The sequence below is a fragment of the Sphingopyxis sp. PAMC25046 genome (assembly GCF_004795895.1).
Classification (GTDB): Bacteria; Pseudomonadota; Alphaproteobacteria; order Sphingomonadales; family Sphingomonadaceae; genus Sphingopyxis.
This window is the reverse complement of the sequence record NZ_CP039250.1, coordinates 4173901-4282990: the sequence shown is the minus strand read 5'-3', so window position 1 is coordinate 4282990 and position 109090 is coordinate 4173901. Positions and strand designations below refer to the sequence as shown.

119 protein-coding genes, 1 tRNA gene, 1 pseudogene and 1 riboswitch (2 of these 122 running past the window's edge) are annotated in these 109090 nt (G+C 65.4%); of the genes and pseudogenes, 65 read left to right on the top strand and 56 right to left on the bottom strand.

Features of this window, described 5'->3' with window-relative positions; genetic code table 11:
* Both gyrB and E5675_RS20255 read left to right on the top strand, forming a co-directional pair.
* A protein-coding gene (gene gyrB, locus E5675_RS20260) for a DNA topoisomerase (ATP-hydrolyzing) subunit B (RefSeq protein WP_136176091.1) crosses the window boundary here: on the top strand, positions 1-1239 show its 3' end. The gene continues 1308 nt to the left of window position 1, outside the view; only the last 1239 of its 2547 coding nucleotides appear in the window; its start codon lies off the left edge, out of view; the stop codon is at positions 1237-1239.
* 131 nt (positions 1240-1370) lie between these two features.
* Positions 1371-1802 (top strand): septal ring lytic transglycosylase RlpA family protein, encoded by a 432-nt coding sequence (locus tag E5675_RS20255; protein WP_136176090.1) that lies wholly within the window; start codon positions 1371-1373, stop codon positions 1800-1802.
* Here E5675_RS20255 and E5675_RS20250 read toward each other — a convergent pair.
* Positions 1799-2341: a putative immunity protein gene (locus E5675_RS20250; RefSeq protein WP_136176089.1), complete on the bottom strand. Its 543-nt coding sequence runs from the start codon at positions 2339-2341 to the stop codon at positions 1799-1801. The genes E5675_RS20255 and E5675_RS20250 overlap by 4 nt on opposite strands.
* A 3-nt stretch (positions 2342-2344) precedes the next feature.
* A complete protein-coding gene (locus E5675_RS20245; RefSeq protein WP_247594905.1) occupies positions 2345-3238 on the bottom strand; it encodes a glutaminase in 894 nt (297 codons plus the stop codon).
* 135 nt (positions 3239-3373) lie between these two features.
* Here E5675_RS20245 and E5675_RS20240 point away from each other — a divergent pair, with 135 nt between their 5' ends.
* The 5 genes from E5675_RS20240 to E5675_RS20220 all read left to right on the top strand — a co-directional run bounded on the left by E5675_RS20240 (position 3374) and on the right by E5675_RS20220 (position 8505).
* Positions 3374-3847 carry a VOC family protein gene (locus E5675_RS20240; RefSeq protein WP_136176087.1) on the top strand — a complete coding sequence of 158 codons (474 nt, stop codon included), beginning with the start codon at positions 3374-3376 and terminating at the stop codon, positions 3845-3847.
* On the top strand, positions 3844-4170 hold the full coding sequence (locus E5675_RS20235) for a metalloregulator ArsR/SmtB family transcription factor (protein WP_136176086.1): 327 nt from the start codon (positions 3844-3846) through the stop codon (positions 4168-4170). Before E5675_RS20240 ends, E5675_RS20235 begins: the two co-directional genes overlap by 4 nt.
* Positions 4167-4637: an SRPBCC domain-containing protein gene (locus tag E5675_RS20230; RefSeq protein WP_168707945.1), complete on the top strand. Its 471-nt coding sequence runs from the start codon at positions 4167-4169 to the stop codon at positions 4635-4637. The genes E5675_RS20235 and E5675_RS20230 overlap by 4 nt, the downstream gene beginning before the upstream one ends.
* Positions 4638-4726: 89 nt before the next feature.
* On the top strand, positions 4727-6895 hold the full coding sequence (locus tag E5675_RS20225; protein ID WP_136176084.1) for a primosomal protein N': 2169 nt from the start codon (positions 4727-4729) through the stop codon (positions 6893-6895).
* Between the two features lie 74 nt (positions 6896-6969).
* The gene (locus E5675_RS20220) at positions 6970-8505 is read left to right on the top strand and encodes a hypothetical protein (RefSeq protein WP_136176083.1); all 1536 of its coding nucleotides are present in this window, start codon (positions 6970-6972) and stop codon (positions 8503-8505) included.
* A 6-nt stretch (positions 8506-8511) separates the two neighbouring features.
* On the opposite strand, the gene E5675_RS20215 is transcribed toward E5675_RS20220, so the two are convergent.
* Positions 8512-9273, bottom strand: coding sequence for an isocitrate lyase/phosphoenolpyruvate mutase family protein (locus tag E5675_RS20215; protein WP_136176082.1), 762 nt, complete (start codon positions 9271-9273; stop codon positions 8512-8514).
* Positions 9274-9382: 109 nt separating this feature from the next.
* On the opposite strand from E5675_RS20215, the gene E5675_RS20210 reads away from it, so the two are divergent.
* Positions 9383-10966, top strand: a complete 1584-nt coding sequence (locus E5675_RS20210) for a hypothetical protein (RefSeq protein WP_136176081.1) — start codon at positions 9383-9385, stop codon at positions 10964-10966.
* Positions 10967-11026: 60 nt separating this feature from the next.
* On the opposite strand, the gene ada is transcribed toward E5675_RS20210, so the two are convergent.
* Positions 11027-12061, bottom strand: a complete 1035-nt coding sequence (ada, locus tag E5675_RS20205; protein ID WP_136176080.1) for a bifunctional DNA-binding transcriptional regulator/O6-methylguanine-DNA methyltransferase Ada — start codon at positions 12059-12061, stop codon at positions 11027-11029.
* A 2-nt stretch (positions 12062-12063) separates the two neighbouring features.
* On the bottom strand, positions 12064-12528 hold the full coding sequence (locus tag E5675_RS20200) for a DUF1203 domain-containing protein (RefSeq protein ID WP_136176079.1): 465 nt from the start codon (positions 12526-12528) through the stop codon (positions 12064-12066).
* A gap of 101 nt (positions 12529-12629) precedes the next feature.
* Here E5675_RS20200 and E5675_RS20195 point away from each other — a divergent pair, with 101 nt between their 5' ends.
* Entirely contained in the window at positions 12630-14168 is a 1539-nt protein-coding gene (locus E5675_RS20195) for a serine protease (protein WP_136176078.1), read from the top strand.
* A 5-nt stretch (positions 14169-14173) separates the two neighbouring features.
* Here the strand turns inward: E5675_RS20195 and E5675_RS20190 are convergent, their stop codons facing one another.
* Entirely contained in the window at positions 14174-14962 is a 789-nt protein-coding gene (locus E5675_RS20190) for an alpha/beta hydrolase (protein ID WP_136176077.1), read from the bottom strand.
* The gene (locus E5675_RS20185) at positions 14959-15636 is read right to left on the bottom strand and encodes a dienelactone hydrolase family protein (protein ID WP_136176076.1); all 678 of its coding nucleotides are present in this window, start codon (positions 15634-15636) and stop codon (positions 14959-14961) included. Before E5675_RS20185 ends, E5675_RS20190 begins: the two co-directional genes overlap by 4 nt.
* Positions 15637-15893: 257 nt before the next feature.
* Between E5675_RS20185 and E5675_RS20180 the strand changes: the two genes are divergently transcribed.
* The 6 genes from E5675_RS20180 (at position 15894) to E5675_RS20155 (ending at position 22587) form a co-directional block, all read left to right on the top strand.
* Positions 15894-16460, top strand: coding sequence for a F0F1 ATP synthase subunit delta (locus tag E5675_RS20180; RefSeq protein ID WP_136176075.1), 567 nt, complete (start codon positions 15894-15896; stop codon positions 16458-16460).
* Positions 16461-16499: 39 nt separating this feature from the next.
* Entirely contained in the window at positions 16500-18029 is a 1530-nt protein-coding gene (gene atpA / locus E5675_RS20175; RefSeq protein WP_136176074.1) for a F0F1 ATP synthase subunit alpha, read from the top strand.
* Between the two features lie 57 nt (positions 18030-18086).
* Positions 18087-18962: a F0F1 ATP synthase subunit gamma gene (locus E5675_RS20170; protein WP_136176073.1), complete on the top strand. Its 876-nt coding sequence runs from the start codon at positions 18087-18089 to the stop codon at positions 18960-18962.
* 24 nt (positions 18963-18986) lie between these two features.
* Positions 18987-20522: a F0F1 ATP synthase subunit beta gene (gene atpD / locus E5675_RS20165; RefSeq protein ID WP_136176072.1), complete on the top strand. Its 1536-nt coding sequence runs from the start codon at positions 18987-18989 to the stop codon at positions 20520-20522.
* 122 nt (positions 20523-20644) lie between these two features.
* A complete protein-coding gene (locus E5675_RS20160) occupies positions 20645-20902 on the top strand; it encodes an ATP synthase F1 subunit epsilon (protein WP_120217359.1) in 258 nt (85 codons plus the stop codon).
* Between the two features lie 188 nt (positions 20903-21090).
* The gene (locus E5675_RS20155) at positions 21091-22587 is read left to right on the top strand and encodes a CpaF family protein (RefSeq protein WP_136176071.1); all 1497 of its coding nucleotides are present in this window, start codon (positions 21091-21093) and stop codon (positions 22585-22587) included.
* Positions 22588-22671: 84 nt separating this feature from the next.
* Here the strand turns inward: E5675_RS20155 and E5675_RS20150 are convergent, their stop codons facing one another.
* Positions 22672-22857, bottom strand: coding sequence for a hypothetical protein (locus E5675_RS20150; protein ID WP_136176070.1), 186 nt, complete (start codon positions 22855-22857; stop codon positions 22672-22674).
* A gap of 79 nt (positions 22858-22936) precedes the next feature.
* Between E5675_RS20150 and E5675_RS20145 the strand changes: the two genes are divergently transcribed.
* A complete protein-coding gene (locus E5675_RS20145) occupies positions 22937-23767 on the top strand; it encodes a methyltransferase domain-containing protein (RefSeq protein ID WP_136176069.1) in 831 nt (276 codons plus the stop codon).
* A 62-nt stretch (positions 23768-23829) separates the two neighbouring features.
* Complete coding sequence (aat, locus tag E5675_RS20140) at positions 23830-24561, top strand: leucyl/phenylalanyl-tRNA--protein transferase (RefSeq protein ID WP_247594700.1); 732 nt, start codon at positions 23830-23832, stop codon at positions 24559-24561.
* A gap of 35 nt (positions 24562-24596) precedes the next feature.
* On the opposite strand, the pseudogene E5675_RS22000 reads toward aat, so the two are convergent.
* From E5675_RS22000 to E5675_RS20120, 4 genes and pseudogenes are all read right to left on the bottom strand, one after another.
* Positions 24597-24767: pseudogene (locus E5675_RS22000) on the bottom strand (DUF2155 domain-containing protein); the annotation flags it as partial.
* A 240-nt stretch (positions 24768-25007) separates the two neighbouring features.
* A complete protein-coding gene (locus E5675_RS20130; RefSeq protein WP_037556321.1) occupies positions 25008-25394 on the bottom strand; it encodes an NADH:ubiquinone oxidoreductase subunit NDUFA12 in 387 nt (128 codons plus the stop codon).
* 158 nt (positions 25395-25552) lie between these two features.
* Positions 25553-26008 (bottom strand): DUF192 domain-containing protein, encoded by a 456-nt coding sequence (locus tag E5675_RS20125; RefSeq protein ID WP_136176067.1) that lies wholly within the window; start codon positions 26006-26008, stop codon positions 25553-25555.
* A gap of 30 nt (positions 26009-26038) precedes the next feature.
* Entirely contained in the window at positions 26039-26569 is a 531-nt protein-coding gene (locus E5675_RS20120; RefSeq protein ID WP_247594699.1) for a RecX family transcriptional regulator, read from the bottom strand.
* Between the two features lie 222 nt (positions 26570-26791).
* Between E5675_RS20120 and E5675_RS20115 the strand changes: the two genes are divergently transcribed.
* From E5675_RS20115 to E5675_RS20105, 3 genes are all read left to right on the top strand, one after another.
* Positions 26792-28543, top strand: a complete 1752-nt coding sequence (locus E5675_RS20115; RefSeq protein WP_136176065.1) for a fatty acyl-AMP ligase — start codon at positions 26792-26794, stop codon at positions 28541-28543.
* Between the two features lie 183 nt (positions 28544-28726).
* A complete protein-coding gene (locus E5675_RS20110) occupies positions 28727-31081 on the top strand; it encodes an EAL domain-containing protein (protein WP_136176064.1) in 2355 nt (784 codons plus the stop codon).
* 207 nt (positions 31082-31288) lie between these two features.
* Entirely contained in the window at positions 31289-31822 is a 534-nt protein-coding gene (locus E5675_RS20105; protein ID WP_168707944.1) for a CHAP domain-containing protein, read from the top strand.
* Between the two features lie 272 nt (positions 31823-32094).
* On the opposite strand, the gene E5675_RS20100 is transcribed toward E5675_RS20105, so the two are convergent.
* Positions 32095-32364, bottom strand: coding sequence for a DUF3297 family protein (locus E5675_RS20100; protein WP_136176062.1), 270 nt, complete (start codon positions 32362-32364; stop codon positions 32095-32097).
* A gap of 401 nt (positions 32365-32765) precedes the next feature.
* Between E5675_RS20100 and E5675_RS20095 the strand changes: the two genes are divergently transcribed.
* A complete protein-coding gene (locus E5675_RS20095; RefSeq protein ID WP_136176061.1) occupies positions 32766-33716 on the top strand; it encodes a hypothetical protein in 951 nt (316 codons plus the stop codon).
* A gap of 11 nt (positions 33717-33727) precedes the next feature.
* Positions 33728-35362 (top strand): ShlB/FhaC/HecB family hemolysin secretion/activation protein, encoded by a 1635-nt coding sequence (locus E5675_RS20090; RefSeq protein WP_136176060.1) that lies wholly within the window; start codon positions 33728-33730, stop codon positions 35360-35362.
* Here E5675_RS20090 and E5675_RS20085 read toward each other — a convergent pair.
* Entirely contained in the window at positions 35334-35810 is a 477-nt protein-coding gene (locus tag E5675_RS20085; protein ID WP_168707943.1) for a hemerythrin domain-containing protein, read from the bottom strand. The two genes, E5675_RS20090 and E5675_RS20085, sit on opposite strands and share 29 nt — an antisense overlap.
* A 267-nt stretch (positions 35811-36077) precedes the next feature.
* On the opposite strand from E5675_RS20085, the gene E5675_RS20080 reads away from it, so the two are divergent.
* The 10 genes from E5675_RS20080 to E5675_RS20040 all read left to right on the top strand — a co-directional run bounded on the left by E5675_RS20080 (position 36078) and on the right by E5675_RS20040 (position 48270).
* On the top strand, positions 36078-37244 hold the full coding sequence (locus tag E5675_RS20080) for a PepSY domain-containing protein (protein WP_136176058.1): 1167 nt from the start codon (positions 36078-36080) through the stop codon (positions 37242-37244).
* Positions 37241-37420: a hypothetical protein gene (locus tag E5675_RS20075; protein ID WP_136176057.1), complete on the top strand. Its 180-nt coding sequence runs from the start codon at positions 37241-37243 to the stop codon at positions 37418-37420. Before E5675_RS20080 ends, E5675_RS20075 begins: the two co-directional genes overlap by 4 nt.
* A gap of 42 nt (positions 37421-37462) precedes the next feature.
* A complete protein-coding gene (locus tag E5675_RS20070) occupies positions 37463-39628 on the top strand; it encodes a TonB-dependent siderophore receptor (protein ID WP_247594698.1) in 2166 nt (721 codons plus the stop codon).
* A 13-nt stretch (positions 39629-39641) separates the two neighbouring features.
* Positions 39642-39815 (top strand): hypothetical protein, encoded by a 174-nt coding sequence (locus tag E5675_RS21595; protein WP_168707942.1) that lies wholly within the window; start codon positions 39642-39644, stop codon positions 39813-39815.
* Between the two features lie 121 nt (positions 39816-39936).
* A complete protein-coding gene (locus E5675_RS20065; protein ID WP_136176056.1) occupies positions 39937-40827 on the top strand; it encodes a Ku protein in 891 nt (296 codons plus the stop codon).
* Positions 40827-41357: an MgtC/SapB family protein gene (locus E5675_RS20060; RefSeq protein WP_136176055.1), complete on the top strand. Its 531-nt coding sequence runs from the start codon at positions 40827-40829 to the stop codon at positions 41355-41357. Before E5675_RS20065 ends, E5675_RS20060 begins: the two co-directional genes overlap by 1 nt.
* Positions 41344-43848, top strand: coding sequence for a DNA ligase D (gene ligD / locus E5675_RS20055; protein WP_136176054.1), 2505 nt, complete (start codon positions 41344-41346; stop codon positions 43846-43848). The genes E5675_RS20060 and ligD overlap by 14 nt, the downstream gene beginning before the upstream one ends.
* A gap of 216 nt (positions 43849-44064) precedes the next feature.
* Complete coding sequence (locus E5675_RS20050) at positions 44065-46731, top strand: TonB-dependent receptor (RefSeq protein ID WP_136176053.1); 2667 nt, start codon at positions 44065-44067, stop codon at positions 46729-46731.
* A gap of 163 nt (positions 46732-46894) precedes the next feature.
* Positions 46895-47494: a helix-turn-helix domain-containing protein gene (locus tag E5675_RS20045; RefSeq protein WP_136176052.1), complete on the top strand. Its 600-nt coding sequence runs from the start codon at positions 46895-46897 to the stop codon at positions 47492-47494.
* Positions 47495-47505: 11 nt separating this feature from the next.
* Positions 47506-48270 carry an SRPBCC domain-containing protein gene (locus E5675_RS20040; protein ID WP_136176051.1) on the top strand — a complete coding sequence of 255 codons (765 nt, stop codon included), beginning with the start codon at positions 47506-47508 and terminating at the stop codon, positions 48268-48270.
* Here the strand turns inward: E5675_RS20040 and E5675_RS21635 are convergent.
* From E5675_RS21635 to E5675_RS19995, 10 genes are all read right to left on the bottom strand, one after another.
* The gene (locus E5675_RS21635; protein ID WP_210727571.1) at positions 48267-48644 is read right to left on the bottom strand and encodes a hypothetical protein; all 378 of its coding nucleotides are present in this window, start codon (positions 48642-48644) and stop codon (positions 48267-48269) included. The genes E5675_RS20040 and E5675_RS21635 overlap by 4 nt on opposite strands.
* 63 nt (positions 48645-48707) lie before the next feature.
* Complete coding sequence (locus E5675_RS21630) at positions 48708-49073, bottom strand: hypothetical protein (protein WP_210727570.1); 366 nt, start codon at positions 49071-49073, stop codon at positions 48708-48710.
* A 162-nt stretch (positions 49074-49235) separates the two neighbouring features.
* Complete coding sequence (locus E5675_RS20030; RefSeq protein WP_136176050.1) at positions 49236-49859, bottom strand: DUF4175 domain-containing protein; 624 nt, start codon at positions 49857-49859, stop codon at positions 49236-49238.
* A complete protein-coding gene (locus tag E5675_RS20025; protein ID WP_136176049.1) occupies positions 49856-50740 on the bottom strand; it encodes a nucleotidyltransferase in 885 nt (294 codons plus the stop codon). The genes E5675_RS20030 and E5675_RS20025 overlap by 4 nt, the downstream gene beginning before the upstream one ends.
* A 64-nt stretch (positions 50741-50804) precedes the next feature.
* Positions 50805-51314: a hypothetical protein gene (locus E5675_RS20020; RefSeq protein WP_168707941.1), complete on the bottom strand. Its 510-nt coding sequence runs from the start codon at positions 51312-51314 to the stop codon at positions 50805-50807.
* A 115-nt stretch (positions 51315-51429) separates the two neighbouring features.
* Positions 51430-51984 (bottom strand): pseudouridine synthase, encoded by a 555-nt coding sequence (locus E5675_RS20015; protein WP_136176047.1) that lies wholly within the window; start codon positions 51982-51984, stop codon positions 51430-51432.
* 189 nt (positions 51985-52173) lie between these two features.
* Positions 52174-54006, bottom strand: a complete 1833-nt coding sequence (gene typA, locus E5675_RS20010; RefSeq protein ID WP_136176046.1) for a translational GTPase TypA — start codon at positions 54004-54006, stop codon at positions 52174-52176.
* A 104-nt stretch (positions 54007-54110) separates the two neighbouring features.
* The gene (locus E5675_RS20005; RefSeq protein WP_136176045.1) at positions 54111-54938 is read right to left on the bottom strand and encodes a hypothetical protein; all 828 of its coding nucleotides are present in this window, start codon (positions 54936-54938) and stop codon (positions 54111-54113) included.
* A gap of 68 nt (positions 54939-55006) precedes the next feature.
* The gene (locus tag E5675_RS20000) at positions 55007-55927 is read right to left on the bottom strand and encodes a tetratricopeptide repeat protein (protein WP_136176044.1); all 921 of its coding nucleotides are present in this window, start codon (positions 55925-55927) and stop codon (positions 55007-55009) included.
* A gap of 63 nt (positions 55928-55990) precedes the next feature.
* Complete coding sequence (locus E5675_RS19995) at positions 55991-56641, bottom strand: purine phosphorylase (RefSeq protein ID WP_136176043.1); 651 nt, start codon at positions 56639-56641, stop codon at positions 55991-55993.
* A gap of 64 nt (positions 56642-56705) precedes the next feature.
* On the opposite strand from E5675_RS19995, the gene E5675_RS19990 reads away from it, so the two are divergent.
* From E5675_RS19990 to E5675_RS19980, 3 genes are all read left to right on the top strand, one after another.
* On the top strand, positions 56706-57668 hold the full coding sequence (locus E5675_RS19990; RefSeq protein WP_136176042.1) for a bile acid:sodium symporter family protein: 963 nt from the start codon (positions 56706-56708) through the stop codon (positions 57666-57668).
* 70 nt (positions 57669-57738) lie between these two features.
* Positions 57739-58950: a toxic anion resistance protein gene (locus E5675_RS19985; RefSeq protein WP_136176041.1), complete on the top strand. Its 1212-nt coding sequence runs from the start codon at positions 57739-57741 to the stop codon at positions 58948-58950.
* A gap of 9 nt (positions 58951-58959) precedes the next feature.
* Entirely contained in the window at positions 58960-59682 is a 723-nt protein-coding gene (locus E5675_RS19980) for a hypothetical protein (RefSeq protein ID WP_247594697.1), read from the top strand.
* A 12-nt stretch (positions 59683-59694) separates the two neighbouring features.
* Here E5675_RS19980 and E5675_RS19975 read toward each other — a convergent pair whose 3' ends face one another.
* From E5675_RS19975 to E5675_RS19940, 8 genes are all read right to left on the bottom strand, one after another.
* On the bottom strand, positions 59695-60018 hold the full coding sequence (locus E5675_RS19975; protein WP_136176039.1) for a hypothetical protein: 324 nt from the start codon (positions 60016-60018) through the stop codon (positions 59695-59697).
* Positions 60015-60470, bottom strand: a complete 456-nt coding sequence (locus E5675_RS19970) for an RNA polymerase sigma factor (protein WP_168707940.1) — start codon at positions 60468-60470, stop codon at positions 60015-60017. Before E5675_RS19970 ends, E5675_RS19975 begins: the two co-directional genes overlap by 4 nt.
* Before the next feature lie 76 nt (positions 60471-60546).
* Positions 60547-61155 carry a hypothetical protein gene (locus E5675_RS19965; RefSeq protein ID WP_136176037.1) on the bottom strand — a complete coding sequence of 203 codons (609 nt, stop codon included), beginning with the start codon at positions 61153-61155 and terminating at the stop codon, positions 60547-60549.
* 206 nt (positions 61156-61361) lie between these two features.
* Entirely contained in the window at positions 61362-62156 is a 795-nt protein-coding gene (locus E5675_RS19960; RefSeq protein WP_136176036.1) for a LytTR family DNA-binding domain-containing protein, read from the bottom strand.
* Positions 62153-63277, bottom strand: coding sequence for a histidine kinase (locus E5675_RS19955; RefSeq protein WP_136176035.1), 1125 nt, complete (start codon positions 63275-63277; stop codon positions 62153-62155). Before E5675_RS19955 ends, E5675_RS19960 begins: the two co-directional genes overlap by 4 nt.
* Positions 63278-63463: 186 nt before the next feature.
* The gene (locus E5675_RS19950; RefSeq protein ID WP_136176034.1) at positions 63464-66325 is read right to left on the bottom strand and encodes a TonB-dependent receptor; all 2862 of its coding nucleotides are present in this window, start codon (positions 66323-66325) and stop codon (positions 63464-63466) included.
* A gap of 27 nt (positions 66326-66352) precedes the next feature.
* On the bottom strand, positions 66353-66847 hold the full coding sequence (locus tag E5675_RS19945) for a hypothetical protein (protein ID WP_136176033.1): 495 nt from the start codon (positions 66845-66847) through the stop codon (positions 66353-66355).
* Between the two features lie 239 nt (positions 66848-67086).
* Positions 67087-67160: transfer RNA gene (locus E5675_RS19940), tRNA-Gln, on the bottom strand.
* Positions 67161-67314: 154 nt separating this feature from the next.
* Here E5675_RS19940 and E5675_RS19935 point away from each other — a divergent pair.
* Together E5675_RS19935 and E5675_RS19930 are read left to right on the top strand one after the other, a co-directional pair.
* Positions 67315-68607, top strand: coding sequence for an FAD-dependent oxidoreductase (locus E5675_RS19935; RefSeq protein WP_136176032.1), 1293 nt, complete (start codon positions 67315-67317; stop codon positions 68605-68607).
* Positions 68604-69005 (top strand): DoxX family protein, encoded by a 402-nt coding sequence (locus E5675_RS19930; protein WP_136176031.1) that lies wholly within the window; start codon positions 68604-68606, stop codon positions 69003-69005. The genes E5675_RS19935 and E5675_RS19930 overlap by 4 nt, the downstream gene beginning before the upstream one ends.
* A gap of 2 nt (positions 69006-69007) precedes the next feature.
* Here E5675_RS19930 and E5675_RS19925 read toward each other — a convergent pair whose 3' ends face one another.
* Positions 69008-70264, bottom strand: coding sequence for a dipeptidase (locus E5675_RS19925; protein ID WP_136176030.1), 1257 nt, complete (start codon positions 70262-70264; stop codon positions 69008-69010).
* A 78-nt stretch (positions 70265-70342) separates the two neighbouring features.
* Here E5675_RS19925 and E5675_RS19920 point away from each other — a divergent pair, with 78 nt between their 5' ends.
* From E5675_RS19920 to E5675_RS19905, 4 genes are read left to right on the top strand one after another with little or no spacing between them, the layout of a single operon-like run.
* The gene (locus E5675_RS19920; RefSeq protein WP_136176029.1) at positions 70343-71518 is read left to right on the top strand and encodes an acyl-CoA dehydrogenase family protein; all 1176 of its coding nucleotides are present in this window, start codon (positions 70343-70345) and stop codon (positions 71516-71518) included.
* Positions 71515-72744, top strand: a complete 1230-nt coding sequence (locus tag E5675_RS19915; protein WP_136176028.1) for a hypothetical protein — start codon at positions 71515-71517, stop codon at positions 72742-72744. The genes E5675_RS19920 and E5675_RS19915 overlap by 4 nt, the downstream gene beginning before the upstream one ends.
* 51 nt (positions 72745-72795) lie before the next feature.
* On the top strand, positions 72796-74001 hold the full coding sequence (locus E5675_RS19910) for a M20 family metallopeptidase (RefSeq protein WP_136176027.1): 1206 nt from the start codon (positions 72796-72798) through the stop codon (positions 73999-74001).
* Positions 73998-74243 carry a GlsB/YeaQ/YmgE family stress response membrane protein gene (locus E5675_RS19905; protein ID WP_136176026.1) on the top strand — a complete coding sequence of 82 codons (246 nt, stop codon included), beginning with the start codon at positions 73998-74000 and terminating at the stop codon, positions 74241-74243. Before E5675_RS19910 ends, E5675_RS19905 begins: the two co-directional genes overlap by 4 nt.
* Here the strand turns inward: E5675_RS19905 and nadB are convergent.
* The gene (gene nadB / locus E5675_RS19900) at positions 74240-75826 is read right to left on the bottom strand and encodes an L-aspartate oxidase (protein WP_136176025.1); all 1587 of its coding nucleotides are present in this window, start codon (positions 75824-75826) and stop codon (positions 74240-74242) included. The genes E5675_RS19905 and nadB overlap by 4 nt on opposite strands.
* Before the next feature lie 260 nt (positions 75827-76086).
* Between nadB and E5675_RS19895 the strand changes: the two genes are divergently transcribed.
* Positions 76087-76857, top strand: a complete 771-nt coding sequence (locus E5675_RS19895) for a PHB depolymerase family esterase (RefSeq protein ID WP_247594696.1) — start codon at positions 76087-76089, stop codon at positions 76855-76857.
* 3 nt (positions 76858-76860) lie between these two features.
* Here the strand turns inward: E5675_RS19895 and E5675_RS19890 are convergent, their stop codons facing one another.
* The gene (locus E5675_RS19890; RefSeq protein WP_136176023.1) at positions 76861-77781 is read right to left on the bottom strand and encodes an ABC transporter ATP-binding protein; all 921 of its coding nucleotides are present in this window, start codon (positions 77779-77781) and stop codon (positions 76861-76863) included.
* Between the two features lie 112 nt (positions 77782-77893).
* On the opposite strand from E5675_RS19890, the gene E5675_RS19885 reads away from it, so the two are divergent.
* The 6 genes from E5675_RS19885 to E5675_RS19860 all read left to right on the top strand — a co-directional run bounded on the left by E5675_RS19885 (position 77894) and on the right by E5675_RS19860 (position 80722).
* Positions 77894-78454, top strand: coding sequence for a DUF4402 domain-containing protein (locus E5675_RS19885; RefSeq protein ID WP_136176594.1), 561 nt, complete (start codon positions 77894-77896; stop codon positions 78452-78454).
* A gap of 136 nt (positions 78455-78590) precedes the next feature.
* On the top strand, positions 78591-78788 hold the full coding sequence (locus E5675_RS19880; RefSeq protein ID WP_136176022.1) for a zinc-finger domain-containing protein: 198 nt from the start codon (positions 78591-78593) through the stop codon (positions 78786-78788).
* A gap of 226 nt (positions 78789-79014) precedes the next feature.
* Positions 79015-79464 (top strand): DUF4402 domain-containing protein, encoded by a 450-nt coding sequence (locus tag E5675_RS19875; protein ID WP_136176021.1) that lies wholly within the window; start codon positions 79015-79017, stop codon positions 79462-79464.
* Between the two features lie 133 nt (positions 79465-79597).
* On the top strand, positions 79598-79945 hold the full coding sequence (locus tag E5675_RS19870) for a DUF962 domain-containing protein (protein WP_136176020.1): 348 nt from the start codon (positions 79598-79600) through the stop codon (positions 79943-79945).
* Positions 79946-80018: 73 nt separating this feature from the next.
* Positions 80019-80222, top strand: coding sequence for a DUF2061 domain-containing protein (locus tag E5675_RS19865; protein ID WP_136176019.1), 204 nt, complete (start codon positions 80019-80021; stop codon positions 80220-80222).
* 71 nt (positions 80223-80293) lie between these two features.
* Positions 80294-80722 carry an OsmC family protein gene (locus E5675_RS19860; RefSeq protein ID WP_136176018.1) on the top strand — a complete coding sequence of 143 codons (429 nt, stop codon included), beginning with the start codon at positions 80294-80296 and terminating at the stop codon, positions 80720-80722.
* On the opposite strand, the gene E5675_RS19855 is transcribed toward E5675_RS19860, so the two are convergent.
* Positions 80719-81306, bottom strand: a complete 588-nt coding sequence (locus tag E5675_RS19855; RefSeq protein WP_136176017.1) for a hypothetical protein — start codon at positions 81304-81306, stop codon at positions 80719-80721. The two genes, E5675_RS19860 and E5675_RS19855, sit on opposite strands and share 4 nt — an antisense overlap.
* A 67-nt stretch (positions 81307-81373) precedes the next feature.
* On the bottom strand, positions 81374-81826 hold the full coding sequence (locus E5675_RS19850; RefSeq protein ID WP_136176016.1) for a nuclear transport factor 2 family protein: 453 nt from the start codon (positions 81824-81826) through the stop codon (positions 81374-81376).
* Positions 81827-82020: 194 nt separating this feature from the next.
* Between E5675_RS19850 and E5675_RS19845 the strand changes: the two genes are divergently transcribed.
* The 4 genes from E5675_RS19845 to E5675_RS19830 all read left to right on the top strand — a co-directional run bounded on the left by E5675_RS19845 (position 82021) and on the right by E5675_RS19830 (position 84683).
* Complete coding sequence (locus E5675_RS19845; protein ID WP_136176015.1) at positions 82021-82902, top strand: arylamine N-acetyltransferase; 882 nt, start codon at positions 82021-82023, stop codon at positions 82900-82902.
* Between the two features lie 74 nt (positions 82903-82976).
* Positions 82977-83834, top strand: a complete 858-nt coding sequence (locus E5675_RS19840; RefSeq protein ID WP_136176014.1) for a TauD/TfdA family dioxygenase — start codon at positions 82977-82979, stop codon at positions 83832-83834.
* An 11-nt stretch (positions 83835-83845) separates the two neighbouring features.
* On the top strand, positions 83846-84274 hold the full coding sequence (locus E5675_RS19835) for a DUF1801 domain-containing protein (protein WP_136176013.1): 429 nt from the start codon (positions 83846-83848) through the stop codon (positions 84272-84274).
* A 10-nt stretch (positions 84275-84284) separates the two neighbouring features.
* Entirely contained in the window at positions 84285-84683 is a 399-nt protein-coding gene (locus E5675_RS19830; RefSeq protein ID WP_348769814.1) for a DUF1801 domain-containing protein, read from the top strand.
* Here the strand turns inward: E5675_RS19830 and E5675_RS19825 are convergent.
* From E5675_RS19825 to E5675_RS19800, 6 genes are all read right to left on the bottom strand, one after another.
* The gene (locus tag E5675_RS19825; RefSeq protein WP_136176012.1) at positions 84680-85498 is read right to left on the bottom strand and encodes a ThuA domain-containing protein; all 819 of its coding nucleotides are present in this window, start codon (positions 85496-85498) and stop codon (positions 84680-84682) included. The two genes, E5675_RS19830 and E5675_RS19825, sit on opposite strands and share 4 nt — an antisense overlap.
* A 77-nt stretch (positions 85499-85575) precedes the next feature.
* Positions 85576-86031, bottom strand: a complete 456-nt coding sequence (locus E5675_RS19820; protein WP_136176011.1) for a glycine zipper 2TM domain-containing protein — start codon at positions 86029-86031, stop codon at positions 85576-85578.
* A gap of 121 nt (positions 86032-86152) precedes the next feature.
* Positions 86153-86584 (bottom strand): NIPSNAP family protein, encoded by a 432-nt coding sequence (locus tag E5675_RS19815; RefSeq protein WP_136176010.1) that lies wholly within the window; start codon positions 86582-86584, stop codon positions 86153-86155.
* Between the two features lie 59 nt (positions 86585-86643).
* Complete coding sequence (gene arr / locus E5675_RS19810) at positions 86644-87069, bottom strand: NAD(+)--rifampin ADP-ribosyltransferase (RefSeq protein ID WP_136176009.1); 426 nt, start codon at positions 87067-87069, stop codon at positions 86644-86646.
* Positions 87069-87602 (bottom strand): hypothetical protein, encoded by a 534-nt coding sequence (locus E5675_RS19805; RefSeq protein ID WP_210727569.1) that lies wholly within the window; start codon positions 87600-87602, stop codon positions 87069-87071. The genes arr and E5675_RS19805 overlap by 1 nt, the downstream gene beginning before the upstream one ends.
* A 122-nt stretch (positions 87603-87724) precedes the next feature.
* The gene (locus E5675_RS19800; RefSeq protein ID WP_136176008.1) at positions 87725-88363 is read right to left on the bottom strand and encodes a hypothetical protein; all 639 of its coding nucleotides are present in this window, start codon (positions 88361-88363) and stop codon (positions 87725-87727) included.
* Positions 88364-88536: 173 nt separating this feature from the next.
* On the opposite strand from E5675_RS19800, the gene E5675_RS19795 reads away from it, so the two are divergent.
* Positions 88537-88776: a hypothetical protein gene (locus E5675_RS19795; RefSeq protein WP_136176007.1), complete on the top strand. Its 240-nt coding sequence runs from the start codon at positions 88537-88539 to the stop codon at positions 88774-88776.
* Positions 88777-88943: 167 nt separating this feature from the next.
* On the opposite strand, the gene E5675_RS19790 is transcribed toward E5675_RS19795, so the two are convergent.
* Positions 88944-89429 (bottom strand): 2'-5' RNA ligase family protein, encoded by a 486-nt coding sequence (locus E5675_RS19790; RefSeq protein WP_168707939.1) that lies wholly within the window; start codon positions 89427-89429, stop codon positions 88944-88946.
* Positions 89430-89653: 224 nt separating this feature from the next.
* Between E5675_RS19790 and E5675_RS19785 the strand changes: the two genes are divergently transcribed.
* Positions 89654-90520, top strand: coding sequence for a hypothetical protein (locus tag E5675_RS19785; RefSeq protein WP_136176005.1), 867 nt, complete (start codon positions 89654-89656; stop codon positions 90518-90520).
* A gap of 46 nt (positions 90521-90566) precedes the next feature.
* The gene (locus E5675_RS19780) at positions 90567-90977 is read left to right on the top strand and encodes a hypothetical protein (protein WP_136176004.1); all 411 of its coding nucleotides are present in this window, start codon (positions 90567-90569) and stop codon (positions 90975-90977) included.
* Here the strand turns inward: E5675_RS19780 and E5675_RS19775 are convergent.
* Positions 90943-92090 (bottom strand): IS3 family transposase gene (locus E5675_RS19775; RefSeq protein WP_095385752.1). Its coding sequence is split into 2 segments (ribosomal slippage): positions 90943-91832 and positions 91832-92090, totalling 1149 coding nucleotides; the frame shifts between segments, so codons are not numbered across the junction. The genes E5675_RS19780 and E5675_RS19775 overlap by 35 nt on opposite strands.
* A gap of 619 nt (positions 92091-92709) precedes the next feature.
* Entirely contained in the window at positions 92710-94596 is a 1887-nt protein-coding gene (thiC, locus tag E5675_RS19765; protein ID WP_136176002.1) for a phosphomethylpyrimidine synthase ThiC, read from the bottom strand.
* 55 nt (positions 94597-94651) lie between these two features.
* A riboswitch (TPP riboswitch) is annotated at positions 94652-94763 on the bottom strand.
* Between the two features lie 77 nt (positions 94764-94840).
* On the opposite strand from thiC, the gene E5675_RS19760 reads away from it, so the two are divergent.
* From E5675_RS19760 to E5675_RS19750, 3 genes are all read left to right on the top strand, one after another.
* Entirely contained in the window at positions 94841-95281 is a 441-nt protein-coding gene (locus E5675_RS19760; protein WP_136176001.1) for a DUF6265 family protein, read from the top strand.
* Positions 95282-95297: 16 nt separating this feature from the next.
* Positions 95298-95993 (top strand): YafY family protein, encoded by a 696-nt coding sequence (locus E5675_RS19755; protein WP_136176000.1) that lies wholly within the window; start codon positions 95298-95300, stop codon positions 95991-95993.
* 79 nt (positions 95994-96072) lie between these two features.
* Positions 96073-96477 (top strand): GFA family protein, encoded by a 405-nt coding sequence (locus E5675_RS19750; RefSeq protein WP_136175999.1) that lies wholly within the window; start codon positions 96073-96075, stop codon positions 96475-96477.
* Positions 96478-96480: 3 nt separating this feature from the next.
* On the opposite strand, the gene E5675_RS19745 is transcribed toward E5675_RS19750, so the two are convergent.
* Genes E5675_RS19745 through E5675_RS19730 form a run of 4 tightly spaced genes read right to left on the bottom strand, consistent with a single transcriptional unit; the run spans position 96481 to position 98397 of the window.
* Positions 96481-96936 carry a DMT family transporter gene (locus tag E5675_RS19745; RefSeq protein WP_136175998.1) on the bottom strand — a complete coding sequence of 152 codons (456 nt, stop codon included), beginning with the start codon at positions 96934-96936 and terminating at the stop codon, positions 96481-96483.
* Positions 96933-97163, bottom strand: a complete 231-nt coding sequence (locus E5675_RS19740) for a 4-oxalocrotonate tautomerase family protein (RefSeq protein WP_348769813.1) — start codon at positions 97161-97163, stop codon at positions 96933-96935. Before E5675_RS19740 ends, E5675_RS19745 begins: the two co-directional genes overlap by 4 nt.
* Positions 97160-97768 (bottom strand): glutathione S-transferase N-terminal domain-containing protein, encoded by a 609-nt coding sequence (locus tag E5675_RS19735; protein WP_136175996.1) that lies wholly within the window; start codon positions 97766-97768, stop codon positions 97160-97162. Before E5675_RS19735 ends, E5675_RS19740 begins: the two co-directional genes overlap by 4 nt.
* On the bottom strand, positions 97765-98397 hold the full coding sequence (locus E5675_RS19730) for a pyridoxamine 5'-phosphate oxidase family protein (RefSeq protein WP_136175995.1): 633 nt from the start codon (positions 98395-98397) through the stop codon (positions 97765-97767). The genes E5675_RS19735 and E5675_RS19730 overlap by 4 nt, the downstream gene beginning before the upstream one ends.
* 142 nt (positions 98398-98539) lie before the next feature.
* Between E5675_RS19730 and E5675_RS19725 the strand changes: the two genes are divergently transcribed.
* Positions 98540-99430: a LysR family transcriptional regulator gene (locus E5675_RS19725; protein ID WP_136175994.1), complete on the top strand. Its 891-nt coding sequence runs from the start codon at positions 98540-98542 to the stop codon at positions 99428-99430.
* Between the two features lie 242 nt (positions 99431-99672).
* On the opposite strand, the gene rplT is transcribed toward E5675_RS19725, so the two are convergent.
* The 4 genes from rplT to hisN form a co-directional block, all read right to left on the bottom strand.
* Positions 99673-100038, bottom strand: a complete 366-nt coding sequence (gene rplT, locus E5675_RS19720; protein WP_037555450.1) for a 50S ribosomal protein L20 — start codon at positions 100036-100038, stop codon at positions 99673-99675.
* A gap of 13 nt (positions 100039-100051) precedes the next feature.
* Positions 100052-100255, bottom strand: coding sequence for a 50S ribosomal protein L35 (gene rpmI / locus E5675_RS19715; protein ID WP_106000796.1), 204 nt, complete (start codon positions 100253-100255; stop codon positions 100052-100054).
* Between the two features lie 115 nt (positions 100256-100370).
* The gene (locus E5675_RS19710; protein ID WP_136175993.1) at positions 100371-100721 is read right to left on the bottom strand and encodes a GFA family protein; all 351 of its coding nucleotides are present in this window, start codon (positions 100719-100721) and stop codon (positions 100371-100373) included.
* A 15-nt stretch (positions 100722-100736) separates the two neighbouring features.
* Positions 100737-101519 carry a histidinol-phosphatase gene (gene hisN, locus E5675_RS19705; protein ID WP_136175992.1) on the bottom strand — a complete coding sequence of 261 codons (783 nt, stop codon included), beginning with the start codon at positions 101517-101519 and terminating at the stop codon, positions 100737-100739.
* A 116-nt stretch (positions 101520-101635) separates the two neighbouring features.
* Here hisN and E5675_RS19700 point away from each other — a divergent pair, with 116 nt between their 5' ends.
* Complete coding sequence (locus E5675_RS19700; RefSeq protein ID WP_136175991.1) at positions 101636-102178, top strand: TetR/AcrR family transcriptional regulator; 543 nt, start codon at positions 101636-101638, stop codon at positions 102176-102178.
* Between the two features lie 4 nt (positions 102179-102182).
* On the opposite strand, the gene E5675_RS19695 is transcribed toward E5675_RS19700, so the two are convergent.
* The gene (locus E5675_RS19695) at positions 102183-103118 is read right to left on the bottom strand and encodes a ribose-phosphate pyrophosphokinase (RefSeq protein WP_136175990.1); all 936 of its coding nucleotides are present in this window, start codon (positions 103116-103118) and stop codon (positions 102183-102185) included.
* Positions 103119-103275: 157 nt separating this feature from the next.
* Between E5675_RS19695 and E5675_RS19690 the strand changes: the two genes are divergently transcribed.
* The 5 genes from E5675_RS19690 (at position 103276) to rpmG (ending at position 108036) form a co-directional block, all read left to right on the top strand.
* On the top strand, positions 103276-104937 hold the full coding sequence (locus E5675_RS19690; protein WP_136175989.1) for an NAD+ synthase: 1662 nt from the start codon (positions 103276-103278) through the stop codon (positions 104935-104937).
* 15 nt (positions 104938-104952) lie between these two features.
* Entirely contained in the window at positions 104953-105369 is a 417-nt protein-coding gene (locus E5675_RS19685; RefSeq protein ID WP_136175988.1) for a DoxX family protein, read from the top strand.
* Positions 105370-105408: 39 nt separating this feature from the next.
* Positions 105409-106719 (top strand): glutamate--tRNA ligase, encoded by a 1311-nt coding sequence (gltX, locus tag E5675_RS19680; RefSeq protein ID WP_136175987.1) that lies wholly within the window; start codon positions 105409-105411, stop codon positions 106717-106719.
* A 193-nt stretch (positions 106720-106912) separates the two neighbouring features.
* Entirely contained in the window at positions 106913-107650 is a 738-nt protein-coding gene (locus E5675_RS19675) for an energy transducer TonB (protein WP_136175986.1), read from the top strand.
* Positions 107651-107868: 218 nt separating this feature from the next.
* Positions 107869-108036 (top strand): 50S ribosomal protein L33, encoded by a 168-nt coding sequence (rpmG, locus tag E5675_RS19670; protein ID WP_003042331.1) that lies wholly within the window; start codon positions 107869-107871, stop codon positions 108034-108036.
* A 219-nt stretch (positions 108037-108255) separates the two neighbouring features.
* Here the strand turns inward: rpmG and glpX are convergent, their stop codons facing one another.
* Positions 108256-109090: the 3' portion of a class II fructose-bisphosphatase gene (glpX, locus tag E5675_RS19665; RefSeq protein WP_136175985.1), read on the bottom strand. The gene runs 137 nt beyond the window's last position; only the last 835 of its 972 coding nucleotides appear in the window; the start codon falls outside the window, past its right edge; it ends in the stop codon at positions 108256-108258.

Here is a 109090-nt window from a genome sequence, read left to right as displayed (position 1 = left end):
GAACGCGACCCCAGCAAATGTGAACTCTTCCTCGTCGAGGGTGACTCGGCGGGCGGATCGGCGAAACAGGGCCGCGACCGCCATGTGCAGGCGATCCTGCCGCTGAAGGGCAAGATTTTGAACGTCGAGCGCGCGCGCTTCGACCGCATCATCTCGTCGAAGGAAGTGGGCACGCTGATCCAGGCGCTCGGGACGGGAATCCGCGACGAGTTCAACCTCGAAAAACTGCGCTATCACAAGATCGTGATCATGACCGACGCCGACGTCGACGGCGCGCATATCCGCACGCTTTTGCTCACCTTCTTCTATCGCCAGATGCCCGAGATCATCGAGGGCGGCCATCTCTACATCGCCCAGCCGCCGCTCTATAAGGTCGCGAAGGGGCGGAGCGAGGTTTATCTCAAGGACGATAACGCGCTGGAGAATTATCTCGTCGACGCGGGGATCGATGCGCTGCTGCTTGAAACCGCGGGCGGCGCGCGATCGGGCGCCGACCTTCGCTCGCTGATCGAGCACGGCCGGCGGTTGCGCGCGCTGATGCGCTATGTGCCGCGCACCCTCAATCACGGGCTGGTCGAGGCGCTCGCGCTCACTGGCGCGCTCGATCCCGATCTCGACACTGCGGGGCGCCACAGCGCCGCCGCGACCGCTGCGACCTGGCTCAACGCCGCCGAGCGCGCGCTGACCGGCGGGGCCGAAGCGGTCTGGACCGTCGAAGCGGTCGAGGGCGGCGGCTATACGCTCGAGCGCCGCTGGCGCGGGGTCAGCGATCATCATGCGATCGACGCGGGTTTCCTCGCCAGCCAGGAAGCGCGCCGGATGCACAAGCTCGCCGCCGAACAGGCTGAAAGCTATGCACGCCCCGGCCGGCTGGTGAAGGCGAGCGGCGCCGCCGCCGAAGTCGAAACCGAGATTGCCGACGGCGAAGAGGGCGATGTCCCCGCCGCGACGAACGCAAAGGCCAATCCGGTCACGCGCCCGTCCGAACTGCTCGAGGCGATTTTCGCGCACAGCCGCAAGGGCCTCGCGATCAGCCGCTATAAAGGGCTGGGCGAAATGAATGCCGAGCAGCTTTGGGAAACGACGCTCGATCCCGCCAACCGTTCGCTGCTGCGTGTCGAGGCCGAACAAGCCGATGTCGCGCATGAAATCTTCGAACGGCTGATGGGCGACGAGGTCGAACCGCGGCGCGACTTCATTCAGACGAACGCGCTTTCGGTGGCGAATCTCGACGTCTGATTTCGGTTTGGTTCCTTAAAAACCCACCGGAACGCACTTTCGAACGCGAAATATATTCAGTTTAACGCGCGGCGGCTTGTTTCGGCAGGCGGCCGCTGCTTTTGGCGCTCTCACCGAAAAGGGAGGATGCCATGCGGGCTCTTGTAACCATGGTGATGCCGCTGATGCTCGTTGCATCGGCCGCCGCACAGGACAGTGACGCCGCTGCCATTCCCGCCGTCGCGGCCAGCGCGATTCCGCTTGCCGACGCCGCCGACATGGAAACCGAAATCGACGGCGGCATGGCGAGCTATTACGGCAACGAGCTTGCCGGCAACCGCACCGCGAGCGGCGAACGCTTCGATCCCGGCCAACTGACCGCGGCGCACCGCACGCTGCCCTTCGGCAGCAAGGTGCGCGTCACCAACATGACCACCGGCGATAGTGTGATCGTCCGCATCAACGACCGCGGCCCCTTCGCTCACGGCCGCGTGATCGACGTCAGCCACGCCGCTGCGCGCGAAATCGGCATGCAGCGCAGCGGTACCGCGCGGGTCAAGCTGGCTTTGCTGAACGACGATTAAGCCGCGCCGCTTTCCCGCTCCCGAAGCTTTCGATCGAGCATCCTCAGCAATTCGCCCGTTCGCCCTCCGCCGCGTGGCGGCTCTGGATAGCGGCATAATATCTCGATGACCTTGGAATTTGTCGCGCGAGCTAGCCGTTCGACAAAATCGCATCCCGCGACCTGATCGTCGCCTGCCGCCAGTTCCGACGCGCGGGCGGCGTGCGCGGCGGCACCGAGAATATGGCGGACCTGCGCCGGACGTGCCAAGGGATGCAGGAAGGCAGCCGCCGGAGCGCACATCGCAGCCCGCGCTGCCTCGCTCGCCGCCCGGTCGTCCGTTTCCTGCGCGGCCTTGTGCGCCGCCCAGGCGGTATCGCGGAGCGTTTTGACGCGCGGACCTCCGCACGCAAATGTCGACGCCGCTGCGATGGCCTCGCCCGGGCGACCGTCCGACGCGTGGCCTCGTTCGAAGATGGGCAACACCTGCTCCGCGTTACCGACCGCATAGGCGACGACCTCGCGAAGATCGGCCAGATCCAGATCGATTTCGGCAGCCATGTGCTAATCGAACACCGACCAGCCGGCGGCATAAGCGAAATGTTCGAGCGCGATCGCCCCGGCCAGCGACGTTCCCGCTTCGTTGAGCGCGGGCGACCAGACCGCGATCGATCCCTGCCCCGGCGCGATGCAGAGGATGCCGCCGCCGACCCCGCTCTTGCCGGGAAGGCCGACGCGGAAGGCGAATTCGCCCGAATTGTCGTAATGGCCGCAGAGCATCATGATCGCGTTGATCCGCCGCGCGCGGTGCGGTTCGACGAGCTGCTCGCCGGTCACCGGGTCGCGCCCCTCCATCGCGAGGAACAGCCCGGCGCGCGCGAGCTGGCGGCACGACATAGCGATCGCGCACTGGCGGAAATAGACGCCGACCACCGTCTCGACCCGATGCGCCAGATTGCCGAAGGCGTCCATGAAATGCGCGAGGCTGCGGTTGCGCGCGCCGGTTTCGGATTCGGACGATGCGACGTCGAAGTCGATTGCGACGCTGTCGTCTCCGGCCCGCGCGCGCATGAAGTCGACGATCTCATCGATGGTCGCATCGCCGCTGCGCCCGTCGATCAGCCGGTCGGTGGTCGCGATCGCGCCCGCGTTGATCAGCGGATTACGCGGGATGCCCTGTTCGCTTTCGAGCTGGACGATCGAGTTGAACGCGCTGCCCGACGGCTCGCGTCCGACGCTGTCCCATAGCGAACTGCCGACGCGGCGCAGCGCGAGCGCCAATGTGAAGACCTTCGACACCGACTGGATCGAGAAGGGCTCGTCGGCGTCGCCCGAGCTGTGGACAGTCCCATCGGGGAGCGCGACCGCAAAGCCGAGCTTGTTCGGATCGACGTTGGCGAGCGCGGGAATATAGTTGGCGACGCGGCCCCTGCCGAGCTGTGCGGCGGCGAGCTTCATCGCTTCGTCGATATGGTGGCGGAGGTCGTCGGTCATGGCGCTGCTTTATCATCTTGATGCACATCGGCGAGTATTTTCATTTTCGTGAAAATATTCTATAAATAGGAAATCAAATAGCGACTCGGGAGACACGACATGGCCGATCAACCGCGACCCAAGGGGCTTGCGAGCGCCGTCTGTTACAAGGATGCGAAGGCGGCGTTCCGCTGGCTGGAAGAGGCGTTCGGGTTCGAGCCGGCGTTCGTGCTGCTCGACGATCAGGGCAATCTTGCGCACAGCGAGATGGAATATGGAAATTCGTCGATCATGATCGGCAATGAATGGTCCGACGACCATCGCAGCCCCGCGAATCTCGGCGGCAAGAACACCCAGACGGTGCATGTCCAGCTGGGCCAAGGCGAGGATATCGACGCGCATTGCGAAAAGGCGCGCGCGGCGGGGGCGGACATCATCGCCGAACCCGAAACGCAATTCTATGGCGACCGCACCTACCGCGCGAAGGACCCCGAGGGGCATATCTGGACCTTTGGCGTGACGGTTGCGGAAAAGACGTCGGACGAATGGGACGCCGCGGGCGGCTTCAAGACCAAGACGCGGCTCGACGATTGAGCGTCGCGCTCGACCGGATGCTGGGCGCGCTCGCCGATCCCACGCGGCGGCGCGCGATCGAACTGCTGGGTGAACGGCCGCGCAGCGCGGGCGAGCTGGCGGGCGAACTCGGCCTCGCGCCACCCGCGATGAGCCGGCATTTGCGCGCGCTGAAGGAAGGCGGGCTGGTCGAGGACGGGCATCCGACCTTCGACGCGCGTGTGCGAATCTATCGATTGAAGGACGGCGCCACCAGCGAGCTCAAGCAATGGCTCGCCGAGACCGAGGCGCTGTGGTCGCGCCAGCTTGCCGCGTTCAAGGCGCATGTGGAGCGAGGGCCATGAGCGGCGCGGCGGTGATCGTCGCGCTGCGCGTCGCGGCGACGCCGGACGCGGCGTTCACCGCCTTCACGCGCGATATCGGCAAATGGTGGCGGAGCCATCCGCTGTTCCAGCTATCGCGGCACGGCGACGGCGCACTGCGCTTCGATCCGGCGGGGCCGGACGGACGGCTCGTTACGCGCTTCGACAATGGCGAAGAATGGGAGATCGGTGCGGTGCGCCATTGGCTGCCGGGCGAAAGGCTGGCATTTGCATGGCGCCTGCCGAGTTTTCGGGAGGGTCAGGCGACCGAGGTCGATGTGCGCTTCGAGGCGATAGGCAGCGAGACGCGCGTGACCGTCGAGCATCGCGGCTGGGATGCCGTCCCGCAAAGCCACGTCGCGCGGCACGGGTTCGAGCTGATGCTGTTCCAGCGGCGGCTAGGGGAATATTGGCGCGAAATGTTGAAGGGGATGAGCCAGCGGTTTTGAGCGGAGGCGGGCGCGGAAGCGCCGTCTCCTTCGCTGGTCGCCCTCGGCGCTTTCCTATTTTCCCCGCGCGCCTATATCCTGCCCGACCCATGACCCGCGCTCGCGTCCTCCTTTTGACCGCCGCTCTCGGCCCGCTCGACTATCGCGTCCCGCAGGGAAGCGAGGCGCCTTTGGGCAGCGTCGTCGTCGCGCCGCTCGGGCCGCGGCGGATGGGCGGCGTGGTGTGGGAGGACGAAAGCTTCGGCGCTCCCGAACCCGTCGGCGACAATCGCCTGCGCAATCTTTACGAGATCGTGCCCGTGCCGCCGATCGCCGCTCCGCTCCGCCGCCTGATCGAATGGACGAGCGACTATTATCTCAGCCCCCCGGGGTCGGTGCTGCGCATGGTGCTGCCCGGCGCCGCCTTCGCCGACGCGCGCCGCCCGATCGTCGAATATCGCGCGACCGGCGAGCTGCCCGGCCGGATGACGCCGCAGCGGACCGTCGCGCTCGAAAAGATCGGGACGCGCCAAGGGCTGGTGCGCGAACTCGCGGCGCTCGCGGAGGTCAGCGAGGCGGTGATCCGCGGGCTCGTCAATACCGGCGCGCTCGAAGCCGTCAGCATGTCGGCCGACCAGCCCTATCCCGAACCCGATCCCGCCTTTGCGCCGCCCGATCTGTCGGGCGAGCAGGCCGCCGCCGCGGGGCAGCTTCGCGACGCGGTCGCCGCCGCGAAGTTCGAGACGTTGCTGCTCGACGGTGTCACCGGATCGGGCAAGACCGAAGTCTATATGGAAGCGATCGCCGCCGCGATCGCCGCGGGCAGGCAGGCGCTCGTCCTCCTCCCCGAAATCGCGCTCACCGAACCGATGCTGACGCGCTTCGCCGCGCGCTTCGGCTGCGAGCCCGTCGCGTGGCACTCGGGGCTGCGTTCCACCGAGCGCCGCCGCGCCTGGCACAGCATCGCGGCGGGCGAGGCGAAGATTATCGTCGGCGCGCGCTCGGCCTTGTTCCTGCCCTACGCCAGGCTCGGCGTGATCGTCGTCGACGAAGCGCATGAGACGAGCTTCAAGCAGGAGGACGGCGTCCATTATCACGCGCGCGACGTCGCGGTGATGCGCGGACATTTCGAGGGGCTGCCGGTGGTGCTCGCGAGCGCGACCCCCGCGCTCGAAAGCCTCGCGATGGTCGAGGCGGGGCGTTATCGCCACATCAAGCTCCCCGCGCGCTTCGGCGGCGCGACCCTGCCCGATTTGGCGGCGATCGACATGCGGCAAGACCCGCCCGACCGCGGCCGCTGGCTCGCGCCGCCGCTCGTCGACGCGCTCGCCGACCGCTTGCAAAAGGGCGAGCAGAGCCTGCTCTTCCTCAACCGGCGCGGCTTCGCTCCGCTGACGCTCTGCCGCACCTGCGGCCACCGCATCCAGTGCCCCAATTGCACTGCGTGGATGGTCGAACACCGCCTCGTCCACCGCCTCGCCTGCCACCATTGCGGCCATGTCATGCCGCCGCCGCGGCTCTGCCCCGAATGCGAGGATGAGGACAGCCTCGTCGCCTGCGGCCCCGGCGTCGAACGCGTCGCCGACGAGGTCGCCCTGCGCTTTCCCGAAGCCAGAACCGCCATCGTCACCAGCGACACCTTGTGGTCGCCCGCCAAGGCCGCCGAGTTCGTCGACAATGTCGAGGGCGGGCTGGTCGACATCATCATCGGGACGCAGCTCGTCACCAAGGGCTATCATTTTCCCAACCTCACACTCGTCGGGGTGGTCGACGCCGACCTCGGGCTCGACGGCGGCGACCTCCGCGCCGCCGAGCGCACCTTTCAGCAGATCGCGCAGGTCGCGGGGCGCGCGGGGCGCGGGGTGAAGCCCGGCGAAGTGCTAATCCAGACGCGCGTGCCGGAGGCGCCGGTGATGGCGGCGCTCGTCGCGAACGACCGCGACGGTTTCTATGCCGCCGAGGCCGCGGCGCGCAAATTCGCGGGCGCGCCGCCCTATGGCCGCTTTGCCGCGCTCGTCATCTCGTCGGAGGATATCGAAGTCGCGCGCGGACAGGCGCAGCGGCTGGGGCAAAAGGCGCCCGTCGCCGACGGGCTCGCCGTCTATGGCCCCGCGCCGGCGCCGCTCGCGATGCTGCGCGGCCGCCACCGCTTTCGCCTCCTCCTCCACGCGCCGCGCAGCTTCGACCTGCAGGGGACGATCCGCGAGTGGGTGAGCAGCGTCGAATGGTCTTCGAAGGCGCGGCTCGCGATCGACATCGACCCCTACAGTTTTGTCTAGCCGATAGAGGGCTTTACAGCCTCGTCGCAGGCTGGCAGCAGAATGCGTATCGCCATCCGGGGGGAGCAGCGGGGATGCACGGGCTTCGCATAACGATATTGGCGGCGCTTGCCGCGCTGGCGACGCCGGCGCAGGCGAACTGGCTGCGCGCCGACACTGACAATTTCATCATTTACAGCGAGGGCAAGGAGAAATCGCTGCGCACCTTTGCCGAGAATCTCCAACGGTTCGACGCGACGCTCCGCGCGCGGTTCGGGTTGAAACAAGCCCCCGAACCCAATCGGCTGACCATCTATCTGGTCCCGCGCGGTGTCGATGCCGGCCGGCTGGTCACCGGCAAGAGCGGATCCTTTATCGCGGGTTGGTACAAGCCCGACCCCGAGGGAAGCTTTGCAAGCTCGCACCGCGAGGACGTCGTGATCAAGGGGACGCCGCAATCGCAGCAGACGCTGTTTCACGAATATAGTCATCACTTCATGAAGCGTTATGCCGCCGCCGCCTTTCCGGCGTGGTTCATCGAAGGCTTTGCCGAATATCATTCGACGGCCGATTTCACCAAGGAAGGGCGCGCCGAGATCGGCAAGCCCGTTTATGCGCGCGCCTATGGCCTGCTCGCGATGCCCAAGGTCCCGGCCGAGAAGATACTGCTCCAGCGGCCGGGCGAGATGCGCAATTCGGGGCAGACCGACGTCTATTACGGCCGATCATGGCTCTTGACGCACATGCTTTACAACGACCCCGCACGCGCGGGCCAGCTCACCAAATATATCGAGGCGATCAACCACGGCGAGGATGGCAAGAAGGCGGCAATCGACGCGTTCGGCGATCTCGCCGAGCTCGACAAGGACCTCAACCGATACATGAACAAGCCGATGACCTACCGCACCTCGGCCGAACCGGTCGCGGTTCCCGGCAAAATCGGCATCGCCCCACTGTCGCCCGCCGAAGATGCGCTGTTGCCGCTCCGCCTCGAACGGATCAGCGGCCAGAACGATGCGGAACGGATCGCAAAGGTGCGCGACGAGCTGAAGGCATTGAGCCTCGTGCATGGCAGCGACGCCGGGGTGTGGTTCGAACTGGCGCGGGCCGAATGGGCGATCGATGATGACAAGCGCGACAAGGCGGCGGCGCGGGCCGCGGTCGACAAGGCGCTGGCCATCGATCCCAAACATGTCCGCGCGAATGTCTTGCTCGGCCGCATCCTGACCGCCGAGGTCGAGGCGAAGGATGATCCCCGGCCGGAAGACTGGAATGCGGTGCGCAAACCCATCGCACTCGCCAACCGCACCAATCCCGACGACCCGCTACCGCTCTACGCCTATTTCAAAAGCTTCGTCGATCAGGGCCGCTGGCCGCCGCCAATCGCGATCGAGGGTCTCCACCGCGCTTTTCAGCTCGCGCCGGAAAATATCGGCGTCCGCGTCAGCTACGCCTTCGCGCTTGCCAACGACGGCCGGTATGACGACGCGCTGACATTGGCGAAGGCGGTCGCGTTCGACCCGCACGACGGCGGTCAAGGCGAGCATCTGCTCGCCCAGCTCGAAGCCATGCGCGGGCGAGGCGGAGCGCGCGCCGGTGCCGCCCCCGCCGAAACGACAGCGGGCGAATAGGGCCGCTCAATAATCGGGTTCGGCGCCGCCCATCACCTGTCTGGCCTGCGCCGCGAGCCAGGCCATGGCGGCCGCCCAAGGCTGGTGCCCGTGGCTGATCCGCGCGACGCCCAATGCGGCGAGTTCCTGGTGCGTCGGGCCGCCTTTGCCGCGCAATATGTTGACCGGCAGCGGCGACGCGTCGCAGATCGCACCGATGCACTTGGGATCGAGCAGGAAGGGAACGAACAGCGACCCCGCCCCGGCATCGGCATAGGCGCGCGCACGTTCGAGCGTCGCGGCGACGAGCGCGTCGCCGTCCTTCGCCGCATCGGCCCCGCGAAACGTGTCGCAGCGCGCGTTGACGAAGATGCCGGTGTCCGCCGCCGCGCGGTAGCGCGCCACCGCTTCGGCGACCGGCAGCAGATCGTCAGCCCCGGGCAGCCGGTCTTCCATATTGATTCCCGCCGCGCCCGCATCCTTCGCGCGGCCGACCGAGACGCCGACCGCCGCCGGATCGGCGCCATAGCCCGATTCCATGTCGATCGTGACCGGCAGGTCGGTGACCGCGAGGATGCGGCCGAGATTTTCGAACACATCCTCGATCGGGAAATCCTCGCCGTCGGCGCGGCCCTGCGCGCCCGCGACGCCGAAGCTGCCCGTCGCGATCGCCTTCGCGCCGGCACCCGTCACCGCCTTCGCGCTCCCCGCATCCCAGATGTTGACGAGGATCAGCGGGTCACCGGGGACGTGCAGTGCGCGAAATTCAGCAATCTTGTCGATCATCATGTCTTCTCCTTTGATTTTTCGCTTGGCGGCTTCGGTGTTTGGCGCCCCGGTTGAAGCATTTGTCCGGCTTGATATAGATAGGCGCGGAATATTTACCGGGGGAAACAAAGTGATCGCATATCTGAACGCCGCCCTGCGCGGTGGTTTCGCCGTTGCGCTGCTTGCTTTCGGCAGCGTGGCTCACGCCGAATGGTGGGAAGCCGAAACTGCGCACTTCATCATCGTTTCCGAAAGCAGCAAGGCGGATACCGAACGCTTCGCGACGCGGCTCGAGCGTTTCGACAATGCGCTGCGATATATGCAGGGGCTTCCGATACCCGGCCCCGACATCGGCGAGTCGAACAAGGTCCGCGTCTATCGCTTCGGCGACACCGACGACATCGGCCGCCTTGCAGGCACTTCCGGCGTCGCGGGCTTTTATATTCCCCGCGCCGGCGCCGCCGTATCCTTCGTCCCGGCGATCGAAAGCCAGCGCGACCGCTTCAGCCGCCATCTCGACCAGCGCGAACTCAACCAGAAAACGGCGCTGACCGCCGAAGGCATATTGTTCCACGAATATGTTCACCACTTCATGCTGCAGAAATTCAGCACCGCCTATCCGCACTGGTATGTCGAGGGCTTCGCCGAGCTTTACGGCACGCTCGAGCTGCTCGACGGCGGCGCCTTCCGCGTCGGCGACGTCCCGCAGCACCGCGGAGACGACCTGTTCGAACTGCCCGGCATCCGGCTCACTCGATTGTTCGATCACAACAAGCGGCTCGACGGACAGGAATATTATCAGTCCTACTCGTTCGGCTGGATGATCGCCCACTATCTGAACTTCAACAAGGCGAGGCAGGGGCAGCTCGCTCAATATCTGAAGGCGCTGAACGCGGGGGAAGACAGCCTGACCGCGGCGCAGCGCGTGTTCGGCGACCTCGACACGTTGCAGAACGAACTGCGCCGGTACAAGGGCGGTCCGTTCCCCACGCTCAACGTCAAGCCGGCGGACTATGTCGCCCCGAAAGTCGATATCCGACGCCTGACGCCGGGCGAGGAAGCCGTAATTCAAGCACATATTCGCAGCGAGCGGGGCGTCAACGAGCGCCAGGCGCGCGCCGTCGCGGACGAGGTCGACGGCATGGACAAAAAATATCCGGACAGCCTGCCCGTACAGTTGATCGCGGGCGAGGCTTATACCGATGCCCAGGAATTCACGAAGGCGGAGGCAGCGCTGAAACGGGCACTCGTGCTCGATCCGCAATCGCAAGATGCGCAGGTTTTGATGGGCGGCCTGTTCATGACACGCGCCGATGAGGAAAAGAATCCCGCGCTCTACGCGACGGCGCGTACCTGGTTCGCCGAGGCATACCGGCTCGATCCCAAGGATCCGCGCGCGGCGATCGGCTATTATATGTCCTTTTATGAAGCGAAGGAGCCGATCCCCGAACCCGCGATCATCGCGCTGGAAAGCGTGTTCGACTATTCGTCCTACGACGATGGCTACCGCATGGTCCTTGCGCGCCAGCTGCTCAACGAAAACAAGGGCAAGCTCGCGCGATCGGTCCTCGCACCCCTCGCCTTTTCCAGCCACAAGCAGGAAAAGGCAAATAAGGTCGCCAAAGTGGTTGACGAGATCGACGCCGGCCAGATCGACGCGGCGCGCACCACCATCGCGAGCATTTTCGCCGATCGGGAAAAGGAAGACAGCTAAGCAGACCGCGTCAACCAGTGGCGCCGGGCCGTATGTCGCACTGCCCGGCGCCACTGTCGCTCAGCGCCCTTCGCGCTTCAGCAATTCTTCCTTGATCGGCAAGCCATAGGCATAGCCGCCCAAGGACCCGTCGCTGCGCACGACGCGGTGGCACGGGATCAGCACCGCCACGTTATTCGCGCCGTTGGCGCTCCCCGCCGCGCGCACCGCCGCGGGCTTGCCGACCGCGGCGGCGATGTCCGAATAGCTGCGCGTCTCGCCCGCCGGAATCTTGCGAAGCTCGCGCCACACCGCTTCCTGAAAGGCGGTGCCCTTCACGTCGATCGGGATATGGTCGAAGCCGTTCACCGGCGCCTCGACCGCGTCGACGACCTGCCCCAGCAGCGCGGCAAAGTCATCGCCGCCCTCGACCAGATCGGCCGCGGGAAAACGTTCCTCCAACGCCTCGCGTCCCTCGGCGAAACTCAAACGGCACACGCCCTTGTCGGTCGCGGCGACGAGCATGTCGCCGAGGCTGGTCGGCACCACTGCCCAGTGGATCGTCGCGCCCTTGCCGCCGTTCACCCACGCCGAAGCCGTCATACCCATGCGTCCTTCCATATTCTCGTAAAAGCGCGACGGCCCCGAAAAGCCCGCGTCGTAAATCGCGTCGGTCACCCTTGTGCCCTCGCTCAGCGCGGCGCGCGCGCGCTCGTCGCGCAGTGCGCGGGCATAGGCGGCGGGCGACAGCCCGGTATGGCGGGTGAAGACGCGCTGGAAATGCGTCGGCGAATAGCCGGTGCGCGTCGCGAGATCGGCGAGCGCGAGCGGTTCCTCGCTTTGCTTGATCGCGGCGATCGCCTTGATCACCGCGCGTTCGTCGCGCGCGACATCGTCGGGCAGGCAGCGCTTGCACGGGCGCAGCCCCGTCGCGCGCGCCGCGGCGCCATCGACGAAGAAACGAACATTTTCGCGCAGCGGGTGCCGCGCGGCGCAGCTCGGCCGGCAATAGATGCCGGTGGTGAGCACGCCGGTGACGAAGCGTCCGTCGAACGCCTTGTCGCGCGCCTGCACCGCCTGCCAGCACTCGTTGTCGGTCATCGTGGAGAAAGCCATGATCAATTCCTCTCGATGCGCGCGGCGAAGCAGCCGTTGGTGGCATATTGCGCGTGAATATAGGCAATGCGCGGGTCGGCGAACAGGTCGCGGATCGCTGCATCGCCATCCTCGCCCGGCCCCAGCCGCGCCGCCGCCAGCATACCCGCATCGTCGAAGCCGCGGAACGCCATCGTCCGTCCGGCGAAGGCAGGGGGCAGCGCGTCGCAATAGGTCGCCGTTTCGACGCGATCCCGGACATAGATCGCATAGGCGCTGCGGAACGGCGTTTCGACATCGTGACTGACATGGTGAAGCAGGATCACCGCCTCACCCGCTTTCGCATCGTCGAGACTGATCCGGCACGGGCAGCCGCGATCGGCGGTCGCGGTGATCCGGCGCGCGTTGTTGGCGGCGAGCTCGGCGTCGTCCATCGCGAACAAGGGCGCGAAAGGAGCGGGGTCGAGCCCGGTAATCTTGTAAGTCATCGCATTGTCCTTTCTCTGGTTCGCGATCATCATGCCGCCACGCCGCTCGCGCCGCGTCCCGATGCTTGCGTTCAAAGTTGGCGCGGCTAGTCTGCGCCGCCATGACCCGCTTTTTCACGCTTCTGCTCGCCCTCCTTGCCCTGTCCCTTCCTGCGCGCGCCGCCGACGATATCAGCGCCGCTTCGCGCAGCGTCGTGCGCGTCGTCACCGTCGCGATGATGGATGGCGAGGTCGTCGGTTTCGGCCATGGCAGCGGCATCGCGATCTCGCCGACGCGCATCGTCACCAACGCGCATGTCGTCGAATCGGCGGCGCGGTACCCCGGCAATGTCGCGCTCGGCGTCGTCCCGTCGGAGGGGCAGAAAAGCTATGCCGGGAAGCTGATCGCGATCGACACCGCGCGCGACCTTGCGCTGGTCGAGATCACCGAGGGGCGGCTGCCCGCCGCCGCCATCTACACCGGGCCGCTCGAATCGGGCGCCGACGTCGTCGCGCTGGGCTATCCGGGCAATGTCGACCTTGCGACCGCGCGCAGCGCCAACGACTATATCACCCCCCGCACCCCGACGCGCAGCGAAGGCAATATGTCGAACATGCAATCGGTCGACGGCGTCGCGATGCTGATCCACACCGCGAAAATCTCGCGCGGCAATTCGGGCGGTCCGCTCGTCGATCAGTGCGGACGGATCGCGGGAATCAACACCGCGATCACGCGCGCCGACGACGGCGATTCGCCCTTCGCCTTCGCCATTTCTGGACGCGAGCTGATGCGCTTCCTCGCCGATGCGGACCAGCAATATACCAGCGTCGGCACCCCCTGCCTGTCGATGGCCGAGGCCGACGCGCGGAACCGTGCCGCGATCGACGCCGAAGCGCGCGCCGATGCCGAGGCCAATGCCGCGAAAAATGCCGCCGCGAAGCTCGACCGCGAACTCAAACAGGCGCGCGCCGAGGACGAGGCGCTCGCGGCGCGCGAGAATCGCATCGCGCTCGCGGGCGTGCTGTTCGTGATCGGCGCGCTCGCGGCGGGCGCCGGGCTGATGTTCTATGGCCAGAAGAATATGCGCAATGCCAAGATCGCGGGCGGCGCCGGCGCCGCGCTGATCCTGATCGCGGCGGTGCTGTTCGCGACGCGCCCCGATGCGCATGCGGAGATCGCCGAGGAAGCGGCGAAGACGCCCGCCACCGACGCGCCGAAGCTCGCGCAGGGCAGCCTTCTCTGCACGATCCGCCCCGACCGCAGCCGCATCACCGTGTCGGCGACGACCGACGTGCCGATCAGCATCGGCAAGGGCGGCTGCGTCAACGGCCGCACCCAATATACGAAGGGGCCCGACGACCGCTGGCAGCGCATCCTCGTGCCCAATGAGGAGGCGACCGTCACCGTCGCTTCGATCGATGCGGCGGGGCGCGACTATCGCGTCGAACGCTATCTGCTCGACGCCGAAACGATGGCGAAGGCGCGTGAGACGCGTGCGACGATCACGCTCAAGAGCTGCACGGCTGACCCCGACGAACTCGCGGGGCTCGCCGCGCAGCAGGACGCGATCCGCAGCGCGCTTCCCGGCACCCCCAACGAACGGCTCGTCTATCGCTGCCAGCCGGCGAACGGTGCGGCGGCGAAATCTTCCGGCGACTGACGCGGTCAGCGCAGCCCGTCGACCCATCGGGCAAGGATCGCCTGCGCGGGCGCGGTATAGGCGAGTTCGTGCCCCGCATCCGCGACGCGCGCGATCGTGGCATCGGGCCGCGCCCGCGCCAGCCGGTCCAGATGGTCGGGGGTGACGAGCGTGTCGGCGTCGCCGTGCATCAGAAAGACCGGCGCCTTCACGCGGCGCAGCTTCGCCGCATTGTCGAAGCGGTCGCGCACCAGCCAGCGCGGCGCGAACGGCACCTGACGCTGCACCGCCGCGGGCAGGTCGGACAATCCCGACACGAGGATCAGCGCCGCGACATCGTGCCGCAGCGCGATTTCGGTCGCGGGGCCCGATCCGATCGAATTGCCCACGGCGACGATATCGCGCGGCGCGACCCCCGCTTCGTCCAGCCAGCGCATCGCCGCTTCGCCGTCGCGATAGAAGCCCGCCTCGTCGGGTGAGCCCGGGTTGCCGCCATAGCCGCGATATTCGACGAGCACCAGCCCGTGGCCTGCGGCGGCCGGCCCGCGCGTCGCCTTGATCGCGCCGATCATATTGTCGCCATTGCCGTGAAAGAAGAGGACCACCTTCTTGCCCGGTGCGGCCGGGCGATAGAAGGCCGAGAGCCGCAGGCCGTCGCCGGTTTGCGTGTGGACAAGCCGGAAGCCGGGCAGGGCTTCGCGCGGATAATCGCGTGGCGCGGGAAAGATGAGGCGCCGCTGCTGGGTATAGAGCAGCGCCGTGACGACGAGCGCAAAGGCGAACAGCCCGAGAAGGAGCTGAACCGCCAGCCTCACCCCCCGCACGCCCGGAACAGCATCAGCGTGCGTTCGCGCGCCAGTTCGCTCGACGGCTCGTGATAATCCTTGCGCCGGTCGCTGTTGAAGCCGTGTCCCGCCTCATAGACGAAGATTTGCGCGGTCGGATGATCCCTCGCGATCAGCGCCTCGACGCCCGCCATCGGGATGCCGTCGTCATAGCGGCCGAAATGGGCGATCGCGGCGCACTGCGGCGCATCGTCCTTGAACTGCGTCGGCACTAGGCTGCCATAATAGGCCGAGGACGCCGCGAGGTCGGGGCTGATCTGCGCCATCCGCCACGCGACCGAGCCGCCGTAGCAATAGCCGGTGATGAAGACGGGACCCTTGCCTGTGAGTGCGTCGATGCACCTCTGCGCATCCTTCAGGCTCTGTTCGAACGGGTGCAGCTTCCGCGCCAGCTCAACCGCGCGTTCGAACCCGGGGCCCGAATAGTCGCTTTCGAACCCCGGATGTTCGCGGTCGAACAGCGCGGGCGACAGCACTTCATAGCCGTCGGCGGCATATTCGTCGCACAGCTCGCGGATATGGTCGGTGACCCCGAAAATCTCCTGCACCAGCACCAGCCCGCCCCGGCGTTCGCCCGCTGCCTCTGCATGATAGACCGCGATTTCGGCGCCGTCGTCCATCGTCATCCGGATCATCTCGCCCATGGCCCTTACCCCTCATCGGTTCGCCCTGAGCTTGTCGAAGGGCCGTTCTTCCTTCCCCTTTTGAAGAAAGGACCGTCGTTCGACAAGCTCGGGGCGAACGGGTTTGGGAAGGCAGCGCTCAGACTCCCAACCCCCGCCTTGCATTGCGCCAAAATCGTTGCTACGCGCGCCCCGACTTTGCAGCGGGGGGCATTTTCGGATGCCGGGCAAATCCGCGCAGCCATCCCCCTCGGGATCGAAGAAAAGGACTTTCGCGCGTGGAGAATTCCGGCGGCATTCAGGGCAACATCACGGCGGGCCTCGCGGGCCGCTATGCCAGCGCGCTGTTCGACCTGGCGCGCGAATCGAACGCGATCGACGCCGTCCAGAAGAGCCTCGCAACGCTGAAGACCGGTCTCGCCGATTCGGCCGACCTGTCGGCGTTGATCGCGAGCCCCGTCGTCGGCCGCGCCGATGCCGCCAATGCCATCGCTGCGGTCGCCAAGGCGCTGAAGCTCGATTCGCTGACCGCCAAATTCCTCGGCGTGCTCGCCGAGAACCGCCGCCTCGCCGACCTGCCCGGCATGATCGACGCCTTCAACGCGATCGTCGCCGACCACCGCGGCGAAGTGACCGCACAGGTCACCAGCGCGCACCCGCTTTCGGCAGCGCAGCTCAAGGAGCTGACCGCGAACCTCAAATCCCGTGTCGGGCGCGACGTCACCGTCGCGGCGACCGTCGATCCCGCCATCCTCGGCGGCCTCGTCGTCCAGCTGGGCAGCCAGCTGATCGACGGCAGCATCCGTACCCGTCTCAACAGTTTCGCCCAGGCGATGAAGGGCTGAACGCCCCCTACGCCAAAACGCCCGATGAAAGGCTGAATAATGGAAATCCGCGCCGCTGAAATCAGCAAGGTCATCAAGGACCAGATCGCCAATTTCGGGACCGACGCCACGGTCAGCGAAATCGGCTCGGTGCTCTCGGTCGGCGACGGCATCGCCCGCGTCCACGGCCTCGACAACGTCCAGGCCGGTGAAATGGTCGAATTCGCCAATGGCGTGCAGGGCATGGCGCTCAACCTCGAAGCCGACAATGTCGGCATCGTGATCTTCGGCTCGGATGCCGAGATCAAGGAAGGCGACACCGTCAAGCGCACCGGCACCATCGTCGACGTTCCCGTCGGCAAGGGCCTGCTCGGCCGCGTCGTCGATGGCCTCGGCAATCCGATCGACGGCAAGGGCCCGATCAAGGCCGACAAGCGCATGCGCGTCGAAGTCAAGGCGCCGGGCATCATCCCGCGTACCTCGGTCCACGAACCCGTCCAGACTGGTCTCAAGGCGCTCGACGCGCTCGTCCCCGTCGGCCGCGGCCAGCGCGAACTGATCATCGGCGACCGCCAGACCGGCAAGACCGCCGTCGCGATCGACACCTTCATCAACCAGAAGCAGGCCAACGCCGGCGACGATGAGTCGAAGAAGCTGTACTGCATCTATGTCGCCGTCGGTCAGAAGCGCTCGACCGTCGCGCAGATCGTGCGCCAACTCGAAGAAAATGGCGCGATGGAATATTCGATCGTCGTCGCCGCGACCGCATCGGAGCCCGCTCCGCTGCAGTTCCTCGCTCCTTATACGGGCTGCACCATGGGCGAGTTCTTCCGCGACAACGGCATGCACGCCGTCATCGTGTACGACGATCTGTCGAAGCAGGCCGTCGCCTATCGCCAGATGTCGCTGCTGCTCCGCCGCCCGCCGGGCCGCGAAGCCTATCCCGGCGACGTTTTCTATCTCCACAGCCGCCTGCTCGAGCGCGCGGCGAAGATGAACGACGACAATGGCGCCGGCTCGCTCACCGCGCTGCCGATCATCGAAACGCAGGCGGGCGACGTGTCGGCCTACATCCCGACCAACGTGATTTCGATCACCGACGGTCAGATCTTCCTCGAAACCAACCTCTTCAACGCCGGTATCCGCCCTGCGATCAACGTCGGTCTGTCGGTGAGCCGCGTCGGCTCGGCGGCGCAGACCAAGGCGATGAAGAAGGTGTCGGGCTCGATCAAGCTTGAGCTCGCGCAGTATCGCGAAATGGAAGCCTTCGCGCAGTTCGGTTCGGACCTCGACGCCTCGACGCAGAAGCTGCTCAACCGCGGCGCGCGCCTGACGCAGCTGCTGAAGCAGCCGCAGTTCCAGCCGATGCCGTTCGAAGAGCAGACCGCATCGATCTTCGCCGGCACCAACGGCTATCTCGACAATGTCGCGACGACCGACGTGTCGCGCTACGAACAGGCGATGCTCGCCTATCTGCGCAGCGACCATGCCGACGTGCTGAAGACGATCCGCGACACCAAGGATCTTGGCGACGACGCCAAAAAGGGTCTGGTCGCGGCGCTCGACGCCTTCGCCAAGATTTTCGCGTAAGCCAAGTTACCGTGAGCCCGGCCACCTGCGCCGGGCTGACGAACCAGAGGGGCCGTAATGGCATCGCTTAAGGAACTAAAAGGGCGCATCGTCTCGGTCAAATCGACCCAGAAGATCACCAAGGCCAAGAAGATGGTCGCCGCCGCGAAGCTGCGTAAGGCGCAGGCCGCGGCCGAAGCCGCGCGGCCATACGCCGAGCGGCTCGAAGGCGTCGTCGCGAGTCTCGCGTCGAAGGTCGGCGCGTCGGATTCGGCGCCGAAGCTGCTGTCGGGCACCGGCAAGAGCGACACGCATCTGCTCGTCGTGCTCAACAGCGACCGCGGCCTTGCCGGCGCGTTCAACTCGAACATCGTCAAGGCCGCGCGCGACAAGGCGCTCGAACTGCAGGCCGAGGGCAAGAAGGTCCTCTTCTACCTCGTCGGCCGCAAGGGCCGCCCGGTGATCGCGCGCCTGTTCCAGGGCCAGATCGTCGAGCAGTATGAGACGACCGGCATCCGCGACATCGGCTTCGACCAGGCGAGCGAAATCTCGGCGAAGGTCATGGAGATGTACGAAGCCGGCGTCTTCGACGTCGCGCATCTCTTCTATTCGAAATTCCGTTCGGCGCTGCTTCAGATCGCGACCGGTCAGCAGATGATCCCGGTTCCGCCGCCCGCCGACGTTCCCGCGTCGAGCGGCGCCGCCGTCGAATATGAGCCGGGCGAAGAGGAAATCCTCGCCGACCTCTTGCCGCGCAACGTCACGATCCAGATTTTCAAGGGCCTCCTTGAAAACGCCGCATCCGAACAGGGCGCGTCGATGACCGCGATGGACAATGCGACGCGCAACGCGGGCGACCTGATCAACAAGCTGACCATCGTTTACAACCGCACGCGTCAGGCGGCGATCACCACCGAACTCATCGAAATCATTGCCGGCGCCGAAGCGCTGTAAGCTATCCAAGCAAGGAAGAACGTAATGGCTACCGCTCCCGCTGAAAAGAAGGCTCCCGCCAAGAAGGCCGCCGCGCCCAAGGCTGCTGCGCCGAAGAAGGCCGCCGCGCCCAAGGCTGTCGCCACCGGCACCGCGACCGGCCGCGTCGCACAGGTCATCGGTGCCGTCGTCGACGTCCAGTTCACCGGCCCGCTGCCCGCGATTCTGAACGCGCTCGAGACCGACAACAATGGCAACCGCCTCGTCCTCGAAGTCGCGCAGCACCTCGGCGAAAACACCGTCCGCACGATCGCGATGGACGCGACCGACGGTCTGACCCGCGGCCAGCCCGTGACCGACACCGGCGCGCAGATCTCGGTCCCCGTGGGCCCGCAGACGCTCGGCCGCATCCTCAACGTCATCGGCGACCCGATCGACGAGCGCGGCCCGGTGAACGCCGGCATGACCGCGCCGATCCACGCCAAGGCCCCCGAATTCGTCGATCAGTCGACCGAAGCCGCGATCCTCGTCACCGGCATCAAGGTCATCGACCTGATCGCGCCCTATGCGAAGGGCGGCAAGATCGGCCTGTTCGGCGGCGCGGGCGTCGGCAAGACCGTGCTCATCCAGGAACTGATCAACAACATCGCCAAGGGCCACGGCGGCGTGTCGGTGTTCGCGGGCGTCGGTGAACGCACCCGCGAAGGCAACGATCTCTACCACGAATTCCTCGACGCCGGCGTTATCGCCAAGGACGCCGACGGCAACCCGACCCCCGACGGGTCGAAGGTGGCGCTGGTGTTCGGCCAGATGAACGAGCCCCCGGGCGCCCGCGCCCGCGTTGCGCTCTCGGGCCTGACGATGGCCGAATATTTCCGCGACCAGGAAGGGCAGGACGTTCTGTTCTTCGTCGACAACATCTTCCGCTTCACGCAGGCGGGCTCGGAAGTGTCGGCGCTGCTCGGCCGTATTCCTTCGGCGGTGGGTTACCAGCCGACGCTGTCGACCGACATGGGTGCACTGCAGGAACGCATCACCTCGACCACCAAGGGCTCGATCACCTCGGTTCAGGCCATTTACGTTCCTGCGGACGATCTTACCGACCCGGCTCCGGCAACCTCGTTCGCTCACTTGGACGCGACGACGACGCTGAGCCGCGCGATTTCGGAACTCGGCATCTACCCCGCAGTCGACCCGCTCGACTCGACCTCGCGCGTGCTGACCGCCGCGACCGTCGGTCAGGAGCATTACGAAACCGCCCGCCGCGTTCAGGAAACGCTGCAGAAGTACAAGTCGCTGCAGGACATCATCGCGATCCTCGGCATGGACGAGCTGTCGGAAGAGGACAAGCTGGTCGTCGCCCGCGCGCGCAAGATCCAGCGCTTCCTGTCGCAACCGTTCCACGTCGCCGAAGTCTTCACCGGCATCCCCGGCAAGTTCGTGGCGATCGAGGACACGGTGAAGTCGTTCAAGGCCGTCGTCGACGGCGAATATGACCACCTGCCCGAAGCGGCCTTCTACATGGTCGGCGGCATCGACGAAGCGGTCGCCAAGGCCGCGAAGCTCGCCGAAGAGGCGTAATCGAGTTCCCCTCCCGCTTGCGGGAGGGGTTAGGGGAGGGTCTGTCGGGGGACGGGCGCTTCGCCGGAATGAAACAAGCCCTCCCCCGACCCCTCCCGCAAGCGGGAGGGGGGAGATTGAAGATGGCCCTGAAGTTCGAACTCGTCACTCCCGCCCGCCTCGAGCGGACCGCCGACGTCCATATGGTCACCGTCCCGGGGACCGAGGGCGATTTCTCGGTGCTCGAAGGCCACGCGCCCTTCATGGCGACGCTGCGCAACGGCCCGCTGACCATCTATGCCACCGCGGGCGCCGCGCCCGAGGTGATCGAGGTCGAAGGCGGCTTCGCCGAGGTCAACGAAGCGGGCCTCACCGTGCTGGCTGAACATATCGCCGGATAGATTTTCCGCCATTCACGGTCGGACCAAAGCCCGCATCCTCGCCGATGCGGGCTTTTTCATGTCCGCGTGGCAAACGCCCGCGGCATTAGGACAATGTCAAAGTTTCCGATTTATTCACCGTGTCGGATGGGGGTTTCGCCGGAATACCGGGGGCATTCCCGCATGAGATACGAAGCAGGATAAAACGGATGAGTGCATTCGGACGCCGCCCCGGAACCGCTGGCCGCCCCGCCTTTGGCGTGGCGAAGCCGATGCAAACTGGCCCCGGTGTGCCCGGCGGCGCGCAATTCCCTGCGATCGACACCGCGCCTGCCGAAGCTCCGCCGCCGATCCCGTCGAACCTGACGCCCGAAGAAGAGGCGATGGAGCGGTTGAACCAGCGCTCGTCGGCCGAAGCGATGGAGCCCGAAAAGGCGCAGGGTTTCGAGGCGAGCGTCCACAAGATCAAGGAACAGGTGCTGCCGCGCCTGCTCGAACGCGTCGATCCCGAAGCGGCCGCGACGCTGAGCAAGGACGAGCTGACCGAGGAATTCCGCCCGATCATCCTCGAGGTGCTCGCCGAGCTGCGAATCACGCTCAATCGCCGCGAACAATTCGCGCTCGAAAAGGTGCTCGTCGACGAGCTCCTGGGCTTCGGCCCGCTCGAGGAATTGCTCGCCGACCCCGACATCAGCGATATCATGGTCAACGGCCCGTACCAGACCTATGTCGAGCGCAAGGGCCAGCTCGTTATCGCGCCGATCCAGTTTCGCGACGAACAGCATCTGTTCCAGATCGCGCAGCGCATCTGCAACATGGTCGGCCGCCGCGTCGACCAGACGACGCCGCTTGCCGACGCGCGCCTCAAGGACGGCAGCCGTGTCAACGTGATCGTCCCGCCGCTGAGCCTCCGCGGTACCGCGATCTCGATTCGTAAATTCTCGGCCAAGCCGATCACGCTCGACATGCTCTGCCAATGGGGCGCGATGAGCCAGAAAATGTGCACCGCACTGAAAATCGCGGGCGCCAGCCGCTTCAACATCGTTATCTCGGGCGGCACCGGTTCGGGTAAAACCACCATGCTCAACGCGCTGTCGAAGATGATCGACCCCGGCGAACGCGTGCTGACGATCGAGGACGCCGCCGAACTTCGCCTGCAGCAGCCGCACTGGCTTCCGCTCGAAACGCGCCCCGCGAACCTCGAGGGCAATGGCGCGATCCACATGGGCGACCTCGTCAAGAACGCGCTGCGTATGCGCCCCGACCGCATCATCATGGGCGAAGTCCGCGGCGCCGAGTGTTTCGACCTCCTCGCCGCGATGAACACGGGTCACGACGGATCGATGTGTACGCTCCACTCGAACAGCCCGCGCGAATGCCTCGGCCGTATGGAGAATATGGTGCTGATGGGCGACATCAAGATCCCGAAGGAAGCGATCTCGAAACAGATCGCCGACTCGGTCGACCTGATCGTCCAGATCAAGCGCCTGCGCGACGGTTCGCGCCGCGTCACCAATGTGACCGAGGTGATCGGCATGGAAGGCGACGTCATCGTCACCCAGGAACTCTTCAAGTTCGAATATCTCGACGAGGACAAGGACGGCAAGATCGTCGGCGAATATCGCGCGATGGGCCTGCGCCCCTATACGCTCGAAAAGGCGCGCCAGTACGGCTTCGACCAGCCCTATCTCGAGGCGTGCCTGTAGCAGCTCGTCGCCCCCGCGAAGGCGGGGGCCGCTGGCGAGATAGCGCAAGGCCGACGGCGGCCCCCGCCTTCGCGGGGGCGACGGTTACGGCTTCAAAGCGAATGCCGTCGCGAACAGCGCCACCGCTGCCGCCGCCAGCGCGATCCCGCGCCACGGCATGAAGCCGACCTCCTCGACGTCGCGCCGGTTGTTGCGGCGCCAGTTGGCGATCTCGGCAACGCCGAACAGCACAGCGGCCGCAATTGCCACCGACAGCATCGACACTTGCATTGCCGCGCATCCCTTCGCAAACAGGGGTATTCCCCGGTCTCCGCAAGGAGGCGAAATCCCCCTGGAGAGAGGTGCCCATATGCGTGTCCTGTCGTTGCTTGCAAGTGCCGCCGCCCTGATCGCCGTCCCCGCTGCCGCGATGCAGCATGACGGCCACGCCGGTCATGCGACCCCCGCGAACGGCGATGCGATCGCCGCCGCGGTCGCCGCCCCCACCCGCACCGCCGCGAACGTCGCGCGCGACCCCTATCGCCACCCCGCCGAAACCCTGGCCTTTTTCGGCGTGAAGCCCGGCGACACGGTGGTCGAGCTGTGGCCCGGCGGCGGCTGGTACACCGAAATCCTTGCGCCGTTGACCAAGGCCGGCGGCGGCACGCTTTATGTCGCGGCGCCGTGGGAACGCGGCCTTAACCGGATCAAGGAAAAGCAGGCGGCCGATGCCGCAACCTATGGCGCGCTGAAGCTCGCCGAATTCCCTGCCACCGGCGCGGGGACGAAGGTTGCCGACGGCAGCGTCGATGTCGTGCTGACCTTCCGCAACGTCCACAACTGGCGCTTCGGCGGCGCCGACAAGACCGCCGACGCCTTCAAGCAGATTTTCGCGATGCTCAAACCCGGCGGCACGCTGGGCGTCGTCGAGCATCGGCTGAACGAGAGCGACGACAGCGCGAAGGAGGAAAAGTCGGGCTATATGAAGAAAAGCTCGATCGTCGCCTTTGCCGAGGCCGCGGGCTTCGAGCTCGCCGGCGAGAGCGAGATCAACGCCAATCCGAAGGATACCAAAGATTATCCCAAGGGCGTCTGGACGTTGCCGCCGAACCTGACCGAGGGCGAGACCGATCGCGCCAAATATGTCGCGATCGGCGAATCGGACCGCATGACGCTCAAATTCGTGAAGCCCGCGTCCTGAAGCATTTCGAATCCATCGACCCTGCGCTGCTTTTGAGCGCCTATGCGCAGGGCATTTTCCCGATGGCCGACGGGGCGGACGACCCGTCGGTCCATTGGGTCGAACCGCGGCTGCGCGCGATTCTTCCGCTCGACGGCTTCCACCTTTCGCATAGCCTGAAAAAAGTCATCGTTTCCGACCGCTTTCGCGTCACTACCGACGCCGTCTTCGCCGATATGGTCGCGCTTTGCGCCGAGCCCGCCGACGATCGGCCGACGACATGGATCAACCCGGTGATCAAGGCGAGCTACGACCGACTATTCCAGCTCGGCCATGCACACAGCGTCGAATGCTGGCTGGAAGGCGAGCTCGTCGGCGGGCTTTATGGCGTAACGCTCGGCCGCGCCTTTTTCGGCGAATCGATGGTCAGCCGCGTGCGCGACGCGTCGAAGGTCGCGCTTGCGCATCTCGTCGCGCGGTTGATCGCCGGCGGCTGGAAATTGCTCGACTGCCAGTTCCTCACCCCGCACCTTGCGAGCCTCGGCGCGATCGAGATCCGCCAGGCCGAGTATCTCGCGCGGCTCTATTCGGTGTTGGCGGGGGGCGACGGCGGCACGATCTTGGGCGGCGCCACCGGAGCCGGCGCTGCGGGCGCGGGAGGTGCCGCCGGAGTCGCCGTGCCCTCGCCGCCGTTCGTCGCGGGCGACTGGGGCGCGCTCGACGCCTTGGGCGCGGCCGCCGATTTGGGCGCCGAGCGTTCGACCGGCTCGCCGCCGGGATATGTCATCGCGCAGCTTTTGACGAAGACGTCATAGATCGGGTGCTCGATCACGTTGCGGTCGGGCCGCTCGCGGAAAATCCAGCCCGAAAAGACGCGGCGCCATTTGTCGTCGCGCTGGTCCTGCACGGTCAGCTGGACGAAAGCCCCCGTTTCGGGCGGGTCTTCCCACGGCGCGGTCATTTCGCACGCGCGCATCCGCACGATCGCGCGGCCGACGCGCACCGATTCGCCAGGCTTCATCTCGAGTTCGCGGACCAGCCCGTTGCGCTTGTTGAGCAGGCCGACCACGGCGACGCGCTCGGCCATCGGGGTCGCGCCTTCGATGCCGCCGACTTCCTGCTGCACGCGTTCGGATTTTGCGGCGGTCGAAACCGTTGCGCTGCCGCCCGTCTTCGACGGCGTCCGGTCGCATGCGGTCAGCGCGGTCACCGCGACAAGCGTCAGGAGCGCGATACGGGGAGGGTGCGGCCGCACTGAAGCTCAGTCGGCGCCGGGCCGCCAGGCCTCGTAATCGCCGGTCGCGGCGGCGCGGCGCCCGCCGCGTTCGAGCGCGCCCGCGGGGCGATAGGCGCCGGTGCTGCCGGTCAGGTTCGCGCTCGGCTCCTTTTCCCACGCGCGCGGCGCGGGCAGGGCGTCGGTCGGCAGTTCGTCGAAGGTGCCGTGCAGCCAGCCATGCCATTCGGGCGGCACGCGGCTCGCATCGTTCGATCCCTTATAGATCACCCAGCGGCGGCCGCCCTTCTTGGCGCGGAAATAGCGGTTGCCGAGGCTGTCCTCGCCAACCTTCTCGCCGGTGCTCCAGCTGTTCAGCAGCGTGCCGACGGTCGCGCCGTCCCACCAGGTGAAAATCTTGCCCAAAATGCTCATGGCTGCGGCGTTTACAGGCAAGGAGCGATGCTTCGCAAGCCATTACTCATACTCGTCGCCCCCGTGCAGGCGGGGGCCGCAGGAGGTTTACGCAGCGGCGCAGGGTCAGGACGACGGAGGCCCCCGCCTGCGCGGGGGCGACGATGCGGAACTGGCCGTCATTCCTTCCAAGTCACCTTCGCCGTTTCGTCGATGCCAAGCCGGGCCGCGGTGCCGCCCGCGAGTTCGAGCACCGCCGAAACCTCGCCGCCGCTGACCACGGGTTCGAGCGATTCGGGGATGGTGTTTTCGGCGATCCGGTCGATGCTGCCGTCGGCGCGGACGAAGATCATGTCGAGCGGGATCAGCGTGTTCTTCATCCAGAAGCTGCCGATTCGCGGTTTTGCGAACGGAAAGAGCATGCCGCCGTTTTCGGGCAGGCTGGTCCGGAACATCAGCCCGCGGTCCTGTTCGGCGTCGGTGCGCGCGACCTCGACGTCGAACCGGTGCGCCTGGCCCGCCATCGCGATCGTCACCGGGATCGTCGCGGCGCTCTCCGCCTCGCTCGCATCGCGGCTGCACGCCGCCATCGGCAGCGCGAACGACAGGGCGAGGGCGGTCAATATGGCACGCATCGGCAGTTCCTCCATCGGGGGTGTCCCGGCCTAATCGAGCCCCGCTTCGTCGTCCAGCGCCGCCAGCCCCGCTTCGTCCCCCGGCGGGACGGCGAGGATACGGCGCGCGATCGTCATGCTGTGCCCGGCGCGCAAAAAAGCGGCGATTTGCCGCTCGCGTTGCTTGGGATCGTCGCTGTTGCGCGTCGCAAAGGGGCCGAACCGCCGCCGCCGCGCGAAACCGACCGCCGCCGCGACCGCGGCATTCTCCGCCGCCGCGATGGCATCGCCGCTATCGTTCTCGGCGATGCCATCGACGTAAAGCTGCGCCTTGACGCGCCGCACACCCAGCCCGCGCCGCGTCATCGCCCCCGCGCGCATCGCGGCATATTGGCGGTCGTCGAGATAACGCAGACGCTCCATCCGGTCGGCGATCGCTTCACACGCCGCCATGGCGTCACTATCGTCTATCCATTCGGATTCGCGGACTTTTCTGGACAGATAGCTCGTCAGCTTGGCGCGACTCGTCGCGAATCGCGCGACATAGGCGAGCGCCAGTTCGTCGAGCTTTGCCGCGCTCAAGGGCCTTCTGGAACGGTCGGATGGAGCGCGGCGATTGGCCATATGCCATGTTTGTGCCACAGTCGGGCCCGATTGAGAACGATCAACACCGCCATATCGGGTGCTAAAGCCCGGAAATGGGCGATTTGTTCAAACAACACAGGGTTCGCGCACCGAAACATGGCACAGAAAGATGACATGCTTGTTGCCGCGCGGCCCGTATCGCGGGATGTCGCAGCCCCTATGACCGATACCGATATGATTTCGGCCGATGCGCTCGTGCCGACGCCGACCGAATGTGCGCAGCCGCGCCGTTTTTCCGACTTTGCCACCGTGGGCGATGCGCTCGACTATGCCGCCGCGGGTTCGCGCGGGCTCAATTTCCACGATCCGCGCGGGAAGCTCGTGCGCCCCTATCCCTATAGCGAGCTCAAGGCCGACGCGCTGGCCACCGCATATCGCCTGATCGCCGCCGGGGTGAAGCCGAACGACCGCATCGCGCTGATCGCCGAAACCGGCGCCGAATTCGCCGCGCTCTTCTTCGGCACCATCTATGCCGGCGCCTGGCCGGTTCCGCTACCGCTGCCGACGAGCTTCGGCGGGCGTGATTCCTATGTCGGCCAGCTCGTCGTCCAGCTCACCAGCTGCGACCCGACGATGCTCTTCTTCCCGCCCGAAATCGCCGCGATGGCGGTCGAGGCGGCCGAGCAGCGGAGGGTGCAGCCGATCGACTGGAGCGAGTTCGAAAAACGCGCCGCCCCCGTCGTCGACCTGCCCGAACAAAAGACCGACGAGACCTGCTATCTCCAGTATAGCAGCGGCTCGACGCGCTTCCCGCATGGCGTCGCCGTGACGCACGGCGCGCTGCTCAACAATCTGTCGGCGCATTCGCACGGCATGGAGTTGCAGGACAGCGACCGCTGTATCTCGTGGCTGCCCTGGTATCACGACATGGGCCTCGTCGGCTGCCTGCTCTCGCCCGTCGCCAATCAGGTATCGGTCGATTATCTGAAGACCGAGGATTTCGCCCGCCGCCCGCTCGCCTGGCTCGACCTGATCAGCCGCAACCAGGGCACGACGCTCAGCTATTCGCCGACCTTCGGCTATGACATTTGCGCGCGCCGCATCTCAAGCCAGAGCCATGTCGCCGACCGTTTCGACCTGTCGCGCTGGCGCGTTGCGGGCAATGGCGCCGACATGATCCGCCCCGACGTGATGCAGAGCTTCGTCGACGCCTTTGCCGACGCGGGCTTCAAGGCGAGCGCCTTCCTGCCGAGCTATGGCCTCGCCGAAGCGACGCTCGCGGTCAGCATCATGCCGCCGGGCGAGGGCATCGTCGTCGAACTGGTCGAGGAAACCGAATTGTCGGGCGCTGCGAACGACGCCGGACGTCCGACGCGCTACCGCGCGATCGTCAACTGCGGCAAGGCGGTCAAGGACATGGTGATCGAGGTCCGCGACGAAGCGGGCAATCCGCTGCCCGACCAGACCGTCGGCAAAGTGTGGTGCACCGGCCCGTCGCTGATGACCGGCTATTACCGCGACCCCGAATCGACCGCCGCCTGCATGGCGGACGGCTGGCTCGACACAGGCGATATGGGTTATATGTCAGACGGTTACATCTATATCGTCGGCCGTGCCAAGGACATGATCATCATCAACGGCAAGAATCACTGGCCGCAGGACATCGAATGGGCGGTCGAACAATTGCCGGGATTCAAGTCGGGCGACATCGCAGCGTTCGCGATCACCACGCCGGGCGGCGAGGAAACCCCTGCGGTGCTCGTCCAGTGCCGCACCAGCGACGAAGCCGAACGCCTCGCGCTGCGCGAGACGATCCGCGATCGCGTCCGCGCGATCACCGGCATGAACTGCCTGATTGAGCTGATCCCGCCGCGCACCCTGCCGCGCACCAGCTCGGGCAAATTGAGCCGGTCGAAGGCGCGCGCGCAATATCTCGCCGGCGAAATCCAGCCCTTCGCGATGGCGGCATAAGCGGACGCGTTCGCTTCCGGTCGATTGCGGCCATTCTCTTTCATCGCCACCCCGGATCAAGTCCGGGGTGACGAAAAGTGGGAAACGGCAACTCATCACCCTGTCCCCGCCCGGTACAGAAATTCGTCGCCGAACAGCGCGATGGTTACCTTCGGGTAACTCCCGCGCGCTAAACCGGCAGGCGTGAAAAGCCTGCTGACCGACCCGATTGCTGCCGAAGAGATACCCGTGCGGACCCTGTTGGGGCTGGGGCCGCGAAATCAGGACATCGGCAACCTCCGCCAGCTCCAGCTCGCGCCGCTTCGCGGCCGCGGTTCGCTGCGCCTGTTGATGGGCATCGGCATGGCGTTCGTCGCCGCCTTCACGATGGTTCACAGCGTGCAGCTGCCCGTCGCGGGCGCCTGGCTGGTCTGGGCTCTCGTCTTCGCACTCTGGTCGTACAGCAGGTTCAACGGTTTGCCGCTCGGCGACCCCAAATCGTCGGGAATCGTCGAATATCGGCTGTGCAATCGCCACGCGCTCTGTTCGGCGCTGCTCTGGAGCGCGCCCTTCTGGTTGCAGGGGCTGGCTCCGACGCTCGATCACGTCCTGTCGATGTGGACGATCGCGGTCCTGATGATGGTCACCCTGTCGATCGTCGCGCACAGCGTTCCGCTTGCCTGCGCGCTGTTCATCGCCCCCGTCTCGCTGTCGGCGGCTGCGGCGTTGACCCGCGCTGGCGCGCCCCAGCTCGCGGGCGTGGCGCTCGTCGCAGGCTTCCTGCTCTGCGCTTTCTGCGTGCGCTTCGCGCGGGGCCACGTCCGCTTCCGCCGCGCCGAAGAAACGCTGCGCGAAAAGACCGAGACGGTCAGCCTCTTGCTCCGCGAGTTCGAGGAAACCTCGGCCGACTGGCTGTGGCAGACCGACAACAGCCGCCGCCTGATCCATGTCTCGCCGCGCCTCGCCTATGCGCTCGGCGGCACCGCCGATGGGCTCGAGGGCGTGCCGCTCCTCCAGGCGCTTTCGGGCGATGCGTGGGAAACCGGCCTGTTCCCCAAGAGCCTGCACGACATGGCCGAACGGATGAAGCGGCGCGAGAGCTTCTCGAACCTGATCGTTCCGGTGACGATCGGCGGCGCGCCGCGCTGGTGGGAACTCTCCGCTTCGCCGCGCCTCGACGAAGCGGGCAAGTTTTTGGGCTTTCGCGGCGTCGGTTCGGACGTCACCGAAAAGCGCGCGACCGCCGAACAGATCGCCAAGATGGCGCGCTTCGATAATCTCACCGGCCTGCCCAATCGCCTCAGCCTCAACGAAGATCTCGCCCGCGCGCTGACCCATGCGGTCGAAGCCAAGTCGCGCTGTGCCTTGCTGATGATCGACCTCGACCGCTTCAAGGCGGTCAACGATACGCTGGGGCATCCCGTTGGCGACAAATTGCTCGCGCAGGTCGCGGCACGGCTCAAGGGGCTGATGGAACGCGGGATGACGTGCGGCCGGCTCGGCGGCGACGAATTCGCCGTCGTGCTCCACAATGTTCCCTCGGCCGACGCCGCGGAGGATCTCGCGCAGCGAATCATCACCGCGATCAGCCGTCCCTATGTCGTCGACAATCATCAGCTGTTCGTCGGCGCCAGCGTCGGCTTCGCGATCGGCCCGACCGACGGCGCAACCGTCGAAACGCTGACGCGCAACGCCGACCTTGCGCTCTACAAGTCGAAGGACAAGGGCGGCAATGTCGTCGCCGCCTATGTCGCCTCCCTGCACGCACAAGCCGAGGAGCGGCGCGTGATGGAGCAGGAACTGCGCGGCGCGCTCGAACGCGGCGAGTTCGAACTTTATTACCAGCCGGTGGTGACCGCCGCCGACGGCACGTTGAACGGCTTCGAAGCGCTGATCCGCTGGAACAACAAGAAGCTCGGCAACGTGTCGCCGGGCCGCTTCATCCCGCTCGCCGAGGATGCGCGCCTGATTTCGCCGATCGGCGAATGGGTGCTGCGCACCGCGTGCCACGAAGCGATGAAGTGGCCGTCGAACCTGAAGGTCGCGATCAACGTCTCGGCCGACCAGCTTACCGACCCCAGCTTCGCCTCGGTCGTCGTCTCCGCGCTTGCGCAGAGCGGGCTTCCGCCGCAAAGGCTCGAGATCGAAGTCACCGAAAGTGTCTTCCTGCGCGACGGCGGCGGCGCGGCGCAATTGCTCGACCAGCTGATCGCGCTCGGGATTCGCCTGTCGCTCGACGACTTCGGCACTGGATATTCGTCGCTCGGCTACCTCCGCAAAACGCAATTCTCGACGATCAAGGTCGACCGCAGCTTCGTCGTCGGCGCGGCGAAGGGCAGCATCGAATCGATCGCGATCATCCGCGCCGTCGTCGCGCTTGCCGACAGCCTCGGCATGTCGACCACCGCCGAGGGCGCCGAAACCGAGCTTGAGGTCGAAACGCTGCGCAGTTTCGGCTGCAGCAACATCCAGGGTTATTATTACGGGCGCCCGATGCCCGCCGCCGACGTGCTGACCCTGTTCCGCCGTCCCGACGATGTGGCGACCGCCGCGGCATGACAGCGGTCAGCCGAACGGCCTGCACGACGAATTGAACACCTTAACAAAAGGTTCCCCGGCCTGCCGCATCCCCGGCGCGATTCGTCGCTAGGCGGGTGGTGGATGCTGCGCGGCGTGGCAAAGACGCTCCAACGCTTGAAGACAAGCATCGGGGGGTCGCATTCCATGCTCTATCGTCGTTACCTGGCAGCCGCCATCGCGTCCGTGATGACCGTCACCGGCCTGTTCGCGAGCGTTCCCGCCGCGGCGAAGGCCTATCTGCAATGCGTCCCCTTCGCCCGCGCCGAATCGGGCGTCGAAATCCGCGGCAATGCCAAGACCTGGTGGTCGCAGGCCGCCGGCACCTATGCGCGCGGTGAAGAGCCCCGCAAGGGCGCTGTCATGGCCTTCGCCGGAACGCGCGGCATGCCGATGGGGCATGTCGCTGTGGTCAAGAAGATCGTCAGCGACCGCGAAATCCTGATCGACCATGCCAACTGGTCGCCGATCAACGGCCGCCGCGGCCAGATCGAACGCGATGTTCGCGTCGTCGACGTCAGCGACGCCGGCGACTGGAGCATGGTCCGCGTCTGGTACGCCCCGATCGGCGATCTCGGCCTTCGCGCCAACCCGGTGCAGGGCTTCATCTACGCCGACGGCGCCCCCGAAGAGGCGCCCAGCTTCAAGGCGCCCGTCTGGACGCAAAATGAATGGAAACCCGGCAACGGCCTCGAAGTCGTTGCCGCCTCGCTCGGTAACTGAGCCTCCCCCCCCCACCCTCGGGCTCGGCGAGCGATGAAGCCACTCGGGGCGGCCCGCCGCTCCGGGTGGTTTCTCCTTTGGGGCAGGAGTTAAATCGGCAGCTCCCAATCTGCTCGCCCGGAGCGCCTGCCTTGGCAGGCAGTCGAAGGGGGCCGTTCTTTCTTTGAGACGAAAGAGGGACGGTGCTTCGACAAGCTCGGTACGAACGGTTTTTGAATGATGCCGATTGAAGGGGCTCGATGCTCCGCGCGGCGCTTCTGGAGCGGCCGCCGTCAGTCGGCGGCGGGCGCGTCGCCTTCGCCGGCGCCGTCCTCGAACCAGGCTTCGACCGGGCCCGACAGCTTGATCGTCATCGGCTGGCCGAACCGATCCTTCGACTTGCCCGCGGCGACGCGGATCCAGCCCTCGGAGATCGAATATTCTTCGACGTCGGTGCGCTCCGCGCCCTTGAAGCGGATGCCGATACCGCGCTGCAGCACCTCCATGTCGAAATGGGGCGAGCGGGGGTTGGTCGACAGGCGGTCGGGTGGCGTATCGGTCATTTGACTGTTTCCCAAAAAATGATGGCGCGGCCCTAGCTGGACCGCGGCCGCATCGTCAATGGAGAGGTGAACCGCCGCGGCGCGCCTGCGCGCTCTTCGCAAAACATCGTTGCGGCATCGCTTCGCCCGGAAGCGGCCAGCGAAGCAGGGAACCTTTATAATTCAAATCAATTTAAGAAAAATTTGTCCCCTATCGAAACAGATGTGCAAATATCATATAATTTTGCCCCGTTACTTGGACGAAATAAATTAGTTAACTTCAGAGAGGTTCCCCGCAAAAAACCTCACATAATAGTTAAAGAGTAACTTTGTTCGAATGAATCTGAACAATAGAAGGAACTTTGTCGACATTTCAAGAATCTCAGGATCAGGGACCAGATAATGTACCAAGGGGATGCCTCATGTCTTTGTCCTGTCTTGAATTCCGCCCAGCCCATCTCATTCTGATCCCGGCGTGCCTCGCGCTGGCGGCGTGCGAATCGTCGGGGAGCTATCGTGTCGGCAGCGTCGGCGCGACCGGCGCCACCGGAGCAACTGGACCGGCGGGTCCGGCCGGCCCCACTGGCGCGACGGGCCCCGCAGGTCCGGCCGGCCCTGCAGGAAGCGGTCTCGGCCTCGGCGATGCGGGCGCGCTCGCGGTTGGCGGCCTCGTCGGGCCCGGCGGGATCGCGGGCACCGGCCTGCTCGCGAACACCGGAGATCCCGCCAACGTCAACCCGGTCATCGGCGGCGTGCTCGTCAAATCGGGCGGTCTGGTCAATGTCATTGCTGACAAGGGCCTGCTGCTCGCCGATGCGGTCGACAGCAAACTGCCGGGCAATACCAATCTGGTCGGTACCGTCGTCGGGGTGGTCAAAAGCACCGGCGTCGCGCTCGTCCAGACGGGCAACGGTCAGCAATATCTGGTCGACGGCCTGACCGCCGCGCCGGGTCAGCTGGTCACCGCGACGATCGGCAAGGCGACCGCGCTCGGCAGCCCCGGTGCGTCGCCGCTGATCGGCGCGAGCATCCTGTCGCCCGGACAGCAGAACGGCAGCCTGCTCACCGTCGGCGTCGGTTCGGGCGGCCAGCTCGTCACGCTCCAGCCCGGCACCGGCGGCAATCTGCTCGGCGGGGCGACCGGCGGGCTAACCGGTGGTACGCCCGGAGGCGCCGCGGGCACGCCCGTTGCGCTCGTCGGCAATGTCGTCACGACGGCGACCGGCGCCTTGTCGCAGGTGACCAACGGCGTCACCGGCGGCGCGACCGGAGGGCCGAGCGGGGACGGCAATGCCGTAACCGGCCTCGTCACCGGGGTCACCGATACCGTCGGGGGCGTCCTCGGCGGCCTGAAACAGAAGCGCGGCGACTGAAGCTGCACCCGATGCGCCGACTGCGCTTCGCCTGTGCCGTGGCGGCGGCGGGAGCCTCGCTCCTCCCCGCCGCGGTGCTCGCGGCCCAACCGGCGGCGACGCCGCTCGACGGCCGCCCGCCCCTTGCCCCCGACCGCACCCGCGACCCGTTGCCCGACCCGGAAACGAAGCCGCTCTCGCTCGGCAAGGTCGAACTGGGCGCGCGGCCCGACGTCACCATCCGAGAAATCCGTTTCGTCGGCGCGGGCGTGCCCGCCAATGTTGGGCGCGCGGCGCAACGTTTTGTCGGCAGGCCCGCGTCGTCCGAAAATCTCGCGAAGCTCGCCGCCGCGATGACGCGCGCCTATAATCGGTCGAGCGTCGCGCTTTTCACGCTCGTCATTCCCGAACAGGATCTGTCGGAGGGCGTCGTCACCGTCGCGTCGGCGGAAGGCTATGTCGGATCGGTGACGCTGAGCGGCGAGCGCGAGAGCGGCCCGGCGCCGCTCGTCGCGAAGATGGCCTCGGGCCTTGTCGGCCAGCGCCCGCTGCCGCGATCGCGCTTCGAACGCGCGCTGGGCAATATCGCCGACATTCCGGGTGTGACCGTGACGCCGACGCTCGCGCTCGGCAGCGAGCAGGGCGCGGTCGCGCTCGACCTCGCGCTCGATGCAAAGAAGCCGACGCTCGGGCTCGGCTTCACGACGCGCACCAGCCGCTTCGTCAATGACGGCATCGTCGAGGCGAACGCGCGCGGCTCCAGCCTGCTGCGCAGCGGCGACGAGACGCGGCTGACCGGCGCCGCCGCGCTTAACCTCAAATCTTTGCTCTACCTTGCGGCGAGCCATTCGACCCCGCTCGGCGCAGGTGGCACGCGCGCCGAACTGTCGGGCGCGGCGCTGCGCACGCGGCCGAAGGGCATCGCGATCGACGGCGAGGCGTGGAGCGCGGGCTTCGCGATCACCCATCCGCTGATCCGCGCGACGCGGCGGGGCCTGATCGCATCGGCGCGGATCGATTACCTCGATTCGAAGAACGCGCTCTTCGGCTCGACGATCGCCGCCGAAAAGACGTGGACCGCCAGCGGCAGCCTCGCCTTTCGTTTGAGCGAAGACCGCACCGTCCTGGGCGCACGCGTCGGCGGCGCCAAGGGGCTCGATTTCGCCGGAGCACGCGTCGACCCCGGGGTCGGCGAAGTCAACTTTGCTTATGCCGACGCCAGCGTCGAGGCGAACCAGGCGATCGGCAAGGCCTTCGTCGTCCGCACCGCCGCGACGGGCCGCTGGACGCGCGACCGCCTGCCCGCAGCGCAGCGCTTCAGCGTCGGCGGCGCGACCTTCGGCCGCGCGTTCGACGACGGGCTCGTCAATGGCGATCGCGGCTATGCGGCATTCGGCGAACTCGCGCTGCGGCCGCTGCGCAGCGGCAGTTTTGCGAAGAGCGAATTCTATGGCTTCGTCGATTATGCCGACGTGACCCTGCTCGAACGCCCCGCGATTCCGCGCACCGGTTTCACCCTCGGAAGCTGGGGCGGCGGCGTGCGGTTTTCCTATGCCGAGAATGCCACCATCGGCCTGGAAGTCGCTGATGCTTGGGACCAGCCGGTGCGCGGCTATGATCAGGACTGGCGCGTCGCGCTCAGCTGGAAATTGTCGATCCGTCCATGACCGGCAGGAGCGGCGCTGCGGTCGCGTACAGCGTGTCGGCGAGCGGATAGAGTTCGCGTTCCTCGCGCTCGACGCGCATCGCGAGCAGGTCGAAGACGATCTTCGTCTCACGCCGGAAACCCGCCCAGTCGGCCGCAACACGGTCGCGGGTCCATTTCTCGTCATAGGCGACGAAATCCGCCGCTAGGCTGCCCATTTCGATTTCGAATTCGCGCGTGATCCGCATCAGTTCGGCATCGCCTGTCGCCATCAGCCGTGGGTACAGGATCCAGTCTTCGCACTTCAGGTGCCGGACCAGCGCTTCGCGCAACTGGCCGCGCGCGCTGGCCAGAGCGTCGGGATCGGGGTCGGAGGGCGAGGCGGTCATGCCGAGGATGATCCGCGACAAGGTGACGAGCGCCGCATGTTCGGCGCGCAGTCGCTGCATCTCGCGGCTCAAGGGCATCATTGCTCCATCGATGCGAGCGGTCCCTCGACCGTCATCATAGGCAATCCGGGATGAAAGGAAAGTGAATTGAATTTTCATAATCGCCGCGCGGCTTCCCGCGACGCGCCATCCGGTTCCCGGCCATCGCGCGGACTCGATCCCATATGGCCCGAATTATGGGATAGCTGGCCCGAACGATGCGCCGCGTAACGCAAACACGGTTGTCAATCATCGACGGACGCCATAGGGCGCTATTGATTATTCCTCGCAATAGCGGCAGCCTCTCTCATGCAACGTGCCACCATCCGGACCTGGTTCCTGATCCATAAATGGACGAGCATCGTCTGCACCGCCTTTCTGTTGATGCTGTGCGTCACCGGCCTGCCGCTGATCTTTCACGACGAAATCGACACGCTGACCGAGGAAACGCCGCATTATGGCCTGCCCGGCGTGGGTTCGTCGGGCGAAGCGCCCGGCCTCAAACCCCTCGACGAAATGCTGGCGAAGGCGCTCGCGGCGCGGCCGGATGAAGTCCCCGTCTTCATGGCGTTCGACAATGCGCAGCCGTCGATGACGGTTACTACCGCGCCGCGCGCGGACTCGCCCGCCGCCGACATGACGATCCAGATCCTCGACCGGTCGACCGGCGCAGCGACCTCGACCGTCGACGAAAGCGGCGTGATGCACTTCCTGCTCCAGCTCCACACCGACATGTTCCTCGGCCTCCCCGGCATGCTTTTCCTCGGGCTGATGGGGCTTTTCTTCGTGATCGCGATCGTCTCGGGCGTCGTGCTCTACGCCCCCTTCATGAAAAAGCTCGACTTCGGCACCTTGCGCACCTCGCGCAGCCGCCGCGTCAAATGGCTCGACTATCACAACCTGCTCGGCATCGTCGCGCTCGCGTGGATGACGGTGGTCGGCTTGACCGGCGTGATCAATGCGCTCGCGACCCCGATCTTCGAATATTGGCAGCGGACCGATCTCGCCGAAATGACGAAGGCCTATGACGGCAAGGGCGCGGTGCCGCCCGAGCTTTACGGTTCGATCGACAAGGCGATGGCGGCGGCGCGCAAGGAGATTCCCGGCAACAATCCGCAGTTCATCGCCTTCCCGGGCGGAGCTTTCAGCAGCAAGCATCACTATGCCGTCTTCTTTCAGGGCGACACGCCGCTCACCGAAGGGCTGCTCACCGCGGCGCTGATCGATGCCGAAACGGGCGAATTCACCGACGCGCGCGGGATGCCTTGGTATGCCAAGGCGCTCGCGCTGTCGCAGCCGCTGCACTTCGGCGATTATGGTGCGCTGCCGCTCAAAATCCTTTGGGCGATCCTCACCCTGTTCACGATGATCGTCCTCGGCTCGGGCCTCTATCTCTGGCTCGGCAAGCGCCGCTTCGGCACCGACGCGCTGGTGCGCGAGGTCGAGAGCGGCGGCACTTTGGTGCCCGCCGAATGAAGAAGCGAAACGGCCTCCGCACGATCTTCGCCGTCCCGCTGCTGCTCGCGATCGCCAGCCTCATCGGCCTCGTCGTCGCGCTGACCGGCGACGGCTGGCGCGACGCGATCTCGTGGGCGTTGCTCGCCATACCGGTTTTGGCCGTCGGCTGGGCGATGCGCGCGCGCCGAATCTGAACATTTCGCGCGGGGTAGGGCCGCGTTCGTAGGGGAAAATTAGTGACCAGTTCGACCTTCCACACCGCGCTCGGCCTCTCCGCCGCGACCGCCGCGCTCATCCTCGCCGCGCCCGTCATGGCGCAGGAGACCAGCGCCGGCGAAGATATCGTCGTCACCGCGCAGCGGAGTAACGAAACCCAGATCATACGCGGCGGCTCGCTCGGTGCCCTTGGCGAGCAGGACGCGATGAATACGCCGTTCGCGGTCAAGAGCTACAACGAGGCGTTGATCCTCAATCAACAGCCGCTGACGCTCGGCGCGGTGCTTGAAAATGACCCGTCGGTCCGCACCACGCTCGGCTTCGGCAACATGTCCGAGCAATTCGTGGTTCGCGGCTTCAACCTCTTCGGCGAAGATATCGCGATCGACGGCCTGTTCGGCGTCACCCCGCGCCAGCTCGTTTCGCCCGAACTCTATGACAATGTTCAGATCCTGAACGGCGCCAGCGCCTTCCTGTTCGGCGCCGCGCCCGGCGGTTCCGCGCTGGGCGGCACCGTCAACCTGACGCCCAAGCGCGCGAAGGACCGGGACACCAGTCGCGTCACGCTCAACTATCTCTCCGACGCGCATTTCGGCGGGGCGGTCGATTTCGGCCGCCGCTTCGGGACCGACGGCGCGTTCGGCGCACGCATCAACGGAGCATTTCGGTCGGGCGACATCGCGATCGACGACGAGTTCCGCCGTTCGGCCGTGGTCGGCGGCAGCTTCGACTGGCGCACCGACAATCTGCGCCTCAGCCTCGATCTCGCCTATCAGAACGTCAAGGCGCGGCACATGCGACCGATGGTTCAGCTCAATAACAAATATGGCACGGTCACCGCAGTGCCGCGCCCGCCGAGCGCGGACCTCAACTATGGCCAGCCATGGTATAATCAGACGATCCGCGACATCTTCGGCATCTTCAAGCTCGAATATGACGTGACCGAGAATCTGATGCTCTATGCGTCGGCGGGCGCACGCGACACCGCCGAGCGCGGTATTTATCAAGGCTTCCAGCTTCTCGACTCGACCACCGGCGATGCGTTCGTGACCGGCTCGAACATCCCGCGCAACGACAATAACGAAGCCGCTCAGGCGGGGCTGCGGTTCAGCGGCGAAAGCCTGGGCATCACCCATCGGCTCAACCTCGGCTATTCGCACAGCCGCTACGTCAACCGGAACGCCTTTGAATTCGGGCGGTTCGACGACGATGCGGTGGGCGGCACCAACCTCAACAACCTCTATACGCCGCGCACCGTCGCGCTGCCGACGTTCGACGCCTTTGTTTCAGGCGACCTCGCTGACCCTCTCCCCGCGAACCGCACGCGCCTCGACAGCATCTTCGTATCCGACACGCTCGGCTTTGCCGACGACATGGTTCAGCTGACGCTCGGCCTGCGGCATCAGAACATCCATTTTCGCACCTATAATATCACCACGGGCGCGCAGAACACCGAATACAACCGGGGGACGACCACCCCCGTGGTCGGCGTCGTCATTCGTCCCAGCGAGAAAATCTCGCTCTACGCCAATCGCATCGAAGCGCTGATCCAGGGGCCGGTCGCCGGCGCCGGCACGATCAACGTCGGTCAGGTGTTCCCGCCCTATCAGGCGGTGCAGTATGAGATCGGCGGCAAACTCGCGCTCGGCCGCTTCAACGCCTCGCTCGCGGCGTTCCAGACCGATCGCCCGCAGACGCTGAACGAAGTGACTCCGGACGGCACGGTCTTCACGCTCAACGGTCAGCAGCGCAACAAGGGCATCGAACTCAGCGTCGATGGCGAGCCCGTCGACGGCCTGCGCATCATCGCGGGCGTCTCGGTCACCGATGCGAAGCAGCGCCGTACCGCCGGCGGGGCTACCGACGGGCTCGATGCGATCGGGGTGCCCGAATATACCGCCAACGCCAATGTCGAGTGGGATGTCTATGGCGGTCTCACGCTGACCGGTCGCGTCATCCAGACCGGCAGGCAAGCGGTGGATCTGGCCAACACGCTCGAGCTGCCCGAATGGACGCGCGTCGATCTCGGCGCGCGCTATGTCGTCGCGGCGGGCGACACGCCGATCACCTTCCGTTTCAACGTCGATAACGTCGCCAACAAGCGATACTGGTCGTCGTCGCTCGGCGGTTATCTTGTTCAGGGTCTGCCGCGCACCTTCAAGACCTCGGTCACGGCGGAGTTCTGACGGGGGGGGATATATGAGCGACATCGACAGCGTCGCGGGCCGCGAAGCGATCCTCGGGAAAACGCCGCCCTCGGTGAACCTCAAGGTGATCGACCATGTCGATGAAAGCGCGATGCGCTGGCTCGCCCCGCGCATCGCCGCGGCGCTGCTGATCCCCGGCACGGCGCAGGTCGCGATCCTGCGCTGATGCAGCGCGGGCTCGACAAGGATTACAAGGACAATCTCTACTAGGCCACGATCGGCGGAACCCCTCGCTGCGCCGAACATTTGGACTCCGACTCCGAATGGGGAAAGCGAAAGGGAGCGCCATGGCCGCACGCGCCTATTGGAAGGGACAGATCCGGCTCGCGCTGGTGTCGATCCCCGTCGAAATCTATGCCGCCACCAAATCGGGCGCCGCGATCAGCTTTCGCCAGATTCACGAACCGAGCGGTAAACCCATCAAATATGAAAAGGTCGTGCCCGGCATCGGGCCGATCGACACCGATGATATCGTCAAGGGCTATGAAACCTCGAAAGGCAATTATGTCCTGCTCGACGAGGAGGAGATCGAGGCGGTCAAGCTCGACAGCAAGCGCACCCTCGAACTTCTCCAGTTCGTCGACGCGGGCGACATCGACATCCTCTATTATGCCAAACCCTATTATGTCGTCCCCGCCGACGAGCTTGCCGAAGAGGCCTATATCGTCCTGCGCGAGGCGCTGAAGCGCACGAAAAAGGTCGGGCTCGGCCAATTGTCGGTGCGCGGACAGGAACAGCTCGTCGGTCTGCGGCCGTGCGGCAAGGGGCTCGTGCTCGAAGTGCTGCGCTACTCCGACGAGGTGAACAAGGCCGCCAATTATTTCCGCGATGTCGGCAACAGCAAGCCCGATGCCGATCTGCTCGACCTCGCCGAGACGCTGATCGACAAGAAATCGGGCAAGTTCGACGCGTCGGACTATCACAATCATTATGTCGATGCGCTGAAGCGCGTGATCGCCAAAAAGGCGAAGGCAAAAGGAAAACGCGTGCTCGAGGATGTCGAGGAGCCCGGCCCGGTGAGCGGCGGATCGAACGTCATTGACCTGATGGCCGCGCTCAAGGCGTCGGTCGACGGCAAGAAAAAGGCGGCGGCGGGCAGGGCGAAGACGGCACCCGCGAAAAACACCCCGGCGAAAAAGGCCCCGGCCAAAAAAACCGCCGAGCGTAAGCGCGCCTGATGGAGCTCAACGACGCGCTCTGGTGGGAGACGATCGACATACAGGTGCTGCTGCGCCTCGGCGTCGCGACATTGGTCGGGCTGCTGCTCGGGCTCGACCGCGAGCTCAAGGGCTATGATGCGGGGCTGCGCACGCACGGGATGGTCGCGCTCAGTTCGTCGCTGATGACCGTCGTCGCGATCGCGCTCTACCATCAGCTCGGCGGCGCCGATTCGTCGATCGACCCGCTCCGTGTGATCGAGGGCATGGCGGCGGCGATCGGTATCATCGCTGCGGGGCTGATCATCGTGAAGGGCGGTGAGGTGCGCAACCTCACCACCGCGGCGCATATCTGGCTGACCGCGGCGATCGGCATCGCGAGCGGCGCGGGCTATTTCGCGGTGGTGATCATCACCGCCGGGCTGGCGCTGGTGCTGCTCGTCCTGCTGCGCTTCGTCGAACGCCGGCTGCCCGAGGTGGAGGACGGGCCCAACGAAGACGGAGCGAGGGAGAATGGGCCAAAAGTGGAGAATGGGGATGTCCCGCGCTGATCCGCTCGCCCAATATAACGCCAAGCGCGACTTCAAACTGACCCCCGAGCCCGCGGGCAAGGTCGCAAAGGGCCAAAAACGTCAAGCGCGCAACCGCTTCATCGTCCAGAAGCATGATGCGACGCGGCTCCATTACGACTTCCGCCTCGAAGTCGACGGCGTGCTCAAAAGCTGGGCGGTGACCAAGGGTCCGAGCGCCGATCCCGCCGACAAGCGCCTCGCGGTGCGCACCGAAGATCACCCGATGTCCTACGCCGATTTCGAAGGGGTGATCCCAAAGGGCGAATATGGCGGCGGCAGTGTGATGCTGTGGGATCGCGGCACCTGGGCGCCGATCGCGGGCAAGAGCGCGAAGGATATCGAGAAAGGCCATCTCCATTTCACCCTCGATGGCGAGCGCATGAAAGGCGAATGGCTGCTCGTCCGCATGAAACCGCGCCCCGGCGAAAAGCGCGAGAACTGGCTGCTCCGCAAGGTCGACGACGCTTATTCGGGCGGCACCGACGACCTCGTCGGGCGCCAGCTCACGAGCGTCCTCACCGGCCGCACCATGGCCGAGATCGCGGGCGACGAAGGCGGCGAACAATCGCTGAAGGGCACGAAGGGCGCGGCGTTCGCCAAGAAGATGGCGGCCGCCGCCGCGCACAACAAAAAGGTCGCCAAGGGCAGGCCCCCGAAGTTCCGCCCGCTCCAGCTCGCGACGCTCGTTGACGCGGTGCCGACGGGCAATGGCTGGTTTCACGAGATCAAATATGACGGTTACCGCGCCCAGATCGCCGCGTCGGGCGGCGAGGTGCGCGTCTACACAAGAAACGGCCTCGACTGGACCGACAAGTTCGCGCCGCTCGTCCGCCATATCGCGGTGCTCGACCTGCCGCCGTGCCTGATCGACGGCGAAATCGTCGCTTATGGCAAGGACGGAAATCCCGACTTCTCCTCGCTCCAGGCGGTGCTCAAGCGCGGCCACGGCGCGCAGGACGACGACACCGACCTTCACTTTTTCGCCTTCGATCTCCTCGAAGAAGGCGGCACGTCGCTCGCCAAACTCGGCAATCTCGAACGCAAGGAAAGGCTCGAAGCCTTGCTCCGCGACGCCAAGACGCCGGTCGCGGTCGCCGACCATGTCATCGGCGCGGGCGAAAAGCTTTACGCCGCAATGTGCGGCGCGGGGCAGGAAGGCATCATTTCGAAGCGCGCCGACGCCGCTTACGCCGGGCGCCGCACCAAGAGCTGGGTAAAGGTCAAATGCACGCGGCGGCAGGAGTTCGTCATCGTCGGCTGGAAACCCTCGTCGGCGAAAGCGCGCGCCTTCGCCTCGCTCCTCCTCGCGCAGCATGAAAAGGGCGAGCTCGTCTACAAGGGTAATGTCGGAACCGGCTTCGATGCCGATACGATGGCCGGGCTCGCGAAGACATTCGCGCGGCTCGAACGCAAGACGCCGCCGCTCGACGTCGATGCGGCCGCCGCGCGCAAAGCGCATTGGCTCAAGCCAGAACTCGTCGCCGAAATCGCCTTCGCCGAATTTACCGCGAGCGGTTCGGTCCGCCACGCGAGCTTTCTGGGCCTGCGTAGTGACAAGGAGGCAAAGCAGGTGACCCCAGAAACGAAACAGCCCGCGCCCGAAGCGGAAAGCGACGTCAGGATCAGCAGCCGCGACCGCGTCATCTTTCCCGAAGCCAAAGCGACCAAGGGCGACCTTGCCGACTATTATGCCGCGGTCGCCCCGCTGATGCTCCCGCACATGGCGCGGCGCCCGATCAGCCTTGTCCGCTGTCCGCAGGGGCGCGCGAAGAAATGCTTTTTCCAGAAGCATGATACTGGCTCGTTCGGCGATCATGTTTATCACGTCCCGATCAGGGAGAAGGATGGGGGGCACGAGGATTATCTCTATGTCGAGGATGCCGACGGCATCCTCGCCTGCGTCCAGATGGGGACGATCGAGTTCCACGGCTGGGACAGCCATGTCGATGCGCTCGAAAAGCCCGACCGCATGGTGTTCGACCTCGATCCCGACGAGGGGCTCGCCTTCGCCGACGTCAAAAAAGCCGCGCGCGACATCCGCGGCCAGCTCGCCGACATCGGCCTCGTCAGCTTCGCGATGCTGTCGGGCGGCAAGGGGGTGCATGTCGTCGTCCCGCTCGATTCCGGCCACGGCTGGGACGCGCACAAGGATTTTTCGAAACGCTTCGCCGAGGCGCTGAGCCTCGCCGAGCCCGACCGCTATGTCGCGACGATGAGCAAGGCGAAGCGCAAGGGCAAGATCTTCATAGATTACCTCCGCAACCAGCGCGGCAGCACCGCGATCATGCCCTATTCGGCACGGGCGCGCGAACAGGCGCCCGTCGCGGTGCCGATCGGCTGGGACGCGCTTGCCGAGGTCGAAAAGGCGGGGCAGTGGACGATCAGGGATGCCGACGCGCTGCTCGAACGCGCTGCGGGCGCCGACCTCAAGGGCTGGGGTTTCGCCAGCCAGTCGCTGCCCGATTTCTGACCGCCGCGCGCGCATTTGCGAGTCGCCCAGCACAAAATTGGTTAGTATTCTAATAGGCATTAGAATGATACCAATAAAATACCAAAACACGTAAAAATGCTCATGAACCGACGAGTATTCGCGCCATAAGGGGCTTGACGTCTAGATTGGTATGTATAAGTTTCCCCGTAAATCGGAAAGATATTCGATCTACGATCCAAAAGAGGGAGACTCGACATGACCAATGCAAGATATCTGCTTGCATCCGCCAGCGCAGGTACGCTGCTTTTTGCTGCCAGCGCAGCCCACGCCCAAAGCCCGGCCGCCGACACCGCAGCCGAAAGCGAAATCGTCGTCACCGGTATCCGCGGCTCGCTCCGCGAGGCGATCGACGCGAAGCGCGACCTGTCGGTGATCGCCGATGTCGTCACCGCCGAGGATGTCGGCAAATTCCCCGACAAGAATGTCGCCGAAGCGCTTCAGCGCGTCCCCGGCATCGTCGTCAACCGCGAGTTCGGCGAGGGCGAGCGCGTCTCGCTGCGCGGCACCGCGCCGAACCTCACCAAGACTTTGCTCAACGGCCACAGCGTCGCGACCGCCGACTGGTTCATCCTCGACCAGGTCGCCTCGACGCGCAGCTTCAACTATCTCACCCTGCCCGCCGAGATCATCGGCCGCCTCGAGGTTTACAAGAGCCCGCAGGCCGACGTCGAGGAAGGCGGCGTCGGCGGCACGATCAACGTCATCACGCGCAATCCGCTCGACCTCGACCCGCTCACCCTCTCGGCGTCGGTGCAGGCCGCCTATTCGGACCTGTCGGGCAAGGTCGACCCGCAGGTCTCGGGCCTCGTCAGCTGGAAGAATGCCGATGAAACCTTCGGCGTCCTCGTCGGCGCAATCTATCAGAAGCGCCGCACGCGCCGCGACGGGCTCGAAATCTTCGGCTACCGCTCCTTCCCCGTCGGCGGCGGCGACGCGCTCGTCCCGACGCTGATCGGCTCGACGATGTTCGAACAGGACCGCGAACGCTATGGCGCCAATATCGGCATCCAGTTCCGCCCGTCGGACGCACTCGAAATCAACATCACCGGGCTCTACTCGCGCTTCAACGCCGATAACTTCAACCAGAATTATATCGCGTGGGGCGAACAGGCGCTCGGCGGCGGCGGCACGATCAGCAACGCCGTGGTGCGGGATGGTGTCGCGGTGTCGGGCGATATCGCCTCGGCCAACGGCGGCACGACGGGCTTCGGCGTCGTCTATGACGCGATCGACCGGCAGGCGGTCGCCAAGACCGTCTCGGCCGACTTCGACCTGACCTACCGTCCGACCGACAGCCTGTCGGTCCATTTCAAGGCGGGCTGGACCAAGGCGAACGGCGATACGAGTAACGAGAATTTCATCGAATTCGCCGGCCCGGGCGCGTTCAGCTACGACCTCACCAGCGGCCGGCCCGAGGTCAGCTACGCGAACCCCGACCCGCTCAATCCGGCGGGCATACGCCCCGATTTCGGGCGCATCCAGTCGGTCACCAACGACGATGAAGAAAAATATGTCTATCTCGACCTTGAAAAAGAGGTCGAATGGGGGCCGCTCACCGCGCTCAAATTCGGGCTGAAATATACCGATCACGACCGCGTCGCCGAACGCTTCGCAACCAACGGCGGCGTCTTCACGCCCGGGCTTCGCTGCAACGGCGCGCCGTGCACCTCGGCCGATTTCGCGACCGGCGCGGGCATGCCCGGCGACTTCCTCGATAATATCGCCGCGCCCGGCACGCTTCGCGACTATTGGCGCGTCGATCCCGCCAAGCTGCGCGCCATCTACGGCGCGTCAACATCGCCCTCGAACGACCGCTTCCTCGTCCCCGGCAACGCCTATTCGATCAACGAAAAGGCATGGGGCGGCTATGGCCTCGCCAAATTCGGCGGCGACGGCTGGCGCGGCAATGTCGGCGTGCGGGTGATCGAAACCAAGCAGACGTCGGACGGCTTCATTATCGGCGGTGCGAACCCCGAATTCACCAACCCGTTCGGCGGCTTCACCCCGTCGCGCGCGAAACGCTCCTATACCGATATCTTGCCGAGCGCGAACCTGTCGGTCGACCTGTCCGATCAGGTCGTGTTGCGCTTCGCCGCGGGCAAGACGGTGACGCGCCCCGACTTCGTCGACATCACCCCCGGCGTCGACCTCAATGGCACGCTGCTGACGGGCCGCGGCGGCGATCCGAACCTCGATCCCTATCGCGCCAACCAGTATGACCTGTCGATCGAATGGTATCCCGACCGCGAGACGATCGTCGCGCTCGCCGCCTTCTACAAGGATATCGAATCCTATATCGTCAACACGACCTCGACCGAAATCCTGCCGAGCGTCTTCGTGCCGGGGTCGGAGCCCGCGGGCTGCGTCGCGGCGCCGGGCGGCAATCCGAACCTGTTCAACTGCCCCTATCAGATCAACCGGCGCAGCAACGGCGACGGCGGGCGCAACCAGGGTTTCGAATTCCAGGTGTCGCGCCCGATCTGGGGCGGCTTCGGCGCGGTGGTGAACTACACCTATTCGGACGCCAAGGCCGACAATGGCGATCCGATCCCGGGCAATTCGAAGCATTCGCTCAACCTCACGGGCTATTATGAGAATGACCTCGTCAGCGCGCGGCTGTCGTATAACTACCGGTCGAAATTCTTCATCGACATCGACCGCGCGGCGCCGCTCAACCAGGCCGCATTGTCGTCGCTCGACGCGTCGGTCAGCGTCAACATCACCGACAATATCGCGCTCACCGCCGATGCGGTGAACCTGACCAACGAGAAGATCGAGCAATATTCGGGCACGCGCGACCGCCCGCGCGCGATCTACGACAACGGCCGCATATTCTATGTCGGCGCGCGGCTGAAATTCTGATCTCTCCGCGACCGGTATCGGGGTGCCTCGGGCGTCCGATACCGGTTCGGACCTCCGCGCGGGCCCATCCGCGCGCCCGCCGCCCGCTCACCGACCGGTTCCGCAGGACAGCGTCAGGCGTCTCCAAATTGACAAATTTATTTGTCAAATGTACTCACGCGGCATGTCCGACTCGCTCGCCCTCGTCGACGACGCCGCCACCGCGCGCGCGGCGCTGTCGCCGCTGCGGCGCGAACTGCTCGCGCGGCTGCATGAGCCCGCCTCGGCGGCGGCGCTCAGCGAGGCGCTCGGCCTGCCGCGGCAAAAGATCGGCTATCACCTTCGCATCCTCGAAAAGGCGGGGCTGATCGCGAGAGCCGAAACGCGCAAACGCCGCGGCTTCACCGAGATATTGTTCGAACGCGCGAGCGACGCGCTCGTCATCGACCCGATGCTCCTCGCCCCGCCCGACCCGGGCGCCGTCGACAAGCAGGACCGTTTCGCCGCCGACCATCTCGTGCGCACCGCCGCGGGCATCGTGCGCGAGGTGTCGCGGATGCGCGCCGCCGCCGCTGATGAGGGCAGCCGGCTCCTGACCTTCACGATCGAGGCCGACGTCGGCTTCGCCCGGCCCGCCGACCTCGATGCTTTCGCGGCGCGATTGTCGGAAGCGGTATCGACGATCGCCGCCGATTACGCGCCGCCCGGAAAGGGCCGCCGCTACCGCGTCACCATCGCCGGTCATCCCGCCGCCGGCACCTTGAGCGCCCCCGCGATCAATTAGGGAGACCAGCAATGACCGAAGCGTCCGAACAGCCCACCGTCGACCGTATTCTGGTCGAAATGACGATCTCCGCGCCCGCCGATCAGGTGTGGGACGCGCTGCAGGACCGCGAAAAACTCTACAACTGGTTCGGCTGGGAGGCCGACAGCCTGCGCGACGAGATCGACTATATCTTCTTCCAATATACCCGCGCCGACAAGGAAGCCGGCATCCTTTGGTTCGAGGGCGTTCCCGACCGCTTCGAGATCGAACCGCGCGGCCAGGAAACCATCTTTCGTGTCGTGCGCGCCGAACCCGCGGGCAAGGACTGGGACGGCATCTACGAGGATATGGTCGAAGGCTGGATCAGCTTCGTCCAGCAACTGCGCCTCGCGATCGAGCAGCACGGCCTCGCGCCGCGCCGCACGCTCTATTTCTCGGGCCATGCGAAGCGCGGCGGGTCTGGGCCGATCGCGGCGCTCGGGCTCACCGACTTCCGCGACACGCCCGACGGCCAGCCGCACGCCGCAACGCTGCCCACCGGCGACACGGTGGTCGGACAGGCGTGGCACCGCACCGCGTGGCAGATCGGGCTCACCGTCCCGCAATGGGGGAATGGGCTGCTGATCGTCACCGACAAGTCGGTAAAGGACAGCGCGCCGCACGGCCGCGGCATGGTGATCCTCACCACCTACGACCTCTCCGCCGACGATTTCGCGGCGCTCGAGGAACGGTGGAAGACCTGGTGGGACAGGAATTACGACGAACCGCCCGCTTCCGAAGAGGCGTGCAGCTAGCCCGTCGGAAACGCCCTTCGAACGTCAGCGCGATCATGCGCGGCTCGCCGAACAATGGCTGCATCCGGCTGCCGCGCGGCGAGCGCGTGCAGCGCCGCCCCGATCTCGGCCTCGGCCTGTGCGTCGAGCGCCACCCCGTCGAACCCCTCGATCAGCCCCGCCGCCGCATCCTGCGCCCCCGCCGCATCGCCCGCCCCGTTCGTGTCGAGCCCCTCGACTGCCTTGGCAGGCGCTCGGGATAAACTTCCACCAATGGTGGAAGTCGAGACACCCGCAACCGCAGCGCCCGCCCCCGCGCTCGCCCGCGTCGAGAAATAGTTGATCGTCGTGCGCTTGCCGCCCGCATCCCGCCCATAATGGCGCAGGCAAAACATCAGCAGCGCGTCATTGTGCCGCCGCCGTGTGCCGGGTCGGTCCGTCCCCCGGACGGACCTAAATCATGCGGGGCATGATTTACCCAGCGCACCCATCAGCTTGCCCGCGACGAAGACGGGCACCAGATAGCCGTCGATCGCGCGTTCGAAGGCGATATCCTTCAGCCGCGCGACCCCGAAATCGAGCGCCGCCTCCCACGCCCGCCGAAAGCTCTCCGCCCCCGGCGCGCGCCGCAGCGTATAGCAGTTCGTCTGCGCCATATTGACCATCGCCGCCGCGCGGCGGACCGACCCCGTATCGGCAAGTGCCGCGATAAACGCCTTCTGCCGCTCGGGCGTCCACCCGTCGTGCCGATATTTGCGCGGCACCGGCGTAAACTCGGGAAGCGGCGGCCGGGCGGCGGCCGCGATCGGTGTCCGGTTCTGCATGATTTGCCCTCCTCCATATGTCTCGAGCGAAGTCGAGAGACCAAACCGGACAGGGTATGGCGGAGGGGCGTAATGAGGAAAGAAGTTTGTTTATGGTTTGTTCACTTCGGAACGTTGGAACAGCTTTGCACCTGAAGCACCCCGCAAACGAGGCACGAGCAGTCAGCTGGAGAAAAGAGCTTCAGCTTGCGAGAAGGTCATACACACCTTCGAATTTCGTTCGGTGAGGTCCAACGAGCCTGTTGTTTTACGATCAGTCCAGTACTCACCTTCAAGCGAGGCCGGTGTAACTGTCTCCACATCCAACAGCATCGCTCCGAAATGCACTTCGCTCCGGTGCCGGTACAAATTGCGGGGTTGATTGTTATAGGTGCAGCTTACCCGGAACGTCCCGTTTCGACAGTCCTCAATACCTGCCGAAACCGTTGTCGAATGTGATTCTCGTGTTACAAGGTCCAAACTCAGTTTAGACGCTGTTTGACGAATGACCATGTAACAATGGATCGGCGGGATGCACTGTCCAGTTTCGGGGTCTATCCAGTCGCTTTGTAGCGCCACTTTCCACGTTCCATGCAAGAGCGGTCGCTTGAGCAACCACCCTCGAAATATGAGCAATCGCCAAAGCCACGCATCGAACAGCAACAAAAAACCGGAAACCGCGCCAACCACTCCGCTAAACGGCGCGAGCATCGCCCATGTTAACGGAATGCCCTGCCACCATAAGAGAACTGCCCAACAAGCAACGGATAGGAATAGGAATGCCGAGATTTGGGTCCGCGTCATCATGACTCATAACCCGCATAATTCCAGCAATCCAAAGCAAAGGCGTTGGCGTCAGCATGAGTCCAAGGTTGACCATGAAACAGCCACTTAAGCTCGTTGACCTCGACCCATTTTTCGCAGTCCTCTATATTCACAGTCGAATGATAAATTGTCGCCAGCGCAGACCGAAACTCGTCTACCCATTGATTGAAGGACATTCCCTCGTCGGGTAGATTATATATCAGCGATTCCAGCATGAAACTCGGTGCGGTTTTCGCTGAAGCGATTCCATCGGCCAGCATTCGGTACCGCAGTGTTTTAATAATTCGGACCAGTCCCTTGAAGGAACGGTTCGTAGCCGCATTTTTGTGGACCCCGTTGCGATAATGCTGCTCGTGCCAATTGACGATCCGAGCGCCAGTCTTGGGGAATAGCGCAACACCCGTCTCCCATGTCCCATCACCCCAAAAATGACGAAACTCAAACAACGGGATAACGTCAGCTTCAACCCTGTATGTATTCGCCTTGACGTCGAATGCCTTGTTGCCCTCCGTAACGACACCATCCTTGAAATAATCTCTCAGAGCGTTTCCTACGTCTGTACGGAATTGGGAATAGCTATATGCGCCATCTTCATAGCCCATTGTGTTGAGCGCGCGACCCTCTATGCCGTCGTAGAAGAACGCGCCATCGTATAGCACCGCCACATCCACGTCACTGTCGGCGCGCACATTCACCCGGTTGCGATACGATCCCTGCGCATACACGCGAACGCTTCTATTCCGCAGCGCATCGCTTGCTTCGACTGCTTTCTTAACTGCGTTTTCAGTGTTCGCGATCCGCTGTTTCTCGCTATCCGATGGCGGACCAGCCCACGTCGAAAATTGCTCTTCCGTGAAGTTCATGGCCGCCTCTCCCGTGGCGATATAGGTGCAGAAAGATTGACAACACCCGGCGAGAAAGGCCTAGTCAAGTGGTCTCGGCTTCAGGCGCGCCCCGCCTCCACAATTCCACCTCCCGCTCTCCGACAACTGTGTAAATAGACCACCGACTAAAGCCGACCGGATTGGCGTCACCCGTATCAAAGCTAATCGACATTGGGCATGGTTCAGGAAAAGGGGGATTAGTTAGGCCGTCCCAGATCAGCAAATTTAGGCTGCCGTAAGACAAGGATAAATCGCCGATCCGCCCTCCCGATTGCGGGTTAATCCTGCTCGAAATATCGACCGCAATTCGAGGATCGGAAAACCATATCCCTTCGGCATGTGCTCCGATGCCAAGTTGAATTCTCTGAAAATTACGCGGCCCTGATAGTGGGAATACGACAAGGCCAAAACTATTGCGCTCGATAAGCATGGGCGGCTGTTCAGAGCTCGAAGGAAGCATTAACCCGAACAAGTCAGCTCCCTTGCTATGCACCCTCGTTATGTCGAATGCCGAAAATGGCAAATCGTAATTCGAAACAAGTAGTCGTTCCATGTTCATGCTCTCCAGACGGAGAATATAGGCTCACCTTTTCCTGTAGCAATAGACATTGGCGCCGCTCACTCGCCGGCGAATAAAGTGGTAACGAGGCCAAATCCGCAGCTGACCTTCAAACTGCCCGCCACTCCCCCAATCCCAAATCCCCAATCTCCCACCCCCCGATCCGCCACCGCACCAGCCGCAGCGTGGGATAGCCGACCGCCGCCGTCATCCGCCGCACCTGGCGGTTGCGGCCTTCGGTGATCGTCAGTTCGATCCATGCGTCGGGCACGCTCTTGCGGTATCGCACCGGCGGGTCGCGGTCCCAGAGCTTCGGCGGGTCGATTAGGCACACGGTCGCGGGGCGCGTCGGACCGTCGTTCAGCGTGACGCCGCGGCGGAGCGCTTCGAGCGCGGCTTCATCGGGCTCGCCCTCGACCTGCGCGAGATAGGTTTTGGGCATCTTGTGCTTCGGCGACGAAATCCGCGCCTGCAGCGCGCCGTCGTCGGTCAGGATCAGCAGGCCTTCACTATCCCTGTCCAGCCGCCCCGCCGGATAGACGCCGGGCACGTCGATATAGTCGGACAGCGTCGCGCGCGGGCCGTCGGGGCTCGCGGTCATGCCCTTGTCGGTGAACTGCGACAGCACGCCCCACGGCTTGTTGAACAGGATCAGGCGGGGCACGGCGCAACCTCAGCTATCGGGAAATCCACCTGTAACCGTTCGTGTCGAGCGAAGTCGAGACACGCGAAGGCATACGCTCCCCATGGGCGTCTCGACTTCGCTCGACACAAACGGAAAAAAGGGGCGCGAACGGGAAAGAGGTAACGCCCAAAGAAAAACCGGCGGCCGATGGGGCCGCCGGTCTGTATCTTACGCCGCTTCCTTCTTGCGGCTGGCCTTCTTGCGCTCGTGCGGGTCGAGGATCGCCTTGCGGATGCGGATGTTCTTCGGGGTCACCTCGACCATCTCGTCGTCGTCGATATAGGCGATCGCCTGTTCGAGCGTCATGCGCTTCGGCGGCGTGAGGCGGATCGCGTCGTCCTTGCCCGTCGAACGGAAGTTGGTGAGCTGCTTCGACTTCATCGGGTTGACCTCGAGGTCGTCGGGCTTGGCATTCTCGCCGATGATCATGCCCTCATAGAGCGCCTCGCCGGGCGAGACGAAGAGGATGCCGCGTTCTTCCAGGGGGCCGAGCGCATAGGCGACGGCTTCGCCATTGCCGTTCGAGATCAGGACGCCGTTCTTGCGGCCCTCGATCACGCCCTTGTACGGGCCATATTTCTCGAACAGGCGGTTCATGATGCCGGTGCCGCGCGTGTCCGACAGGAATTCGCCGTGATAGCCGATCAGGCCGCGCGACGGGCCGCTGAAGGTGATGCGCGTCTTGCCGCCGCCCGACGGGCGCATGTCGGTGAGGTCGGCCTTGCGGATCTGCATCTTCTCGACGACCGTGCCCGAATGTTCGTCGTCGACGTCGATGACGACGGTCTCGTAGGGCTCGGTACGCTTGCCGGCCTCGTCCTCGCCGTACAGCACCTTCGGGCGGCTGATGCCGAGTTCGAAGCCTTCGCGGCGCATCGTTTCGATGAGCACGCCGAGCTGGAGCTCGCCGCGGCCCGCGACGTCGAAGCTGTCCTTGTCGGCGCTTTCGGTGATGCGGATCGCGACATTGGTTTCGGCTTCGCGAAGCAAGCGATCGCGGATCATGCGGCTCGTGACCTTGCTGCCCTCGCGGCCCGCCATGGGCGAGTCGTTGACCGCAAAGCGCATCGACAGCGTCGGCGGGTCGATCGGCTGCGCGGCGATCGGTTCGCTGACGCTGGTGTCGGCGATCGTGTTCGCGACGGTCGCATTGGTCAGCCCCGCGATCGCGACGATGTCGCCCGCCTTGGCTTCGTCGACCGGAACGCGGTCGAGCCCGCGGAAGGCGAGCAGCTTCGACGCGCGGCCGGCCTCGATCACCTTGCCGTCGGCGTCGAGCGCGTGGATCGGCTGGTTGACCTTGACCGTGCCCGACTGGACGCGGCCGGTCAGGATGCGGCCGATGAAATTGTCGCGGTCGAGCAAGGTCGCGAGGAAGGTGAAGGGCGCGTCGACGGGCAGGCCCGGCTCGGGCACATGGCCGACGATCGTCTTGAACAGCGGCTCGAGCGTGCCCTCGCGCGCGTCGGGGCTGTCCGAGGCGAAGCCGCCGCGGCCCGAGGCGTAGAGGATCGGGAAGTCGAGCTGCTCGTCATTGGCTTCCAAGGTCAGAAACAGTTCGAACACCTCGTCGAGCACTTCGGCGGCGCGCGCGTCGCTGCGGTCGATCTTGTTGACGACGACGATCGGTTTCAGGCCCAGCGCGAGCGCCTTGCCGGTCACGAACTTGGTCTGCGGCATCGGGCCCTCGGCCGCGTCGACGAGCAGGATGACGCCGTCGACCATCGACAGGATGCGCTCGACCTCGCCGCCGAAGTCGGCGTGGCCCGGCGTGTCGACGATGTTGATGCGCGTCGCGTCGGCGCCCTCGCCCCACTCGACCGAGGTGCATTTGGCGAGGATCGTGATTCCACGCTCCTTTTCCAAGTCGTTGGAATCCATGGCCCTTTCCTCGACGCGCTGGTTATCGCGGAAGGTACCCGACTGGCGGAAAAGCTGGTCCACGAGCGTGGTCTTGCCATGATCGACGTGGGCAATAATGGCGATATTGCGCAGAGACATGCGGATTTGAGCCTTGATGGAAGGGGGCAGCGCCCGGAGCGCCGCGAAACGCCGCGCCCCTAACAGAAGTGGTGCTGCGGCGCAACATGATTGCCGACGGCGGGTTAGCGCGGTAGCACCTGCGCCAGATGCTTCGCGTTATAAAGCGACCGGCTCCCGCCGCGCTGCAACCGCTTCGCGAGTCCACCGTCGAAATCGCGCTTCCATTGTTCGAGGAGGGGCCACAGGCGGGTAAGATCGTTGGTATCCCCGATCGCCTGTAACTCGCGCGATGCGGCTAGCAGCGCGGACCGATCGCGCGCAAAGCGCGGCCCGGCGTAGCGCTCCGCAATCAAGCCCAACTGATGGCGCATCGATGCGATCGCCAGCCGCACGCCCTGTTGATCTCCGCGATCGATCATCAGCCGCGCACCCGCGGCGCCGTCGGCAATCGCCGCCAGCTGATCGCTCAGCCGCCGCGCGACCCGCGGCTCGCCCGGGCAAGGCCGGATCGCGCGGACATAGGCGGCGAGGGCATCGAGCATTGCAGGCGTCGGTTCCTGCCCGCCGAATTCCTCGACGATCAGATTGCGGATGAACGTTTCGAGCGCGCGCGTTCCGGGATCGCGCGAGACCTTCCCCGTTTTCGCCAGATCGGGAATGGCGACCGGATCGAAGCGGCCGTTACCGCGCGCCGCGCTGAAGAAGCTGTTGGTCACATCGGCGGTCCCCGGCCCCGCCGAAACGCCGGCGAGCAGGAAATGCACATTGTCGCGCCCGTTGATATGGCAGCTCGCGCAGCTGAGGCCAGCCTTCGCGGCCTGCCCGCCGAGCAAGGTCGGGGTCGCGAACAGCGCCCGGCCGCCGCGGATCATATCATCGTCGCCCGCCACGCAGGTCGCGGGCTGTTCCGACAGCAAGGCAAGCTCGGCCCCCGGTGCGGTCCAGCGCAACTGCTCGAACGCCCGCGGCGCGGTGCCCGGCGCCGCGGCAGCGCCGAGGAGCAGCGCGGCGAGCGCGATCAGCTTGCGGATGCGCGCCCCGCGACGATCCAGCGCCGAAGCTCGTCAACCTCATGGCAGCCGAAGCCGCAGATCGCCTCGAGCTTCGCCAGATGCGCCCTTGCGCCTGCGACGTCGCCGCGTTCGAGTTTCAGCTCGCCATAATATTCGAGCGCGCCGCGATGCGCCGGCGCAATGGCGAGCGCCTCGCGGTAATAAGTCTCTGCAGCGTCATAATTTTTGAGCTTGCGGTTCGCGAAGCCGAGATAGGTGAGCACGTCGGGATGCGGCCCCGCCGCCCACAAGGCCGCGTCGAGCTTCGCGATCGCGGCTTCGTAGCGATGCTCGTTGATCAGGCCCACCGCGGCGACATAGGTCGCATCAAGCGTCGCGGCCGAGGCCAGCCGTACCTCGGGCTCGACCGCACTTTGGGCCTGCGGACCGGCGGCAACCGCCGCCTCCAGCTTGGCGACCGCGTCGGCGAGCTTTGCCGAATCGGCGCAAGTCCCGGCGCATCCCTCCTGCATCGCCTTCAGCGCACCGAGCTGTTCGTCCGCCTTGTCCGCCTTGCCGAGCTTCGCGTGCACAATGCCAAGGTCACGGCGCGCATCGACCATCTTCTCGTCATAGCGCACCGCGGCCTCGAGCGGCTTCACCGCGCGCGAAAACTCGCCCTGCGCCATATAGCTCGCGCCGAGCAGGTAATTGGCCTGCGGATTTTTCGGCACCGCCGAAACGACCTTTTTGAACGCTTTTGCCGCCTCGTCATATTTGCCGGAGGCGAAGGCGTCGGCGCCCTTCTGATAATCGACCGTCGGGTCGTAGGCGCTCTGGCTAGGCGGGGCGCTGCTGCCGCTCCCGCCGCTGCCTGCCGCGAACGCAATCGACGCGGCGAAAGCCGCACAGGCGGCAAGCGTGGCTAGTGAAGACCGGTACCGCATGGCGAGTCTCTCCCTCGGTCGTTATGCGCCAGACTATCACAGGCGGGACCCGGGCGGAACGCCTCAGATCATCGTAATCAGCCGCTCGACCTCGTGCGCCGCAGCGCGCGCGGCGCGAACGAGATTGGCATGGAAATCCCCGGCGCTGTCGTCGTTCGCTTCGTCGGTGACCGCCTTGATCGCGGCCCACGGCAGCACAAACCGCGCCGCGGCCTGCGCGACTGCGCCGACCTCCATGTCGACGAGCGTCGCGCCGAGCGCCGCCAGATCGGCGGCGGCTTCGGGGCAGGCGACGAAGCTGTCGCCGCTCGCGATCCGCGCGTGCGGCAGCCCAAGCCCCGGATCGGCCATCGCCGAAAAATGCGCGTCACCCGCCTCGCCGATCGGCCATTCGCCGGCGCGGTAACGACGAAAGTGACCCGGCTGATTGGCGCCATAATCGTGCTGCAGCGCCTCGGCGATCCAATAGGCACCCGGCGCCGCGCCGAGCGAACCGCAGGTGCCGGCCATCAGCAGTATGTCGGCATCGCCGGCGAGCGCGCCGGCGCATAGCGCGGCGTTGACCTTGCCGAGCCCGGTGGTGACGATGGAGAGGCTATGGTTGCCGACGACCAGCCGCCGCCCGGCAAACAGCCCACCGACCTGTTCGCCGGTGCCGGGAAACAGCGCGTCGGCTTCTTCGGGCAAAGCGGCAAAGATCAGGATATGGGCCATCGCGTCTCTCTATCGCCTCTTGCCGGCTTGCCAATCCCGCTGCATCCCGCCATCGCTCGCACCAATGCTGTCCCGCATCTTCCCCGACCGCTTCGTCCCCGTCCTGTTCGCGACGATCCTGCTCGCCAGCCTGCTCCCGGTGCGTGGGAGCACTGTACCGATCGCGCAGGGCCTGTCGACCGCGGCGATCATCTTCCTCTTTTTCCTCAACGGCGTGCGCCTGCCCCGCGACGAAGTGCTCCACGGCATCCGCAACTGGAAGCTGCAGGGAAGCGCATTCGCCTTCTGTTTCGGCGGCATGGCGCTGCTCGGGCTCGCGGCGCAAGCGGCGATCGCGCCGCTGCTTCCCGCGACGCTGGCGCTCGGCTTCCTCTTCCTCGGCATATTGCCGTCGACGGTTCAGTCGGCGACCGCCGCGTCGAGCCTCGCGGGCGGCAATGTCGCGGCGAGCGTCGTCGCGGCGGCACTGCTCAACCTCAGCGGGGTCGCCCTCTCGCCCTTACTGTTTGCGCTGCTCGCGGGCGCCGAAGGCGAGATCCACGGGCAGGCCGTGCTGCGCATCGTCTCGATCCTGCTCCTGCCCTTCGTTGCCGGCCAGCTCGTCCAGCGCTGGTTGCGGCCGTGGGTGCTCGCGCACCGCCGCCTTGCGACCCTCATGGACCGCACCGCGATCGCGATCGCGGTCTATGTCGCCTTTTCGGCGGCAGTGGTCGCGGGTATCTGGAGCCTGCTCGACGCGCGCGAAATCGTCGTCGTACTCGGCGGGATTGCGGTCCTGCTCGTGCTGTCCTTCGGCGGCGCCTGGGCGCTTGGCGGGATGCTGGGGCTTACCCGTCCCGACCGCATCACTTTGCTCTTCTCGGGCGCGCAAAAGAGCATCGCGGTCGGTGCCCCGCTCGCCGCGACGCTGTTCCCGCCCGCCATCGCCGGCATGGTGCTCGTTCCGATCCTCGTCTATCATATGGCGCAGCTGATCCTCTCCGCCTGGATCGCCCCGGCGCTCAGGGGGGAGGGGTGTGGTGCTTGAATAACACAGGACCGCATGCCATATAGGCTTGCGGCCCAAATTCTCTCTTGGGTGGCTGGAAGGAAGACGAATGAGCGAAGTGACCGCGACAGCAACCGCGACCGACGAGCTGAAGCTGACCCCGCCCGATCCGGTACCGTCGGTTTCGCCCGAAAAGGCCGCCGGCCTTGTGCCGCTGTCGACCGAACAAAAGTCAAAGCTTGGCGAACGCGTCGACGGCTTCATCGACGACCTCGTCGCGCAGGACGTCAATTCGCCCGCCTTCGGGCAAAAGGTCGACCAGATCACCAACATGGGCCGCAAGGAAATGCTGGAGGCGGCGAACCACTCGAACCGCTTCCTCGATCGCCCGATCCGCGCGATGGACCGCGATACCGACATCGGCCAGAATCTGATCGAGCTGCGCACCACCGTCGAGCGCCTCGACCCGTCGGCGAACGGCAAGCTGATCTCGAAGCGCGGGTTCCTCGACAAGATCTTCGGCGGCAAGATCAATAATTATTTCGCGCAGTACCGCAGCGCGCAGACGCACATCGGCGGCATCCTGACCGCGCTTGCCAATGGCAAGGACGAGCTGCTGATGGACAATGCCGCGATCGACGTCGAGCGCCGCAAGATGTGGGAATCGATGGGCAAGCTGGAACAGATGGTCCACATCGCCCAGACGCTCGACGAAAAATTGGAAGCCAAGGCGAACGAACTCGACGGCATCGACCCCGCCAAGGCAAAGGTGCTGCGGGAGAATGCGCTCTTTTACGCCCGCCAGCGGTCGCAGGATTTGCTCACCCAGATGGCGGTAACGGTGCAGGGCTATCTCGCGCTCGACCTCGTCAAAAAGAATAATGTCGAGCTGGTGAAGGGCGTCGACCGCGCCTCGACCACCACCGTCGGCGCGCTCAAGACCGCGATCACCGTTGCGCAGGCGATGACGAACCAGAAGCTGGTGCTCGAACAGATCACCGCGCTCAACACGACGACCGCGAACATCATCGACGGCACGTCGAAGATGCTGAAGGACAATACCGCGCGCATCCACGAGCAGGCGGCGTCGAGCACGATCCCGATGGAGACGCTGCAGCGCGCGTTCCAGAATATCTACGACACGATGGACGCGATCGACACTTTCAAGCTGAAGGCGCTCGACAGCATGAAGACGACGGTGGGCACGCTCGAAAGCGAGGTCGCGAAGTCGAAGGGCTATATCGCGCGCGCCGAGGGAGCGAGCCAGGCGCAGGCCAGCGTCGGCGGCGCCGACAGCCCGCTCGCCGCGCTCGAAGGCTAAGCGGTGAGCATGAGCGAAGTCGACAAGATCCGGATTACCGCCGAATCGGCGATCGAACGGTCGCGCGCGCGCCGCCGCCCGATCGGCACCAAAAGCGTCGCGCTGCGCCGCCAGCATCTTTACAAAAAGCTCGGCCGGATGCTGATCGCGGGCGGGATTGTGCTGATCGGGGCTGCGGTGTTCGGCGCGCTGATCCAGCCGCTCGGCTTCGTCGGGCTGCTCGCGCTGTTCGTGCTGCTCGTCGGCGTCGCAGTGCTGTTCGGCAAATGGCCGCCCTTTCCCGAGCCGCGCCAGGCGGATCTCCCCAAGGCCGATCTGAAGCAACTCGCCGGCCGTACCGAAATCTGGCTCGAAGCGCAGCGGCCGATGCTGCCCGCACCGGCGCGCCAGCTCGTCGACGGCATCGGCGTCCAGCTCGACCTGCTCGCGCCGCAGCTCCAGACGCTCGATGCGTCGAGCCCCGCCGCGGCCAATATCCGCAAGCTCGTCGGCGAGGATTTGCCCGAACTCGTCGCGGGCTACCAGCGCATTCCCGCGGGTCTCCGCAAGGAAGCCCACGCCGGCCGTACTCCCGACGAGACGCTCGTCGGCGGCCTCAAGATGCTTGAAGGAGAAATCGGCAACGCCGCGCGCAGCCTTGCCGCGGGCGAGCTCGACAAGCTCGCGACGCGCGAACGCTATCTCCAGCTGAAATATCAGGGGCTCGAGGGCGAGGACGCACCCGCCGGCTAGCCGAGTGGTGCCCTAGGCCTGGCGCCAGCGCTGCGTCCCGAACCACAGCAGCAGGATGAGCAGCAGCGGCGGCGCGAGGCCCCAATGCGCGGCTCCGGCAAGCGGAGCGAGCGTCGGCGCCGACGACAAAAGCCACAGCGCCGCGAGCAGCGCGGCCACGGCGAGCGCCTCGAACACGAAGCTGCGCCAGAAGCGCCGCCGCGCGTGCGCGTAAGCCGCCTGTGCATCGATCGCGCGTTCGACCCCGATCGCAAAACCGCGGTCGCCGGGGCGCTCGGGTGGCGCCAGCAGTGCGGCGAGCATCGTATCGATGTCCTGATCGTCCGGTGCCGTCATCCGTCCGCTCCTTCGCCCATCATCTTCTGCGCCTTGGCGCGGCCACGCAAGACCAGCGATTTGAGCGTGCCGAGCGGCACCCCCATGATCGCGGCCGCCTCGCCATGCGACCAGCCATGGCCGAAACAGAGCGTAAGCGCCGCGCGTTCCTGCGGCGACAGCGCGGCGAGCAGACGATCGGCATCGATCGCTGCATCGCTCGCGGGCTGCGGATCGTTTGCACTCGCCACTTCCTCGCCCGCCGCGAGGCCCTCGCGCCGCCGCGCGGTGCGCCGCTGGTCGAGAAACAGCCGCCAGCCGATTCCCATGAGCCAGGCCGCGTAACTTCCTTGCCCCCGAAACTCGCCCGCGCGCTGCCACGCACGGACGAAAGCTTCCTGCGCCAGATCGTCGGCATCGCACCCGGCGGCGCGGGACAGGAAGGCGCGCAATCGCCCTTCGTGCCGCAGCACGAGGAGCTGAAAAGCGGCGCGATCGCCCCCTGCGACACGCTGGCTGAGAGCCCAATCCTCATCGGCGCCTGCCCCATCACGCAGCAGCGCGCTCCTCCGCAGCCGCCGCACGCGCGAGGCGGCGGCGGACGAGGAGGGCGATACCGACGAATATGGGAAAGAGCGCGGCGCCCGCCGACGTGCGAATCAATTGTTCGTGCCCCTGAATCAGGCCGAAACCTGCCATCGCCAGCCCGATCGCGAGCAGCACAAGCGCGTTGCGATCGTCGCCGCCGCTGGTCGTTTCCTTGCCGCCTTGCCAGCCGAGATGCTCATAGGGCTTGTTGAGCTTGTCGATCAGCGGGCTGACCGCATCCGATTTCGCATCGAGCGCGCGGCGGATCGAGCGGTGGAGCATCCACGCGTGGAGCAATCGGGCGAGCAGGAAAAAGCCGACGACAAACAGCGCGACCATCGTGATGTTTTCGAGCCAGCCGAAGAAGCGGTCGCTCACCGCGACAAGCTCGGTGGTCGGCGGCGGCGGAGGGAGGAAAGAGGCGACATCGCGCGGATCGATATAGGCCGCAACGTCGGCGGGACTGATCGACTGCGCGCCGGGAAGGGGCACGCTGACCGCAGCGGGCGGAACCGCAGCGGGTGCGGGGGGGACGGCGGCTGCCGCAGCGGTTATCAGCTGATCCAACATCTCTCTCCTTCATGCCGCTTGGCATGGTGAAACCACAGGCGGCCGCCTCCGGCAAGGCGGGGACGATCCGAACCGGGGAGCCAGATCGGCCGCCGCGCGAAGCCGCCGCCCGGACCGGCGTAGCCGCCGGTCATCGACTGGACGGCGCGGCGCGTATCGATGGATGCAGGTCCGCGTTTTTTTGCTCCCCTGGAGGAAGCGGGAGGTCAGCCGACCGCGGGAAGCGAGCGCAGCAATTTTTTGGCGTAGACTCGCCCGGCGCCGACGTCGGTGCCGTTTCGCAGGATCACCCGCACGCCTTTCCCGGCCGAGCGCCGCACGCTGGCGATCGCGCTTCGCCGCAGCAGCGCGCGGCGATGCACGCGGACGAACTCCTCTTCCGGAAGGTCAAGGTCGGCTTGTGCCGCCCTGATCGACCCGCGCAACAGATAGGATGCCGACGCCGTGTGCAACCGGACATAGTCATCCTCGGCGGTGATCATGTCGATATCGCCGCGCTGGATGCAGGTCAGTGCGCCTGCGGTTCCGCGCAACCACAGTTCGTCGTCGCGCTGCCGTATCCCCTGCTCGTGATAGCCCGCGCGCAGATCGTCGATCACCGCGCGCATCTGGGCGATTTGTTCGCGCGCATCGGCCGCCGCGAGTTGATCGCGCGACCGGTCGATCGCCGCGCGCAGCCGCGAAAGCTCGATGGGCTTAAGAATATAATCGACAGCATGGGCTTCGAAGGCGCGAACGGCGAAATGGTCGAACGCCGTGGTGAAAATGACCCCCGGGACGCCATCTTCGGGGAGCCGGCTGAGGACGTCGAAACCGGTTCCGTCGCGCATCTTGATGTCGAGCAGCACGGTATCGGGTTTCAGCTCGGCGATCTTCGCGATGGCCTCGCGGCAACCGTTCGCCGACCCGACGTGCTCGACGTCTGGCAGCTTCGCCAGGATCAACTCGAGCCGCCGGAGCGCGAGCGGCTCATCGTCGACAGCCAGCACCCGCATCTTCATCGGGCATATCCCAGCGGCAATTCGAGCGTCGCGCGAAAGCGGGATGTGGGCAGCCGCTCGATCGACAATTTCGCGTCGGCGCCAAAGCGATTGGAGAGTCGGTCGCGGACATTGCGGAGGCCGGTATGCGTGCCGCAGATCCCGGCGCGCCCGCGCGATGGCGAACAGCTGTTTTCGACCACGATCTCCAGCCGGCCCTGTTCCTGGTGCGCCGAGATCGCGATCCACGCGTCCCCGGCACCCGCTGTGCCGGCGCCGTGCTTGACGGCGTTCTCGACCAGCGGCTGCAACAGGAAAGCAGGCACCGCCGCGCGTTCGAGCTCCGGCGGCAGGTCGATGCGGATTTCCAGGTCGGGATAGCGTGTCCGCTCAATTTCAAGATAGGTGGCCTGCAGCGCGACCTCCTCCGTCAACGAAATGTCGATGTCGGGATTGGTTGCAAGGTTGACGCGGAAAAAGCTCGCTAGCCGCTCGACCATCGCATTGGCGTCGTCGGCCCGCCCGTCGAGGATCAGCGCCGATACCGCGTTGAAGCTGTTGAACAGGAAATGCGGGTTGATCTGGTAATGGAGCGCCTGCAGCTTCGCCGCTTGCGCCATCGTACGGAGCTGCGCCGAGCGCCGTTCTTCCGCGCGCGCCTCGAAACCATATTGAACGGCCAGATAAAGCCCGACCCATGCCAGAAAAAACCAGGTCCAGGGAACGAGGGTGCGGATCACCGCGCTGCCGTCGATCGCAAGCTGGACCGGCTCTCCCTTCGCATAGACCAGGGCGAAATAGGTGCACCAGGCGAAGGATTCGGCTGCGACGAGCGAAGCAAAAAAGACGATCGGCGCCTTCTGGCGCCAGGCCCGTCGGTTCAGCTTCTGCAATATCATGTGGATGCCGAAGCAAAGAGCCAGGCCGATCGCCATGAGCATCAACCGCACGGCGGTCGCGCGCAGGAGATGCGGGTGGTGGTCGAGCAGATCGGCGATCCATAAGGCCAGCGTGTGAAGGCCCCAGAAGGCGCCGGTAAGCCAGAGGATCGCTTGCCGCCGCTGGCGTTCGAGGCGGCCTTCCCGGCCGGCCTTGGCCACTTCGTAAACGCCGGTGGATGGAAAGGCCGCGACTTGGTTCATCGCGCGGTTATCGCAGGAAGGCGAGAAGCTGTCGACCGACGTTCGGCCGCAGATATCGTGCGTTCACCCGCGCCGGAAGAGGAGCGGGTGAGAGCGTATGTGATGCGCGGACGAAGGCACCACCCTTCGTCCGCACACCGGGTCGGCACCGAGGGGGACTGGTCCCCGGCGCCGGAAGCGCGACCCTTAAAAACGCATGCTCGCGGTCAGGCTGTAACGCCGTCCGAGCACGTCATAGGTTGTCGGATAGGTGTTGCCCGAGTTGAGCGCCGTCGTGCCGACATAATTGCTGACGAGCGGCGGGTCCTTGTCGAGCAGGTTCTGGACCGCCAGCGTGAGCGTGAAGATGTCGGCGACCCTGGCGCGATAGGTCAGGTCGAAATAGCTGTAGCTCGGGATATGCAGATAATCGGGTTCGATCCCGTCGGCGTCCAAGATTCGCTCATAATCCGAGCCGTCGAGCCAGCGCCACAGCAGCGAGATGTCGCCGAAATCGTCGATCTGCGCCGTCGCCCGCATGTTGAAGCTGTATTTCGGGGTGATTTCGCCGGCGAAGAAACCACAGTTCGAACTATATTGGCCGACGCACTCGCGATTGATGCTGGTCGGCGAGGCCTTGAACTTCGACTGCTCGGTCCAGTTGCCCGAAAGGTCGAAGTTGAGCCGCCCGAAACCGGTGGGCAGGCCATAGTTGATCCGCAGGTCGACGCCCGACGTCGTGATCGTCCCCTGATTGGTAAGCAGCGCGATCTGCCCCGGCGTATCCCCCCCGCCATTTAGCGACCCGTTGAGCGGATTGCGGCGGATCAGAGCACACGCCTCCGCATCGCCCTCGTCGAAACAGGGGCCAAAGACGTCGTTGGGCGTCGGCAACGTAATCGCGTCGGTAATCTTGATATGATAATAGTCCGCGGTGATCGCGAGCCCGGGCACCTGCGGCGGCGTCACGACCAGTCCCAGCGTGTAGGAATCGGCGGTCTCGACGTCGAGGTCCGGATTGCCGCCCGCTGTCTGGTTGATCTGGCCTGAGGAGGGCGCCGGAATATTCCCGATCGAACCCGTCGGCGCGCCCTGTGCGATGCAGATCGCGGTGAGGGCGGCGTTGCCGACCGGATTGGAGCCCTGGCACGGATCCTCGGCAAGGTTCGCAAGGCCCGTCGTGATCGGCGTGAAAAGCTCCGAAATATTCGGCGACCGAACCGAGTGTTGGTAGATGCCGCGAATCTTGTAGCCGCGGAACGGTTCCCAGGTGCCGCCCGCCTTCCACGTCGTGCTGGTGCCCGTGTTCGAATAATCCGACAAGCGAATGCCAGCTTCGGCGGTCAGGCTATAGATGCCGGGCACATCCTCGACGATCGGCACGATCAGCTCGCCGAAGATTTCCTTGACGTTATAAGTGCCCGAGAAGGACGGCGACGGCGCCCCCGTGCCCAGCACCTCGTCCTGCGTCCCGAATGCGACATCGGACACCTGCTCGGCGCCATATTTGCGATATTCGGCCCCCAGTGCGAAGCCGATCGGCGTTTCCCCGGCCAGGAAATTGCCCAGTTCGCCCGAGATGCTGCCGCTGACGACCGACAGGCGCGTGCTCACCGTCGACCCCGCCGGCTGGTTGAAGAAGGCGACCGCCTCGTCCGTAATATCGGTGCCATCGCCGAACAGGTTAATCGGCACGCACCCGTTCGACGGATCGGCGCATTCAGTCGCGCTGTTCGCGCGCAGCGCCTGCTGCACGCGCGATTTCAGGCCCCAGTTGATATTGCTGTTCTTGCGGTCCGATTCGCCATGCAGACCATAGACGTCGAACTTGATCGTATCGGTGATCGATCCGCGAACGCCGGCCCAGAGCTGAAACTGATTGGTCGTCAGGTTGCGGATGCGCGGCCCCGCCTCGATGAAGCGGCGGTTGATGACCGTTGCGACCTCGCGATAGGCGGGATCGTTCGGGCTGGTCGCGGCGCCTGCCGCGGCGCAGTCGGCGGCCGAGATCGCGTTCGAGGCGCAAACCTCCGACCGCACCGCATCGGGCAGGAACGGGTTGTTGAGCGGCAGTTGCCATGTGTCGCCGAACATCCCCGACGAGGCGAGGCTGAGCTGCACCTTCGACCGGGTGAACATGCCCTTGGCATAGACTTCGATACCGTCGGCGACTTCATATTGCGCCGCGCCGAACAGGTTATAGCGTTCGAGCGGGGTCTGGAAATAATTGTCGGGCGCGAAATTATAGGCGTCGCGCGACCCCACATAGTCGCGGAGCGCACCATCGGCGGGGTTGTAGATGCGATTGTTGATGCGCGTCGGCGTTGTCGTTCCCGAACCGACGAGGCTGCCGTCGAGGAAATAGGTATCGCGCGAAACGGCGCGGCCGCCCTGCAGCACCGGCTCGACTTTCTGATAGCCGACATTGAGCACCGCGTTGCCGCGGCCGTCGTCGAAATTGGCGCCGACCGTCACGTCGAAGCGATAGCGCGCGCCGTCGCCGCGTTCGGTGATGCCCACCGTGCTGGCGAGCTCGACGCCCGCAAAGTCGCGCTTGGTGATGAAGTTCGCGACGCCGGCGATCGCGTCGGCGCCATAGACCGACGAAGCGCCGCCGGTCACGATCTCGGCGCGTTCGATCAGCGCGACGGGAATGATGTTGAGGTCGGTCTCGCTGAGCAGCGACGACGGCACGAGCCGCGTCCCGTCGAGCAGCACGAGGTTGCGGTTGGTGCCGACGCCGCGCAGGTTGAGCGAAGCGAAGCCCGCGCCCCCGTTGTTGACCGCGCTGTTGGCGCCGGGTGACACGCCGGGCAGATCGCCGATTAGTTCCTCGGCATTGGTCGCCTGACGAAGTCCGATTTCGGTCTCGCCCACGACCTGGACGGGGCTCGACTGCTCGAGATTGGGGTTCTGGATGCGCGAGCCGGTGACGACGATCGGCGCCGAATCCTCGATCGCCGTCTCGCCGCCCGGCGCGTCCTGCGCATAGGCTGGCGTAATGCAGGCGACGCTTCCGAGCAATGTCGTCGAAAGCAGATAGTGACGCGGTCGAAATTTACCCAACATATTGATACTCCCTGTTATTGTCCGTTTTTATGAATCGACCCGCGCCCAGCGATGCGCCGCCAGCGCGATCGGCAGGCCGAAGAGGAACATGTGCGATGCAAGGTCCGCAAAGCTGAGCGACATCCCGCCAGCCGGAACGGCGAAGTTCGAGAGCGGGAGCACGATGCGGTTCATCACGAAATAGACGGCGACGCCGTAGAGCGGACCGGCGAGCCAGGGCGATTGGCGCCCCAACGGCGCGATCCGCGCGGCGATGAGGACGAATGCCGCGGCAAACAGGAACGAGAGCAGGAAATGGCTCACCAATCCCAAGGGCACCGGCGCAAAGCCGTTCCGGGCCGCGGGGCCCAGCAGCCCCGACGCGATGCTCCGCAGAATATCGGCCGGGCCGACGCCCCTCAGCGCCCAGGCGGTGAAGGCGAAACCCAGATCGAGAACGCCGCCCACCAGACCGCCGATCAGGATCGCCTTCACAGGCGCCGTCGGGCCGGTTTCCGCGACAACATGCGTAGCCTCGATCATTTTCGTCCCCTCTTCTTCCAAAGGGGGCGCTAGCGCGGGCCGTTCATCGCTTGGAGCGAATCGCCGCCGATCGGCGTGGCGGTGCAGCCCAACGCATGCCGGCAACGGCGAACGTCACGCCCCGCGGGGTGAACGCAAAGCATGCGCGTGCCAATGCGGGGCCTTGTGGCGCAAGCGGCCGGGGCGCCATCAATGTTTGGGAGGTTTCGTACCGCCTTCGCGATCGCGGCGACGAAAACTGGATGCCCCGTGAGGATTCGAACCTCAATAGACGGAATCAGAATCCGTAGTCTTACCATTAGACGACGGGGCAAAGAGGGGCGCGCAATATGATTGCGGGGGCCGCCTGTCAAGGCCGGAGCGGCGGCCCGCACAAGCGCGCTTGCCCTGCCGCATTTCGCCGCTAGCATCACCCCATAACAAAAGAGGGGCCGCGCGCCCGCGCGGATGCCCGGAGGAGTGGGTTGATGCGTCATGTCGCGATCGTCGGGTCGGGCCCGGCGGGCTATTATACCGCCGAAACATTGCAGAAAGCGGACGATATAGCGGTCGACGTCATCGACCGGCTGCCCGTGCCCTATGGCCTGATTCGCACCGGCGTCGCCCCCGACCATCAATCGATCAAGGCGGTGTCGCGCCGCTACGAGGGCACCGCGCTCACCGACAATGTCCGCTTCGTCGGTCATGTCTCGGTTGGCAGCGACGTGACGATCGACGAGCTTGTCGGCCTATACGACGCCGTGGTGCTCGCGACCGGCGCGCCGAACGATCGGCCGCTCGACATAGCCGGTGCCGACCTTCCCGGCGTAATCGGCAGCGCGGCCTTTGTCGGCTGGTACAACGGCCACCCTGACTTCGCCGACCTCGATCCACCGCTCGACGCGCCGGGTGTGGCGGTGATCGGCAACGGTAATGTCGCCCTCGACGTCGCGCGCATCCTCGCCAAGACGCCGAGCGAATTCGCAGGCAGCGACATCGTCGCGCACGCGCGCGATATCCTGGCCGCGAGCGCGGTGCGCCATATCCAGATCCTCGGCCGCCGCGGTCCGCACCAGATCGCGATGACGCCGAAGGAGCTTGGCGAACTCGGTCATCTCGAGCGCGCGAGCCCGCGTGTCGATCCCGCCGACCTCCCCGACGAGGGCGACGATGCGATGCTCGAGCCCGGGATGCGCAAGTCGGCGACGCACCTTCGACAATTCGCGGCCAACCCGGTCGCCAAACCGGTGACGATCGATTTCGATTTCTTCGCGATGCCGGTGGCGATCGAAGGCGAGGGACGCGTCCAACGCGTCATCGTGGAGAAGACCGTCCTCGACGCCGATCTTCGCAGCCATGGCACCGGTGAGACCTATGCCGTCGACGCCGGCCTCGTAATCAGTTGCATCGGATACCAGACCCCGCCGATCCCCGGGGTACCCTATGAACATGGCCGCGGCCGCTTCGCGAGCGACGAAGGGCGCATCCTGTCCGGCCTCTATGCGGTCGGCTGGGCCCGGCGCGGTCCGTCGGGGACGATCGGCACCAACAAGCCCGACGGCGCCCGGATCGGCGAGATGGTGCTCGAGGATATCGGTCGCGGTGCCGGCAAGGCGGGCCGTCCCGCGCTTGATGCCTTGCTCGCGGGGCGGGGCATCACCCCCGTCACCTTCCGCGACTGGCGCCGGATCGAGGAGGCCGAGGTCGCCGCCGCGCTCGACGGCAATCCGCGCGAAAAATTCACGAGCATCGAGGCGATGCTCCAAGCCATCGGACGGTGAAGGAGCGCGTTCGCACGATCCTGCGCTGGCTGCTCGTGCTCGCTTATGGTTATGCGGGCTGGCGCCATCTCGCGACGCCCGCGCCTTTCCTCGCGATCACCCCGCCGTGGATACCCGCGCCCGTCTTCGTCGTCGCCGCGACCGGGGTCGCGGAAATCGCGGGCGCAATCGGGCTGATGATCCCAAGGGTGCGCAAGGCGGCCGGTTGGGGCCTCGCGCTCTATGCGCTCTGCGTCTGGCCCGCGAACTTCCACCACGCGTTCGCGAACGTCGCCATCAATGGCGAGACGCTCGGCTGGTGGTATCACGCCCCGCGCCTTGCCGCACAGCCGCTGATCATCTGGTGGGCGGTGTGGGCGAGCGGCGCGACCGACTGGCCGTTTCGCCGCCGCGCCTAGGCCTATTTCGCGACCGGCGTCTCGATCGGCGGCCGGCCTTTCTGGCTCGCCGCATAGGCTTCGACCGCCTTGAGCACGCGCAGCATGTTGCCGCTCGAAATCTTCTCGAGCTCGGCCTGCGTATAGCCGCGCCGCGCGAGTTCGGCTAACAGCCGCGGATAGCCTGTGACATCCTCCAGCCCGACCGGGGTCGCGTCCATGCCGTCATAGTCGCCGCCGATCCCGATATGATCGACGCCGATCGTCTTCTTGAGATGATCGATATGGTCCGCCGCGATCCCGATCGGCACCTGCGGCGCCGGGTTCGCGGCGTCCCACGCTTTCAGCGCCGGGGCGACAGCATCGGGATTGCCGACGTATAGCGCGTCGAGCCGCGCCTTTTCCGCCGTGCGCGACAGGCCGTGCGCGCGCAGCTTGGGATCGAGGAACGCCGCGTATAGCACGACCATCACGACACCGCCGTTCGCCTTGACCGCGGGCAGCACGCTGTCGGGCACGTTGCGCGGATGGTCGTTGACCGCTCGCACCCCAGAGTGGCTGAACATCACCGGCGCCTTCGACACCTCCAGCGCGTCCTTCATCGTCGCTTCGCTGACGTGACTGAGGTCGACGATCATGCCGAGGCGGTTCATTTCGCGAACGACCTGTTTGCCGAAATCGGTGAGGCCGTCATGCTGCGGCGCGTCGGTCGCACTGTCGGCCCACGGCGTCGTTTTGCCATGGGTCAGCGTCATGTAGCGCACGCCCATGCCATAAAGCTCGCGTAGCACGGCAAGCGACGAGCCGATCGACTGACCGCCTTCGGCGCCGAGCATGCCCGCCACCTTGCCCGCCTTCATCTGCTGTTCGAGTTCGGTCGAGGTCGACGCGAAGCCGAGGTCGTTCGGGTAGCGCGCGATCAGCCGCTTCGCGACGTCGATCTGCTCGATCGTCTGCTGCACCGCTTGCTGCTCGTTCGTGTTGCTGGGCACATAGACCGACCAGAATTGCGCCCCGACATGCCCCTTGCGCAGGCGCTGGATGTCGGTGTGCATCACGCTGCCGTCGGGCTTGGGCTTGGTGGTGTCGCGAAAGTCGAAACCGTTGATCACATTGCCGACGCTGCCGCGCAGTTCCCACGGCACGTCGTTATGCCCGTCGAACACCGGCGCCTTCTTGAGCGCCGCCTCGGCGACCGCTTCGGGCGACTTCTGCGCCATCGCGGGGGTGGAAATCAGGGCGAGTGCGGCGAGGCCGGCGAGCAGGGTGGGCTTGTTCATGGCGCGCGACCTTAAGTGCTTGTTGCCGCAGTGCAAGCCCGACTTGACGTGCGCGTCAACGCCGCGCAGCATCGCGCCATGACAGCCTTCGACGACTGGCGCGCGCGATCGCCCCATTATGACGAAACCCACGAAGCGTTGGCGCAAAGCGTCCGCCGTTTCGTGAACCGCGAAATCGCGCCCAACATCGACCGCTGGGAGGCGGAGGGCGAACTGCCGCGCGCGCTTCACAAAAAGGCCGCCGATGCCGGCATCCTCGGGCTGCGCTATCCCGAACAATATGGTGGCCATTCGGAAGGCTTCGACAATTTCCACGGGCTGGTGCTGACCGAGGAACTCGCGGCGGTGGGCGCGGGCGGGCTCGGCGCGTCGCTGATGACGCATGGGATCGGCCTGCCCCCGATCCTTGCGCTGGGCTCGGAGGAACTGAAACAACGCGTCGCGCCGCCGGTGCTCGCAGGCGACAAGATCATCGCGCTGGGCATCACCGAGGCGAGCGGCGGCAGCGATGTCGCCAACCTGAAGACCACGGCCGTGCGCGACGGCGACAGCTATATCGTCAACGGCGGGAAGATGTTCATCACCAGCGGCATGCGCGCCGACTGGCTGACCTGCGCCGTCCGCACCGGCGGCCCGGGCGCCGCGGGCATCTCGCTGCTGCTGATCGAGATGGACAGCCCCGGCGTCGAGCGTACAAGGCTCGACAAGATGGGCTGGCGGTGCAGCGACACCGCGGCGATTTATTTCAGCGACGTCCGCGTTCCCGCCGCGAACCTGATCGGTCCCGAAAACGGCGGCTTCATCGGCATCATGCGCAATTTCAACAGCGAGCGGCTTGGCATGGCGATGGGCTGTTGCGCCTATGCCCGCGTCGCGATGGCCGAGGCGGCCGAGTGGGCGCAGAGCCGCGAGACGTTCGGCAAGCCGCTCGTCGGCCACCAGTCGATCCGCATCAAGCTCGCAGACATGGAGCGCCAGATCGAGGCGACGCAGGCGTGGGTCGACCTCTGCGCCTGGCAGGTCAAAAACGGCAAGGACCGCCCCGCCGACTTCGCGATGCTCAAGGTACAGGCGACGCGGATGCTGGAGGCCGTCGCGCGCGAGGCAGCGCAAATCCTCGGCGGCGCATCCTATATAACGGGCAGCAAGGTCGAGCGCATCTATCGCGAGGTGCGCGTCAATGCGATCGGAGGTGGCAGCGAGGAAATCATGCTCGACCTCGCGGGGCGGCAATTGTTCGGCGGCCAACGTTGAACTCCGCGGACATCGCGATGCTCGTCGTCGCGGTCGGCGGGGCGGCGTTCATGCTGTCGCCCAATGTCCTTCGTTCGACCAATTGGCGTGCGACGGTGACCCCGCTTGCCTCCATCATCGGCTCCGGCTTCCTTGTCGCAGGGCCGATTCTCGGCCATGCCGCAGGCCGTTATGCGGTGTTGGCGATGGCGGCGCTTTGCGGCATTTCATACCTGTTCGGGCTCGCGGTGCGCGACAATATCAGTCGGCTCGAGCCGATGCTCGCCGCCGACAATCCGCGCCCCGTTCTGATCTGGCTCGACCGCGCCGCCGACCTCGCGCTGATCCTCGCCTATTTCGTGTCGATCGCTTATTATCTCAGCCTGCTTTCCGACTTCGCGCTCAAGGGGCTGGGGATCGTCGATCCCGCGCTGGCACATCTGGTGACGACGGGTATTCTCGCCGTACTGGCGGTGCTCGGTTATCTCGGCGGGCTGCGGTGGCTCGAACATGTTGAGCTCGGTTCGGTTGGACTCAAACTGGCGTTGATTGCAGCGCTGATCGCAGCGCTCGCGTGGAGCATGGGCGCGCAGCTGCTCATGGACGGAGGGGTCACGGTCAAGCCGCTTGCCGGAACGGCAGAGGGCTGGGACTCGCTGCGCATTCTGCTGGGCCTCATCATTCTGGTCCAGGGTTTCGAAACCTCGCGCTACCTTGGCCACAGCTACGATGCGCAGACGCGGGTGCGAACGATGCGCCACGCGCAATGGATCGCCTTCATCGTCTATATGCTGTTCATCGGCCTGCTGACGCCCTGGCTCGACGGCCGCCTGCCACCCGAGGGCGGCGACACGCATATCGTCGAATTGCTGCGTCCGGTCGGCATGCTGATCGCGCCGTGCGTCATCGTCGCGGCGCTGATGTCGCAGCTGTCGGCTGCGGTGGCTGACATGAACGGCGCTAGCGGGCTGGTGAGCACGGCATCGCGCGACCGGATATCGGTGGGCGTCGGATATGTCGTCGCGGCCGGCGCGGCGACCGCCATCGTTTGGTCGGGCAGCATCTTCACCGTGATCGCTTGGGCGTCGAAGGCGTTCGTTCTCTATTACGGCGTCCAGTCGCTGACCGCCCTCGTCGTCGAATGGGTCGATCCCGCGCCGACGCGCTGGCGGCGAATCGCGCTCCACAGCGTTGCGATCCTGATTGCGCTCGCGGTGCTGTTGCTCGGGAAATCGGCCGAGGGCTGACAAGTCGCCGGCCATTGACTAGCTTTGCCCGATCCAACCGAGGAAAATTCAATGAATTTAGCCAATAGGAGCTGGCCCGCCGAGGCCGATAATCTCCTCGACGACCTCATCGACCTCCGCCGCGCGATCCATCGCGAGCCCGAATTGGGCCTGCAGAACCCGAAGACGCTCGCGAAGATCAAGGATGCGCTCGCCGGGCTGCCGCTCGAATTCCGCGAGGGGCCGTCGACGACCGGGCTGATCGCGATCCTTCGCGGCCCTGCGAACGGGCGCACCGTGCTGCTGCGCGGCGATATGGATGCGCTGCCTTTGCTCGAAGAGACCGGGCTCGATTTCTCGTCGGAGATCAGCGGCGCGATGCACGCGTGCGGGCACGACACGCATGTCGCGATGCTCGTCGGCGCCGCGAGGCTGCTGTGCGCCGCACGCGACCGATTGCCGGGCACGGTGATGTTCATGTTCCAGCCGGGCGAGGAGGGCTATCATGGCGCGCGCTTCATGCTCGACGACGGGATCATCGATCCGCTGCCTGACGCAGCCTTCGCACTCCACATCATGCCCAACGCGCCGCACGGGATTTTCGCGGGGCGCGCGGGGCCGCTGCTCGCCTCGTCCGACGTCCTCTCGATCACAATCAAGGGCGCGGGCGGGCACGCGTCGATGCCGCACGACAGCATCGACCCGATCCCCGTCGCTTGTTCGATCGTCACCGCAATCCAGGCGATGGTCACGCGCCGCGTTTCGGTTTTCGACCCCGCGGTCGTCACCATCGCAAAGATCGCGGCAGGGACGACCAATAATATCATCCCCGAAAGTGCCGAGATGCTCGGCACGATCCGCACGCTGTCGCCCGAACGCCGAGCGATGGTCGCGCGCGAACTGAAGCGCCTTGCCCCCGCGATCGCCGAAGCGCATGGATGCGCCGCCGAGGTGACGATCGAGGAAGGCTTCCCAGTGACGATCTGCGATGCACGCGCGGTGGCGTTCGGTCAGTCGGTCGTCGAGGCGACATTCGGCGAAGAGGCCTGGCTAACGATGGAGAATCCGGTGATGGGTGCCGAGGATTTCTCCTATGTGCTCGAAAAAGTGCCGGGCGCGATGTTCTGGCTCGGCGCGAGTGAGGCGGGCAGCGACTGGCGCCAGTGCTGCGGGCTGCATTCGAACCATATGGTGCTCGACGAAAAGGTGATGGCGCGTGGCGCCGCGCTGCACGCGGCGCTCGCCGAGCGGTTCCTGAACGAGGGGTTCAACGCATGATCAACATCATCGGCGCGATCATCTCGGGCCTCATCATCGGCGCGCTCGCGCGCTTCTTCTATCCCGGCGCGGTCGAGATGGGGTGGATCGCGACGATCCTGCTCGGCATCGGCGGCTCGCTGCTCGCGGGGCTCGCCACCTCGCGCGGCCGCGGCGATTTCAGCCGCGCGGGCTGCCTCGCCTCGGTGATCGGCGCGATCGTGCTGATTCTGGCAGGCCGCCTGCTCGGGATCGGTGGTTAAGGCACCAGCACCGTATCGACCGGGTGCGCCAGCATGTCGGGATAGTCGAGCGTATAGTGCAGCCCGCGGCTTTCCTTGCGGTGGAGCGCGCTGCGCACGATCAGCTCGGCGCATTGCAACAGGTTTCGAAGCTCGATCAGGTCGGTCGTGACGCGGAAATGGCCGTAATAGTCGCCAACCTCGCCCGTCAGCATCTTGATTCGGTGCTGCGCGCGTTCGAGCCTTTTGGTCGTGCGGACGATGCCGACATAATTCCACATGAAGCGGCGGATTTCGGTCCAGTTCTGCTTGATCACCACCTCTTCGTCCGAATCCGTGACGCGGCTTTCATCCCACGGCCGGATCGCGGGCGGCGGTTCGAGCCGGTCCCAGCGCGCGATGATGTCCTTCGCCGCAGCCTCGCCGAACACGAAGCATTCGAGCAGGCTATTCGACGCGAGGCGATTGGCGCCGTGGAGCCCGCTCTCGGTGCATTCGCCCGCCGCGTAAAGCCCCGGCAGATCGGTGCGGCCGTCGAGGTCGATCAGCACCCCGCCGCAGGTATAATGCTGCGCGGGCACCACAGGGATCGGCTGCTTGGTCATGTCGATCCCGAGCGTCAGCAGCTTCTCGTAAATGTTCGGGAAATGGCCCGCGACAAAATCGGGGTCCTGATGACTGATGTCGAGATGGACATAGTCGAGGCCATAACGCTTGATCTGGTCGTCGTTCGCGCGCGCGACGATGTCGCGCGGCGCGAGTTCGGCACGCGCGTCATAATCGGGCATATAACGATGCCCCGTGACGGGGTGCTTCAATATGCCGCCTTCGCCGCGCACCGCCTCGGTGATCAGGAAATTCTTGACGTCGAGATTGTAGAGGCAGGTCGGGTGAAACTGCATCATCTCCATGTTCGAGACGCGGCAGCCCGCGCGCCAGGCCATCGCGATGCCGTCGCCGGTCGCGCCGCGCGGCGCCGTGGAGAACTGGTACACGCGCCCCGCCCCCCCGCTCGCGAGGATCGTCGCGCGGCCGACATGCGCGTGGACCTTGCCGCTCGTCTCGTCGAGCGCATAGACGCCCCACACGCGCCCCGAGCCCGAATAACGCTCCTCGTGACGGCCGGTGATCAGGTCGATGCACGCCTGCCCCGGGAGGAGCGTGATGTTCGGATGCGCTTCCGCGGTCTTCAATAAAGCCGCCTGCACCGCCCAGCCGGTCGCGTCGTCGACATGGACGATACGGCGGTGCGAATGCCCACCCTCGCGCGTCAGGTGCAGCGCCTCGGCGTCCTTGTTGAAGGGGACGCCCATTTCGACGAGCCGTTCGATCGCGTGCGGCGCATTCTCGACGACGAACTCGACCGTCTCGCGCCGGTTGAGCCCGCCGCCCGCGATCATCGTGTCATCGATATGATTCTCGAAGGTGTCGCCCGCATCGAGCACCGCCGCGATCCCGCCCTGCGCCCACGCGGTCGATCCGCCGGTCAGCTCGCCCTTCGCCAGCACGAGCACGCGGCAATGATCGGCGAGCGCGATCGCGGCGGTCAGCCCCGCGGCGCCCGAGCCAATGATGATGACGTCATGCTGTATTTCGGTGGACAAGGCAGGCTCCTATCGGCCGTCGGTGCGCGCACCTATACGCGAAAGCGGCGGCGGTTCAATTCGATGCGCGCCCTTGCCGCAACCGCCCTCGCCGCCTAGCAAAGCCGCGAAGGAGAAGGCCCCTGTCCCTGTTTCGCATCCTCGCCGTCGCCCTGATCGCGGTTCTCGGTTTCGGCGCGCCCGCACTGGCCGCGCCCGGCTGCACCCTCGGCGCACCGGGAACGACGCAGCGCGTCGCGGTCGGGGACACCGGGCGTTCGATGCTGATTCATATTCCCGTCGGGGTGCGTCGCATCCGCGATCTGCCGCTCGTCTTCCTTCTCCACGGCAGCACCGGAAATGGGCAGGAAATGCTACGCCATTCGGGGCTAGCCGCGACCTCCGACCATCACGGCTTTCTGCTCGCGGCGCCCGACGCCGGCATTCCCGCCGGCAAGGGCTTCGTCTGGAACATCCCCGGCGTGCCGACCGTCACCGGTGCGGTGCCGACCGCCGACGATCCCGACGACGTCGCCTATCTGACCGCCGCGATCGACTGGCTTGCCGCGCAGACTTGCATCGATGAAGAGCGTGTCTACGCGACGGGTCTGTCGGGCGGCGGGCGCATGACCTCCTGGCTCGGCTGCGTAGCGTCGGATCGCTTCGCGGCGATCGCACCCGTCGTCGGGCTTCGCGCCGGCAATCCTTCACCCGGCGATCCGCAGCGCCCCGACCCCGCAACCTGTCAGCCGAAGAAGGCGATTCCGGTCTATGCCTTTGCGGGCAGCGACGACACGACCAACCCCGTAGCGGGCGGCGGTGCGGGCTATTGGCAATATTCGATGGCGACCGCGCTCGCGCGCTGGGCCGAACTCGATCGCTGCAGCACCGGTCCCGAAACCGTCCCCGTGTCCGAGACCGCCGAAGAGCAAATCTATTCGAACTGCCTCGGCAACGCGCGCGTCGCAGGGCGTATCGTCCAGGGTCGCGGCCACGAATGGGTCGCCGACAATGAGGCGATGTGGGGCTTTTTCGCGCGCTACCGGCGCTGAGCCTCAGGCCGCGCTGCGCGTCAGGTTGAGGAAGACGTCCTCAAGGTCGGCCTCGCGCGTCGAAACATCGACGATGCCGTGCCCCATCGCGTTCACCGCCGCGAGCACTTCGCCCGCGTTCATCCGGTCCTTGTTATAGCTGATCGCGAGCCCGCGCGTCCCGTCACGCTCGACCTTTTCGAACGCCGGATGCGTCGGTAGTACCGTGACATCGGCGTCGAGCGTCACGACGACGATCTTCTCGCGCGCCATGTCGACCAGTTCGCGCGTCGGCTTGTTCGCGATCAGCTTGCCATGGTTGATGATCGCGATCCGGTCGCAAAGCTCTTCGGCTTCCTCCAGATAGTGGGTCGTCAGCACCACGGTGACGCCGCGGTCGTTGAGGCTCTGAACATATTCCCAAAGCTGTTGCCTGAGCTCGATATCGACCCCTGCGGTCGGTTCGTCGAGGACGATGATCGGCGGCGAATGGACCATGGCTTTCGCGACGAGCAGGCGGCGCTTCATGCCCCCCGAGAGCGTGCGCGCATAAGCGTCGCGCTTGTCGCTGAGGTGCACAGCGGCGAGCAGATCGTCCGAAATGCGCCTGTCCTTCGGCACGCCATAGAGGCCTGCCTGATTCTCGAGCGTCTCAAACGGCGTGAAAAAGGGATCGAAGACGATCTCCTGCGGCACGATGCCGATCGAATATTTGGCGTTGCGCGGATCGGCGTCGATGTCGAAGCCCCAGATGCTCGCCGACCCGCTCGTCTTGTTGACCAGCCCCGCGAGGATATTGATCAGCGTCGACTTGCCCGCTCCGTTCGGCCCGAGCAGCCCGAAGATTGCCCCACGCGGGACATCGAAACTGACATTGTCGAGCGCCTGCTTGCCGCCGGCATAGCGTTTGGAGACGGCGTCGATGCGGATGGCGGCTTCACTCATGGCGGCCTGCATAGCCGCGCGCCAGCCCATGCGAAAGCCATGATCGCCGATAGATTTTCTGCTGACCCATGCGTTAACGCTAAATTGGAAACTCGCCGCTAGAACGATGCCTGTGGGGACCAGTCACATCTTTCGCCCGCTGCGTTTGCAGCGCGGCCTCATCGCATTCGCGCTCTTCATCGCGCCCGGCGTCACCTCGCCGGTACAGGCGCAGGCGGGCGCGCAGGGCGAGGCCGAAGCCATTGTGCTTCGCCCGCTTTCCTTCTTCAAGGTGAACGACCTCGACTTCGGCGACATCATTCCGTCGAATGCCGCGGGGACCGTCACGATCGCGCCCGACGGATCGCGGAGCCGAACCGGCGGCGTGACGCTCGCGGGCGATGGCGGCGAGCCCGCGCGCTTCGCCGGGCTCGGCAGCTTCAATCGCCAGGTCAACATCTCGCTGGGATCGAACAGCATCTGGATCACCGGGCCGGGCACGCGGATGCGCGTTCGCAATTTCGAGATCGGCAGCACGCCGACCGCGATCCTGTCGACGTCGCCGACCCGCTTCCGTATCACCTCGCCGCTCGGCAACTACAATTTCCCGGTCGGGGCGACGCTCGAGGTCGGCGCGAACCAGGTGCCGGGCGAATACAGCGGCACCTTCACGATCACCTTGAACTATCTTTAGGCTTTCCTGTGGGGGGAAGACGGCACCGGGGGACCACTGGCACCCGGACGGGGGCTTGCACCGGTGCCGTCATGGCCCTCACTCCATGCGCAGACCCGATTGCCGAGCCTTCGCGGCCTTGCTATGGGCGCGGTCGATGACCCAGCCCGCACCCGAAACGATCCGCACGCCCAAGACCCGCATCGCCTGCGACGGCACCGGCGACGGCCTCGCCGATGCGGCGCTCGGCCACCCGCGCGTGTGGCTCGAAATCGACACCGACGAAGGCTTCGTCGATTGCGGCTATTGCGACCGGCGCTTCATTCTGATCGGCGGAGTCGCCGACAAAGGTTGAGCCGGCGTGAACACGGAGCGCACATAGCCCGCCGCGACTGGTAAATCGCCGATTTACCAACCCCGTCCACCCGTAATGAAGGTCCCGCTGGCATAGTCCGTGCCAGACAGGAGCAGAATCTGTGGGGATTCGAGGGACCAGCCACTGTCGGAGCGCGGCTCGCGCCCTGACTATCGCCGCGGCAGCCGCGAGCGCGGCGCCATACGCGACCGTGCACGCCGCCGATATGAGCAGCACCGCGAATGCGGCGGTCGTTCGGCCGAACACGCTGATCAAGACCGACGATCTCGACTTCGGCACGCTGCTGAGCGGACCGGCGGGCGGCACGGTCACGATCAACCCTGTCACCAACGGACGCAGTGCGGCGGGCGGCGCGACGCTCATCGGCAACGATGGCGGCCGCGCCATGTTCCAGGGCACCGGCGGCATATTCCTGATCACCGTGTCGGGCAGCACGTCGGTCACTCTCACGCGCGCCGGCGGCGGCGCGCCGGCGATGACCGCCAGCCTCGTGCGCGCCGCGACCACGAGCGGCGGCGGCATCGCGCTGCTCGGCGCGACATTGCTGCCGAGCGGTGTTCAGACCTATTATATCGGCGGCACGCTTGCCGTCCCCGCGAATCAGCCCGAGGGCAATTACAGCGGGACATTCACGCTCACCGTCAATTATCTGTAGATCGGCGGCCGGACGCGGCCGCTCCTTTCTCACTTCGTCATGAAGAACGGCCACTCATCCCGGTTGAGCAGGCGGTTCCGACATTTCGATAGTCGCCTTGACGCTGCGCGCCGGCGGCCGCATCTTCGTCATCATGCCTCGGCTGTACACCAGTTTCGCCGAATTCTGGCCCTTTTACCTGCGTGAGCACAGCAAGGCGTCGACGCGCGCGCTGCATTATGTCGGGACCAGCCTTGTCGTGCTGATTGCGGTTGCAGCGGTGCTGAGCGGCCGTTGGGGCTGGCTTGTCGCGCTACCGGTCGCGGGTTATTTCTTTGCCTGGGTCGCCCATTTCGGGGTCGAGAAGAACCGCCCTGCGACCTTCACCTATCCGCTATGGAGTCTCGCCGCGGACTTCAAGATGTGGGCGATGTGGCTCGGCGGGCGGCTCGGGCCCGAACTCGACCGGGCGGGCGTGGCGCGGGATAATCGATCAGACTGAACGAAAGCTCCAACTGGCAGTCTTTGCGAATCATTCTTAACTTGAACGGGTTCGCCGCTGCTGGAGACGGGCCATGCCCACCGACCTGATCAAGACCCTCACCTACCTCTCGATCCATCTGACGATCGGGTTCAGCGTCGCCTATGTGATGACCGGATCGGTCGCACTCGCTGGCGGGATCGCGATCATCGAGCCGTGCATCAACGCCGTTGCCTTCTTCTTTCACGAAAAGGCGTGGAAGCGCGTGGGCGCGGGGCGTAAGCTGCTCGCGGCCTGAGGCCTCCCGAGTCCCGGGCGGCTTTCCGTTCCATATCTTCGAACCCCCAGATCGAACCCAGGAGAAATTGCATGACCGTCAATCGCGCATCGGCCCGCTACGAAGGTTTCGGCAAGGAGGGCAAGGGATCGATCACGACCAAGTCGGGGGTGCTCGACAAGCAACCCTATGGCTTCGGAACACGCTTCGAGGGACAGCCGGGGACCAATCCCGAGGAATTGATCGCCGCGGCGCATGCCGCCTGCTTCACCATGGCGCTGTCCTTCGGCCTCGCACGTGCGGGCTATAGCGGCGACACGCTCGAGACGAGCGCCGCGGTGACGCTCGAGCAGCAGGACGGCGGCTTCACGATCACCAAATCGGCGCTGACGCTGACCGGAAAAGTGCCGGGGATCGGCGCCGACGAATTCGCGAAGATCGCCGAGGAGGCCGAGAAAAATTGCCCAGTGTCGAAGCTGCTCGATTGCGAGATCACGCTCGAGCACAGCCTGGAGAGCTAAGCCGCATAGCGCAGCGGCGGCGGCAGCGCGTCGTCCATGAAGTCGAAAACGCCCTGCGCGGGTGCGGGGAGCTGCCAGCGCTGGAGGACGCGGTGGCGGCTGTGGCCGATATGACTTTCGATCAGGACGAGCTCGCGCGGCGTCCAGTTCCACGCGACCGGCACCGGGTCGAACGCATGCTTGCCATAGCCGAGCGTGATGTGCGGGCGGAGGCCCGACTGGCGATACCAGGGCGCGATTCCATATGGTGCGAGTCGTGCGACAAGGTCGTCGTAAAGCTGGCGAATCGCAGCGGTGCTCCCGACCGTGACCAGTTCGGCGCCGGCATCCCGGCTGACGATCCGGCCAAAGGGAATCGAAGCGGCGGCGGGCAGGCCGCCTTCGAATGCGCTGGCGACGCGTTGCCGCAGGAAGGGGTGGGACACCGACGTCTCGTCGATCGTGCAGAGGGTGAGATGATAGTTTTGCGGCTTCAGCCCGGCGAAGAGATCGCCCGAAACGGGCGGCAATTGACGCGCAAGCCAGCCGGCGCGGTCGACGGCAAGCTGAAAGCCAAGGAAGTATCGGAACATCGGGCTCATCATCCATTCCTCCGAATCGGATCAATGTTCCCATTATGTTCTCATCAGTGGCGAGAGTCGAATCCTTCCGCTAATCGCCTTCGATCGGCATGCGCGTGACGTGGATGTAGCTTGCCTGCCAGCTGTCGCCGTGACGCCGGAAGATGTCGGTGAAGCGGATGCGGACGCGAAAGGGCTTGCCCGCCGAGCGGCCCGACAGGATCGTCTCGGCGCTCGCGAGTCCGGCATCCCTGCCGAGCGGCAGGACGACCCGGTCCTTCAGCGTCACCGGATCATAATCGTCGTCGGGTCCGGTCCAGCCATCGATGAAGAAAGCCTTGCCATAACGCTTGCCGCTGCCGTCGATGAAGACGAGGTCGTCGGCGACCATGCGGTCGAGCGCGGCACGATCCTGCGCGATCTGCGCCGCGTCGAAAGCGTCGGCGAAGGCGGTGAGCCCGGCGAGGTTGCCTCGCGGCGCCTCGGCGGCGAGTGCAGGCGGCATCAAGCCGACAACCAGCAACATTGCCGTCATGGCGTGCATATATTCCTCCTTCGACCTGCCCCCGCCGACATTATGGCATGGTGTGCGCCGGCATATGCGCGGTCGCAAGGTCAAGTTGCGAACACGACTGCGTTTTCGGGAAATCGATCATTCGGACCGGATTCCCGCTTGATCTCAACCGCGGTTGAGCTTTCATAAAGCGGGCAGATGATTTGCGAACGGAGCTTTTGTCCATGTTGCACTACCCCGCTGCCTCCCCCGACCCGGCCGATGGCGACGATGCGTCCCCGGGCGCGACCGACACATTCCTGCCGCGTTATTTCGCGCGCATCGGCTATAGCGGCCCCGTGGCGCCGACGCGGGAGGTGCTCGCCGCGCTCCAGGCCGCGCATATCGCCGCCATCCCGTTCGAGGCGATCGACGCGCTCACCGGCGCGGGGATCGATATCGGCGCCGACGCGATCGACGCAAAGCTGATCGGCCAGCGGCGGGGCGGATATTGCTTCGAACAGAACGGCCTGTTCCTTCGCGTCCTGCAGGCGATCGGCTTTGCGGCCGAGGGGCTGATCGGACGGGTGCGCTGGATGCTGCCCGACGATGCGCCGCCGACGCCGCGCTCGCATATGGTCGTGCGCGTCACGATCGACGGGCGGCCGTGGCTGGCCGACGTCGGGTTCGGCGCCGCGGTACCGCCGCAGCCGCTGGCGATGGACCGCGAGGAAGCGCAACCGACGCGGCACGAAAGCTATCGCGTCGTTCGGCAAGGCGATGAATGGCAGGTCGCGGCGCTGATCGAAGGGCAATGGCGGACGCTCTACCGGATTGAGAATGCGGCGCCGCCGGCGATCGATTACGAGCTGGGCAATTGGTACACCTCGGCGCATCCCGATTCGCATTTCCGCCATCAATTGATCGCGGCGCGGACGACGGGCGAGGCGCGTTACGGGCTGCGCGACAACCGGCTGACGACGCGGCTCGTCGACGGGCGATCCGACCGGCGCTACCTGACCGCCGACGAGATCGAGCGCACGCTGTCGGAGATTTTCCTGCTGCCGGTGCGGCCGCACTGGCGCGGCGCGATCGAGCGCGCGGCAACGGCGGAGATCGTCGGATAGTCGCACCGCGGCTTGACTCGCCGCCGCCATGGCTTTCTCATGCTCCGACAACAGAATAACAGGAGCGCAAAGCCATGACCCTTGTCGCATCGCAGCGGGTTTTCGAGCGGCTGAAGGTCGCGCCTCTGACGCCGTCGATTGGCGCCGAAATCTCGGGTATCGACCTCGGCCGCGAACAGGACGACGCGACGATCGCCGAAATCCGCGCCGCCCTGCTCGCGTACAAGGTCGTCTTCTTTCGCGATCAGTCGATGACGCCCGAGCAGCATATCGCCTTTGCGCGGCGCTTCGGGCCGCTCGAAATCCACCCCGCGACGCCGCAGGATCAGCCGAACCGTGAGGTGCTGCACATCGCGCACGGCCCCGAGTCGCGCGGGCGCGAGAACTTCTGGCATTCGGACGTTACCTGGCGCGCCGAACCGTCGTTGGGGTCGATCCTGCGCGCGATCGAAGTGCCCGAGGTCGGCGGCGACACACTGTTCGCCGACATGGCAGCGGCGTTTCGCGGGTTGTCGCCCGCGATGCAGGACTGGTGCCGCTCGCTGACGGCAGTGCACGACATCGCGCGCGTCTTTGCCAAAAGGCTGGGCAAGAGCGCGCACGAACTGCACGAGCAATATCCGCCGCAGCTTCACCCCGTGGTGCGCACACATCCCGAGACGGGTGAACAGGCGCTCTACGTCAACACCGCCTTCACGAGCCATATCGAAGGCCTGTCGGCGAAGGAGAGCGAGTGGTTGCTCGCGCACCTCTATGCTCAGGCCGCGGTTCCCGAAATCCAGTGCCGGTTCCGCTGGCGCGCGGGCTCGGTCGTCTTTTGGGACAATCGCGCCGCGCAGCATTATGCGGCGTCGGACTATTTCCCCGCGGTGCGGCGGATGGAGCGGGTGACGATCGCGGGGGACCGGCCCTTCTATCGCGACGAACGCTGAAGACCCCCGCGATGAGCGACAAGAAGGTCGTGCTGCTGTCGGGCGGCAATCCGCAGATCGCCAAAGCCTATGGCGATGCGCCGGTGCAGGCCTATATCGCCGCGATGCCGGGGTGGAAGTCGGCCGCCTGGGCACGGCTCGACAAGCTCATTGAAAACACCGTTCCGGGGGTCGCGAAGGCGGTCAAATGGAACTCGCCCTTCTATGGTCCGCCGGGGCAGGGCGACGCGCCGACGCACTGGTTCCTGAGCATCCATTGCTTCGACCGCTATATCAAGGTCGCCTTCTTTCGCGGCCAGTCGCTCGACCCCGTGCCGCCGGTCGCGTCGAAAAGCGGCGACACGCGCTATTTTCATATCCATGAAGACGACAAGGTCGACGAAGCGGCGTTCGCCGACTGGGTGAAACAGGCCGCGGCGCTGCCCGGCGAGAAGATGTGAGGAAGAGACGGTGGCAGCGGACCTGATCGATGCGAAGATTGCAGGACTCGGCGACTGGCGCGGCGACATGCTGGCGAAGCTACGCGCACTGATCCACGCCGCCGATCCCGAGGTCGAAGAGACGGTGAAGTGGCAGAAGCCGTCGAACCCGGCGGGCGTCCCGGTGTGGGAACATGCGGGGATCCTCTGCACGGGCGAGACGTACAAGGACAAGGTCAAGCTGACCTTTGCCAAGGGCGCGGCGCTCGCCGATCCCAAGAAGCTGTTCAATTCCAGCCTCGACGGCAACACGCGGCGCGCGATCGACCTGTTCGAGGGCGACAGCGTCGACGAAGCGGCGTTCAAGGCGCTGATCCGCGCCGCGGTCGAGGCGAACCTCGAAAAGCCCGCTCGCCCAAAAAAGGGCTAATCGCAGCCGGTCCCCTCTCCACGCGCTGCCCAGCCGATTGCGCCGTCGACGACCTTCAGATGCACGGGGTCTGCCCATGCCTCGGCCTTGTGGCCGAGCGCCGAATAGAAGATGCGCGCGCGACCTTCGCAGCGCCACCAGATCAGCGCGTGGCCCGTACCCATGCGATATTTGGTGTCGAGGCGCAGCGTGCTTTCGTCGAGCGAGGCGAGAATATGCGCGTCGGCGGCGGGCGGTGCGTCCCAGCTGTAATATTCGTCGGTCCAGCGCCAGCGGGCGGGCAAGTGGCGCGTCGCGGGATGGCTATGGTCGGCGATCGCGAGGTCGGCCGCCTGGAACTGGTCGGCGCCGCCCGGATGGCCGGTGAAACGGCCATTGCCGCGCAGCTTCATGAACCAGCCGGGGTGGCTGCCGTCGCCCGCGCTGTGGAGGCCGACGAAACCGCCGCCGCGGGCGATCCACGCGCGGAAGGCGTCGCGTTGGTCGGGGGTATAGATATCGCCGCTGGCATTGGCGAAAACGACGACGTCGAACTTGGCGAGATCGCGGGGGTTGAAGACCGCGGCATTTTCGGTCGCGAAGCTGTTCCAGCCGCGCGCCTTCACCAGTGCCTCGATCGCCGGCACGGCTTCCGCGATGCTGTCGTGGCGATAGCCGTTGGTCTTGCTGACGATCAGCACGGCGGGGCGAGCGAGCGCGGGCAATTCAGGCGGCACGCGGTCGAATGTCGGCGCCGGGCGCCGCGGGTCGGGCGACGCCTGCGCGGCGCCGAGCATCAGCAGCAGCGTGGCGGCAAGTTTGGCGGCGGTGATCATTCGGCCTCTCCCGATATTACCGGGCGGAAGCTAATGACACCGGTGAACCTTCGCAAGCCGCCGTCGTCGCTCGATGCTCAGCGGCAGCGCACCTCGTCGTTGCCGCTGCGTTCGATCGCGCGTCCGGCGACCGCGCCGCCGACCGCTCCGAGCACGGTACCGAGCGTCTTCGAATCGCCCGGCGCGATGACATTGCCCGCGATGCCGCCGATGACGCCGCCGACGATCAGCCCGGTCGAGCCGTCGTTGCGGCGGCAATAATATTTGCCGTCGCGCCCGCGATAGATGCGGTCGTTATTCGACAGGCGGCGTTCGCGGTAACGGCGGTCGTTGCGGTAATAATTATCGGCATAATAGCCGTCGTGACGCGGATCGGGGCGGTCCCAGTCGTAACGGCCGTACTGGTCGTAATAGCCGCGGTCGTAATAGCCGTAGCCGCCGTCGTCATAGCCGCCGCCATAACCGCCGGTCGAGGCGCAGGCGCCGAGCATCGCGGTCGCGGCGGCGAGGGGCAGGATCATGGGCTTGTACATCGGCATCACTCCATCTGGTCGCGTGCCGGGCCAAGCGGGCGGGGCATGCTTTATGGCCCCTCTGCATGATAGACCCCCGAAAGCGCCTCCCGGTTCCGTCCCGCCTTCCCGTCTCCGCCCCCTAGCCGCCCGCGCCGGCGCGGTCGGGCGACCAAGGCACGGGTTCGAGCGTGCGATCCGAAATCGCGTCGACGAAGCGCCCGTGGCGCGCGCCCGTTTCCTTCTTGATCGCGGCCCATTCCTCGTCGGCCATGAAAGCGGCCCACGCCGCCTTCATCGTCGCGGCGTCGGGCCAGTCGAGCAGATAGACGAATTCGACCTTGCCCTCATGCTCGCTGCGCCAGATCGAGCGCACCGCGAAACCGTGGCGTGCCATGATGCGCAGCGCATGATCGCGGAAACGGTCGTGGAACACGCCTTCGTTGGTCCGCGGGATTTCGTAGATGCGCAGCTGTTGCAGCGGCGCGGGGGTGGTCGCGGGCGCAGCGATAGCGGCGGCGGGCGCAAGCGCGAGCAGCGCGGCGAGGGTGAGGGTGCGGACGGGGGAGGGCACGGGTGTTTTCTCTCCGTTTCTGTTTTCCGGGCTCACGAAGATATGGGTCGAAGGATGGCTCAGTCGATGATCACGTCCCTTCCTTCGGCCTTCAGCTTCGCGAGGCTGTCCTTCATCGCCTGGAGCACTTCGGGCGCGTGCGGGGTCCAGCTTTCGACCTCGCCGATGACGCGCAGCGGGGCGCGGCTGCGGTAGCTGCGCGTCGGGTTGCCGGGAAATTTCTTGTCGGTGAGATTGGGGTCGTCGAACCAGTCGCCCGTCGGCTCGACGATATAGATGCGCTCGCGCCCCTCGCCGGCGGCGAGTTCGCAGCCCCAGATCGCCGATTCGAGCGCGGCGGAGAAATAGATCCACGACAGCGGCTTGCGGTCGGCATGGTTCGACGCCCAGCCCGCGGCGAGCAGGTCGCCGACGGCGAGGTCGGCGCGCGTGCCGTGATAGAAGGTCGCGCCCATATCGGGCCCGGTGGGAGCCGCGCCGGTCATCAATATTCGTTCCGCTCGGTGCGCAGCACCGCCTTGCCATCCTTCCAGTTCACCTCGGCGGCGGGCTCGTCGGCCTTGCCGGGGGCGAAGAGTTCGTAGACGATCGTGCCGTCATTCTGGGTGCTTTCGATGACGCGCGCGGGGGTGAAGGCGTCGGCGGGGGCGGCCGCGGCGGCGCGCACCGGTGCGGGGGCGTCGGCCCAGGCGATGTCGCGCTGCATCTCGACGACGCGAAATGCCCCCGCCTCCTCGATCAGGTCGAGCTCGACCGGGCTGCCGTCGGGGCGCGTCCCCTCGACGTCGTAGAAGATCTTGCCGTCGCGTTCCTTGCGCTCGGCCTCGGCGATTTTCATGCCGGGCACTTTGGCGAGCACCGCGTCGCGCACCGCGGGGGGCAGGTCGGCGGCGGCGACGTCGTCGATTGTGGCCGCGGGGCCATCGGCCAGCACCGATTTTTCGGGCGCCGCGGGGGCATCGGCCTTTCCGCACGCCGCGAGCAGCAGCATCGCCGCGCCTAATGCCTGTCCACGCATCGTCCGTCTCCTGTCCTGGGCCAAGGCGGGCATCCTATCGGCAAGCGGCGTCGGGGTCGAGCCGTGGGGAGCGTGTTTTTTTGCCTTAACTTGTCAAACTTGTCACCTCCGGGCCCATGAAATCAGTCACTTGGGTCCGGGCCGTCGCCGTCGTCGGCAGTCGGGCCGGGCAGGCGCAGCGGGGCGGGGGGCGGCGGGTCGTCGGCGGGCGCGCCGATCCGCGCGAGCGCATCGGCCAGCCGGGCTTCGGCGGGGTCGCCGTGCGCTGGCGTGGTGCCGCCGTTCGCGTCGCTCGACCCCGCGGCGCCAAAGCGATGGGGGTCGTGCGCGCGCATCAGGAACATCGCGAGCCGTTCGGGATATTCGCGCCGCTCGCCCACCTGTTCGCCCTTGTAGAATATGGGGACGGGCACGCCGTGGACCGCGCGCGCCAGCGCGGCGTCGACCAGCCGCCGCATCCCGCAATCGATCGCGGCATCCCACGCATGGCGGAACGCATGGGCATCGGGGCGGCGGCGAAGGTTATAGGCCGATGTCGCCGACAGCCCGACGCTCGCCGCCGCCTCGGTCACGCAGGCCGATGCGGCGAGCGCCTCGATAAACTTGCGCTGGCGGTCGGGGGTCCAGCCGCTGCTGCGCTGACGCTGAAGCTGCGCGGGGGTGAAGGAGGACAGCGCGGCGGTCAGGCTTTGCGGCGCCGGGCCTTGCAAAGCCGGACCACGCGGCCGCGCGGGGCGAGCATGGGGTTTGGGCTGGGTCATCGAACAGGATGAAGCATGGCGATGCGATGTAGGAAAGGGGTTTTTGCGGGGGGGGGGGGGGGCCGCCGACGGGCGGCTTTTCGACCATTGGACGACATTGCACCGCGGCTCTGGTAAAACGCCCTATCGGATCGTCGGCATCGGCCGCGCGAAGATGGTGGGGGAGAGGCGGGATGATGGAGAGTTTCGGGGCACTGGTCGGCTGGGACCATCATGACGCGGGCGACCGCATCATGCTCCGGCTGGAAAGCGTGCAGTCCTCGGAAGCGGCCAACGCGCACGACCCCGACCTGTTCCGGATATTGATGACCAAGCAGCAAGCGGCGGTCCTCGGGCATTATCTGGTCCGCATTTCCGGCCAGTCGCCGGTCGTTCCCGGAAAGCGGGGTTGGTTTCGGCGATACTTTGGCTGACGGGGTGTTCCAGGCCGCCGCAGCCCGTTTCGTCACCCCGGGCCCTTCGACAAGCTCGGGACAGGCTTGATCCGGGGTCGATGACTTCAGCGCCGCAGTGGATCCCGGATCAAGTCTAACGAGCCACGCGTCTCGTTAGAGGATGACGAGGTGGGTTACATTCCCGCTCAGGACGCAACCCCGCGGAGTGGCCAGCGGCCGTGTTCGACATGGGTGGTTTTGCCGACGATGCTTTCGGTGAGGATGATTTCGTCCACCGTCCAGCGGATCGGCGGGATTTTCTGGGCATTCAGCCGGTCGCCGCGATAGTTGATCGTGATGTGCGGTTCGGGGGTGGTGCCGTCCATGATCGGCGCCTTTTCGCGCAGCAGATGATTGACCAGCGCCTTCTGGAACGCCCGCGCTTCGGCCAGCGGCTCGCGGGTGCGCAGCGTCACCGCCTTGCGGTTCTCGATCCGGTCGAAGCGGAGCGGAAAGGGCGCCGCGGCGAAGCCGTCCAGCGCGGCGATGGTCGCGGGCAGCCACTCGGGCGGCGCATGGTGGAGGTCGTAGAGCGAGATGAGCGTGACATGGAGGAGGTGGGGGCCGCGCGAAGGGTCGTTGCGCGGCAGCGCGGCGATCTGCGCCTGCACCTCCGGCGGCGGTTTGGCCATGACGTAGAGGGGGTTTCGGGCGCGCATGGGTGGGAGTGTAGCATGGTGTGGGGGATGGGCCGATTCGTGCGTATCATCTGGAATCAATCAACTGCCACTATAGTCCAAATGAGACGGTCCGCAGTCTGAGGGTTGCTCCCAACCTGTCAGACATATAATTAACCAGAAATTGCGTTTTTTCAGATTTGTTGTTCTCGGAATTCTAATAAATATGGTGGGGGACGATGACCGATATAAAGCTGAAATTTGACGGAAATCTAGCAGAGAACCATGTCCTCGACTTTTACGATGCAGCTAGGGCGATGGCTGGCTTTCAACGCTCTCTCGCGTTGACGACACATCTAGTATTGAATGGCGAAATAATAACTCAAGCGCCATCTCTAAAGAATGCTGAAATCCTAGTTACTACGCCTGAGGCTGGCTCATGGGAGCTAATAGCTTCAATCGTGGGCGTGGCTTGGATAGCCGGTACGGCCTCAAAGGACACGCCTCTCGGCCATCTGCTGTATTCGGTATATGATTATGTCATTGCTAACACGCTCGGATTTCATGTGGACTACGATAAGAGCTTGTATATGTCTCACAGGGAGGCGCTTTCAGAAAGGAATATAACACAAGAAAAGCTAGACAGTCTGATGGAGAAGACGGAGTCTAGCATCGCTGATATGCATAGGCCGATTATAGCGTCAGAGAGCGCAAACCAAGCTAGGTTATTTTGGATTAGGGCATCTGGCATCGAGCAGATCGGTCCAAACATGACCGAATTTAGCTACGAGTACATTTCTAGAACTGTTCGAGGTGAGAATATAGTCGCTCACGAGGGTTTGGTGTCAAGCTATAACGTTAATACTTTCAAAGGACGAATTTTTTTGCCTGACGAACAAAGGCCGATCCCTTTTGAGTTGGACGAGGTGGCGAGAACTAGATCTAATATTCATCTAGTTACGTCCAGTCTTCGAACCAACGCTTCTTCGCGAGGTTTATCAGACGGTTTGATTACCCTTCACGGGATTCGCTTAGAATCATCTACCGGGCGCCTAAAGGCACTTATAGTACAGCATATTAGCTCGGGGCCGATAATCGATATATAGCGATCTTTTTGTTGCGAAGAAGATAGAACGTTTCATGGGGGCTGTTATGGATATTCAATCCGAGCTGGATGGCCTGAAGCCACGGCGTAAGCAGATTGTTTTTGACGTAGTGGAAAGCCTTGGGTTTGATACGTCAGACTGGATTGCATCAGCGACTAACCCGAGAAAAATCAAAGCAAATCCAAAGTATTGCTACGATTGGTCATTCGTTCAACCTAAAAAGGTGGCGGTTTTTAATCTCTGGCATGATGCTATGAAGATGGAAAATGGCGAGATCGTTTACCGTGACAATTTTAGGCAGAATGCGGCATTTCACCGCGCCAATGGCGGCAAGACGCAGTGGATTACCAGGGGGCTCAAGCTAGACCGCGATGCGGCTCAGTGGCCTGCTGCCGGTTTGGTGGACACCGAGATAAGTTCATTCAGGCTACCCCAGCTTCACGTTCGAAGTCGATAGGACTGAGGTAACCCAAGGTCGAGTGACGCCGGGTCGGGTTGTAGAAGCATTCGATATAATCGAACACGTCGGCCTTCGCCTGCGCCCTCGTGCGGTAGATCTTCTTCCCGATCCGCTCGGTCTTGAGCGAGGAGAAGAAGCTCTCCATGGCGGCATTATCCCATACATTGCCGGACCGGCTCATTGAGCAGGTGACCCCATTGTCGGCCATGAGCCGCTGGAACTGCTCGCTGGTATACTGGCTGCCCTGATCCGAGTGATGCAGGAGAGCATCGGGCTTGCCGCGCCGCCAGATCGCCATGATCAGCGCATCGGTGACGAGCTGGGCTGTCATGTTGGGAGTCATCGACCATCCGACCACCCGGCGCGAGAACAGGTCGATCACCGCAGCAACATAGAGCCATCCCTCGGCCGTCCAGATATAGGTGAAGTCGGCCACCCACTTCTGGTTCGGCCTGTCTGCCGTGAACTGGCGATCGAGCACGTTGCCGGCGATGACCGAACGATCGCCGTGATCCTTGGGAAGCCCGCGTCGCCGCGGCCTCGCTCGCAGACCCTGCGCCCGCATGAGCCGTTCGATCCGGTGCAGGCCGCAGGACACCCCATCGGCCAGCAGGTCGTGCCAGACACGGCGCGCGCCATAAGTGCGATAACTTCCTACATGGCTGGCACGGACCTTCGCACCGATCACCTCGTCGTCGCGGGCACGCTGCGACGGCGGGCGGATCAGCCAGGCATGGAAGCCGCTTCGCGAGACACCGAGCGCCCCGCACATCCATGCCACCGGCCAGATCCCTCGGTGCTTCGCGATGAACTGGAACTTCATATCGAGTCCCTCGCGAAGTAGGCGGCGGCTTTTTTTAGGATGTCGCGCTCCGCCTTCAACTTGGCCAGCTCGCGCCGCAGGCGATCGATCTCCATCTGCTCCGGCTTCATCTGACCGTGACCGGGAAAGGCATGACCCGGATCGGCGGCAAGCTCCCGGACCCATTTACGCAGCACGTTCGCATGCACATCCAGATCGCGCGACGCCTGCGCGATCGTCACCCCGCGTTCGCGGACCATCCTCACCGCCTCAAGCTTGAACTCGCGGCTGAACTTCCTTCTTTGCATTGTGGACCTCCGATAGGTGGAAACACCCTATCTCGGTGTCCACCAAACCGGCAGCAGGCCACAGGCTGCTTACGACAATCTCCCGATCAGAGTTCTCGTTGTGGATGGTAAGCGCAGAGCAACTCAAGATCCGCACTCGGATTCTTCGAAAGTGTCTCATCGAGAATTGGATGCTGAACCGTGGCACATTCGGCATTATGATTCTCGAACCGGCGAGTTCGTACTTGTTAGGGGGACTGGCCAATCTGCCTACGTTGATCAATTTGACAGTGATACGCTGAGTGCGGAGGTAGAGCGTAATCAGGTTAGTAGCTCGGTATATACTAGAAATCGTGACATAAGGCAGGCCGCATTAGTGCGCTCCAAAGGCAGGTGCGAGTATTGCGATGAACCTGGATTTCAGACTTCAAGCGGACGAATTTACCTTGAGACTCATCATGTGATTCCGTTGAGCGAAGGTGGCCCGGACGCGGTTGACAATGTTATCGCAGTTTGCCCGCTGGATCACCGCAAAGCTCACTATGCTCATGAAGCACTCACTATCAGGGCTCGAATGATCGAAATTCTAAAGCAAAGCAAAATGGGGGCGTCGAACTGAGTCCTAGCCCCCATTCCTAATTCAATCATGCTCCCGTCCACCCGCGCCCATATACAGCTCGCGCCCGGTTTCCTCATAAACCTCGCTCATTTTCGCCATGCCCTCTTCGGCCTCTTCGGCGGCGATGAAGGCGGCGCTGTCCTGATTTTGCAGCTTGGCGAACTCGCGCACTTCCTGGCTGATCTTCATCGAGCAGAATTTCGGCCCGCACATGCTGCAGAAATGCGCGGTCTTGGCGCCTTCCGCCGGGAGCGTCTGGTCGTGATATTGCTCCGCCGTGTCGGGGTCGAGCGACAGGTTGAACTGGTCGCGCCAGCGGAATTCGAAGCGCGCTTTCGATAGCGCGTCGTCGCGGACCTGCGCGGCGGGGTGTCCCTTGGCGAGATCGGCGGCGTGCGCGGCAAGCTTGTAGGTGACGACTCCGACCTTCACATCGTCGCGGTCGGGTAGGCCCAGATGCTCCTTGGGCGTGACGTAGCAGAGCATCGCGGTGCCGTACCAGCCGATCTGCGCGGCGCCGATGCCGCTGGTGATATGGTCGTACCCCGGCGCAATGTCGGTGGTGAGCGGCCCGAGCGTATAGAAGGGCGCCTCGCCGCACGCTTCCAATTGCTTGTCCATATTCTCCTTGATCTTGTGCATCGGGACATGGCCCGGCCCCTCGATCATCACCTGCACATCCTGCGCCCAGGCGCGCTTGGTGAGCTCGCCCAGCGTGTAGAGCTCGGCGAACTGCGCCTCGTCGTTCGCGTCATAGATGCTGCCGGGGCGGAGGCCGTCGCCGAGGCTGTAGGCGACGTCATAGGCCTTCATGATCTCGGTAATCTCGTCGAAGCGTTCGTAGAGGAAGCTTTCCTTGTGATGCGCGAGGCACCATTTCGCCATGATGCTGCCGCCGCGCGACACGATGCCGGTCATGCGCTTCGCCGCGAGCGGGACGTAGGGCAGGCGCACGCCCGCGTGGATAGTGAAATAGTCGACGCCCTGTTCGGCCTGCTCGATCAGCGTGTCGGCGAAGATTTCCCACGTCAGATCCTCGGCGACGCCGCCGACTTTCTCCAGCGCCTGATAGATGGGGACGGTGCCGATCGGGACGGGCGAATTGCGGATGATCCATTCGCGCGTGTCGTGGATGTTGCGCCCGGTCGACAGGTCCATGACGGTGTCGGCGCCCCAGCGGATCGACCAGACCATCTTGTCGACCTCGGCCGCGACGTCGCTGGCGACCGCGCTGTTGCCGATATTGGCGTTGATCTTGACGAGGAAGTTGCGGCCGATCGCCATCGGCTCGGATTCGGGGTGGTTGATGTTGCTGGGGATGATCGCGCGGCCGCGCGCAACCTCGTCGCGGACGAATTCGGGGGTGACGTAATCGGGGATGCTGGCGCCGAAGCTTTCGCCGTCGCGCTTGTACTCGGCGAGGCGCGCGCGGCCGAGATTCTCGCGCTCGGCGACATATTCCATTTCGGGCGTGATGATGCCGCGGCGGGCATAGTGCATCTGGCTGACGTTCGCGCCGGGCCTGGCGCGGAGGACCTGGCGGCGGACGTTGGGGAAGGCGGGGACGCCGCCTGAGCGGTCGGGGCCGAGCTGGCCGTTATCCTCGGGGCGGACTTCGCGCTGGGCGACTTCCTCGACGTCGCCGCGACCCCGGATCCAGTCGCGGCGCAGTTCGGGCAGGCCGGCGTTGATGTCGATGGTGGCGTTGGCGTCCGTATAAGGCCCGCTGGTGTCATAGACGCGGACGGGGGGCTCGCCACTGTGCGGGTCGAGGTCGATCTCGCGCATCGCGACGCGGATGCCGCTGCCGGTCTGGGTCGCGACATGGATCTTGCGGCTGCCGCGAATGGGTCCGGTGGTGACGCCGATGGGGGTTGCGGATTCGAACTTCGAGTCGATGTCGGCCATGTGCAGTCGCTCCATTTGTTCGGAGCGAGAAACGGATTTCCCCCATTTGGCTTTCGGGTGGAATACCGGCCCTCCCTCCGCCGGTATTACCCGGATCAGGTTCAACGGGTCGCGGTCTATTCCGCTCTCAACCTGCTCTTGCGCGACAGGCTCCCCGGGGATGGAGGGGTTATAGGCGGCGCGGCGGGCGCTGTCCATGGCGGTGCCGCTGTCGCGGTGGTAAGGAGCGGTGAGGGAGAGATTCATGCGGATCATGGCGGCGGCTTTGGCGGTGTTGCTGGTGGCGGCGAGCCCCGCGGCGACGGTCGACGATCTCGGCTGGCTCGCGGGCGACTGGGCGAGCGAGGCGGACGGGCGCTGGACTGAGGAAAGCTGGGCGCCCCCGCGCGGCGGCATGATGATCGGGCACAGCCGGTCGGGGCGCGGCGAGCGCTTGCGCGAGTTCGAGTTTCTGCGCATCGCGGCGGGCGACGATGGCGCGATTTCCTATATCGCGATGCCGCAGGGCGGCGCGGCGGTCGCGTTCCGGCTGGTGCGGCAGGAGGGGACAAGCGCGACCTTCGAGAATGCCGCGCATGATTATCCGCAGCGCATCGCCTATGTTCGGGGCGGCGACACGCTGACCGCGACGATCTCGGCGATCGACGGGTCGAAGCCGCGGCGCTGGACCTATCGGCGGCGCTGAGCGGGGACACGGCATCATGGCGGACAAGACGGCGCGGCTCTTCGCGATCATCGACACGCTGCGCCGCCACCGCCGGCCGGTGACCGCCGAGGCGCTGGCCGAGGAGCAGGGCGTGTCGGTGCGCACGCTCTATCGCGACATCCAGACGCTGATCGCGCTCGGCGCGCCGGTCGAGGGCGAGGCGGGGGTCGGCTATGTGCTGCGGCCGGGATTTTTCCTGCCGCCGCTGATGTTCAGCGCCGACGAGCTGGAGGCGCTGGTGCTCGGCGCGCGCTGGGTCGAGGGGCGGCAGGACGGGGCGCTGTCGCGCGCCGCGGGGCTGGCGCTCGCGAAGATCGCGGCGGCGAGCCCCGACGCGCTTCGGCAAAGGATCGACGAGTCGGGGCTGTGGCCGGTGAACAGCCGCTGGCGCGAAAGCAATGCGCCGCTGCTCGCGACGGTGCGTGAGGCGATGCGCGCGGAAAAGGTGCTGCACATCGACTATGCCGACGAGAAGGGCACGGCGACCGAGCGGTCGATCTGGCCCGCCGCGCTCGCCTATTTCGAGGACAAGCAGGTCATCGCGGCGTGGTGCTTGCTGCGGCAGGATTTCCGCAGCTTTCGCATCGACCGCATCGCCGCGGCGCGAATCGGCGACGAAGGGTTCGGGCGGCGGCGCGCGGTGCTGATGGCCGACTGGTGGCGGCGGAACGGATGGGACGACGCCTCCTGACATGATCTGTCAGGGGCGAAGGCTACATCGCTTCGGGTGAAGGGCGCCAAGGACGGCGCCGGCAACCGGAGGATTTGCGATGCTCAAGACCCATCATGGTTCGTGCCACTGCGGCGCGGTCAAATTCGAAGCCGACCTCGATCTCGAAGCGGGGACGGGCAAGTGCAATTGCTCGATCTGCACCAAGAAGCGCGGCTGGAACGCGCAGACCAAGCCCGACGCCTTTCGCCTGCTCACCGATCCTGCGGCATTGTCGGACTATCAGTTCGGGTCGAACAGCGGGCATCACGTCTTTTGCAAGACCTGCGGCGTGTCGCCCTTCGGCCACGGTTATGTCGAGGAGATCGGCGGGGCTTATGTTTCGGTGGCGATCGCGTGCCTCGACGACCTGACGCACGCCGAGATGGCGGCGCTGCCAGTGAGCCATATGGACGGCGCAGGCAACAATTGGTGGAACCCTCCGGAGGTGACGTCGCACATGTAGCGGTCAGGTGCGCCGCGCCAGATACACCCCGGCGATCATCAGCGCGATCCCCGCGACGCGCTTCGCGTCGATCGCCGAACGGATCGCGCCGAACAGGCCGAAATGGTCGATCGTCGCCGCGCTGACGAGCTGGCCGACGAGGACGAAGAAGATCGCGTTGCCGACGCCGAATTTGGGCGCGATGAAGGTCACGGCGATGACGTAAAAGGCGACGAACAATCCGCCGAAATAGAAATGGGCGGGAATGTCCGGGGTGAAGCGGACCTGTCCGACCGACCCGGTGAGCAGCGCGCCGGTCGCCGCGATCAGGAAGGCGAGGCCGAAGAGGATCATCGAGGCGGCCATCGGGGCGCCTAGCCGCGCGCCGAGCCCGCCGTTCAAGGCGGCGAGAATCGGGATGCCGACCCCGGTCAGGAACATGATCGTGGCAAAGGCGGGGGCGGCGTTGTTCGCGGTCATGGCTTTTGCGCTTTCGATTGGGAGGCCTGCAAGGCGCGATAGTCGAGAACGGGCAGTCCGCCGATCCCCCAATTGTCCAAATCTACCTCGTCGATATTGACGACGGTGGTCGCCGGATTCTTGCCCAGCACGCGCTGGAGCAGGTCGGTGACGCCTGCGATCAGTTCGGCCTTTTGTTCGGGCGTCGCGCCTTCGCGGGTGATACGGATGTCGACATAAGGCATCATGCGGCTCCTTCGGCCGGCCAGCCCGGCATGGCGGGAAAATCGGGCAGCGCCGCGATCCGCCGCGTCCAGTCGCGGATCGCGGGCCATTGTTCTAAATCGACCCCGCCGTCGGGCGCGAGCGCGAGATAGGGGCTGGCGGCAAGGTCGGCGATGGTCAGCCGGTCGCCGACCAGCCAGTCTCGGCCTGTCAGATGTGCCTCGACCACCGGCAGGATGCGGTCGGTGACGGCGGCCGCGCGATCGCGATCGATCGACCAGCCGAACAGCCGCTCGGCGCGCAGCAGCGCGGGGCCGTTGAAAATCTCGTTCGCCGCATGCGACAGCCAGACCATGATCGCGCCGCGTTCTTCGGGCGTCTGCCCGTCCCAGTCGCCGGGCCGGTGCCGCGCGGCGAGATAGGCGAGGATCGCCTGGCTGTCGCGCAAGGCGAAATTGCCTTCGGCATAAACGGGGATCTGCGCCATCGGGTTGAGCGCAAGGAAGGCATCGGTCTTGCGCGCGGCCGCGTCGGTCGCCCGCTCGTCCCAGTCGAGGCCGAGGAAAGCGAGCGCCATCCGCACCTTGTGCGCATTGCCCGACATTTCGGACGCATAGAGGCGGATCATGTTCGGTCTCCTTTCGGGGCGGCGCGCAAGGCTGCGATTTCGGCGCGCAGCTGGTTGATTTCGGTCGCCATCGGGCGGACCGCGGCGGATATTTCGGCTTCGGTGAAACGCGGGGTGATATGCTGCGAGCAATTCCATTCCCAGCCGATCACATCGATGAAGAAGGCGCGCTCGGGGACCGCGCGATAGCCTTCGGGCATCAGCGCGGTGACCGCGGCGGCATCGTCGGCAAGCTCGACGCTGACCGCATGGCCGACGAGCTTGAGCCGATCCCTGTTGGGATAGTCCATCAGGAACAGCGAAACGCGGTCGTTGCCCTTGAGGTTCGCGGTGCTGATATATTGCTTGTTGCCGCGATAGTCGGCGAAACCGATGCGATTGCCGGTAATATGGCGCAGGAACCCCGCGGGGCCGCCGCGATGCTGCATATAGGGCCAGCCTTCGGCATTGACGCTTGCGATGTAGAAGCTGTCGCGTTGCTCGATGAAGGCGATTTCCTTTGCCGTCAGCGCATCGGGGGTGCCATCGGCGTTCGCGTCCATCTTGAGATAGGCGGCGCGCGAGCCGTGGCGCTCCTGCTCGGCCTTCACGGCGTCGTCGAACAGCGTATGCCGGTAATTCTGCGCCATCGTGACCGACCTTTCCGTCAGGGAAGCGAACGAAGGCGGAAGATGGGGCGGGGCCTTCGTTCGCCCCGAGGAGATAGTCCATTGCGCCCATAGTGATAATGATGGAAAATCGAACAAGTTAATTCCGAAAAGTGGAATAATCATGGACCGGCTGCTCACGCTCGAAATGTTCGTCGCGGTCGCGAACGAAGGCGGCTTTGCCGCGGCGGCGCGCAAGCTGGGCAGTTCGCCGCCCGCGGTGACGCGCGGGATTGCGGCGCTCGAAGCGCGGCTGGGGACGGCGCTTTTTCATCGGTCGACGCGCGCGGTTGCGTTGACCGACGCGGGGGCGGCGTTTCTCGAGCAGGCGCGGCGCATCCTCGCCGATCTGGCGGGGGCCGAGCGCGAACTGCGCGGGGCGGAGGCCGAGCCGCGCGGGCAGCTGCACGTGACTGCGCCGGTGATGTTCGGACGGTTGCATGTGCTGCCCGTCATCGGCGAGTTGATGGCGCAGCACCGCGAGCTGTCGGCGCGAATGATGCTGATCGACCGCAATGTGCGCATCGTCGAGGAAGGGATCGACGTCGCGGTGCGGATCGGGCCGCTCGCCGATACGACGCTGAAGGCCAAGCGCATCGGCCGGGTGCGCCAGATGCTCGTCGCGAGCCCCGCCTATCTCGCGCGCCGCGGGGCGCCCGCGACGATCGCGGACCTGGCGGGCCACGAGCTGATCGGCACGATGGGGCCACGCTGGACGACCGAATGGCGGTTTGCATCGCGGCGCTGGCGGCTCGATGCGCCGCCGCGGCTCGCCGTCAACAGCGTCGACGGGGTGCTGGCGGCGGCCGAGGCGGGGCTGGGGATCGCCAACCTCCTCTCCTACCAGCTTGCGGAGGCTGTCGATGCGGGGCGGCTGATATCGTTGCTGGCCGACGAAGCGCCGCCGCCGCTGCCGGTTCATCTGCTGTTCGAGCCGTCGCGCGCGGGCTTGCCGTCGGTGCGCGCGTTCGTCGCCGCGATGACGGCGCGGATGCGGGCGGCGGGGTTGGATTGAGGGGGGCGAAGGGCGGTTTTGGGGTGGAGAGCTGCCATTGCATGCTCTCACTTTCGTCATCCCGGGCTTGACCCGGGACCCGCCTTTTCTTCCTGACGACGGCGAAAAGGCAAGGCAGGCCCCGGGTCAAGCCCGGGGTGACGGTAATGGGAATGCCCGCTTCCGGTCGTTTGCGGACCCCCAACGAAAAAGGGCGGCCCCGCCGGGACCGCCCTTGATTTCGTTCGATTGGCTGAAAAGCGTCAGGCTGCCTTGGGCAGCGCCGCCTTCGCCTGCGCGATGATTGCGGTGAACACGCCGCCTTCGTTCATCGCGAGGTCGGCCATGACCTTCCGGTCGAGGTCGATGCCGGCGAGCTTCACGCCGTGCATGAACTGCGAATAGGTCAGGCCTTCGGCGCGGACCGCCGCGTTGATGCGCTGGATCCACAGGGCGCGGAAGCTGCGCTTCTTAACCTTGCGGTCGCGGTAAGCATATTGGCCGGCCTTTTCGACCGCCTGCTTGGCGATGCGGATCGTGTTCTTGCGACGGCCATAATAGCCCTTCGCCTGATCCAAAATCCGCTTGTGCTTGGCACGCGTGGTCGTGCCGCGTTTGATGCGTGACATCGTCTAGCGCTCCTTACTTCAGGCCGTAGGGCGCCCAGAGGCGCACATGGGCCACGTCCGAATCGCTGAGCACGCTGGTGCCGCGGTTGGTGCGGATATATTTCGAGTTGTGCGAAATCAGGCGGTGGCGCTTGCCGGCGACGCCGTGCTTCACCTTGCCCGAGGCGGTGAATTTGAAGCGTTTCTTCACACCGCTCTTGGTCTTCAACTTGGGCATTTTGGTCTCCTTTGAAGTCCGTTTGCGTATCGGCCTGGCAGCCCTTTCAGCCAGCCGACACAATCGGAAGCGGCGCGCTTAGGTGGATTCGCCCGGAAATGCAAGCGTTGTGGGATCAGAAACTCGCGCCGTCGACCTTCTGGATATTCAGCGCGTCGAGGTCGGCTGCGGGCACGCAGCGCAGGTTCACCGCCGCCATCTTCGATCCATCGGGGCCGGCGCCCACCGAAAAGCTCTGGCACCCGCACGCGTCGCAGAATTGATGGTCGATATTATGCTTGTTGAACTTGTACGACGTCAGCCGCTCGGCGCCGCTCTCGAGCCGGAACTGGTCGATCGGCACGAAGGCGAGCAAAAAGCCCTTGCGGCGGCAGTGCGAGCAGTTGCAGCTCATCGCCGTATCGGGAATGTCGCCCTCGACGCTATAGGTCACCGCGCCGCAGTGACAGCTTCCTTCATAAGCCATGTCCGTTCCTTCCTCTCAATGATGGCAGGCGAGCCCTTCGATCACGTCCTCGAGCCGCGCCGGATCGCCGAGCGCGATGACGTGCCCGGCGCTGTCGGCGCTGAGCGGATCGCCGTTCCAGTCGCACATCGTGCCGCCGGCGCCCTCGACGATCGGCGCGAGCGCGGCGAAGTCGTGGAGCTTGAGCCCCGCCTCGACCACCAGGTCGATATGCCCGCTCGCGAGCAGGCCATAATTATAGCAGTCGCCGCCGAAGACCATCCGCTTGTGCGATGTCTTCGCCGCGAGCGCCATGAAATGCTCGCCGTCGTGATCGCTGAAATATTGCGGTCCCGTCGTCGCAAGCACGGCGTCGGCGAGGTTGCGGCACGCACGGGCGCGCGCCGGGGCGCCGTTGAACAGGGTCGGTTGCCCGAGCGCGCCGACCCAGCGTTCGCCGGCGATCGGCTGGTCGATGATGCCGAGGATCGGCCAGCCGTCCTGCAGCAGCGCGATCAGCGTGCCGAAGATCGGGCGGCCGGCCATGAAGCTGACGGTGCCGTCGATCGGGTCGAGCACCCACTGGCGCGAGGCTTCGGGGCGCTCGGCGCCATATTCTTCGCCGATGATGCCGTCGCGCGGCGCCTCGGCGTCGAGCAGGCGGCGCATCGCGGCTTCGGCGGCGCGATCGGCCTCGGTGACGGGCGAGGCGTCGGCCTTCGCTTCGTGGACCCAGTTCGAACGAAAGAGCGGGCGGATCGCTTCGCCGGCGGCGTCGGCGAGGCGGTTGGCGAGGGCGAGGTCAGAGGTGATCGACATGGCTTCGCGCTAGCGCAGCCCGGTCCGCGCCGCCAGTCCGCAGCGCACATATCGGGCCCTTCGGAATCTCATTTTATTAATTTTACAATATTCATATAAACTGTAAAATCACGCCGATGCCGGGCGATTTTCCTCTCGATCCGATCGTCGCGACCTTCGCGCGCTATGGGCTGCGCAAGGCATCGATGGAGGATGTCGCCGCCGCGCTCGGCGTGTCGCGGCAGGCGCTTTATCTCCGCCATGGATCGAAGGGTGCGCTGATCGGCTGGGCGACGAAGGCGCTGATCGACGCGTCGCTCGCCGCTGCGCTCGCGAGCATCGAACAGCCGGCGAAGACGCTCGCTGACCGACTGGTCGATGCGCTCGACGCGTGGGTGGGGCGGCATATGGCGGCACTCCATGCCTCGCCGCATGGCGTCGAGATCGTCGCCATGCTCCAGCGTGATCCATCCGATGCGGTGCGCACCGCCGAACGCCGGCTGGTCGCCGCGATGGCCGAGGCGATCCGCCTCAGCGGCCCGGGATCGGCGGTCGCGCGCGCGGGCAGCATGGCGCAGGCGCTGTGCTGGACCTCGCGCGGGCTCGTCCACGCCGTGCCCGACCATGCGAGTTTCCGGAGGCAGATGGAGCATATCGTCGGCGCGCTCGTCGCGCGCTGACGCATCAGTCGAAGAGCGAGGAGACGCTCGTTTCGTCGGCGATGCGCTTGATCGCTTCGCCGAGCAGCGGCGCGACGGTGAGCGCGCGGACCTTGCCGCTGTCGTTCACCGCGTCGGTCGGCATGATCGAATCGGTGATGACGAGTTCGGTGAGCTCGCTCGCATCGACGCGCGCAACCGCGCCGCCCGAAAGCACGCCGTGGGTGCAATAGGCAACGACGCCCTCGGCGCCCGCGGCCTTGAGCGCCGCGGCGGCGTTGCAGAGCGTACCCGCCGAATCGACGATATCGTCGATCAGGATGCAGAAGCGGCCCGAAACATCGCCGATGATGTTCATTACTTCGGATTCGCCGGCGCGCTCGCGGCGCTTGTCGACGATCGCGAGCGGGGCGTTGTCGAGGCGCTTCGCCAGCGCGCGGGCGCGCACCACGCCGCCGACGTCGGGCGAGACGACCATCAGATTCTTGCCGCCGAAGCGCGCCTGGATGTCGGCGCTCATCACCGGCGCGGCGTAGAGGTTATCGGTCGGGATGTCGAAGAAGCCCTGGATCTGCCCCGCGTGGAGGTCGATCGCGAGCACACGGTCGGCGCCCGAGGTGGTGATCAGGTTGGCGACGAGCTTTGCCGAGATCGGCGTGCGCGGGCCGGGTTTGCGGTCCTGGCGGGCATAGCCGAAATAGGGGACGACCGCGGTGATGCGCTTCGCCGACGCGCGGCGCAGCGCGTCGTTGATGATGAGCAGTTCCATCAGATTGTCGTTCGCGGGGAAATTCGTCGGCTGGACGACGAACACGTCCTGCCCGCGGACATTCTCGTGGATTTCGACGAAGACTTCCTCGTCGGCGAAGCGGCGCACGCTGGTATCGGTGAGCGGCAGTTCGAGATAGTCCGCGATCGCGCGGGCCAGCGGCAGGTTGCTGTTGCCGGAGATGAGTTTCATAAAGGTGCAAAGCCCTTTCGCGCGGGGTGGGATTGCGCGCCCCCTTAGCCAGCGCGGGCGCGAAGGGAAAGGGTCATCTTGCCATTGCGCGACCAAAGGAATGAAGCGTCGCGGAATATTGTTTCAGTCGGGCGGCAACCGTGGCTAAACGAACCGCATGATCCAAGAGCTCTCGATCGTCCTTTCCCAGATGACCCAGGCGGTCGGCGACCTTGCCGCCAACGCCGATGCGATGCGTAGCGTTCGCGCGCGGCATCGGGACGCCGGCCTGATCCTCTATCCCGAGTTCCAGTTGATCGGCTATCCGCCCGAGGATCTGGTGCTGAAGCCCGCGCTTGCCGAGCGTGCCGCGAAGCTGCTCGCCGAACTCGCCGCCGAGACCGCCGACGGCGGTCCCGCGATGCTCGTCGGATCGGTCGAGCGCGAGGGGGACCATCTCTACAATATCGTCGCGCTGCTCGACGGCGGCGAAATCGTCGCGACGCGGCGCAAGCACGAACTGCCCAATTACGGCACCTTCGACGAAAAGCGCATCTTCGCGCCCGGCCCGCTGCCCGATGTCGTCGAATGGCGCGGGGTGAAGCTCGGGCTGCCGATCTGCGAGGATGGCTGGCTGCCCAAGGTCTGCCGGCATCTCGCGGCGCAGGGCGCCGAGCTGCTGATTTCAGTCAACGGTAGCCCCTATGAGATCGACAAGGACGATCGGCGTTTATCGCAGGTCTTTGCGAGCCGCGTCGCCGAAACCAAGCTGCCGCTGATCTTCCTCAACCGCATCGGCGGGCAGGACGAGCTGGTGTTCGACGGCTGCTCCTTCGTGCTGAACGACGACGGGACGACCGCGCACCGGCTGACCGACTGGGAGGCCGAGGAGCGCGTCACGCGCTGGACCAACGCGGGCGACGGGCGTTGGGTGTGCGAGCCCGGCGCGATCGCCGAATGGGAAGCGCATCCCGCCGACATTTATAGCGCGATGATCGTCAGCTTGCGCGACTATGTCGAACGCAACCGTTTCCCCGGCGTCGTGCTCGGCCTGTCGGGCGGGATCGATTCGGCGATCTGCGCCGCGATCGCCGCCGACGCACTCGGCCCCGACAAGGTCTGGTGCGTGATGTTGCCAAGCCGCTTCACCAGCGACGAGAGCCTCGACGACGCCGCGGGCTGTGCGAAGATGATCGGGTGCCAGCTCGACACGATCCCGATCGTGCCCGCCGTCGAAGCCTTCGATCAGATGCTCGCGGGGAGCTTCGCCGACAAGGACGTCGACATCACCGAGGAGAATGTCCAGTCGCGCATCCGCGGCGTGACCTTGATGGCGCTCAGCAACAAATTCGGCCCGATGCTGCTGACGACGGGCAACAAGAGCGAGATGAGCGTCGGCTATGCGACCATCTATGGCGACATGGCGGGCGGCTATAATCCGTTGAAGGACGCGTATAAAATGACGGTGTTTGCGATCGCCAAATGGCGCAACGAAAATGTCCCGCGCCTGTCGCGCAACCGCGTCACGCCGGTGATGCCCGACAATATCGTCACCAAGCCGCCGAGCGCCGAGCTGCGCCCCGACCAGAAGGACGAGGACAGCCTGCCGCCTTATGTGGACCTCGACCGCATGCTCCACATGCTCGTCGAGGAGGAAGCGAGCGTCGACGACGTCGTCGCGCGATATGGTTTCGATCGCGACGCGGTGGCGCGGATCGAGCGCCTGTTGATGCTTGCCGAATATAAGCGCCGGCAGGCGCCGCCGGGGGTGAAGCTGTCGACGCGCAACTTCGGGCGCGACCGGCGCTATCCGATCACGCACGGGTTCCGCACGGGATAATCAGGGGGGCGTCGAATGGGATTGCTGGGACCGAAGGCGCCGCTCGAACGCGCGGGGCAATTTATCGAGCTGCTGCGGATCACCGTCGCGATCCTGATCCTGATCCACGGCGTCTATCGTCTCGCGGCGGGGCTTGTCGTCCCCTTCGGCATCTGGCTCGACAGCCTCGGCTTTCCTTATGGCTATGGCTGGGCGATGGCGGTGACGTTGTATGAGCTTGTCGGCCCCGCGCTGATGCTGACGCGCCGCTGGACCAGCCTCGCCGCGCTCGGCCACGCCGCGATCCTGACGCTCGGCATGATCCTCGTCCACCTTCCCGCGGGCTGGTTTGTCGTCGGCGGCGGGCGCAACGGGATGGAATATAGCGTCTTGCTGATCGTCGCGCTGCTCGGCATCGCCTGGGCGTACTGGCCCGCGCGGCATAGCGCATAGCTATCGCCTCGCGGGCAAATGCGGCTATAGGCGCCGCCCATGACCGTCACCACGCGCTTCGCCCCCTCGCCCACCGGCAGCCTGCATGTCGGCAATGTCCGCACCGCGCTCCACAACTGGCTGTGGGCGCGGAGGCACGGCGGGCGTTTCCTGCTGCGCATCGACGATACCGACCTCGAACGCTCGAAGGAGGAATATGTGGAGGGCATCCGTGCCGACCTTGCGTGGCTCGGGCTCGACATCGACGGCGAGGAACGGCAGTCGGCGCGCTTCGCGCTTTACGAGGGTGAGTTCGAGAAACTGAAGGCGGCCGGGCGCGTCTACGCCTGTTACGAGACGCCCGAGGAGCTCGATATCCGCCGCAAGGTGCTGCTGTCGCGCGGGTTGCCCCCGGTTTACGAGCGCAAGCCAGAAGGCGCGCCGGTGCCCGAAGGCGTGGCGCCGCACTGGCGCTTCCGGCTCGACCATGACGCGCCGATCGAGTGGACCGACATGGTCCGCGGACCGCAGCATTTCGAGCCGAAGAATATGTCCGATCCGGTCGTGCGCCGCGCTGACGGAAGCTGGCTCTATCTGCTGCCGAGCGTGATCGACGACATCGCGATGGATATCACGCATGTCGTGCGCGGCGAGGATCATGTGTCGAACACCGCCGCGCAGATCCAGATGTTCGAAGCACTGGGGGCGAAGCCGCCCGCATTCGCGCACGAAGCGCTGCTCGTCGGGACCGAGGGCAAATTGTCGAAGCGGCTCGGCTCGCTTGGTATGGCGAGCCTGCGCGCGGAGGGAATCGAACCGGTCGCGCTCGTCGCGCTGCTCGCGCGGCTCGGCACCAGCGACCCGGTCGAGCCGGTGACGTCGCCCGCGCCGTTGATCGAGAGCATCGACTTCGCGCGCTTCGGCCGTGCGCCCGCGCGTTTCGACGAGGGCGAGCTGGCGCTGCTCAACCAGAAGATTTTGCATCACACGGACCATGCCGCGGTCGTTGATCGCCTGCCCGCCGCGATCACCGAAGCGCGCTGGAACGCGATTCGCCCCAATCTGATGACGGTGGCCGAGGCGGCCGACTGGGTCGCGGTGTTCGACGGCCCCTTTACGCCGCCGCTTGCCGAAGAGGCAGACCGCGCGGTGCTCGCCGCCGCCGCCGGTGCCGTATCGGGCATCGATTGGGCGAACGACCCCTGGCATGCGCTGACCGGCGCAGCGAAGGAAGCGACGGGGGCGAAAGGCCGCGCGCTGTTCCTGCCGCTGCGCCGTGCGCTGACGGGGCGCGACCACGGTCCCGACATGGCCGAGCTGCTGCCGCTGATCGACAAGAGCGAGGCGACCGCGCGGCTTTCCGCGGGATAGAGCAGCGAGCGTTAAATCAGCATCAAACGGTTCATATTGAACGCTCGGCGCTCTCGCTTATCAGCCCTTCCCATTCTTGCCGACCGATCCGCTTGACAAATCTAGTGATGTTATAATATCACTTCATTCTGACCTGGCCGGAGATGACGGTCAGAATGCCGCGGGGCCGGGTCGACAGGCAAGGAGAGATGCCATGACCTTGATACCCTTGATTTCGGCGATTGTGACCGCGCCCGAGGCGATGACGGCTCCGGCCCCCGCCCCGGCGATGCAGCCGCGCGGCAGCTATGGCGCCGACAGAACCCATCATCCGTTCGCGGCGCTGTTCGCAGTGGGGCTGCCCGCGGCGCTGGTCGCCGCAGTGGCGCTGTCGCCGATGATCGTGGAGGACAAGCCGACGACCGTCACGCCGCCGTGGACATCAATCACGCTGCCGAAGCCCAAGCCGCCCGAGACACAGCCCGATCCCAAACCCCAAACACAGCCGCCTCAAACGCAATTTACCGCGCCGCCGAGCCCGATTCCCCCAATAGCGCAGGATCCGCCCGAGGTGCCGCCGCTTCCGCCCTATGTCCCGCCGGCAGGGACAGGTACCGGGCCATCGGTTCCGCTTGATCCGCCCGTCGCGCCGACCAAGCCGAAGCTCGTGCTTGCCGACATCGATCCGCGCTTTGCCGACGCCTTCCAGCCCGAATATCCGGCGCGCGAGCAGCGCGGCGGGATCGAGGGCATGGCGAAGGTCCGCGTGCTGATCGGCACCGACGGGCGCGTCAAGGCGGTCGAACTGATCAGCGCCGACAGTCCGGCCTTTTTCGAGGCGACGAAGCGCCGCGCGCTCGCCAAATGGCGCTTCAAGCCCGCGACGCGCGGCGGGGTGCCCGAGGAAAGCTGGAAGGTGATGACCGTCCGCTTCGAGATCAAGAACGCTTGAAAGCTACTACCGACCCCTCCCGGGCGGGCGGCCGATATTGCCGCCCGCCCTTCGCTTTCGCTTGACAGAAAAGCCGAATCCCGCCAAAGGCGCCCGGATATTGGGGGCGGCGCCTCGTGCGCGGCCCTCTATGTTTTTCACACCAACGTCGGGGCCCCTAGTCCCGCGGCATCCATCGGAGCTCCGGCGGATGTGCAGTTATTTCGAGGAACAGGGCCATGGCCAAGCCGACGACCGTCAAGATCAAGCTGGTGAGCACCGCCGACACGGGCTTTTTCTATGTCACGAAAAAGAACCCGCGCACGATGACCGAAAAAATGTCGGTGCGGAAGTACGACCCGCGTGCGCGCAAGCATGTCGAGTTCAAGGAAGCCAAGATCAAGTGATCCATTTTCCCGCGCGCTGAAGGCGCACGGTAGGAAAATGCGCTATTCCGGCCAGTGCCGGGATCCAGAAGGGCGGCCGCGTGCCGCCCTTTTTTGCGTGGCGGAATGGACGGCGGTTTCGGGCCGACAAGCTGCCGCACCCGTCTATCGTCATCCCGGATATGATCCGGGGGAGGGGCGCGATGTCGAAAGGCGGCCGCCGGCCGCCCCTCTCAATTCTCAGTGCGCGCGATGCTCGCCCTTTACCCAGCGCACCGTGCCCGACGAAGCGCGCATCACGACGGTCTCGGTGGTCATCACCCCGTCGCGGCGGCGCTTGACTCCGCGCAGCAGCGACCCGTCGGTGACCCCCGTCGCGGCGAAGATCACGTCGCCCTTGGCAAGATCCTCGAGGTCATAGACGCGCTCGAGATCCTCGATGCCCCATTTCTTCGCGCGCTTGCGCTCGTCGTCGTTGCGGAAGAGGAGGCGGCCCTTGAACTGGCCGCCGACGCAGCGCAGCGCCGCCGCGGCGAGCACGCCCTCGGGCGCGCCGCCCGACCCCATATAGATGTCGATATTGGTTTCGGGGTTGGTCGTCGCGATCACCCCCGCGACGTCGCCGTCGGGGATCAGCGCGACGCCGCAGCCGATCGCGCGCAGTTCGGCGATGATCGCCTCGTGGCGGGGACGGTCGAGTACGCAGACGATGATCTGTTCGGGCTTGCAGCCCTTTTCGCGCGCGACGGCCTCGACATTCTCGCGCACGCTCTTGTCGAAATTGACGACATCGGGCGAATAGCCGGCGCCGACCGCGAGCTTGTCCATATAGACGTCAGGGGCATTGAGCAGGCAGCCTTCCTCGGCGATCGCGAGCACCGCGAGCGCGTTCGGGCCTGCCTTGGCGGTGATCGTCGTGCCTTCCAATGGGTCGACCGCGATGTCGATTTTCGGCCCCTTTCCCGGCGCGTTGCCGACCTTCTCGCCGATATAGAGCATCGGCGCCTCGTCGCGCTCGCCCTCGCCGATGACGATCGTGCCGTCCATATAAAGCGTGTTGAACGCGGTGCGCATC

What these genes read in the sequence shown, in the direction of transcription:
- rplT (WP_037555450.1), bottom strand. Translation starts at nt 100,038, where the DNA reads ATGTCACGCATCAAACGCGGCACGACCACGCGTGCCAAGCACAAGCGG.
- E5675_RS19695 (WP_136175990.1), bottom strand. Translation starts at nt 103,118, where the DNA reads ATGAAACTCATCTCCGGCAACAGCAACCTGCCGCTGGCCCGCGCGATC.
- E5675_RS20225 (WP_136176084.1), top strand. Translation starts at nt 4,727, where the DNA reads ATGACCCGCGCTCGCGTCCTCCTTTTGACCGCCGCTCTCGGCCCGCTC.
- E5675_RS20220 (WP_136176083.1), top strand. Translation starts at nt 6,970, where the DNA reads ATGCACGGGCTTCGCATAACGATATTGGCGGCGCTTGCCGCGCTGGCG.
- ada (WP_136176080.1), bottom strand. Translation starts at nt 12,061, where the DNA reads ATGGCTTTCTCCACGATGACCGACAACGAGTGCTGGCAGGCGGTGCAG.
- ligD (WP_136176054.1), top strand. Translation starts at nt 41,344, where the DNA reads ATGTCCCGCGCTGATCCGCTCGCCCAATATAACGCCAAGCGCGACTTC.
- E5675_RS19750 (WP_136175999.1), top strand. Translation starts at nt 96,073, where the DNA reads ATGCTCAAGACCCATCATGGTTCGTGCCACTGCGGCGCGGTCAAATTC.
- E5675_RS19805 (WP_210727569.1), bottom strand. Translation starts at nt 87,602, where the DNA reads ATGCGTGGACAGGCATTAGGCGCGGCGATGCTGCTGCTCGCGGCGTGC.
- E5675_RS20045 (WP_136176052.1), top strand. Translation starts at nt 46,895, where the DNA reads ATGTCCGACTCGCTCGCCCTCGTCGACGACGCCGCCACCGCGCGCGCG.
- E5675_RS20125 (WP_136176067.1), bottom strand. Translation starts at nt 26,008, where the DNA reads ATGCGTGCCATATTGACCGCCCTCGCCCTGTCGTTCGCGCTGCCGATG.
- typA (WP_136176046.1), bottom strand. Translation starts at nt 54,006, where the DNA reads ATGTCTCTGCGCAATATCGCCATTATTGCCCACGTCGATCATGGCAAG.
- E5675_RS19975 (WP_136176039.1), bottom strand. Translation starts at nt 60,018, where the DNA reads ATGACGGCACCGGACGATCAGGACATCGATACGATGCTCGCCGCACTG.
- gltX (WP_136175987.1), top strand. Translation starts at nt 105,409, where the DNA reads ATGACCGTCACCACGCGCTTCGCCCCCTCGCCCACCGGCAGCCTGCAT.
- E5675_RS19825 (WP_136176012.1), bottom strand. Translation starts at nt 85,498, where the DNA reads ATGATCACCGCCGCCAAACTTGCCGCCACGCTGCTGCTGATGCTCGGC.
- E5675_RS20195 (WP_136176078.1), top strand. Translation starts at nt 12,630, where the DNA reads ATGACCCGCTTTTTCACGCTTCTGCTCGCCCTCCTTGCCCTGTCCCTT.
- E5675_RS19735 (WP_136175996.1), bottom strand. Translation starts at nt 97,768, where the DNA reads ATGATCCGCCTCTATGCGTCCGAAATGTCGGGCAATGCGCACAAGGTG.
- E5675_RS19790 (WP_168707939.1), bottom strand. Translation starts at nt 89,429, where the DNA reads ATGGCCAAACCGCCGCCGGAGGTGCAGGCGCAGATCGCCGCGCTGCCG.
- E5675_RS19710 (WP_136175993.1), bottom strand. Translation starts at nt 100,721, where the DNA reads ATGGCTTATGAAGGAAGCTGTCACTGCGGCGCGGTGACCTATAGCGTC.
- E5675_RS20100 (WP_136176062.1), bottom strand. Translation starts at nt 32,364, where the DNA reads ATGACCGATACGCCACCCGACCGCCTGTCGACCAACCCCCGCTCGCCC.
- E5675_RS20065 (WP_136176056.1), top strand. Translation starts at nt 39,937, where the DNA reads ATGGCCGCACGCGCCTATTGGAAGGGACAGATCCGGCTCGCGCTGGTG.
- E5675_RS19740 (WP_348769813.1), bottom strand. Translation starts at nt 97,163, where the DNA reads ATGATGCCTTATGTCGACATCCGTATCACCCGCGAAGGCGCGACGCCC.
- E5675_RS20145 (WP_136176069.1), top strand. Translation starts at nt 22,937, where the DNA reads ATGCGTGTCCTGTCGTTGCTTGCAAGTGCCGCCGCCCTGATCGCCGTC.
- E5675_RS19835 (WP_136176013.1), top strand. Translation starts at nt 83,846, where the DNA reads ATGAGCGACAAGAAGGTCGTGCTGCTGTCGGGCGGCAATCCGCAGATC.
- E5675_RS19955 (WP_136176035.1), bottom strand. Translation starts at nt 63,277, where the DNA reads ATGAACCAAGTCGCGGCCTTTCCATCCACCGGCGTTTACGAAGTGGCC.
- E5675_RS19760 (WP_136176001.1), top strand. Translation starts at nt 94,841, where the DNA reads ATGCGGATCATGGCGGCGGCTTTGGCGGTGTTGCTGGTGGCGGCGAGC.
- E5675_RS19820 (WP_136176011.1), bottom strand. Translation starts at nt 86,031, where the DNA reads ATGTACAAGCCCATGATCCTGCCCCTCGCCGCCGCGACCGCGATGCTC.
- E5675_RS20185 (WP_136176076.1), bottom strand. Translation starts at nt 15,636, where the DNA reads ATGGGCGAGATGATCCGGATGACGATGGACGACGGCGCCGAAATCGCG.
- aat (WP_247594700.1), top strand. Translation starts at nt 23,830, where the DNA reads ATGGCCGACGGGGCGGACGACCCGTCGGTCCATTGGGTCGAACCGCGG.
- E5675_RS19860 (WP_136176018.1), top strand. Translation starts at nt 80,294, where the DNA reads ATGACCGTCAATCGCGCATCGGCCCGCTACGAAGGTTTCGGCAAGGAG.
- E5675_RS19890 (WP_136176023.1), bottom strand. Translation starts at nt 77,781, where the DNA reads ATGAGTGAAGCCGCCATCCGCATCGACGCCGTCTCCAAACGCTATGCC.
- E5675_RS20250 (WP_136176089.1), bottom strand. Translation starts at nt 2,341, where the DNA reads ATGGCTGCCGAAATCGATCTGGATCTGGCCGATCTTCGCGAGGTCGTC.
- E5675_RS19690 (WP_136175989.1), top strand. Translation starts at nt 103,276, where the DNA reads ATGATCCAAGAGCTCTCGATCGTCCTTTCCCAGATGACCCAGGCGGTC.
- E5675_RS19945 (WP_136176033.1), bottom strand. Translation starts at nt 66,847, where the DNA reads ATGATCGAGGCTACGCATGTTGTCGCGGAAACCGGCCCGACGGCGCCT.
- thiC (WP_136176002.1), bottom strand. Translation starts at nt 94,596, where the DNA reads ATGGCCGACATCGACTCGAAGTTCGAATCCGCAACCCCCATCGGCGTC.
- E5675_RS19905 (WP_136176026.1), top strand. Translation starts at nt 73,998, where the DNA reads ATGATCAACATCATCGGCGCGATCATCTCGGGCCTCATCATCGGCGCG.
- E5675_RS20170 (WP_136176073.1), top strand. Translation starts at nt 18,087, where the DNA reads ATGGCATCGCTTAAGGAACTAAAAGGGCGCATCGTCTCGGTCAAATCG.
- E5675_RS20215 (WP_136176082.1), bottom strand. Translation starts at nt 9,273, where the DNA reads ATGATGATCGACAAGATTGCTGAATTTCGCGCACTGCACGTCCCCGGT.
- E5675_RS19855 (WP_136176017.1), bottom strand. Translation starts at nt 81,306, where the DNA reads ATGATGAGCCCGATGTTCCGATACTTCCTTGGCTTTCAGCTTGCCGTC.
- E5675_RS19965 (WP_136176037.1), bottom strand. Translation starts at nt 61,155, where the DNA reads ATGTTGGATCAGCTGATAACCGCTGCGGCAGCCGCCGTCCCCCCCGCA.
- E5675_RS20150 (WP_136176070.1), bottom strand. Translation starts at nt 22,857, where the DNA reads ATGCAAGTGTCGATGCTGTCGGTGGCAATTGCGGCCGCTGTGCTGTTC.
- E5675_RS20200 (WP_136176079.1), bottom strand. Translation starts at nt 12,528, where the DNA reads ATGACTTACAAGATTACCGGGCTCGACCCCGCTCCTTTCGCGCCCTTG.
- E5675_RS19925 (WP_136176030.1), bottom strand. Translation starts at nt 70,264, where the DNA reads ATGAACAAGCCCACCCTGCTCGCCGGCCTCGCCGCACTCGCCCTGATT.
- E5675_RS19980 (WP_247594697.1), top strand. Translation starts at nt 58,960, where the DNA reads ATGAGCGAAGTCGACAAGATCCGGATTACCGCCGAATCGGCGATCGAA.
- E5675_RS19995 (WP_136176043.1), bottom strand. Translation starts at nt 56,641, where the DNA reads ATGGCCCATATCCTGATCTTTGCCGCTTTGCCCGAAGAAGCCGACGCG.
- E5675_RS20085 (WP_168707943.1), bottom strand. Translation starts at nt 35,810, where the DNA reads ATGATGCCCTTGAGCCGCGAGATGCAGCGACTGCGCGCCGAACATGCG.
- E5675_RS19700 (WP_136175991.1), top strand. Translation starts at nt 101,636, where the DNA reads ATGCCGGGCGATTTTCCTCTCGATCCGATCGTCGCGACCTTCGCGCGC.
- E5675_RS20040 (WP_136176051.1), top strand. Translation starts at nt 47,506, where the DNA reads ATGACCGAAGCGTCCGAACAGCCCACCGTCGACCGTATTCTGGTCGAA.
- E5675_RS19745 (WP_136175998.1), bottom strand. Translation starts at nt 96,936, where the DNA reads ATGACCGCGAACAACGCCGCCCCCGCCTTTGCCACGATCATGTTCCTG.
- E5675_RS19850 (WP_136176016.1), bottom strand. Translation starts at nt 81,826, where the DNA reads ATGCACGCCATGACGGCAATGTTGCTGGTTGTCGGCTTGATGCCGCCT.
- E5675_RS19800 (WP_136176008.1), bottom strand. Translation starts at nt 88,363, where the DNA reads ATGACCCAGCCCAAACCCCATGCTCGCCCCGCGCGGCCGCGTGGTCCG.
- E5675_RS20160 (WP_120217359.1), top strand. Translation starts at nt 20,645, where the DNA reads ATGGCCCTGAAGTTCGAACTCGTCACTCCCGCCCGCCTCGAGCGGACC.
- E5675_RS21595 (WP_168707942.1), top strand. Translation starts at nt 39,642, where the DNA reads ATGAGCGACATCGACAGCGTCGCGGGCCGCGAAGCGATCCTCGGGAAA.
- E5675_RS20130 (WP_037556321.1), bottom strand. Translation starts at nt 25,394, where the DNA reads ATGAGCATTTTGGGCAAGATTTTCACCTGGTGGGACGGCGCGACCGTC.
- E5675_RS20060 (WP_136176055.1), top strand. Translation starts at nt 40,827, where the DNA reads ATGGAGCTCAACGACGCGCTCTGGTGGGAGACGATCGACATACAGGTG.
- E5675_RS19920 (WP_136176029.1), top strand. Translation starts at nt 70,343, where the DNA reads ATGACAGCCTTCGACGACTGGCGCGCGCGATCGCCCCATTATGACGAA.
- E5675_RS20155 (WP_136176071.1), top strand. Translation starts at nt 21,091, where the DNA reads ATGAGTGCATTCGGACGCCGCCCCGGAACCGCTGGCCGCCCCGCCTTT.
- E5675_RS19880 (WP_136176022.1), top strand. Translation starts at nt 78,591, where the DNA reads ATGACCCAGCCCGCACCCGAAACGATCCGCACGCCCAAGACCCGCATC.
- E5675_RS19725 (WP_136175994.1), top strand. Translation starts at nt 98,540, where the DNA reads ATGGACCGGCTGCTCACGCTCGAAATGTTCGTCGCGGTCGCGAACGAA.
- E5675_RS19785 (WP_136176005.1), top strand. Translation starts at nt 89,654, where the DNA reads ATGACCGATATAAAGCTGAAATTTGACGGAAATCTAGCAGAGAACCAT.
- E5675_RS20255 (WP_136176090.1), top strand. Translation starts at nt 1,371, where the DNA reads ATGCGGGCTCTTGTAACCATGGTGATGCCGCTGATGCTCGTTGCATCG.
- atpD (WP_136176072.1), top strand. Translation starts at nt 18,987, where the DNA reads ATGGCTACCGCTCCCGCTGAAAAGAAGGCTCCCGCCAAGAAGGCCGCC.
- E5675_RS19935 (WP_136176032.1), top strand. Translation starts at nt 67,315, where the DNA reads ATGCGTCATGTCGCGATCGTCGGGTCGGGCCCGGCGGGCTATTATACC.
- hisN (WP_136175992.1), bottom strand. Translation starts at nt 101,519, where the DNA reads ATGTCGATCACCTCTGACCTCGCCCTCGCCAACCGCCTCGCCGACGCC.
- E5675_RS19795 (WP_136176007.1), top strand. Translation starts at nt 88,537, where the DNA reads ATGATGGAGAGTTTCGGGGCACTGGTCGGCTGGGACCATCATGACGCG.
- E5675_RS19840 (WP_136176014.1), top strand. Translation starts at nt 82,977, where the DNA reads ATGACCCTTGTCGCATCGCAGCGGGTTTTCGAGCGGCTGAAGGTCGCG.
- E5675_RS20240 (WP_136176087.1), top strand. Translation starts at nt 3,374, where the DNA reads ATGGCCGATCAACCGCGACCCAAGGGGCTTGCGAGCGCCGTCTGTTAC.
- E5675_RS19780 (WP_136176004.1), top strand. Translation starts at nt 90,567, where the DNA reads ATGGATATTCAATCCGAGCTGGATGGCCTGAAGCCACGGCGTAAGCAG.
- E5675_RS19875 (WP_136176021.1), top strand. Translation starts at nt 79,015, where the DNA reads ATGAGCAGCACCGCGAATGCGGCGGTCGTTCGGCCGAACACGCTGATC.
- E5675_RS21635 (WP_210727571.1), bottom strand. Translation starts at nt 48,644, where the DNA reads ATGTTTTGCCTGCGCCATTATGGGCGGGATGCGGGCGGCAAGCGCACG.
- E5675_RS20020 (WP_168707941.1), bottom strand. Translation starts at nt 51,314, where the DNA reads ATGGAACGACTACTTGTTTCGAATTACGATTTGCCATTTTCGGCATTC.
- rpmG (WP_003042331.1), top strand. Translation starts at nt 107,869, where the DNA reads ATGGCCAAGCCGACGACCGTCAAGATCAAGCTGGTGAGCACCGCCGAC.
- E5675_RS20090 (WP_136176060.1), top strand. Translation starts at nt 33,728, where the DNA reads ATGCGCCGACTGCGCTTCGCCTGTGCCGTGGCGGCGGCGGGAGCCTCG.
- arr (WP_136176009.1), bottom strand. Translation starts at nt 87,069, where the DNA reads ATGACCGGCGCGGCTCCCACCGGGCCCGATATGGGCGCGACCTTCTAT.
- E5675_RS20075 (WP_136176057.1), top strand. Translation starts at nt 37,241, where the DNA reads ATGAAGAAGCGAAACGGCCTCCGCACGATCTTCGCCGTCCCGCTGCTG.
- E5675_RS20050 (WP_136176053.1), top strand. Translation starts at nt 44,065, where the DNA reads ATGACCAATGCAAGATATCTGCTTGCATCCGCCAGCGCAGGTACGCTG.
- E5675_RS20000 (WP_136176044.1), bottom strand. Translation starts at nt 55,927, where the DNA reads ATGCGGTACCGGTCTTCACTAGCCACGCTTGCCGCCTGTGCGGCTTTC.
- E5675_RS20095 (WP_136176061.1), top strand. Translation starts at nt 32,766, where the DNA reads ATGTCTTTGTCCTGTCTTGAATTCCGCCCAGCCCATCTCATTCTGATC.
- E5675_RS19960 (WP_136176036.1), bottom strand. Translation starts at nt 62,156, where the DNA reads ATGAAGATGCGGGTGCTGGCTGTCGACGATGAGCCGCTCGCGCTCCGG.
- E5675_RS20105 (WP_168707944.1), top strand. Translation starts at nt 31,289, where the DNA reads ATGACCGTCACCGGCCTGTTCGCGAGCGTTCCCGCCGCGGCGAAGGCC.
- E5675_RS19685 (WP_136175988.1), top strand. Translation starts at nt 104,953, where the DNA reads ATGGGATTGCTGGGACCGAAGGCGCCGCTCGAACGCGCGGGGCAATTT.
- E5675_RS19895 (WP_247594696.1), top strand. Translation starts at nt 76,087, where the DNA reads ATGCTGATTCATATTCCCGTCGGGGTGCGTCGCATCCGCGATCTGCCG.
- E5675_RS20080 (WP_136176058.1), top strand. Translation starts at nt 36,078, where the DNA reads ATGCAACGTGCCACCATCCGGACCTGGTTCCTGATCCATAAATGGACG.
- E5675_RS19845 (WP_136176015.1), top strand. Translation starts at nt 82,021, where the DNA reads ATGTTGCACTACCCCGCTGCCTCCCCCGACCCGGCCGATGGCGACGAT.
- atpA (WP_136176074.1), top strand. Translation starts at nt 16,500, where the DNA reads ATGGAAATCCGCGCCGCTGAAATCAGCAAGGTCATCAAGGACCAGATC.
- E5675_RS19910 (WP_136176027.1), top strand. Translation starts at nt 72,796, where the DNA reads ATGAATTTAGCCAATAGGAGCTGGCCCGCCGAGGCCGATAATCTCCTC.
- E5675_RS20115 (WP_136176065.1), top strand. Translation starts at nt 26,792, where the DNA reads ATGACCGATACCGATATGATTTCGGCCGATGCGCTCGTGCCGACGCCG.
- E5675_RS19755 (WP_136176000.1), top strand. Translation starts at nt 95,298, where the DNA reads ATGGCGGACAAGACGGCGCGGCTCTTCGCGATCATCGACACGCTGCGC.
- E5675_RS19985 (WP_136176041.1), top strand. Translation starts at nt 57,739, where the DNA reads ATGAGCGAAGTGACCGCGACAGCAACCGCGACCGACGAGCTGAAGCTG.
- E5675_RS20030 (WP_136176050.1), bottom strand. Translation starts at nt 49,859, where the DNA reads ATGATGACGCGGACCCAAATCTCGGCATTCCTATTCCTATCCGTTGCT.
- E5675_RS19870 (WP_136176020.1), top strand. Translation starts at nt 79,598, where the DNA reads ATGCCTCGGCTGTACACCAGTTTCGCCGAATTCTGGCCCTTTTACCTG.
- E5675_RS19990 (WP_136176042.1), top strand. Translation starts at nt 56,706, where the DNA reads ATGCTGTCCCGCATCTTCCCCGACCGCTTCGTCCCCGTCCTGTTCGCG.
- rpmI (WP_106000796.1), bottom strand. Translation starts at nt 100,255, where the DNA reads ATGCCCAAGTTGAAGACCAAGAGCGGTGTGAAGAAACGCTTCAAATTC.
- E5675_RS20245 (WP_247594905.1), bottom strand. Translation starts at nt 3,238, where the DNA reads ATGAAGCTCGCCGCCGCACAGCTCGGCAGGGGCCGCGTCGCCAACTAT.
- E5675_RS19675 (WP_136175986.1), top strand. Translation starts at nt 106,913, where the DNA reads ATGACCTTGATACCCTTGATTTCGGCGATTGTGACCGCGCCCGAGGCG.
- E5675_RS20230 (WP_168707945.1), top strand. Translation starts at nt 4,167, where the DNA reads ATGAGCGGCGCGGCGGTGATCGTCGCGCTGCGCGTCGCGGCGACGCCG.
- E5675_RS19950 (WP_136176034.1), bottom strand. Translation starts at nt 66,325, where the DNA reads ATGTTGGGTAAATTTCGACCGCGTCACTATCTGCTTTCGACGACATTG.
- E5675_RS20025 (WP_136176049.1), bottom strand. Translation starts at nt 50,740, where the DNA reads ATGAACTTCACGGAAGAGCAATTTTCGACGTGGGCTGGTCCGCCATCG.
- E5675_RS19730 (WP_136175995.1), bottom strand. Translation starts at nt 98,397, where the DNA reads ATGGCGCAGAATTACCGGCATACGCTGTTCGACGACGCCGTGAAGGCC.
- E5675_RS21630 (WP_210727570.1), bottom strand. Translation starts at nt 49,073, where the DNA reads ATGCAGAACCGGACACCGATCGCGGCCGCCGCCCGGCCGCCGCTTCCC.
- E5675_RS19865 (WP_136176019.1), top strand. Translation starts at nt 80,019, where the DNA reads ATGCCCACCGACCTGATCAAGACCCTCACCTACCTCTCGATCCATCTG.